The 115,343-nt window shown below is 72.7% G+C and carries 98 protein-coding genes and 1 pseudogene; 38 read left to right on the top strand and 61 right to left on the bottom strand.

Annotated elements, in window-relative coordinates; genetic code table 11:
• The 3 genes and pseudogenes from Mco01_RS24295 to Mco01_RS24305 form a co-directional block, all read right to left on the bottom strand.
• Window positions 1–367, bottom strand: a pseudogene (locus Mco01_RS24295) (CpaF family protein); the annotation flags it as partial.
• A gap of 14 nt (window positions 368–381) precedes the next feature.
• Window positions 382–1,170: a hypothetical protein gene (locus Mco01_RS24300; RefSeq protein ID WP_204059217.1), complete on the bottom strand. Its 789-nt coding sequence runs from the start codon at window positions 1,168–1,170 to the stop codon at window positions 382–384.
• A 1-nt stretch (window position 1,171) separates the two neighbouring features.
• Complete coding sequence (locus Mco01_RS24305) at window positions 1,172–2,098, bottom strand: hypothetical protein (protein ID WP_204059218.1); 927 nt, start codon at window positions 2,096–2,098, stop codon at window positions 1,172–1,174.
• A 233-nt stretch (window positions 2,099–2,331) separates the two neighbouring features.
• On the opposite strand from Mco01_RS24305, the gene Mco01_RS24310 reads away from it, so the two are divergent.
• The 6 genes from Mco01_RS24310 to Mco01_RS24335 all read left to right on the top strand — a co-directional run bounded on the left by Mco01_RS24310 (window position 2,332) and on the right by Mco01_RS24335 (window position 11,817).
• Entirely contained in the window at window positions 2,332–2,628 is a 297-nt protein-coding gene (locus Mco01_RS24310) for a hypothetical protein (RefSeq protein WP_204059219.1), read from the top strand.
• A gap of 6 nt (window positions 2,629–2,634) precedes the next feature.
• Window positions 2,635–4,572: a hypothetical protein gene (locus Mco01_RS24315; protein WP_204059220.1), complete on the top strand. Its 1,938-nt coding sequence runs from the start codon at window positions 2,635–2,637 to the stop codon at window positions 4,570–4,572.
• Window positions 4,573–4,575: 3 nt separating this feature from the next.
• A complete protein-coding gene (locus Mco01_RS24320; protein ID WP_204059221.1) occupies window positions 4,576–4,884 on the top strand; it encodes a hypothetical protein in 309 nt (102 codons plus the stop codon).
• A 102-nt stretch (window positions 4,885–4,986) separates the two neighbouring features.
• Complete coding sequence (locus tag Mco01_RS24325) at window positions 4,987–6,807, top strand: polymorphic toxin type 17 domain-containing protein (protein ID WP_204059222.1); 1,821 nt, start codon at window positions 4,987–4,989, stop codon at window positions 6,805–6,807.
• A complete protein-coding gene (locus Mco01_RS24330; protein ID WP_204059223.1) occupies window positions 6,804–7,364 on the top strand; it encodes a hypothetical protein in 561 nt (186 codons plus the stop codon). Before Mco01_RS24325 ends, Mco01_RS24330 begins: the two co-directional genes overlap by 4 nt.
• Window positions 7,365–7,401: 37 nt before the next feature.
• Window positions 7,402–11,817, top strand: coding sequence for an FtsK/SpoIIIE domain-containing protein (locus Mco01_RS24335; protein ID WP_204059224.1), 4,416 nt, complete (start codon window positions 7,402–7,404; stop codon window positions 11,815–11,817).
• 97 nt (window positions 11,818–11,914) lie between these two features.
• On the opposite strand, the gene Mco01_RS24340 is transcribed toward Mco01_RS24335, so the two are convergent.
• The gene (locus Mco01_RS24340; RefSeq protein ID WP_036328258.1) at window positions 11,915–12,187 is read right to left on the bottom strand and encodes a WXG100 family type VII secretion target; all 273 of its coding nucleotides are present in this window, start codon (window positions 12,185–12,187) and stop codon (window positions 11,915–11,917) included.
• A 196-nt stretch (window positions 12,188–12,383) separates the two neighbouring features.
• Between Mco01_RS24340 and Mco01_RS24345 the strand changes: the two genes are divergently transcribed.
• The 4 genes from Mco01_RS24345 (at window position 12,384) to Mco01_RS24360 (ending at window position 18,733) form a co-directional block, all read left to right on the top strand.
• Entirely contained in the window at window positions 12,384–14,138 is a 1,755-nt protein-coding gene (locus tag Mco01_RS24345) for an acetyl/propionyl/methylcrotonyl-CoA carboxylase subunit alpha (RefSeq protein ID WP_204059225.1), read from the top strand.
• A gap of 138 nt (window positions 14,139–14,276) precedes the next feature.
• On the top strand, window positions 14,277–15,761 hold the full coding sequence (locus Mco01_RS24350) for a pyridoxal phosphate-dependent decarboxylase family protein (RefSeq protein ID WP_204059226.1): 1,485 nt from the start codon (window positions 14,277–14,279) through the stop codon (window positions 15,759–15,761).
• Between the two features lie 69 nt (window positions 15,762–15,830).
• Complete coding sequence (locus tag Mco01_RS24355; RefSeq protein ID WP_275410570.1) at window positions 15,831–17,240, top strand: hypothetical protein; 1,410 nt, start codon at window positions 15,831–15,833, stop codon at window positions 17,238–17,240.
• A 257-nt stretch (window positions 17,241–17,497) separates the two neighbouring features.
• Window positions 17,498–18,733 carry a pentapeptide repeat-containing protein gene (locus Mco01_RS24360; RefSeq protein ID WP_204059227.1) on the top strand — a complete coding sequence of 412 codons (1,236 nt, stop codon included), beginning with the start codon at window positions 17,498–17,500 and terminating at the stop codon, window positions 18,731–18,733.
• Here Mco01_RS24360 and Mco01_RS24365 read toward each other — a convergent pair.
• On the bottom strand, window positions 18,710–20,101 hold the full coding sequence (locus Mco01_RS24365; protein WP_204059228.1) for an NAD(P)H-quinone dehydrogenase: 1,392 nt from the start codon (window positions 20,099–20,101) through the stop codon (window positions 18,710–18,712). The genes Mco01_RS24360 and Mco01_RS24365 overlap by 24 nt on opposite strands.
• A 155-nt stretch (window positions 20,102–20,256) precedes the next feature.
• Here Mco01_RS24365 and Mco01_RS24370 point away from each other — a divergent pair, with 155 nt between their 5' ends.
• The 5 genes from Mco01_RS24370 to Mco01_RS24390 all read left to right on the top strand — a co-directional run bounded on the left by Mco01_RS24370 (window position 20,257) and on the right by Mco01_RS24390 (window position 27,810).
• A complete protein-coding gene (locus tag Mco01_RS24370) occupies window positions 20,257–20,709 on the top strand; it encodes a gamma-glutamylcyclotransferase family protein (RefSeq protein ID WP_036328263.1) in 453 nt (150 codons plus the stop codon).
• Window positions 20,710–20,861: 152 nt separating this feature from the next.
• Window positions 20,862–22,478, top strand: coding sequence for a beta-N-acetylhexosaminidase (locus Mco01_RS24375; protein ID WP_204059229.1), 1,617 nt, complete (start codon window positions 20,862–20,864; stop codon window positions 22,476–22,478).
• Window positions 22,479–22,563: 85 nt separating this feature from the next.
• Window positions 22,564–25,221, top strand: coding sequence for a glycoside hydrolase family 2 protein (locus tag Mco01_RS24380; protein WP_204059230.1), 2,658 nt, complete (start codon window positions 22,564–22,566; stop codon window positions 25,219–25,221).
• Window positions 25,222–25,323: 102 nt separating this feature from the next.
• Window positions 25,324–26,127 carry a purine-nucleoside phosphorylase gene (locus tag Mco01_RS24385; RefSeq protein WP_204059231.1) on the top strand — a complete coding sequence of 268 codons (804 nt, stop codon included), beginning with the start codon at window positions 25,324–25,326 and terminating at the stop codon, window positions 26,125–26,127.
• A 42-nt stretch (window positions 26,128–26,169) separates the two neighbouring features.
• The gene (locus Mco01_RS24390; protein WP_204059232.1) at window positions 26,170–27,810 is read left to right on the top strand and encodes a phospho-sugar mutase; all 1,641 of its coding nucleotides are present in this window, start codon (window positions 26,170–26,172) and stop codon (window positions 27,808–27,810) included.
• Between the two features lie 133 nt (window positions 27,811–27,943).
• Here the strand turns inward: Mco01_RS24390 and Mco01_RS24395 are convergent, their stop codons facing one another.
• The 4 genes from Mco01_RS24395 to Mco01_RS24410 form a co-directional block, all read right to left on the bottom strand.
• Complete coding sequence (locus Mco01_RS24395) at window positions 27,944–28,531, bottom strand: PH domain-containing protein (RefSeq protein ID WP_204059233.1); 588 nt, start codon at window positions 28,529–28,531, stop codon at window positions 27,944–27,946.
• Window positions 28,528–29,616 (bottom strand): adenosine deaminase, encoded by a 1,089-nt coding sequence (locus Mco01_RS24400; RefSeq protein WP_204059234.1) that lies wholly within the window; start codon window positions 29,614–29,616, stop codon window positions 28,528–28,530. Before Mco01_RS24400 ends, Mco01_RS24395 begins: the two co-directional genes overlap by 4 nt.
• A 160-nt stretch (window positions 29,617–29,776) precedes the next feature.
• On the bottom strand, window positions 29,777–30,130 hold the full coding sequence (locus tag Mco01_RS24405) for a cupin domain-containing protein (protein WP_204059235.1): 354 nt from the start codon (window positions 30,128–30,130) through the stop codon (window positions 29,777–29,779).
• A 13-nt stretch (window positions 30,131–30,143) separates the two neighbouring features.
• Window positions 30,144–30,782 (bottom strand): AMIN-like domain-containing (lipo)protein, encoded by a 639-nt coding sequence (locus Mco01_RS24410; protein WP_204059236.1) that lies wholly within the window; start codon window positions 30,780–30,782, stop codon window positions 30,144–30,146.
• Window positions 30,783–30,924: 142 nt separating this feature from the next.
• Here Mco01_RS24410 and Mco01_RS24415 point away from each other — a divergent pair, with 142 nt between their 5' ends.
• On the top strand, window positions 30,925–33,207 hold the full coding sequence (locus Mco01_RS24415) for a SigE family RNA polymerase sigma factor (protein ID WP_204059237.1): 2,283 nt from the start codon (window positions 30,925–30,927) through the stop codon (window positions 33,205–33,207).
• Window positions 33,208–33,268: 61 nt separating this feature from the next.
• Here Mco01_RS24415 and Mco01_RS24420 read toward each other — a convergent pair whose 3' ends face one another.
• The gene (locus Mco01_RS24420; protein WP_204059238.1) at window positions 33,269–34,684 is read right to left on the bottom strand and encodes an MFS transporter; all 1,416 of its coding nucleotides are present in this window, start codon (window positions 34,682–34,684) and stop codon (window positions 33,269–33,271) included.
• A gap of 108 nt (window positions 34,685–34,792) precedes the next feature.
• Here Mco01_RS24420 and Mco01_RS24425 point away from each other — a divergent pair, with 108 nt between their 5' ends.
• Window positions 34,793–35,287, top strand: a complete 495-nt coding sequence (locus tag Mco01_RS24425) for a MarR family winged helix-turn-helix transcriptional regulator (protein WP_204059239.1) — start codon at window positions 34,793–34,795, stop codon at window positions 35,285–35,287.
• Between the two features lie 78 nt (window positions 35,288–35,365).
• Here Mco01_RS24425 and Mco01_RS24430 read toward each other — a convergent pair whose 3' ends face one another.
• From Mco01_RS24430 to Mco01_RS24480, 11 genes are all read right to left on the bottom strand, one after another.
• Window positions 35,366–36,652 (bottom strand): thymidine phosphorylase, encoded by a 1,287-nt coding sequence (locus tag Mco01_RS24430; RefSeq protein ID WP_204059240.1) that lies wholly within the window; start codon window positions 36,650–36,652, stop codon window positions 35,366–35,368.
• 10 nt (window positions 36,653–36,662) lie between these two features.
• Window positions 36,663–37,064, bottom strand: a complete 402-nt coding sequence (locus tag Mco01_RS24435; RefSeq protein ID WP_204059241.1) for a cytidine deaminase — start codon at window positions 37,062–37,064, stop codon at window positions 36,663–36,665.
• Window positions 37,061–38,332, bottom strand: a complete 1,272-nt coding sequence (locus Mco01_RS24440; RefSeq protein WP_204059242.1) for an ABC transporter permease — start codon at window positions 38,330–38,332, stop codon at window positions 37,061–37,063. The genes Mco01_RS24435 and Mco01_RS24440 overlap by 4 nt, the downstream gene beginning before the upstream one ends.
• Window positions 38,333–38,369: 37 nt before the next feature.
• Window positions 38,370–39,494 carry an ABC transporter permease gene (locus Mco01_RS24445; protein ID WP_204059243.1) on the bottom strand — a complete coding sequence of 375 codons (1,125 nt, stop codon included), beginning with the start codon at window positions 39,492–39,494 and terminating at the stop codon, window positions 38,370–38,372.
• A 61-nt stretch (window positions 39,495–39,555) separates the two neighbouring features.
• Complete coding sequence (locus tag Mco01_RS24450) at window positions 39,556–41,091, bottom strand: ABC transporter ATP-binding protein (RefSeq protein WP_204059346.1); 1,536 nt, start codon at window positions 41,089–41,091, stop codon at window positions 39,556–39,558.
• Between the two features lie 99 nt (window positions 41,092–41,190).
• The gene (locus tag Mco01_RS24455; RefSeq protein WP_239103882.1) at window positions 41,191–42,204 is read right to left on the bottom strand and encodes a BMP family lipoprotein; all 1,014 of its coding nucleotides are present in this window, start codon (window positions 42,202–42,204) and stop codon (window positions 41,191–41,193) included.
• Window positions 42,205–42,423: 219 nt separating this feature from the next.
• Window positions 42,424–43,455 carry a BMP family lipoprotein gene (locus Mco01_RS24460; RefSeq protein WP_239103883.1) on the bottom strand — a complete coding sequence of 344 codons (1,032 nt, stop codon included), beginning with the start codon at window positions 43,453–43,455 and terminating at the stop codon, window positions 42,424–42,426.
• Window positions 43,456–43,573: 118 nt separating this feature from the next.
• On the bottom strand, window positions 43,574–44,887 hold the full coding sequence (locus Mco01_RS24465) for a serine/threonine-protein kinase (protein ID WP_239103884.1): 1,314 nt from the start codon (window positions 44,885–44,887) through the stop codon (window positions 43,574–43,576).
• A gap of 31 nt (window positions 44,888–44,918) precedes the next feature.
• A complete protein-coding gene (locus Mco01_RS24470) occupies window positions 44,919–46,160 on the bottom strand; it encodes an amidohydrolase (RefSeq protein ID WP_204059245.1) in 1,242 nt (413 codons plus the stop codon).
• A 253-nt stretch (window positions 46,161–46,413) separates the two neighbouring features.
• Window positions 46,414–47,586 carry a glutamate--cysteine ligase gene (locus tag Mco01_RS24475; protein WP_204059246.1) on the bottom strand — a complete coding sequence of 391 codons (1,173 nt, stop codon included), beginning with the start codon at window positions 47,584–47,586 and terminating at the stop codon, window positions 46,414–46,416.
• A gap of 36 nt (window positions 47,587–47,622) precedes the next feature.
• The gene (locus Mco01_RS24480; RefSeq protein WP_239103885.1) at window positions 47,623–47,823 is read right to left on the bottom strand and encodes an SCO4848 family membrane protein; all 201 of its coding nucleotides are present in this window, start codon (window positions 47,821–47,823) and stop codon (window positions 47,623–47,625) included.
• 133 nt (window positions 47,824–47,956) lie between these two features.
• On the opposite strand from Mco01_RS24480, the gene Mco01_RS24485 reads away from it, so the two are divergent.
• A complete protein-coding gene (locus Mco01_RS24485; RefSeq protein WP_204059248.1) occupies window positions 47,957–49,183 on the top strand; it encodes a D-alanyl-D-alanine carboxypeptidase family protein in 1,227 nt (408 codons plus the stop codon).
• 21 nt (window positions 49,184–49,204) lie between these two features.
• Here Mco01_RS24485 and Mco01_RS24490 read toward each other — a convergent pair whose 3' ends face one another.
• The 3 genes from Mco01_RS24490 to Mco01_RS24500 all read right to left on the bottom strand — a co-directional run bounded on the left by Mco01_RS24490 (window position 49,205) and on the right by Mco01_RS24500 (window position 50,921).
• Window positions 49,205–50,146 carry a YihY/virulence factor BrkB family protein gene (locus Mco01_RS24490; protein ID WP_239103886.1) on the bottom strand — a complete coding sequence of 314 codons (942 nt, stop codon included), beginning with the start codon at window positions 50,144–50,146 and terminating at the stop codon, window positions 49,205–49,207.
• A 119-nt stretch (window positions 50,147–50,265) separates the two neighbouring features.
• On the bottom strand, window positions 50,266–50,568 hold the full coding sequence (locus Mco01_RS24495) for a DUF2568 domain-containing protein (RefSeq protein ID WP_204059250.1): 303 nt from the start codon (window positions 50,566–50,568) through the stop codon (window positions 50,266–50,268).
• 2 nt (window positions 50,569–50,570) lie between these two features.
• Window positions 50,571–50,921: a hypothetical protein gene (locus tag Mco01_RS24500; RefSeq protein ID WP_204059251.1), complete on the bottom strand. Its 351-nt coding sequence runs from the start codon at window positions 50,919–50,921 to the stop codon at window positions 50,571–50,573.
• A 60-nt stretch (window positions 50,922–50,981) separates the two neighbouring features.
• Here Mco01_RS24500 and Mco01_RS24505 point away from each other — a divergent pair, with 60 nt between their 5' ends.
• Together Mco01_RS24505 and Mco01_RS24510 are read left to right on the top strand one after the other, a co-directional pair.
• Window positions 50,982–51,416, top strand: coding sequence for a MarR family winged helix-turn-helix transcriptional regulator (locus Mco01_RS24505; protein ID WP_204059252.1), 435 nt, complete (start codon window positions 50,982–50,984; stop codon window positions 51,414–51,416).
• A gap of 118 nt (window positions 51,417–51,534) precedes the next feature.
• Window positions 51,535–52,275, top strand: coding sequence for an SDR family NAD(P)-dependent oxidoreductase (locus Mco01_RS24510; protein ID WP_204059253.1), 741 nt, complete (start codon window positions 51,535–51,537; stop codon window positions 52,273–52,275).
• Between the two features lie 102 nt (window positions 52,276–52,377).
• On the opposite strand, the gene trpS is transcribed toward Mco01_RS24510, so the two are convergent.
• A complete protein-coding gene (gene trpS, locus Mco01_RS24515) occupies window positions 52,378–53,391 on the bottom strand; it encodes a tryptophan--tRNA ligase (protein WP_204059254.1) in 1,014 nt (337 codons plus the stop codon).
• Window positions 53,392–53,434: 43 nt separating this feature from the next.
• Window positions 53,435–54,754: a hemolysin family protein gene (locus Mco01_RS24520; protein ID WP_204059255.1), complete on the bottom strand. Its 1,320-nt coding sequence runs from the start codon at window positions 54,752–54,754 to the stop codon at window positions 53,435–53,437.
• Window positions 54,755–54,971: 217 nt separating this feature from the next.
• Between Mco01_RS24520 and galE the strand changes: the two genes are divergently transcribed.
• Window positions 54,972–55,940: a UDP-glucose 4-epimerase GalE gene (gene galE / locus Mco01_RS24525; protein ID WP_204059256.1), complete on the top strand. Its 969-nt coding sequence runs from the start codon at window positions 54,972–54,974 to the stop codon at window positions 55,938–55,940.
• Window positions 55,941–56,063: 123 nt separating this feature from the next.
• A complete protein-coding gene (locus tag Mco01_RS24530; RefSeq protein WP_204059257.1) occupies window positions 56,064–56,243 on the top strand; it encodes a hypothetical protein in 180 nt (59 codons plus the stop codon).
• Between the two features lie 5 nt (window positions 56,244–56,248).
• On the opposite strand, the gene Mco01_RS24535 is transcribed toward Mco01_RS24530, so the two are convergent.
• Window positions 56,249–57,013, bottom strand: coding sequence for a DUF11 domain-containing protein (locus Mco01_RS24535; protein WP_204059258.1), 765 nt, complete (start codon window positions 57,011–57,013; stop codon window positions 56,249–56,251).
• Window positions 57,014–57,235: 222 nt separating this feature from the next.
• Window positions 57,236–58,678: an MDR family MFS transporter gene (locus Mco01_RS24540; RefSeq protein WP_204059259.1), complete on the bottom strand. Its 1,443-nt coding sequence runs from the start codon at window positions 58,676–58,678 to the stop codon at window positions 57,236–57,238.
• Between the two features lie 55 nt (window positions 58,679–58,733).
• Between Mco01_RS24540 and Mco01_RS24545 the strand changes: the two genes are divergently transcribed.
• On the top strand, window positions 58,734–59,273 hold the full coding sequence (locus Mco01_RS24545) for a PadR family transcriptional regulator (protein ID WP_204059260.1): 540 nt from the start codon (window positions 58,734–58,736) through the stop codon (window positions 59,271–59,273).
• A 1-nt stretch (window position 59,274) separates the two neighbouring features.
• Here Mco01_RS24545 and Mco01_RS24550 read toward each other — a convergent pair whose 3' ends face one another.
• From Mco01_RS24550 to Mco01_RS24565, 4 genes are all read right to left on the bottom strand, one after another.
• Window positions 59,275–61,311, bottom strand: coding sequence for a serine/threonine-protein kinase (locus tag Mco01_RS24550; protein ID WP_204059261.1), 2,037 nt, complete (start codon window positions 61,309–61,311; stop codon window positions 59,275–59,277).
• Window positions 61,312–61,500: 189 nt separating this feature from the next.
• The gene (locus tag Mco01_RS24555) at window positions 61,501–62,718 is read right to left on the bottom strand and encodes an NADP-dependent isocitrate dehydrogenase (RefSeq protein WP_204059262.1); all 1,218 of its coding nucleotides are present in this window, start codon (window positions 62,716–62,718) and stop codon (window positions 61,501–61,503) included.
• Between the two features lie 94 nt (window positions 62,719–62,812).
• Window positions 62,813–63,097, bottom strand: coding sequence for a DUF3017 domain-containing protein (locus tag Mco01_RS24560; protein WP_204059263.1), 285 nt, complete (start codon window positions 63,095–63,097; stop codon window positions 62,813–62,815).
• A 46-nt stretch (window positions 63,098–63,143) separates the two neighbouring features.
• Window positions 63,144–64,265: a citrate/2-methylcitrate synthase gene (locus Mco01_RS24565; RefSeq protein ID WP_204059264.1), complete on the bottom strand. Its 1,122-nt coding sequence runs from the start codon at window positions 64,263–64,265 to the stop codon at window positions 63,144–63,146.
• A 181-nt stretch (window positions 64,266–64,446) separates the two neighbouring features.
• Here Mco01_RS24565 and Mco01_RS24570 point away from each other — a divergent pair, with 181 nt between their 5' ends.
• Window positions 64,447–65,112, top strand: a complete 666-nt coding sequence (locus Mco01_RS24570) for an FHA domain-containing protein (protein WP_204059265.1) — start codon at window positions 64,447–64,449, stop codon at window positions 65,110–65,112.
• 217 nt (window positions 65,113–65,329) lie between these two features.
• Here Mco01_RS24570 and Mco01_RS24575 read toward each other — a convergent pair whose 3' ends face one another.
• A complete protein-coding gene (locus Mco01_RS24575; RefSeq protein WP_204059266.1) occupies window positions 65,330–67,447 on the bottom strand; it encodes a phosphatidylglycerol lysyltransferase domain-containing protein in 2,118 nt (705 codons plus the stop codon).
• A 214-nt stretch (window positions 67,448–67,661) separates the two neighbouring features.
• Between Mco01_RS24575 and Mco01_RS24580 the strand changes: the two genes are divergently transcribed.
• Window positions 67,662–68,927, top strand: a complete 1,266-nt coding sequence (locus Mco01_RS24580) for an alpha/beta hydrolase (protein ID WP_204059267.1) — start codon at window positions 67,662–67,664, stop codon at window positions 68,925–68,927.
• A gap of 12 nt (window positions 68,928–68,939) precedes the next feature.
• On the opposite strand, the gene Mco01_RS24585 is transcribed toward Mco01_RS24580, so the two are convergent.
• The 10 genes from Mco01_RS24585 to purN form a co-directional block, all read right to left on the bottom strand.
• Window positions 68,940–69,785 carry a bifunctional methylenetetrahydrofolate dehydrogenase/methenyltetrahydrofolate cyclohydrolase gene (locus tag Mco01_RS24585; protein ID WP_204059268.1) on the bottom strand — a complete coding sequence of 282 codons (846 nt, stop codon included), beginning with the start codon at window positions 69,783–69,785 and terminating at the stop codon, window positions 68,940–68,942.
• A 43-nt stretch (window positions 69,786–69,828) separates the two neighbouring features.
• Window positions 69,829–69,999, bottom strand: coding sequence for a hypothetical protein (locus Mco01_RS24590; protein WP_204059269.1), 171 nt, complete (start codon window positions 69,997–69,999; stop codon window positions 69,829–69,831).
• A gap of 560 nt (window positions 70,000–70,559) precedes the next feature.
• The gene (locus Mco01_RS24595) at window positions 70,560–71,318 is read right to left on the bottom strand and encodes a DUF899 domain-containing protein (protein WP_204059270.1); all 759 of its coding nucleotides are present in this window, start codon (window positions 71,316–71,318) and stop codon (window positions 70,560–70,562) included.
• Window positions 71,319–71,574: 256 nt separating this feature from the next.
• The gene (locus Mco01_RS24600) at window positions 71,575–72,336 is read right to left on the bottom strand and encodes an isocitrate lyase/PEP mutase family protein (RefSeq protein ID WP_204059271.1); all 762 of its coding nucleotides are present in this window, start codon (window positions 72,334–72,336) and stop codon (window positions 71,575–71,577) included.
• Window positions 72,337–72,385: 49 nt separating this feature from the next.
• The gene (locus tag Mco01_RS24605) at window positions 72,386–73,456 is read right to left on the bottom strand and encodes a sigma-70 family RNA polymerase sigma factor (RefSeq protein ID WP_204059272.1); all 1,071 of its coding nucleotides are present in this window, start codon (window positions 73,454–73,456) and stop codon (window positions 72,386–72,388) included.
• A gap of 122 nt (window positions 73,457–73,578) precedes the next feature.
• Window positions 73,579–74,082, bottom strand: a complete 504-nt coding sequence (locus Mco01_RS24610; RefSeq protein ID WP_204059273.1) for an SRPBCC family protein — start codon at window positions 74,080–74,082, stop codon at window positions 73,579–73,581.
• A 247-nt stretch (window positions 74,083–74,329) separates the two neighbouring features.
• Window positions 74,330–74,665, bottom strand: coding sequence for an ArsR/SmtB family transcription factor (locus Mco01_RS24615; protein ID WP_204059274.1), 336 nt, complete (start codon window positions 74,663–74,665; stop codon window positions 74,330–74,332).
• A complete protein-coding gene (locus Mco01_RS24620) occupies window positions 74,662–75,126 on the bottom strand; it encodes an SRPBCC family protein (protein ID WP_204059275.1) in 465 nt (154 codons plus the stop codon). Before Mco01_RS24620 ends, Mco01_RS24615 begins: the two co-directional genes overlap by 4 nt.
• Before the next feature lie 303 nt (window positions 75,127–75,429).
• On the bottom strand, window positions 75,430–76,971 hold the full coding sequence (purH, locus tag Mco01_RS24625; RefSeq protein ID WP_204059276.1) for a bifunctional phosphoribosylaminoimidazolecarboxamide formyltransferase/IMP cyclohydrolase: 1,542 nt from the start codon (window positions 76,969–76,971) through the stop codon (window positions 75,430–75,432).
• Window positions 76,968–77,618, bottom strand: a complete 651-nt coding sequence (purN, locus tag Mco01_RS24630; RefSeq protein WP_204059349.1) for a phosphoribosylglycinamide formyltransferase — start codon at window positions 77,616–77,618, stop codon at window positions 76,968–76,970. The genes purH and purN overlap by 4 nt, the downstream gene beginning before the upstream one ends.
• A 166-nt stretch (window positions 77,619–77,784) precedes the next feature.
• Between purN and Mco01_RS24635 the strand changes: the two genes are divergently transcribed.
• Complete coding sequence (locus tag Mco01_RS24635) at window positions 77,785–78,189, top strand: hypothetical protein (protein WP_204059277.1); 405 nt, start codon at window positions 77,785–77,787, stop codon at window positions 78,187–78,189.
• Window positions 78,190–78,242: 53 nt separating this feature from the next.
• On the opposite strand, the gene Mco01_RS24640 is transcribed toward Mco01_RS24635, so the two are convergent.
• From Mco01_RS24640 to icmB, 4 genes are all read right to left on the bottom strand, one after another.
• A complete protein-coding gene (locus Mco01_RS24640; protein WP_204059278.1) occupies window positions 78,243–79,880 on the bottom strand; it encodes a cell division protein PerM in 1,638 nt (545 codons plus the stop codon).
• A gap of 213 nt (window positions 79,881–80,093) precedes the next feature.
• Complete coding sequence (gene sucD / locus Mco01_RS24645) at window positions 80,094–80,969, bottom strand: succinate--CoA ligase subunit alpha (RefSeq protein ID WP_036328350.1); 876 nt, start codon at window positions 80,967–80,969, stop codon at window positions 80,094–80,096.
• Window positions 80,969–82,150 carry an ADP-forming succinate--CoA ligase subunit beta gene (gene sucC / locus Mco01_RS24650; RefSeq protein WP_204059279.1) on the bottom strand — a complete coding sequence of 394 codons (1,182 nt, stop codon included), beginning with the start codon at window positions 82,148–82,150 and terminating at the stop codon, window positions 80,969–80,971. Before sucC ends, sucD begins: the two co-directional genes overlap by 1 nt.
• A 158-nt stretch (window positions 82,151–82,308) precedes the next feature.
• Complete coding sequence (gene icmB / locus Mco01_RS24655) at window positions 82,309–82,710, bottom strand: coenzyme B12-dependent isobutyryl CoA mutase small subunit (RefSeq protein ID WP_204059280.1); 402 nt, start codon at window positions 82,708–82,710, stop codon at window positions 82,309–82,311.
• A 362-nt stretch (window positions 82,711–83,072) separates the two neighbouring features.
• Here icmB and Mco01_RS24660 point away from each other — a divergent pair, with 362 nt between their 5' ends.
• Entirely contained in the window at window positions 83,073–83,465 is a 393-nt protein-coding gene (locus Mco01_RS24660; protein ID WP_204059281.1) for a hypothetical protein, read from the top strand.
• A 101-nt stretch (window positions 83,466–83,566) separates the two neighbouring features.
• Here Mco01_RS24660 and Mco01_RS24665 read toward each other — a convergent pair whose 3' ends face one another.
• Window positions 83,567–84,133, bottom strand: coding sequence for a copper chaperone PCu(A)C (locus tag Mco01_RS24665; protein ID WP_204059282.1), 567 nt, complete (start codon window positions 84,131–84,133; stop codon window positions 83,567–83,569).
• A gap of 311 nt (window positions 84,134–84,444) precedes the next feature.
• Window positions 84,445–86,685 (bottom strand): DNA helicase PcrA, encoded by a 2,241-nt coding sequence (gene pcrA / locus Mco01_RS24670; RefSeq protein WP_486348082.1) that lies wholly within the window; start codon window positions 86,683–86,685, stop codon window positions 84,445–84,447.
• 97 nt (window positions 86,686–86,782) lie between these two features.
• On the opposite strand from pcrA, the gene Mco01_RS24675 reads away from it, so the two are divergent.
• The 5 genes from Mco01_RS24675 to Mco01_RS24695 all read left to right on the top strand — a co-directional run bounded on the left by Mco01_RS24675 (window position 86,783) and on the right by Mco01_RS24695 (window position 90,938).
• A complete protein-coding gene (locus tag Mco01_RS24675) occupies window positions 86,783–87,502 on the top strand; it encodes a PIG-L deacetylase family protein (RefSeq protein WP_204059283.1) in 720 nt (239 codons plus the stop codon).
• A 133-nt stretch (window positions 87,503–87,635) separates the two neighbouring features.
• A complete protein-coding gene (locus tag Mco01_RS24680; protein WP_239103887.1) occupies window positions 87,636–88,376 on the top strand; it encodes an ABC transporter permease in 741 nt (246 codons plus the stop codon).
• Between the two features lie 216 nt (window positions 88,377–88,592).
• Entirely contained in the window at window positions 88,593–89,090 is a 498-nt protein-coding gene (locus tag Mco01_RS24685) for a hypothetical protein (RefSeq protein WP_204059284.1), read from the top strand.
• Between the two features lies 1 nt (window position 89,091).
• Entirely contained in the window at window positions 89,092–90,234 is a 1,143-nt protein-coding gene (locus Mco01_RS24690; protein ID WP_204059285.1) for a sensor histidine kinase, read from the top strand.
• On the top strand, window positions 90,231–90,938 hold the full coding sequence (locus Mco01_RS24695) for a response regulator transcription factor (protein WP_204059286.1): 708 nt from the start codon (window positions 90,231–90,233) through the stop codon (window positions 90,936–90,938). The genes Mco01_RS24690 and Mco01_RS24695 overlap by 4 nt, the downstream gene beginning before the upstream one ends.
• On the opposite strand, the gene Mco01_RS24700 is transcribed toward Mco01_RS24695, so the two are convergent.
• From Mco01_RS24700 to Mco01_RS24720, 5 genes are all read right to left on the bottom strand, one after another.
• Window positions 90,905–91,687: a CPBP family glutamic-type intramembrane protease gene (locus Mco01_RS24700; protein ID WP_204059287.1), complete on the bottom strand. Its 783-nt coding sequence runs from the start codon at window positions 91,685–91,687 to the stop codon at window positions 90,905–90,907. The genes Mco01_RS24695 and Mco01_RS24700 overlap by 34 nt on opposite strands.
• A gap of 46 nt (window positions 91,688–91,733) precedes the next feature.
• Window positions 91,734–92,378, bottom strand: coding sequence for a neutral zinc metallopeptidase (locus Mco01_RS24705; RefSeq protein ID WP_204059288.1), 645 nt, complete (start codon window positions 92,376–92,378; stop codon window positions 91,734–91,736).
• 139 nt (window positions 92,379–92,517) lie between these two features.
• Complete coding sequence (locus Mco01_RS24710) at window positions 92,518–93,975, bottom strand: glutamate-cysteine ligase family protein (protein WP_204059289.1); 1,458 nt, start codon at window positions 93,973–93,975, stop codon at window positions 92,518–92,520.
• 27 nt (window positions 93,976–94,002) lie between these two features.
• Window positions 94,003–94,641, bottom strand: coding sequence for a response regulator (locus Mco01_RS24715; RefSeq protein WP_036328372.1), 639 nt, complete (start codon window positions 94,639–94,641; stop codon window positions 94,003–94,005).
• Window positions 94,642–94,669: 28 nt separating this feature from the next.
• Entirely contained in the window at window positions 94,670–95,845 is a 1,176-nt protein-coding gene (locus tag Mco01_RS24720) for an ATP-binding protein (protein WP_204059352.1), read from the bottom strand.
• A 143-nt stretch (window positions 95,846–95,988) separates the two neighbouring features.
• On the opposite strand from Mco01_RS24720, the gene Mco01_RS24725 reads away from it, so the two are divergent.
• The 5 genes from Mco01_RS24725 to Mco01_RS24745 all read left to right on the top strand — a co-directional run bounded on the left by Mco01_RS24725 (window position 95,989) and on the right by Mco01_RS24745 (window position 99,764).
• Window positions 95,989–97,488, top strand: a complete 1,500-nt coding sequence (locus Mco01_RS24725) for a PspC domain-containing protein (RefSeq protein ID WP_204059290.1) — start codon at window positions 95,989–95,991, stop codon at window positions 97,486–97,488.
• Entirely contained in the window at window positions 97,478–97,684 is a 207-nt protein-coding gene (locus Mco01_RS24730; protein ID WP_036328376.1) for a hypothetical protein, read from the top strand. The genes Mco01_RS24725 and Mco01_RS24730 overlap by 11 nt, the downstream gene beginning before the upstream one ends.
• A 40-nt stretch (window positions 97,685–97,724) precedes the next feature.
• Entirely contained in the window at window positions 97,725–98,312 is a 588-nt protein-coding gene (locus tag Mco01_RS24735; protein ID WP_239103888.1) for a CGNR zinc finger domain-containing protein, read from the top strand.
• A gap of 94 nt (window positions 98,313–98,406) precedes the next feature.
• The gene (locus tag Mco01_RS24740) at window positions 98,407–98,850 is read left to right on the top strand and encodes a VOC family protein (RefSeq protein WP_204059291.1); all 444 of its coding nucleotides are present in this window, start codon (window positions 98,407–98,409) and stop codon (window positions 98,848–98,850) included.
• A gap of 26 nt (window positions 98,851–98,876) precedes the next feature.
• Window positions 98,877–99,764 (top strand): pyridoxamine 5'-phosphate oxidase family protein, encoded by an 888-nt coding sequence (locus Mco01_RS24745; RefSeq protein ID WP_204059292.1) that lies wholly within the window; start codon window positions 98,877–98,879, stop codon window positions 99,762–99,764.
• A 22-nt stretch (window positions 99,765–99,786) separates the two neighbouring features.
• On the opposite strand, the gene Mco01_RS24750 is transcribed toward Mco01_RS24745, so the two are convergent.
• Window positions 99,787–100,827 carry a sulfotransferase family protein gene (locus tag Mco01_RS24750; protein ID WP_204059293.1) on the bottom strand — a complete coding sequence of 347 codons (1,041 nt, stop codon included), beginning with the start codon at window positions 100,825–100,827 and terminating at the stop codon, window positions 99,787–99,789.
• A gap of 215 nt (window positions 100,828–101,042) precedes the next feature.
• Window positions 101,043–101,912 carry a CDP-alcohol phosphatidyltransferase family protein gene (locus Mco01_RS24755; protein ID WP_204059294.1) on the bottom strand — a complete coding sequence of 290 codons (870 nt, stop codon included), beginning with the start codon at window positions 101,910–101,912 and terminating at the stop codon, window positions 101,043–101,045.
• Window positions 101,913–102,066: 154 nt separating this feature from the next.
• Between Mco01_RS24755 and Mco01_RS24760 the strand changes: the two genes are divergently transcribed.
• Window positions 102,067–103,638, top strand: coding sequence for a stealth family protein (locus Mco01_RS24760; protein WP_204059295.1), 1,572 nt, complete (start codon window positions 102,067–102,069; stop codon window positions 103,636–103,638).
• Here the strand turns inward: Mco01_RS24760 and Mco01_RS24765 are convergent.
• From Mco01_RS24765 to Mco01_RS24785, 5 genes are all read right to left on the bottom strand, one after another.
• On the bottom strand, window positions 103,602–105,101 hold the full coding sequence (locus tag Mco01_RS24765; RefSeq protein ID WP_204059296.1) for a glycosyltransferase family 39 protein: 1,500 nt from the start codon (window positions 105,099–105,101) through the stop codon (window positions 103,602–103,604). The two genes, Mco01_RS24760 and Mco01_RS24765, sit on opposite strands and share 37 nt — an antisense overlap.
• Complete coding sequence (locus Mco01_RS24770) at window positions 105,098–107,992, bottom strand: bifunctional glycosyltransferase/CDP-glycerol:glycerophosphate glycerophosphotransferase (protein WP_204059297.1); 2,895 nt, start codon at window positions 107,990–107,992, stop codon at window positions 105,098–105,100. The genes Mco01_RS24765 and Mco01_RS24770 overlap by 4 nt, the downstream gene beginning before the upstream one ends.
• 53 nt (window positions 107,993–108,045) lie before the next feature.
• A complete protein-coding gene (locus Mco01_RS24775; protein WP_204059298.1) occupies window positions 108,046–111,480 on the bottom strand; it encodes a bifunctional glycosyltransferase/CDP-glycerol:glycerophosphate glycerophosphotransferase in 3,435 nt (1,144 codons plus the stop codon).
• Window positions 111,481–111,700: 220 nt separating this feature from the next.
• Window positions 111,701–113,269 (bottom strand): glycosyltransferase family 2 protein, encoded by a 1,569-nt coding sequence (locus Mco01_RS24780; protein ID WP_204059299.1) that lies wholly within the window; start codon window positions 113,267–113,269, stop codon window positions 111,701–111,703.
• The gene (locus tag Mco01_RS24785) at window positions 113,251–115,179 is read right to left on the bottom strand and encodes a glycosyltransferase family 2 protein (RefSeq protein WP_204059300.1); all 1,929 of its coding nucleotides are present in this window, start codon (window positions 115,177–115,179) and stop codon (window positions 113,251–113,253) included. The genes Mco01_RS24780 and Mco01_RS24785 overlap by 19 nt, the downstream gene beginning before the upstream one ends.
• Between the last annotated feature and the right edge of the window lie 164 nt (window positions 115,180–115,343).

A 115,343-nucleotide genomic window follows, 5' to 3' on the forward strand; every position in this document is an offset into this window, starting at 1 on the left:
CCGGATCGGCCAGCACCTCGCGCCCGTCGGCGTAGCTGACGAAGACCCGGTCGTAGCCGTTGACGTCGATGTTCTCGATCTCGGTGTCGTCCAGGAGGGGCTGGAGGCGGCCGACGCCGAACAGGGCGGCATGGATGCCGCCCGCCAGGGCCTCCTCCTCCTCCGCCGTCGGCGGGGTGCGCCCGACGCCGATCTCGTTGCGGGCGTGCTCCTCCAGCACCTGCGCGATCAGCGCGCGGGCGAACTGCCGCTCGTCCTCCCCCGTCATCGGGGGCAGCCCGCTCGCCTGGTCCAGCCGCCGCTGATGGGCCAGCCGGTCGCCGACCTCCTGCCGGAACCGCTTCACCAGCCCGTGGTCGATCTTCACGCGCCCGTCCCGGCTCATCGGACGGCCTCCGGGGCGGGGGCCGGCCGGGGGACGCGCGACAGCAGCGTGGCGGCGACCTCGCGGGCCGAGCGGATCAGCAGCGTGCGGTCGAGCCGCCCGCCCCATTCGCCGCGCAGCAGGTCGGCGCCCTTGACGTCGTACGCGAGCCCGCCGAGCACCACGTCCGGCAGCCCGGCGCCCTGCATGACCCGCCGCACCTCGGCGAGCGACCTGCCGTACTCGCGCTGCTCCGCGATCACCACGATCCCGATCTCCGGGGGCCTGCGGCTGCGCTCGCCCAGCGCGCGGCCGAGCGTGACCACCCGCTCCCGCAGGTGGGCGACCTGCTCCAGGGTCGGCCGGGCGAACAGCACGACGGCGTCCGCCTGAGCCAGCAGGTCGACGATCTCCGGGTTGGAGCCGATGCGGCCGCAGTCGGCCAGCACGTCGGCCGGCATGCCCTTGAGCGCCTGCCCGAGCGGCTCCCACAGCCAGGTCAGGCCGGCCGCCTGCTCCGCGCCGTTGATGCCGACGAGCACCTCCAGCCCGCCGACGAGCTCCTGGGTGTGCTCCCTGATCTGCTCGGGCCGCAGGCCGCGGCGCGCGGTCGCGCCCAGGCTGAGCAGGCCGCGCGCCGGGTTGAGCGGCGACCCGCCCTCCCCCGGCAGGCGGTACGCGAGGTCGCCGCCGGCCGTGTCGCACTCGGCCACCATCACGGCGCGCGGCCACACGGCGCCCAGCGCGACGGCCGCGGTGGTGACGCCGGGCGCCCCCTTGTCGGCGGCCAGCGCGATCAGCGCCATGTCAGCCCTGCCCGTCCACGAGGCCGCCGGGGGTGGCGCTCGCCTTCGAGGTGGGCTTGGCGGTGGTCGCCCGTGACGTGGGCTGCGTGGGCTGGCCGGTCGGCTGGTTCACCGCCGGGGGCGGCGTGGGCGGGGCCGTCTCCTTGCGCCTCTTGGCGGTCGCCGTCGGCTGCGCGCCCGGGCTGGCCGACGCCTCCGGCGACGGCGACACGTCCGCCTGCGTGGACGGCCCTGCCCCCGGCAGGTAGGCCAGCGCGATCCGGCCGGACGAGGCCCAGGCCGCGATGATGGGCGACGCGGTGTCGCTGACCACGACGGAGACGCTCACGTTGCCGCCGCCCGTCGTGGGGTCGGCCCCGCTGACGGAGTTCACCAGCGCGCTGTGCGCCAGCACCTTGGGCTGGCCCTCGCCGTTCTCTCCGGGCACGTAGATGACCTGCACCCGCTGGCCCGCCTCCAGGCCGGGCGGGACCTGGCCCGACTTGAGCGACAGGCCGACGACGGCCCGGCCGGGCACCAGCTCCGCCGAGCTGCTGCTGATCATGTTCTGGTTCAGCAGCGTCCCCGGCACCAGGTCGACGGCCGCGTAGTAGCGGGTCATCTCCTGCGCCGCCGACCAGTAGACGAAGCCCGGCCCGTCCTGGGCGATCTGGACCTCCTTGAGCGCGGACAGCGGGATGAGCTGGCCGGCGCCCACGCGCTCCTTGATCTCGATGGCCGAGACGCGGTCGCCGCTGCGCAGGACCAGCGTCACGGTCAGCAGCGCGCCGCCGACGATGAGCAGCACGGCGAGCGCCGCGAGCGCCGGCTTGCGCTCCCTCGGAGAGACGGGGAGCCGCCGTGCCGGACCGGCCGGCTTCTGCGGCGTCTGATCGGCCAGCCGCTGCGCCTCCGGGCTGCGAAAAGGCGGTTGATCGGTGACCCTCATCAGCGGGACTCCAGAGTGGGGGACGCTGGTGACAAATCACGACAATAGCGAGACTGGACAACGCCGGTCACATCAAACTCCAGAGCAACATGGGTTTCGCGCCGTCTTCGCACGTCGAACGCCATATGACTTGATAATTGAAATTTCACCCTTTATAGGACGCCATCCTGACAAATCAGACAAACTGCGCAACTTGCTGTCTAAGCGATAGTGAAGGTGGCTATGCTGCGCCTGTGGCGGAAGTGACGAATCCCCTGCACACCCACCTGACCCAGCTTCTGACCCGAGTTCAGCGAATTCAGGATGAACTCAAGGCGAAGATGGACAATCCCACCCAGAACATGGCCGGTGGCAAGGTGTGGACGAGCACCGCGGCCACGGAATGGAGTGGCCACCTGACCGGGCAGTGCGGCGCGTACAACAGCGCTGTGAACAGCCTCGACGACGAGCTGGTGGCGATGCTCGCCCGTACGCCGCAGAAGTGCTCGCCCGAGGAGGCCAAGCTCTGGCACATGGAGCTGGGCCGGTGAGCCCGCATGGGTGAGTTCGTCGGCCTCAACCCCGATGGCGCCCGCCGTCTGTGCGCCACGATGGGCGACGTGCTGGGCCGGGTGCCCGGGCTGAAGAAGGCCCTCGCCGACGGCATCGCGGAGGCCGGGACCGACTACCCGTCCACGGCCCGGGGCGCCGAGGTGCTCGACAGGTCCGGCTCGTTCCTGACCGACTCCCGGCGCGACCTCACCTGGCGGATCCAGACCATCACCTCGGTGCCGGGCAACACCCGGGTGGGTGAGGACTTCCGGACCGCCACCTTCGTCTTCCAGGGTCCCGACCAGGCCCGCGACGCCGGCGCCGAGGCGGGCCGGCGGCTCAAGGAGGCGTACGAGGCCTACCAGAAGGACGGCACCCGGCAGAGCTGGGAGACGGTCATGGCGGCCCTGGAGGCGGCCACCGCGACGGGCGACCCGGAGTACGCCGCCGGGTTCCTCAACGGGGCGACCCCGGCGGCCGTCCGCGGCGTCTTCTTCGCCTGGATCGACGGCAACACCGACCCCCAGTCCCTCGGGCTGAAGCCGGACGACCTCGAGCGCTTCAAGACGGAGATGGGGCCGCTGATCCAGGCGTTCGCCTCGGCGGACGCGGCCGGCCTCGCTACGGCGACGCACAAGTTCCTGGTCGAGCACGGCTCCCCCGACCTGATCTCGGCGCTGCTCGCCGCCGCGCCGCAGTCGACGTCGTTCGTCGTGGACGCGGGGCAGTACCTGCTGTGGGCCGCCACGACCACCGGGGGGCGCTCCGGCGGCAACTGGCGGCTGCGCTGGTTCCTGCAGGGCGTCGCGGAGAACCCGGACGCCCTCCAGCAGCTGCTGGCGAAGGACCCGCAGAACGCCGAGCTGCTCCTGCGCCCCGACGTCAGCGGCGACCACGTGACGCCGGAGGTGCACGCGCTGCTCGTGAAGGCGCTGGAGAACGCGCTCGCCCCCGGCGCGGGGCCCGAAGCCCGGCGCCGCGCCGCGTTCTACAACGTCACCAAGGTGTACGCCGACCGGGCGGGCTGGGGGATGCTCGGCGACGACCCCGAGCTCAAGGCCGTCTTCGTGACCGCCCTGCAGCGGGAGCTCGACGACCCGGCGACGGGGAAGACCTCCTTCCAGGAGGTGGCGAAGATCTTCTCCCACAGCGGGAAGCCGCCCTCCATCCTCAAGGACGAGCAGGTCAACCACATCTTCACCGACCACCTCAAGGCGTACCTGCCGGAGATTTCGCGGCTGCAGGCGTGGCGGCACGACCCGAAGCTGTCCGGCATGGACCCCGGCGCGGGCTGGGACGCCGCGCTGAGCGAGGACGACCTGGCGAACCTGTTCGCCGGGGTGTTCCAGCGCCGGGAGAGCGTCGACGCCGTGATGGACGCCTTCCGCGGATACCTGTCCACCGTGGACGTCGGCGGCGGGAACCTCGACGACCCGAAGGACCGGGAGAAGTTCACGCTGGCCATGGCGCAGGCGGCCGGACTGGGCGGTCTCATGGTCAGCGCCGTGCACGAGCTCGACATGAACGCCGAGGCGCAGCGCAGGCTGACGGTCGAGATGATGATCCTCCCGATCGACCTGACCATCGGCAGGCTGGGCAAGCTCGTGCCGGGCGAGGTCACCAGCACGATGTGGAAGAACCTCCTCGAGGACGCGCTGAAGTGGCCGGTCACCGGACGGCTGGCCAAGGACCTCGACAGCGACGACGGCTTCTTCGCCAGCCTGCCGCTCGTCGGCGGCCTGTTCCGGCACGGCAACGAGAACGGCGAGGCGAGCGACCTCGCGAAGGCGCTCGCGGACGAGCAGCTCGCCCGGTACAAGCAGCGCCTCGCCGACGCGGGGAAGCCGCCGCTCAGCGCCGCCGACGAGGTCCTGCTGCTCAACGCGATCCAGGGCTTCTACTTCGAGCCCGTGCTGGACGCGCTGAAGAAGAGAGGCGGGTGACCCGTGGCCCTCCCCCACGACGACCAGGGCCCGAGCCGGGCCGCGCTGCTGCGGCAGGCCGAGGACAAGGAGCGGCTCGCGACGCGCTTCGACGGCTGGGCCAAGGACCTCGACGGGCTGCTCGCGCAGGTGACCGTGACGTCCGGGGGCAGGGACGTGTGGACCGGCCCGGCCGCCGACCGGTTCAGCGGCGGGGTGCGGGAGCGCCGGGCCGAGACGGCCGCGCTCGCCGGGGACTGCCGGACGGCCGCCGCGAACCTGCGCGGCTCGGCCGCCAGGCTCAGGGAGGACGCGAAGAAGGCCCCGGCATGACCGGGTCCGCACATGGCCGGATGGCTATGCTTCTCCGCACATGGCACGGGGAGTCGGGGGTTTCGTCAAGGCCGGAACGCGAGCGACTGGGGGTGCGCAGCGGTGGCACCGCGTGACGACGACGGCCAGCAGTTCGCCGGGATCGACCCGGCGCTGATGCGCGCGATGATCAAGGATCTGGAGAGCGCGAAGAACCTGATCGACAGCCGCATACCCGGGCTGAAGTCGGAGTTCGAGCGGGTGGGCCTGTCGACCAAGCCGGTGACGACGCTGACCGGGGTGGCCTCGTGGGTGGGCGGCGAGCTGCCGATGCTGAACCGCCGCCAGGCGATGGCCGAGCAACTGCTCAAGGAGAACAGCCAGTACGGCTTCACCTCGCCGATGGTGCAGACCGAGTGGGGCGGCCTGTTCTCCAGCAAGGCCGAGGCCCAGGCCAAGGCGAAGGAGCTGGCCGGGAAGTACGAGAAGCCCGGCGGATTCCCGGACGACGTCTGGGACCAGATCATCAAATATCAGAACGACCCCGACTTCGCGGAGGCGTTCCTCAAGGCCCTCGGGCCGGAGGAGGCCGCCTGGATCGCCGGCCGCCTGCGCACCTGGGACGAGCCGAAGCACGAGGAGCGCCTCCAGGCGTTCGCCACCCTCATGGGCGTGGCGAGCCACCGGGGCGTCATCGACGCCGCCTGGATCGACAAGTTCGGGACCGACGGGCAGGGGCCCGACCTCTACACGCTCGCCGCGGTGATCCAGCACGGCGTCTGGGACACCAAGACGCTCGTCGCCATCGGCGAGCGGGCGCTGAAGCTCGGCCAGCTCGGCGGGGGCGACTACCTGACCGCCCAGATCCTCGACGGGATCTCCCGCAACCCCCTCGCGGCCCACCAGCTCTACAGCGACAACTTCGATCTGATCAACTCGATGGCGTACGGGAAGCTCCCCGGCTGGGTCAACACGAAGGACCCCAAGCTCGGCGACCCGCTGGGCCGGTTCATGAAGGCGGCCACGGTCGACGCGGCCGAGGTGTTCGAGCGCGGCCGCCCGCCGGGCGACCAGACGTGGGTCAACCCCGCCGACCAGCTCGCCATGCGGCTGTTCCAGACCGTGGGCACCCATCCCGACGAGCGCTTCGCCTTCCCCGGCGTCGAGAACGCCTTCGTCGACATCGTCCAGACGTTCTTCAAGGGCACCTACACGGAGAACCTGCTGCCCGAGGGCGGCCTCGGCTGGTACGACGCGGTCCAGCTCTGCGCCGACCTCGCCGGGATCTTCGACCCGACGCCCATCTCGGACGGCGTGTCCGGCCTGATGTCGCTCGGCCAGGGCGACTGGAAGGGCGCGCTGCTGTCGATGGCGGCGATGATCCCCTACTTCGGGGACGCCGCGGCCAAGCCCGTCAAGACGTTCCTGAAGCTGATCAAGGCGTTCCCCGCGCTGAAGGTCTTCTTCAAGGTCCCCGAGGACGCCATCGGCGACCTCAGCAAACTGGAGCAGTACGTCGAGGCGATCACGAAGGGCTTCGACGAGCTGAAGAACACGCTCAAGGTCGTCCTGAAGCACAGCCCGACGCGCCTCCTCGACGCCCTCGGCGTGGTCAACCGGCTGCACACCGACGCCGAGAAGATCTACGCGCGCTACCCGCGGTGGGCCGAGAAGGCCGAGAAACTCAACCTCCCGACCGACGGGCCGGTGCCGTTCGTCCCGCCCAAGAACTGGGACGTCAGGAACCCGCAGAAGGACGTGCTCAACGGCCGTGAGGGCTTCGTCGACGCCTACGGGAACGTCTGGCACAAGGGGCCCGGCAGGGGCGGCCAGCCGTACGAGTGGGACGTGCAGGTCAGGGGCCAGGGCGGCATCTCCGTCCTGACCGGGGACGGCAGCCACCTGAACGTCGAGTGGGGAACGGGAAGGGTCACACACGGATGAGCAGGCGAGCCGGCGTCACGGTCGTGGCCAGGACGGACGGCCCGGCCGGGACGGCCGCGGCGTTCGACCGGGTCCTTGAGGCGCTCGGCGTCTCCCCCGCCGACCGGGGAGAGCCCGAGCCGTACGAGTGGAAGATGCCGGGCTGCTGGCTCAACGCCGCGGTGCTCGGCGAGTTCCCCGGCGACGACGCCCGCGCCGTGGTCGCCGCGCTGGCCGCCCGTCTGCCGTTCACCGGCTGGCACCACGGCGGCGACGAGGACGCCGCCGACGCCGTATGGGACTCCCGCACGCACGAGGCGGCGCACGCCGGCGACACCGCCGACGCGTCCCGCACGGATGAGGCGGCGAATCGGGCCGGCGAGGCGGAGGCCGTCGATCCGCTCGACGACGTGGTGTGGGTCCTCATCGAGGCCGGGCCCGCGCCCGGCCCGTCGGCCGAGCCCGCGGCCACCGAGGCGCTCGTCCCGCTCGTGCCCGACGACCTGTCCCCGTCCGCGGCGGCCGAGCTCGCCGGCCTGCTGAACGAGGACGAGCCGCCCGTACGCCGGACCCCCTGACGCGGCTCCCCCGCCCCCCACCCCCGAGGAAGACGACGTGCGCATCTCCCTGACCGCGCTGACGGGCGAAGGCCCGGCCGACCTGATCGCCAGTGGCGACGACGGAACGACGGTGGGCGCGCTGGCCGAGGCCCTCGCGCGGACGCTGTCCATACCCGGGCAGCGGCTGGCCGAGGTCGTGCCGCACCCCCGGTGGGGCGACGAACGGATCCCGGCGCGGACCGACCTGTGGGCCAACGGGCGGCGGCTCGACCCGGCCGCGCCGGTGGGCCACGCCCTGCGCGACGGCGACCTGGTGACGCTGGAGGCCGCCGCGGCCGCCGCGACCTGGCGCAGCGAGCCGACGGGCATCGTGGAGATCCGCGTGTCGGGGGGCCCGGCGGCCGGGTCGGTCCACCGGCTCGGGTTCGGCACGGCGACCCTCGGCCGGTCCGGGACGGCGGCCGTGGAGGACCCGCTGCTGCCGCCGGTCGCGGCGCACGTCCACGTGTCGGCTCACGAGACCGTCGTCGAGCCGGTCGCCGGGGCCGCGGTCACACTCGACGGACGCCCGCTGACCGAGGCGCGTCCGTGGCCGGACGGCGGAGTGCTGGTGGCCGGGGCGTCGGTGCTCACCCTGCGGGTCCCGGAGAGCCCGGACGCCCATCTGACGCCCATGCCCGACGGCGGGCTGGCCTACAACCGGCCGCCCCGGCTGGTGGGCCCGGCCCGGACGCGGACCGTCGAGGTGCCGGCCGAGCCCGCGCGCCCCGACCACCACCGGCTTCAGCTGCTGTCCACCATGATCTTCGCGGTGGGCGGCGTCGTCATGGCCATCGTGTTCAAGCAGGCGCTCTTCCTCCTGATGGCCCTGCTCACGCCGCTGTCGATGGTCGGGCAGTGGTACAGCGACCGCCGGTACGGCAAGAAGCGGCACCGGCAGGCGCTGAAGGAGTACCGGGAGCGCAAAGCGGCGTTCTCCGCCGAGCTCGACCGGCTGACCCGGGTCGACCAGGACGAGCGGCGGGCCGAGTTCCCCGACCCGGCCGACGTGCTGCTCACCGCGACCGGCCCGCGCCGCCGGCTGTGGGAGCGCCGCATCCACGACGCCGACACCCTCCACCTGCGGATCGGCCTGGCCGACCAGCCCGCCAACATCGAGCTGGTCCCCGAACGCGGCCTCGGCGGCTCGCCGGGCGAGCTTCCCGCGATCCCCGTCTCCCACGCCGTGCCCGTGACCGTGCCGCTGCCCCGCCTCGGCGTGATGGGCGTGACCGGCGCGCGCCCCGCCTCCCGGGCGCTGGCCCGCTGGCTGGTGGCTCAGGCGGCGGCCCTGCACAGCCCGCGAGACCTCGCGATCGTCGTGCTGTCGGCCGACCCGGAGGCCGCGAGCAGCTGGAGCTGGGTCCGCTGGCTACCGCACTGCGCGCCGCACGACGGCGAGGACTGCGTGGCCCTCGTCGGCGCCGACCCCGAGTCGGCCGCCCGCCGGGTGACCGAGCTGGTCAACAGGATCAACGAGCGCCGGGCCGTCCGCCGCGACTCCTCCTTCGGCGACGCGCCGCAGGGGTACGCGAGCGACCTGCCGTACAACGTCCTGGTCGTCCTCGACGGCGCGCGGGTGCTGCGCGGCCTGCCCGGCATGCCGCAGGTGCTCCAGCTCGGGCCGACCGCCGGTGTGTACGCGATCTGCGTGGACGACGACCAGCGCCTGCTCCCCGAGGAGTGCGCGGCGGTCGCGGTCTGCGACTACGAGCGGCCCTGGGTGGTACGGCTCCGGGGCGCCGGGCTCGACCCTCTCGGCGACGTCATCGGCGACCAGGTGACGCTCGGCTGGTGCGACAGGACGGCCCGCGCGATGGCCGCCGTCAGAGACGTGAGCAGGGAGGACGCCGACTCCGCCATCCCCTCGTCGGCCCGGCTGCTCGACCTGCTCGGCATGCCGGACCCCCGGCCCGACCAGATCCGGGCGTTCTGGCGTCGGGGGCGGACGACCCGCGTGCCCATCGGGATCGGCGCCGACGGGCCGTACCTCGTCGACCTGCGGCTGGACGGCCCGCACGGGCTCGTGGCGGGCACCACCGGCGCGGGCAAGTCCGAGCTGCTCCAGACGCTGATCGCCTCGCTCGCGGTGGCCAACCGGCCGGACGAGATGACGTTCGTGCTGATCGACTACAAGGGCGGCAGCGCGTTCAAGGACTGCGCGAAGCTGCCCCACACGGTCGGCATGGTCAGCGACCTGGACGGCCACCTCACCGAGCGGGCGCTGGAGTCCCTGGCGGCCGAGCTGAAGCGGCGTGAGCACCTGCTGCTGCGCGCCGACGCCAAGGACGTCGAGGACTACAACGACCTCCGTGACAGCGGTATCGACCTGGAGCCCATGCCGCGGCTCGTGCTGGTGATCGACGAGTTCGCGGCGATGGTCCAGGAGCTTCCCGACTTCGTCGTCGGCCTGGTGGACATCGCGCGGCGCGGCCGTTCCCTCGGCGTGCACCTCATCCTCGCCACCCAGCGTCCGGCCGGCGTGGTCACCCCGGACATCGCGGCCAACACCAACCTGCGCATCGCGCTCCGGGTGACCAGCGGCGGCGAGTCGAGCGACGTGATCAACTCCCCCGGCGCCGCGTCGATCTCCAAGTCGACGCCAGGCCGCTGCTACGTCAGGTCCGGGGCGTCGTCGCTGCACGCCGTCCAGTCGGCGCGCATCGGGGGCAGGCGGCCCGGCACCGGTCCCGCCCGCGCCGAGCCCGTCGAGGTCGTGCCGCTGGCCTGGCCGCGGCTCGGCCTCCCCCTGCCGGCCCGCGGCGACGAGGACGGCGAGGAGTCCACGATGGTCACCGACCTCGCCGTTCTCGTGGAGGCCGTCGCCGACGCCGCGCGGGCCGAGGGCGTGGCGCAGCAGCGCAGCCCGTGGCTGCCGCCGCTGCCGGACGCGCTGACGCTCGACCAGCTGGAGCCCGAGGACTGGACCCGGCTGCCGTTCGGCCTGGCCGACATCCCCTCGCTCCAGCGGCGGGCCGCCGAATGCTACGACCTGGCCGCCGGGGGCCACCTCCTGGTCAGCGGCGCGAGCCGCACCGGCCGGTCCACCGTGCTGCGTGCCGTGGCGGGCGCCGTCGGCCGCCACACCGACCCGCGCGACGTGCACCTGTACGCCGTCGACTGCGGCAACAACGCGCTGCTCCCGCTCGTCGGGCTGCCGCACACGGGCGCGGTCGTCGGCCGCGACTCGCCCGACCGGCTGGCCCGTCTCACCGACCGCCTGCTGGAGGAGATCGCCCGCAGGCAGCAGCTGCTCGCCGCCCAGGGCTTCGCGGACGTCTCCGAGCAGCGGGCGGCCGCCGGCGATCCCCTGCCGTACGTGCTGGTGCTGTTCGACCGGTGGGAGGGCTTCATGGCCGCCTTCGAGTCGTACGACAACGGCACGCTGATCGACAAGTGGCTGCAGATCCTCCAGGAGGGCGCGGGCGCCGGGGTCAAGGTCGTCATGACCGGCGACCGGTCGACCCTGGTCGGCCGGATCTCCACCCAGTTCGACGACCGGCTCGTGCTCAAGCTCACCGACCCCATCGACTACTCCTACGTCGGGATCAAGGCCAAGGACGTGCCGGAGCACTTCCCGCCGGGGCGCGGCTTCCGCGCGTCCACCGGGATCCGCGAGGTGCAGGTCGCCCTGCTCGCCGCCGACCCGGCCGGCACCGCCCAGGTCGCCGCCCTGCACGAGATCGCCCGTACGGCACGGGCCCGCGCGGGCGACCTCCCGCGCGCGGCGCGGCCGTTCCGGGTGGACGCGCTGCCGCCGGTGGTCGGCCTGGCCGAGACGCTGGCCCTGGTGGAGGACCCGCTGCCCGCCGACGCCGTGGTGTTCGGCGTGGGCGGCGACACGCTCGGCGTCCGGTACTTCCGGGCCGAGGAGCACGGGCCGGGCATCGTGGTGGCCGGGCCGCCGAAGACCGGGCGGAGCACGGCCCTGTGCACGATGCTGGCCTCGCTGCTCGACCGGTCGTACGAGGCCGTGCTCATCACGCCCAGGCGCAGCCCGCTGCGGGACTTCGTCGGACGGCCGGGGGTGCGCGGCTCGTTCACCGCGGACTCCGCGGTCGACGAGGTCAAGGAGGCCGCGAGAGCGGGCGGCCGGCACGTGCTGATGATCGACGACCTGGAGCTGCTCGGCGGCGACAGCGAGCTGGCGGAGTGGATCACCGACTACGTCGGCGAGCTGCGCGACACGGGGTCGCTGGTCATCGGCGCGGGCAGCGCCGACGACCTCGACTCGATGTACCGGGGGCCGGTCGTGGCGATGAAGAAGTCACGCAACGGCCTGCTGCTGCGGCCCAGCTCTCCCGGCCAGGGCGACCTGCTGGGCGTGCGGCTGCCGCGCAGCCTGGCGAGCGGGACGGGCCCCGCCGGGCGCGGCCTGCTCGTGATCGGCGGCGCCTGGGAACAGGTCCAGGTCGCCCGCCCCGAAGGCTGACCCGAGGGCGCGGGGCGCCCGGGCGCGGGGATGCCGGGCGGGGGAATCAGAAGGGGGCCGCGGCCGCACCGGCCGGGCCCCCTCGTCGTGCCACGGATCAGGAACCGGTCGCGGCGGCGATCGCCTCGCGGTTCTTCTTGATCCCGTCCTGGGCCTCGATGAGCGTCTGCTGGACGTTCTCGAAGGTCTTCTTGTAGCCCTCCCACGCGTCGAGGAACTTCTGAGCGTTGGGGCCGGACCAGGAGGCCGGGATCTTCTTGGCCTCGGCGTCCAGAGCCTTCTGGACCGAGATCACCGCATCGGACTGCGTGCGAAAGGTCTGGGCCATCTTGTCCATGTCGGGCAGGATTCCGCCGACCTTGTCACCCATCCTATTCCCCTTTCGTCCCTCTTGTCTCAGGGTCAACCCTGCTCACAATATCGACGTAGATCCTTATGCGCGGCTTTTCCGGAAATCTCCGAAGTTGCCCAATGCCGGGGGTGGTCATCTCCCGGGAGTCGATCCCGCTTACACTCCAGGAAGGCTCGCGAGCGCCAGGGAAAGGCCAGAGGAAGGAACCACGCCGGTGCACAAGGTCCTGATCGCCAACCGCGGCGAGATCGCCGTACGGATCGCGCGCGCCTGCACGGACGCGGGGCTGACCAGCGTCGCGGTGTACGCGGACCAGGATCTGGACGCCCTGCACGTGCGGGTGGCCGACGAGGCGCACGCCCTCGGCGGCCAGAGCCCGGCCGACACCTACCTCAACATCGAGAAGCTGATCGCGATCGCCCGCGAGACCGGGGCGGACGCGGTCCACCCGGGGTACGGCTTCCTGGCCGAGAACGCCGACTTCGCCCAGGCCGTCGAGGACGCCGGGCTGACCTGGATCGGCCCGCCCCCGTCGGCCATCACCGCGCTCGGCGACAAGGTCCAGGCGCGGCACATCGCCCAGCGCGTGGGCGCCCCGCTCGTGGCCGGCACGCCCGACCCGGTCTCCGGGGTGGACGAGGTCGTCGCCTTCGCCGACGAGCACGGCCTGCCGATCGCGATCAAGGCGGCGTTCGGCGGCGGCGGCCGCGGCCTCAAGGTCGCCCGCACCCGCGAGGAGATCCCCGACCTCTACGAGTCGGCGGTGCGCGAGGCGGTGACCGCCTTCGGGCGCGGCGAGTGCTTCGTCGAGCGGTACCTCGACCGTCCCCGCCACGTCGAGACCCAGTGCCTGGCCGACCGGCACGGCAACGTCGTCGTGGTCAGCACCCGCGACTGCTCCCTCCAGCGGCGGCACCAGAAGCTCGTCGAGGAGGCCCCCGCGCCGTTCCTCACCCAGGAGCAGCGCGACCTGCTCTACTCCTCGTCCAAGGCGATCCTGCGCGAGGCCGGGTACGTCGGCGCCGGCACGTGCGAGTTCCTCGTCGGCCAGGACGGCACGATCTCCTTCCTCGAGGTCAACACCCGGCTCCAGGTGGAGCACCCGGTCACCGAGGAGGTGGCCGGCGTCGACCTCGTCCGCGAGATGTTCCGGGTCGCCGACGGCGAGCCGATCGGGTACGACGACCCGGTGCTGCGCGGCCACTCCATCGAGTTCCGCATCAACGCCGAGGACGCGGGACGCAACTTCCTGCCCGCCCCCGGCACGCTCACCTCGCTGCGCACCCCGTCCGGCCCCGGCGTCCGCCTCGACTCGGGCTACGAGGCCGGGATGAGCGTCCCGCAGGCGTTCGACTCGCTCGTGGCCAAGCTGATCGTCACGGGCGCTACCCGCCGGCAGGCGCTGGAGCGGTCGCGGCGGGCGCTCGCCGAGTTCGAGATCGGCGGCATGCCGACCGTCCTGCCGTTCCACCGGGCCGTCGTGCGCGACCCGGCCTTCACGGGCGAGCCGTTCTCCGTGCACACCCGGTGGATCGAGACCGAGTTCGTCAACGACATCCCGCCGTACGACGCGGCGGTGGAGGCGGCCGAGCCCGCCGAGCGCGAGCGGATCACGGTCGAGGTCGGCGGCAAGCGGCTGGAGGTCGTGCTGCCCTCCGGGTTCGGCGGTGGCGGCGGCGGACGCGCCGAGACCGCCAGGAAGGCCCCCCGCCGCAGCGGCGCGAACGGCGCCAAGAAGGCGGCCGCCGGCGGCGACTCGCTGGTCAGCCCGATGCAGGGCACGATCGTGAAGGTCGTGGCGTCCGACGGCGACGCGGTGGCGGCCGGGGACACGATCGTGGTCCTGGAGGCCATGAAGATGGAGCAGCCGCTCACCGCCCACAAGGCCGGGACCGTGACGGGCCTGGCGGCCTCCGTCGGCCAGACGGTGACGGCCGGGGCCGTGATCTGCGAGATCAAGGACGTCTAGGGACGCCGGGGTGGCCCACTCCGCGCCGGGCCCGGACGGCCCCACCCCGCACGACGACCCGCCTCCGGACGGGCCCGCATCGCGAAGGACGAACCTCCCCCGGACGCGGCCGCGCGCGACGACCGGAACGCGGCCGGCATGACGTCGCACGACGACCCGAGCGCGGCCGGTACGGCGGCGCAGGGCGACCTTGGTCCGGCGGGGCGGGCCGCCGCCGACCTCGCGACCGACCATCTGGCGGGCGTCGGGGACGGGCCCGTGTGGCGGCCGGTGCCGGACGCCGACCGGGAGTGGCTGGTGGGCCAGGAGCTTCCCGCCGCAGGGCGTCCGCTCGACGCGATCCTCGATGACGTGCGCACCCGCGTCCTGCCGTACCCGATGGGCAACGGGCACCCGCGCTTCTTCGGCTGGGTGAATTCCGCGCCGTCGCCGGCGGGCGTCCTCGTGGCCGCGCCGGCCGCCGCGCTCAACCCGAGCTGCGCCGGCGGGGAGCACGCCGGCGTCCTGCTGGAACGCACCGTGGTCCGCTGGCTGGCCGCCCTGACCGGCTACCCGCACCCGCCCGGTGGCGGGCTGCTCACCAGCGGCGCGTCCATGGCGACCGTCGTGGCCCTCGCCGCGGCCCGGCAGCGCGCGGCCCGCCTGGACGGGTGGGACGTGCGGGAGGACGGGCTGTACGGGCGGCGCCCGATGACCGTCTACATGTCCGCCGAGGGCCACGGCTGTCTGCGCAAGGCCGTCGAACTGCTCGGCCTGGGCAGGCGGAGCCTGCGGGTGGTCCCGGTGGACGCCGGGTTCCGGATGGACGTCGCCGCCCTTCGGGAGGCCGTCGCCCGGGACATCCAGGCGGGCGCGCTGCCGCTCTGCGTCGCCGCGAGCGCGGGCACCGTCAACACCGGCGCGGTCGACCCGCTCGGCGATGTCGCCGACGTGGCGGCCGAGCACGGCATGTGGTTCCACGTGGACGGCGCGTACGGCGCCCTCGGCGTCCTCGCCCCCCGCGCCGCCTCCCGATACGCGGGGATGGAGCGGGCCGACTCCCTGGCCCTCGACCCGCACAAGTGGCTCGGGGTGCCGGTCGACTGCGGATGCGTCCTGTTCCGCGATCCCGGCCCGGTCCGGGACGCGTTCAGCCTCGTCCCGGCCTATCTGCGCGACGACGACGCCGACGGCCTGGGATGGCTGGCCGAGTACGGCCCCGAGCAGACCCGGCCGTTCCGCGCGCTGCGCGCCTGGGCGACGATCTCCCACCTCGGCCGGGAGGGGATCGCCGATCTCGTCGGGCACTGCTCGCGGCTCGCCCGGACGCTCGCGGCCATGGTCGACGCCGCCGGCGACTTCGAGCGGCTCGCTCCCGTCACCACGTCCGTCACCGCCTTCCGGTACCGCCCCGCCCCCGATCGGGACGACGGCCTGGACGTCCTCAACCGGGCCCTGCCCGGGCTGGTACGGCGTCGCGGCCGGGCCTTCCTCACGGGCACCCGGATCGGCGGCGTGGAGGCCCTCCGGGCGTGCTTCCTCAACCGGGAGACCACGACGGACGACCTCGCCGTCCTGTTGGACGAGATCAGGGCCGCCGCGGGCGAGGCCGGGCGCACGGCCCCGGCGGAGCCGAACGGATAGGTTTTCCTTGAGGAACCATCACGCCCTGCCGTTCGTCCTGTAGGGCGAAGGAGGCTTGAAGCCGTGACCATGAAGAAACCGCTGGGCCGCGTGGGGGCCGCCGTGGCGGCGCTGCTCGTCGGCCTTGTCGCGCTGATCTCGCTGTCGCCCGCCGCCCTCGCGGCCGCCCCTCCGGACCCGGCCACGGTCCTGGCGTCCTGGAGGAGCGGCGACCCGCTCTTCGTCCAGAGCGGCGCTCCCCTGTCGTCTTCGCAGCAGAACGACATCCGCGAGGCGATCAAGGGAGGCGACACCAAGATCTACGCGGTGGCGCTCCCGGACGGGACGATCACCTCGAACCAGCAGGCGGGCAGCTACATCACCAGCCTGGGCCAGTCGCTCGCGCAGGCCGGGCGGTCGTCCGCGACCGTCGCCGTGCTGGACGGCACGAACCTGTTCGCCGGATCGAGCGCGCTGCCGAAGAACGTCGCCGGGCGGCTGGCCGAGCTGTCCGTGGGGAACAACCCGCGTGACGTCGCCGGCGGCATGCAGGACTTCGTCAGCCGGGTCGACAAGTACGCGGCCGGGGACCGCAAGGGCGCCCTCGCCACCGGGAGCCAGAAGGAGTCCAGCGGCGGAGCCGGTGTGCTCGTCGGGATCCTGGGCATCGCTGTCGTCGGAGGTGCCGGTTTGTGGATTTTCTCCCGCCGCAGCAGGCGGAAGCGTGAGGAGCGGGAGGCGGCCGAGCTGGCCGCCGTCAAGCAGACGGTCGAGGAGGACGTCACCAAGTTCGGCGAGGAGATCACCGCGCTGGACACGGACGTCAAGATGCTGCCGCAGTCGGACGGCACGACGAGCGACTGGCAGCGCGCGCTCGACTCCTACGAGCGGGCCAAGAACGAGCTCGCCGCGGTGAAGCGGCCCGATGAGCTCCGCACGGTGACCGCCACGCTGGAGGACGGCCGCTACGCGCTCGCCTGCGTCAAGGCCCGCGTGAACAACCAGCCGCTGCCCGAGCGGCTCCCGCCGTGCTTCTTCAACCCGCAGCACGGCCCGTCCGTCCGCACCGTGCGCTGGGCTCCGCCCGGCGGCGCGGTCCGCGACGTGCCGGCCTGCGCCGCGGACGCCGAGGCCGTCGAGCGCGGCTTCGACCCGCAGATGCGCGAGGTCGTGGTCAACGGCCACCGCCGGCCCTATTGGGACGCCGGCCCGATGTACCAGCCCTACGCGTACGGCTACTACGGCGGCTTCGGGGGCGACCTGCTGACCGGCATGCTGGTCGGCACCATGCTCGGCGGCGCCTTCGGCGGCGGCTGGGGCGGTGGCTGGGGCGGCTACGGCGCCGGGTACGAGTCCGGCTACCAGGAGGGCCTGCAGGACGGCGGAGGCGACTTCGGCGGTGGCGGCGACTTCGGCGGTGGTGGCGGCGACTGGGGTGGCGGCGGTGACTGGGGCGGAGGCGACTTCGGCGGCGGCGACTTCGGCGGCGGCGACTGGTGACCCGCCCGGCCCCGAGGTGACCGGCACGGCGGTCAACGCCTTGCGCTGACCGTCCGCGCCGCCCGTCCGGCGCCGGACGACGACCTCGACGACAATCAGACGACGACCGGACGACGACCTGGACGACCCCGCGCCGAACTCGGCGCGGGGTCGTCGGCGTTTCGGGGTGACTTTCACGGCCCGGGGCACGTTGGCGGCTTGCAAGTGGAATTCAAGATCCCGTGAGAAACTCGGGGCGTTCCCTCAGGAGGCCCCCCGTGCGTCGTATCGCCCCCCTCATCGCCGCTGCCCTTTTCACGCTCGTCCCCGCGGGCGCCGCCCACGCGAGCACCGCCGCCCCGACAGGCGCGGTCACCGTCGCGTCGAGCGCGGCGACCGGCCCGTGCAAGCCCGGCAGCGGACCGCGGCTGCGCGGCAAGGACTTCACCGGCGGCGCGACGCTCCCCACCGACCTGCGGTGCGCCGACCTCACCGGTGCGAAGTTCGACGAGGTCGACCTCATCCAGAAGGACCTCACCGGCGCCATCCTGCGCGACGCCTCGCTCAAGGAGGCCGACCTCTCGCAGGCGCACCTCGACTACGCCGACCTGAGGGGCGCCGACCTGTCCGACGCCGACCTCGGCCAGATGGAGGCCAAGCACGCGGACCTGCGCGGGGCGGTCCTCACGGACGCCCAGGCCAGCCAGGCGCAGTTCCCGCACGCCGACCTCACCGAGGCCGTGCTCACCCGGGCCGTGCTGACCCAGGCGAACTTCGTCGACGCCAAGCTGGTCGACGCCGACCTGCGGAAGGCGACGCTGGGCCAGATCAAGGGCCGTACGGCCGACTTCACCCGGGCCAAGATGAGCGACGCCAAGCTTGGCCAGGCGGAGCTCGAGAACGCCGTGCTGAAGGACGTGGACCTGTCCGACGCCGAGCTGACCCAGGCCGACCTCGACGGGGCCGACCTCCACGGGGCCACGGTCGACCGGGCGGACTTCACCCAGGCGCAGCACCTCAACCTCACCGGCACCCGAGGCGAGGGCAAGGACATCCCCGAGACCGCAATCACCGGCCCCGCCACCGGCGGCGACGGCGACGGCGGGACGACGGCCTCCGGGGACGCCCCCTCTCGGCCGTTCCCGGCAGCGCTGGTCCTGGTGATCCTCAGCGGGCTCGGCCTCAGCCTCACGCTGCTGGTGTGGGGCGTGTCCCACCGGCGCAAGGAGCGGTTCGTCGCGGCCATGGCGGTCGCCCGGCACGCGGCCGAGGAGGACGTGATCCGCTTCGGCGAGGAGATCGAGTCCCTCGACTTCGACATGAAGATCAACCAGGTGAGCGGCCCGGTCAGCGAGTGGCGGGCGGCCCTCGACGCCTACGAGGCCGCCCGGCGGGTCCTCGACGTGGCCCAGACGCCGTACGAGCTGCAGGGCGCGGCGACGGCCGTGGCGCAGGGCCGCAGGGCCCTGGAGCACGTCCGGGCGCGGCTGTCAGATACCGGCGGTAAGCGGTGACATCAGGCGGCGGGCCGCCTCGGTGATCGAGCCCGACAGCGACGGGTAGACGGCGAACGTGTGCGCGAGCTGGTCGACCGTCAGCCGGTGCTGGACGGCCACCGACACGGCGAGGATCAGCTCCGACGCGCGGGGGGCCACCACCACGCCGCCGAGCACGATGCCCGTGTTGGGACGGCAGAACAGCTTCACGAAGCCGTCGTTGAAGCCCTGCATCTTGGCCCGGGCGTTGGTGGCCAGCGGCAGCTTGACGACGTTGGCCTCGATCTCGCCGGCCTCGATCTGCTTCTGCGACACGCCGACGGCCGCGATCTCGGGATCGGTGAAGATGTTCGACGCGACGGTGGCCAGGCGGATCGGCTGCACGGCCTCGCCGAGGGCGTGCCACACCGCGATCCGGCCCTGCATGGCCGCGACCGACGCGAGCATCAGCACCCCGGTGCAGTCGCCGGCGGCGTACACGCCGGGCGCGGAGGTCCGCGACACCTTGTCGACCTCGATGAACCCGTTGCGGTCGAGCCGCACGCCGTTGTCCTCCAGCCCCATCCCGGAGGTGTTCGGCACCATGCCGACCGTCATCAGGCAGTGGGTGCCCTCGGCCGTGCGGCCGTCCTCCAGCGTGACGACCACGCCGTCCTCGGTCCGCTTGACCGACGCCGCCCGGGATCGGCCCATCACGTTCATGCCGCGGCGCCGGTAGACCTCCTCCAGCACCTCCGCGGCGTCGGCGTCCTCGTTCGGCATCATCCGGTCCCGCGACGAGACGAGGGTCACCTGGGAGCCCAGCGACTGGTACGCCCCGGCGAACTCGGCGCCCGTGACGCCGGAGCCCACCACGATCAGGTGCTCGGGCAGCTCCTGGAGGTCGTACAGCTGACGCCAGCTCAGGATCCGCTCGCCGTCCGGCTCGGCGCCGGGCAGCACCCGCGGGTGCGCGCCCGTGGCGACGATCACGACGTCGGCGCGGACCGTGCGGTCGCCGGCGCGGACGACCTGCGGGTCGACCAGCCGCCCGGTCGCCCGGATCACCTCCACGCCCTCGGCCGCCAGGCGGGCCGCGATGTCCCCCGACTGGGCCTGCGCCAGCTCCTTCACGCGCTTGTTCACCAGGGGCATCTCTGCCGTGACCCCGCCCACGTCACCGTCGGGGCCGCCGCTGAAGTGGACGCCCAGCGACGAGGCGTCGAGCAGCGCCTGCTTACGGACGGAGGTGGCGATCAAGGTCTTGGACGGCACGCAGTCGGTGAGCACACAGGCGCCGCCCGGGCCCTCCTCCTCGACCACGGTCACCTGCGCCCCCAGTTGCGCGGCGACGAGCGCCGCCTCGTATCCGCCGGGGCCGCCACCGATGATCACAATCCTCGTCACATGCCCCATTGTCTCGCATACTGACCGCACGTTCCGATGAGGGTGACGGTAACCGCCCGACTACGCGGAATCCCCTCCTTTGTCTGCCTCGCCTCCGGCGAGGCGGGCCCGCGGCGCCGTCCAAGTGGGGGGATCTTGGTTTAGGCTTGGTTGCCGTGCCTGTATACGCGGCGTACGGCAGCAACATGGACCCCAAGCAGATGGCGGAGTGGGCTCCCCACTCCCCGATGCGGGGCACCGGCTGGATCCAGGGCTGGCGGCTGACCTTCGGCGGCGAGGACGTCGGCTGGGAGGGCGCCCTCGCGACCATCGTCGAGGACTCCGCCGAGCAGGTGTTCGTCGTGCTCTACGACGTGCCCGAATGGGACGAGACCTCCCTCGACCGGTGGCAGGGCAGCGACCTCGGCATCTACCGCAAGGTACGGCTGCGGGTGGCCACGCTGGAGGGGGACGTCCTGGCCTGGACCTACGTCCTCGACTCCTACGAGGGCGGCCTCCCCTCGGCCCGCTATCTCGGCATCCTGGCCGACGCCGCGGAGAAGGCGGGCGCGCCCGACGACTACGTCACCGGCCTGCGCACCCGCCCCTGCAAGTCGCTCGGCGACTGACGGCCCTCCCCGGCACGGGCCGCGTACAGGCACGGGGTTAATAAAATAAGGACCTTTACTAACGTCTGACGCCGACTTATCGTCACGGACAGGACGGGGGGAAGATCTGCGCGGCGGGCGTGCCCGCGGCGCCAGCGTCTCCGGAGGCGTCGATGAAGGTCCCTGGAAGGCGGCGCGGACTCCCCGCCCTCGTGCTCGCCCTGACCACCGGCCTGGCGGTCCTCACCAACGGCGTGGCGGCGCCGCGACCAGCCGAGGCCGCCGCCACACCGGTGCCGTACAGCGCGGTCGTCCCCGCACCGGCCACCGCGGTGCCCGCGTCGGGCGTCGCCTACCAGATCACCTCCGCCACGGCCATCCACACCGAGCCCGGCTCGGCCGCCGCGGCGTCCATCGGCGCCTACCTCGCGGGACTCCTGCGCCCCTCGACCGGGTTCCCCCTGCCGGTCGGCGCCGCGACCGGTACGACCCCCTCGGACGGGATCTCGCTGCTGCTGTCCGGGGCTCCCGGCGGCGTCGGCGACCAGGGCTACCAACTGGACGTGACGGCCGGGTCGATCGTGGTGCGGGCCGCCCAGCCCGCCGGCCTGTTCGCCGCGGTCCAGACCCTGCGCCAGTTGCTGCCGGCCGCCGCCGAGAGCGGCACCGCGCAGCCGGGGCCGTGGCCGGTCGCGGGCGGGCACGTCGTCGACCAGCCCAGGTTCGGCTACCGGGGGGCCATGCTCGACGTCGCCCGGCACTTCTTCCCGGTGGCGACCGTCAAGCGCTACATCGACGAGATCGCCCTGTACAAGGCCAACTACCTCCACCTGCACCTGTCCGACGACCAGGGATGGCGCATCGCCATCACCAGCCGGCCCAGGCTCGCGACGTACGGCGGGAGCACCGCGGTCGGCGGCGGACCCGGCGGCTACTACACCCAGGACGACTACCGGGAGATCGTGGCCTACGCCGCGTCGCGCTACATCACGGTCGTGCCCGAGATCGACATGCCGGGCCACACCAACGCCGCCCTCGCCTCGTACGCCGAGCTGACCTGCGACGGGGTCGCCCCGCCGCTCTACACCGGGACGGACGTCGGCTTCAGCTCCCTGTGCACCTCCAAGGAGACCACCTACACCTTCATCGACGAGGTCCTGGGCGAGATCGCCGCGCTGACGCCGGGGCCCTATCTGCACATCGGCGGCGACGAGGCCCAGTCGACCCAGCCGGCGGACTACGCGGCGTTCGTCAACCGGGTCCAGCAGATCGTCGCGGCGCACGGCAAGACCGTCATCGGATGGCACGACGTCGTCAACGCGACTCCGCTGCCCTCGACGGTGGCGCAGTTCTGGGGCACGACCACGCGGAACTCGGCGGTGGCGGGCGCGGCGCAGCGCGGCACGAAGGTCCTGATGTCCCCCGCGAACCGCGCCTACCTGGACATGAAGTACAACTCCCGGACGACCCTCGGCCAGAACTGGGCCGGATACATCGACGTCAAGACCGCCTACGGCTGGGATCCGGGGGCCTACCTCAGCGGTGTCGGCGCCTCCTCGGTCCTCGGGGTCGAGGCGCCCCTGTGGACCGAGACCATCACGAGCCTGCCGGACATCGAGTACATGGCCTTCCCCCGCCTGCCCGCGCTGATGGAGCTGGGCTGGTCGCCGGCCGCCACCCACGACTGGACGGCGTTCAAGCAGCGGCTCGCCGCCCAGGGGCCCCGCTGGCACGTCATGGGGGTCAACTACTACCACTCCACCCAGCTGACCTGGCCCGCCGGCTCCTGACACCACCGTGCCGCCGGCGGCCGCCGCTCCCCCGCCCGCCTGAACCACCCCACCAGGCCGGCGCCCGCAGTGAGGAGTCCGTTCCATGCCCGTTGTCCGCAGGCGTTCCCGCCCGATCCTGTCCCGTTTGCTCGCGCTCCTGCTCGTCGTCCTCGCCGCCGGTGTCGTCGACGCCCGCGGCGCGACCGCGGCCACGGTCAGCTCGACGGAGCTGACCACCGGATTCGCGCTGAGGTCGGCGACCGGCCTCGCCGACACCGGCGCCGCCATCTCCCAGGTCGGCTACGGCACCGCGGGCTGGACCCCGGTGACGCTGCCCTCGACCGTCCTCGCCGGGCTGACCGCCGCCGGCGTCTACCAGAACATCTACTTCGGCCAGAACCTCAAGTCCGTCCCCGACCTGACAGGGCAGAACTGGTGGTTCCGCGGCGAGTTCACCGCGTCCGCGCTCACCCCGGGCCAGGTGTACTGGCTCCGCTTCAAGGGCATCAGCTACCGAGCGCAGATCTGGCTGAACGGGACCCAGATCGACGCCAACGCGGTCGGCACCATGGTGGCCCACGAGTACGACGTCACGAGCCTGATCAGACCCGGAGCGGCCAACGCCCTCGCCGTGCTGGTGACGCCGCCGGCCCACGGCTGCAAGGACCTGTCCTTCTGCACCGTCGACTGGAACCCCGAGGCGCCCGACATGAACGCCGGGCTGTGGGGGCGGACGCTGCTCGACACCACGGGCCCGGTCGCCCTGCGCGACCCGTACGTCAGGACCGTCCTGCCGTTGCCCGCGACGAACGCCGCCGACCTGACCGTCTACGCCGACGCCGTGAACGCGACGAACGCCCCGGTCACCACGACCGTCAGCGGAACGATCACCAAGGCCGGCTATCCGACCGTGTCGTTCAGCCAGGACGTCACGCTGAACGCCGGCGAGCGGCGCGAGATCGTCTTCACGCCGGCGGCGTATCCGCAACTCCACCTCGCCAACCCCGCCCTGTGGTGGCCGTACCAGTTCGGCACGCCGGACCTGTACCGGCTCTCGATGTCGGCGGCGACCGGCGGCGCGACCTCCGACACCAAGTCGATCGACTTCGGCGTCCGCCAGTTCACCGACTACCGGACGACCGTCAACGGGACGTCCTTCGCCGGGTACAAGGTCAACGGCCAGAACATCCTGTTCCGCGGCGGCGGCTACATGTGGGACCTGCTCCAGCGCTGGGACACGGCGACCAACGCGGCGCACATCCAGTACGTCAAGGACATGGGCCTCAACACCATCCGCTTCGAAGGGACCCTCGGCAACGAGGAGCTCTACGACATGGCCGACAAGGCGGGCATCATGGTCATGCCCGGCTTCGTCTGCTGCAGCGCCTGGGAGGACGACAGCGGCTGGTCCGCCGAGCAGGCGCAGGTGGCCACCGCCTCCCTCGACACCCAGATGCGGGCGATGCGCGCCCACGCGAGCGCCTTCCTGTGGACCTACGGCAGCGACCAGCCGCCCACCGCCGCGCACCTGACGGCCTACAAGAACGTCGCCGCCGCGCTGCACTGGCAGAACCCCACCCTCGACAACGTCGCCACCTGGTCGAACGCGAACGCCGGCATGAAGATGGACGGCCCGTACGTCTGGGAGCCGCCCGTGCTGTGGTGGGACACCACCAAGGCGGGCAGCGCGTTCGGCACCACCGGCGAGGAGGGGACCGAGGCGCCGCCGCCGCTGGAGAGCCTGCAGAAGTTCCTCGCCCCGGCCGACCAGTGGCCGATCGGGACCGCCTGGAACTACCACTCCGGCGCGCCGGGCAGCGTCTTCGACAACACGACCCCGTACACCACGGGGCTGACCAGCCGGTACGGCTCGGTCGCGAGCGCCGCGGAGTATTCGAAGAAGTCCGAGGTGCAGAACTACGAGAACACGCGGTCGTTCTTCGAGGCCTGGAACGCGCACGAGTACACCCAGTCGTTCGGCACGATCTTCTGGATGCTCGACAGCGCATGGCCGTCCGTCCACTGGAACCTGTACGACTACTACTTCAAGCCCGGCGGCGGCTACTTCGGGGCCAAGAAGGCCAACGAGCCGGTGCACATCGCCTACGACTACGCCACCAAGAAGGTGTTCGTGGTCAACTCCGGCCTCGCCGCCCGCGGCGGGCTGACCGCGACGGCGTCGGTCTACACCATCCCCGACCTCGCGCAGAAGTACACGACGCAGGCGGCCGTCACCGCCCCCGCCAACGCCTCCACCCAGGTCCTGACCATCCCGGCGCTCACGGGGCTGTCGACCACCTACTTCCTGCGTCTCCAGCTGAAGGACGCCGGGGGCGCGGTCGTGAGCGACAACCTGTACTGGTACTCCACCCAGGCCGACGTGCTGGGCAACAAGAGCAACTGGTACCGGACGACCCCCAAGACCTACGCCAACCTCACCGGGCTCAACAGCCTGCCGTCCAACTCCGGCGTGACCGCCGCGGCCACCCGCACGGCGAGCGGAGGGCGGGAGACCGTCACGATCACGCTGACCAACACGAGCGCGACGACCCTGGCGTTCTTCCTGCGGCCGGAGGTCACGGCCGGGAACGGCGGCGGCGAGGTCGCGCCCGTCACCTACTCCGACAACTACCTCTCGCTGTGGCCCGGCGAGTCGACGAGGATCACCGCGTCCTACCTGACCGCCGACCTCCACGGCCAGGCGCCGTACCTGCGGGTGCGGGGTTACAACGTGCCGGCCACGTCGGCACCCCTGCCGTAACGGCCGCCCGGCGGCGGGGACCCTCCATGCGAGGGTCTCCGCCGCCGACTCACGCAGGCGGTATGGCGGGCGTGGTTCGTACCCTTCTGTACGCTACGTGAAGTGACCAACGACCCGTATCTGCTGGCGGCGGAGGCCGCGACCACGCTGAGGAACCTCACCGGCACCGCCTCGTTCGACGTCGCCCTCGTCATGGGCTCCGGCTGGGTGCCGGCCGCCGACGCGATCGGCGAGACGGTCGCCGAGCTCCCGGTGACCAAGCTGCCCGGCTTCTCCCCTCCCGCCGTCGCGGGCCACGCGGGCACGATCCGCGCCGTCCGGACGGGCGCCGGGCTCAACGCGCTGATCTTCCTCGGCCGCACGCACCTCTACGAGGGCCGCGGGGTCGAGCCGGTGGTGCACGGGGTCCGCACGGCCGTCGCGGCCGGCGCCCGCACGGTCGTGCTCACCAACGCCGCCGGCGGGCTGCGCCCCGAGACCCAGAACGTCGGCGACCCCGTCCTGATCAGCGACCACATCAACCTGACCGGGAGCAACCCGATCACCGGCGCGACGTTCGTCGACCTCACCGAGGTCTACAGCCGCCGGCTGCGGGAGCTGGCCCGCGAGGTCGACCCGTCCCTCGCCGAGGGCGTCTACGTGGCCTTCCGCGGCCCGACGTACGAGACCCCGGCGGAGATCCGGATGCTGCGCACGCTCGGCGGCGACCTCGTCGGCATGTCGACCGTGCTGGAGGCGATCGCCGCCCGGGAGGCGGGCGCCGAGGTGCTCGGCGTCTCCCTGGTGACCAACCCGGGCGCGGGCCTGGTCGGCGAGCCGCTCAACCACGAGGAGGTCCTGGAGGTCGGCCGCGCGACGGCCGCCCGCATGGGAGGGCTCCTCGCCAAGGTCGTCGACAAGCTCTAGGGAAGAGCCGGCAGGCTCCAGGAAGAACGGCAAGGAGAACGCGTGACCCCCACCGACCTCGTACGGCTCGCCCGTGAGTGGCGGGACCAGGACCCGGACCCGCGGACGCGGGCCGAGCTGGACGACCTCCTGGAGCGGGAGGACCTGGCCGCGCTGGCCGACCGGTTCGGGGCCAAGCTGGAGTTCGGCACGGCGGGCCTGCGCGGCGAGCTGGGCGCGGGACCCAACCGGATGAACCGCGTCACCGTCATGCGGGCGGCCGCGGGGCTGGCCCGGGTCCTCGGCCCCGGGAAGCACGTCGTGATCGGCTACGACGGCCGGCACAACTCGGACGTGTTCGCCACCGACACGGCCGCCGTGCTCACGGGTGCGGGCCTGCGGGCCTCGGTCATGGGCGCCAGATGGCCCACCCCTGTCCTGGCCTTCGCCGTCCGGCATCTCGGCGCCGACGCGGGCGTTATGGTCACGGCGTCGCACAACCCGCCCAGGGACAACGGCTACAAGGTCTACTGGGGCGACGGCGCGCAGATCGTGCCGCCGGTCGACCAGGAGATCTCCCAGGCCATCGACGCCGTGGGCCGGGTGGACGAGCTCCCGCTCGGCGAGGGGTGGACGACGCTCGGGCACGGCGACATCGTCGAGCCGTACCTGGAGGCCGTGACGTCCCTGCCGATCGGCGACGCCCGGGACCTCTCGGTCGCCTACACCCCGATGCACGGCGTCGGCGGCTCGACGCTGTCGGAGGCGTTCCTCAGGGCCGGGTTCCCCGCTCCGGCCGTCGTCGAGGCCCAGGCGCTGCCGGATCCCGACTTCCCGACCGTGGCGTTCCCCAACCCGGAGGAGCCGGGCGCCATGGACCTCGCGCTCGGCCTCGCCGCCTCGATCGGCGCGGACCTGGTCGTCGCCAACGACCCCGACGCCGACCGGTGCGCGGCCGGCACGCCGCTGCCCGGCGGGGGCTACCGCATGCTGACCGGCGACGAGGTGGGCGGCCTGCTGGCCGAGCACGTGCTGCGGCACACCACCGGGGACGACCGGCTGGTGGCCACCTCGATCGTGTCGTCGTCGCTGCTCGGCAGGATCGCCGAGGCGTACGGCGTGCGGCACGCCGAGACCCTCACCGGCTTCAAGTGGATCATGAAGTCGGGGCCGGGCCTGGTGTTCGGGTACGAGGAGGCGCTCGGCTACAGCGTCGGCTCGGACGCCGGCCTGCCCGTGCACGACAAGGACGGCATCGGCGCCGCGCTGGCCGTGGCCGGGCTGGCCGCCGCCGCCAAACGGGACGGCCTGACGCTGCTCGACCTGCTCGACGAGCAGGCCCGCCGGTACGGCCTGCACGCGACCGGCCAGCTCTCGTTCCGGGTCGAAGACCTCTCGCTGATCTCCGAGGCGATGGAGCGCCTGCGCGCCCACCCGCCGGTCGAGCTGGCAGGCAGGTCCGTGGAGTCGGCGGAGGACCTGTCGGAGGGCGCCGGCGGGCTCCCGCCCACCGAGGGCCTGCGCTACCGCCTCGCCGGAGACGCCCGGATCGTCGTACGGCCCAGCGGCACCGAGCCCAAGCTCAAGTGCTACCTGGAGGTCGTCGTCGCGGTGGAGGGCGGCGACGTGGCCGCGGCCCGTGCGAAGGGCGCGCGGGACCTGGAGGCCCTGAGGAAGGACCTGGCCGTCGCCCTCGGCCTGTGAGCCCGGCGCCGGGACCCCCCGGGGTCCCGGCGATCAGGCCGCACGTCCCGGCCGACCCGGCAAGGCCATCCCCGCCGCGCGTGACGCCGCACGCCCCGGCCGACCCGGCCGGGACGTTCCGGGGTGGAGCGGATCAGGCGAGGACGATCGTCACGACGACCAGCGCGACGGCGGCGGCCACGGCCGCCACCGCCCACGGCGACCAGGTGACGCGCGTCTCGCCCGCCGCGGTCTCCCGCCGGGTCCTGCTCATCTCCGTGAGCTGCTGGGCCACCCAGTCGGCGTGGGTTCGCCCGCCGACGGCCTCGGCCGCCGCCCGCTCCGCCTTCGACGTACGGGACGAGGCGAGGGCCCTGCTCGCCCGGCTCGCGGCCTTGGCCCGTTCCCTGGCCGTGGCCTGCGGGGTCCAGCAGCGGACGGCCAGGGGCCCCGACTCGATGACGATCGTGCTCGCCACGATCACGTCGTCCACGGCGTTCCAGGGGATGTAGGCGTCGCGCAGGACGTTGCGCACCCGGACCCCGCCGTCCTCGGCCACGATCGCCGGGCGCAGCGCCATGAGGAACACCAGCGCCGTGAGGACGCCGAGCACGCACCCCGCGACCAGGGCCGACGGCATCGAGCCGTGCGCGACCAGGTCCCAGACGTTCCAGGCGGCGAACACCAGCCAGGCCCAGCCGAAGATCCAGGCCAGCCGCGACCGGTACGTCTGCCTGCTCACGCGTGCCACTTCAGCTGGGCGAAGCCGGGCTTGATCAGGCCGTTGATCAGCGACAGCCGCTCGTCGAACGGGATGAACGCGGACTTCATGGCGTTGACCGTGAACCACTGCAGGTCGTCCCAGTCGTAGCCGAACGCCTCCACCAGCGCGGCGAACTCCCTCGACAGGCTGGTCCTGCTCATGAGCCGGTTGTCGGTGTTGACCGTCACCCGGAAGTAGAGCCGGCGGAGCAGGCCGATCGGGTGCCCGGCGATCGACGGCGCCGCACCCGTCTGCACGTTGGACGTCGGGCACATCTCCAGCGGGATCCGCTTGTCGCGCACGTAGGCGGCCAGCCGTCCCAGCTTGGCCTCCCCGTCCCCGGACACCGCGATGTCGTCGATGATCCGCACGCCGTGGCCGAGCCGGTCGGCCCCGCACCACTGGATGGCCTGCCAGATCGACGGCAGCCCGAACCCCTCGCCCGCGTGGATCGTGAAGTGGGCGTTCTCCCTCTGCAGGTACTCGAACGCGTCGAGGTGCCGGGTGGGCGGGTAGCCCGCCTCCGCACCGGCGATGTCGAAGCCGACCACGCCGAGGTCGCGGTAGCGCACGGCGAGCTCCGCGATCTCCATCGACCGCGCCTGGTGGCGCATGGCGGTGAGCAGCGTGCCGACGCGGATCCTCGGCTCCCCGTCCGGGCCCGCCGAGCCCTGGCGGAAGCCCTCCAGCACGGCCTCCACCACCTGGTCGAGGGTGAGCCCGGCCGACGTGTGCTGCTCCGGCGCGAAGCGGACCTCGGCGTAGACGACGCCGTCGTCCGCCAGGTCCTCCGCGCACTCGGCGGCGACCCGCACCAGGGCCTCGCGCGTCTGCATCACGCCGACCGTGTGGGCGAACGTCTCCAGGTAGCGCTCCAGCGACCCCGAGTCGGACGCGTCGCGGAACCACTCGCCGAGGCCGTCCGGGTCGTACGACGGCAGCTCGTGGCCGTTCTCACGGGCGAGATCGATGATCGTCGCCGGGCGCAGCCCGCCGTCCAGGTGGTCGTGCAGCAGCACCTTCGGAGCCTTGCGGATCTCCTCCAGAGAGGGCAGCCGGCTCATGCGGACACCTCCCCGCGCGGCTCGGGGCGGCGTTCGCCGATGACGCCGCGCCGGCCGATGCGCTCGCTCCGCTCGCTCATCCGCCCTCCTCGCTCCGGTCGCTCATGTCGCAATCCTATGGCCGGGCGCGGGGGCGTCCCCGGGCCGGACCTGCCGATTCTCACTCGTCCCTGTTGGCGGTCTCCGGCGAGAACGCCGGCAGGCACACCGCCACGTACTCGGCCCCGGACTGCCCGGAGCTGTAGCGGATCTTCTCTCCCGGCTCGCTCACGAACGCCTGCCCGGCCTCCACGACCGTCGTGCCCCCGGCGTGCTCCACCACGACCGAGCCCGACAGCACCAGCGTGTACTCGGCGAACTCGGGCGTCTGCGCCGGCTCCTCCCACCCGGGCGGCGCGACCATACGCGCGATGGAGATCCGGTCGTCCCCGCTGTTCACACGTCCGACGTACTCGTCGATGACCTTGCCACCCGGCACGGGGATGCGGGTGGGCTCGTCGATCCTCCTGACCATGCCGCCCAGTCTGTCAGCGTCCCACGTCGATCACGAGGCGGGTCGGCCCCCGCTGCTCGGTCACCCGGAACGGCGCCCGGTGGTCGAGAACGAGTCCGACGCTGACGACGCCCTCGAAGTCGCCGTTGTTGACGATGCGGGTGACGTTGGGCAGGTTCGCGGCCACCTGGCGGGGGCCGGGCCACGTGGGTCTCCCCTCCAGGTCGTGCGCGCTCGCCGGGACGAGCGTGAGCTGGAGATAGGCCCCGCCGCGGGCGCTCACCGGCGTCCCCGAGCCGTCCTGCAGCAGCTTGTCGACCCAGTCGGCCGTGTAGCCGGTCATCTGCCCCTTCAGCTCGATGACCACCCGGTCGTAGCCGTCGTGGGCCGCGTACCGGACGCCCGTGACGATCGGGGGGTCCGTGGGGCCGCGCTCCACCCGTACCGGCTCGGTCGAGGTGGGCGGCGGGGGCTCGCTCGCCGCGTCCGTCCCGCCGGGAGAGGCCGGCGCGCTCGCGTCCGGGCCTCCGGTGGCGGCGGCAGCGGTGGAGGTGGTGACGGCGGTCGGGACGGCCGGCCCGGAGGACGGCGCCGGCGAGCCCGCCGCGCCGCCGCCTCCACAGGCGGTGAGAGCGGCGAGCAGGAGGAGGACGAGGGCGGGACGGGTGATCATGGCGGGCTTCTTTCGCGTTGCTGTCCGCCCGTTAGATGCGGGGATCATGTCGTGGGTTCACACGTTCGGCTACTCTGAGCGCCCCGAATGCCAACGAGCGCGACGAATGCGTATTTACGATCAGACGACCAGGACGTGGACCGTGATCGACAGACCGAGCCGGAGCCGCCCGGCGGCCGGACGGGGCGCGGCGATGCGGAAGCTGCCGGGGTTCGCCGCCTTCGCCGCGGACCAGGCACCGGTGCTGGCGCGGACGGCCTACCTGCTGACCGGCGACGCGGCCGCGAGCCGCCGGCTCGTGGAGGCGGCGCTGACGTCCGTGGCGGACCGCTGGAGCGCCGTGCGCTGGTCGTTCCCCGCCCACGAGGCCCGTGCCGCGCTCTTCGCGGCCGGCCTCAGACGGACGCGCTCCCGGCGCGTGCCGCCCGCGGACGCCTCCACGCCCGTCTCTTCCCCGGCCGGCTCTTCCCCGGCCGACTCTCTCCCGGCCGGCTCTTCCCGGGCCGGCTCCTTCTCGGCTGACTCTTCCTCGGCCGATCGGGCCGGGCTCGCGGCCGCGCTGGCGGCGCTGCCGCCGCGTGGGCGGGCGCTGGTCGTGGCCCGCTTCCACGAGGGCGCCGGCGAACGGCAGGCCGCCGACCTGTGCCGCACGAAACTCGCGACCGCCGGCCCGGAGACCGCCGCGGCCCTCGCGGAACTGCGCCGCCGCCTCCCCCACCTCGCCGGGTATGGGACGGCCGCCACGTCCGCCGCCTCGAAGGAACCGGAGGAGGCCCGCAATCCGGACGAGGAGACGGCGTCGGCGCCCTCGGACCCGACGCCTACTCCTGGCCCGGACGAGCCCGATCGGCGGGAGGGGGCCGCGGCGTCCGGCTCGGGAATGCCGCCGTGGGTGTCCCCCTCCTCGCCGCCGGAGCTGGGCCCGTGGGCGTCCCCCGACGGGTCTCCGTACGGGAACGGGCGGGACGGCGACCCCTACGGCGCCGAAGGCCACGACGCCGACGGCGGACCACGGAACCCGGACGGCCTGTGGCGGCCGGAGGACGCCGGGGAGGACCCCTGGCACGAGGGGCTGCGGCGCGCCCTGGCCGCCCTCGCCCGCGAGGCGCCACCCCTCGCACTCCACACAACACCGCTCGACGCCACCCTCGACCGCGAGGCACCGCCGCTTGACGCCGCCCGCGCCGTGACCCCGCAGGACGGGGACGCCGCGGCCGAGGACGGCTTCGTGGCCGGCGTGCTCGACTCCGTGGTCCGGCATCGGGCCCGCCGGACGGCCTTCACCACGAGCGTCGTCGTGACGATGGCGGCCCTCGTCGTGACGCCGTTCGCGTTCGGCTTGGCGGCCGTGGTGAGCAGGGCGCAGGACGTCTCCGCCGTCCCCGTCCACAGCCCTACGGCTATGCCCAAGGAGGGGGCTCCCGCCGAGGGGCCCGACGGGACGCCCGGCCCGCTGCCGTCCACGGTGCGCGACCCGATCCGGTACGCGTACCGGGGCTCGTGCACCGGCTTCGAGGACGAGGTCGAGGAGGGGGACGAGGGGAACGACGAGGCGAGCGGCCCGGCCTGTGAGCAGTGGCGCGTCGTCACGACCGGGGGCGAGCAGTGGCGCGTCCCCGACGTCGACCTCGGCCAGGGCACCGGACGGCGGCCGCAGTTCGCCGTGAGCGCCGACGGCAACCGGATGGCCTACTTCAGCGCGAACCTGCCCGACTTCGTGGTGATGGACAGGCGGCACTCGGTCCCCGAGTGGAGCGAGATCTCCGACGGGATGGAGCGGATCCCGCACGACACGGGCCTGGTCATCTCCCCGGCGGGGCGGTGGATCGCCGTCGACTTCGGCGCCGGGGCCCGCGCGCCGAAGCCTCGCCTGCACGACTTCACCAGGAACCGGACGTGGGTGCTGCCGCAGCGCGTCGAGGTGCTGGCCGTGGCCGAGAACGGCACCCTCACCGCCACGCTCACCCGCGACGACCCCCACGCGCCGGGCCGGCTGCGCATCACGACGCTCGTGCGGATCCGGCCGGACGGACGGGTGCTGAGCCACGTCCGCGTCGACCCCGCCCTGTTCGGCGCCGGGGCGGCGCCGTCCCCCGACGGCCGCCTGCTGGCCCTGGCGTCCGAGCGCGCCCATCCGCGTCAGGGCGACCACGGCCTGCTGGTGACCATGGACGTGGCCACCGGACGGCTGCGCGGCCGGGTGGAGGCGGCGCTCGCGTCCCGTACGCGTCTGCTCGGCGTCCGCGGCTGGGCCGACGACCACGAGGTCCTCGTGGAGGCCGCGCGGACGGCCGACGAGGACGGCGACGACGGAATGATCCTCCAGGCCGTCGACGTGCGCAGCGGGGCGGCCCGCCCGATCCCGCTGGGCGGGCCGGGCCGTCTCCCGGCCACCTGGGTCCCCGGCGTGATCGCCGCGCCCTGACCCTCCCGAACGTGGCGAAGGGGCGCCCCGGAGAACCGGGACGCCCCTGGAGTGAGAGTGGTCAGGCCGTTTCGAGCACCCGTTCCTCGACGGTCTCCGGCACGCGTGGCCGCTGCCGGACTCCGGTGAGGGCGACGCCGAGGCCGATCAGGGCGAACAGCGCCGACACGATGATCGCGGCACGGAAGCGCACGATGGGGTCCCCACCCGTGCCGGCGGTCAGCACGGCCGTGACGATCGCGAGCACGACGGCCCCGCCGACCTGCCCCGAGGTGTTGAGCAGCCCGGAGGCGAGTCCCTGCTCCTCGTCGGGCACGCCCGCCGTGGCCTGGATGTTCAGCGAGGGGAACGACAGGGCGAACGCGATGCCCAGCAGGATCATGCCCGGCAGCACCATCGTCAGCAGGCTCGGGTGGCGGTCCACCCGGAAGAACAGGGCGTAGCCGGCGAGCAGCGCGACCGACCCGACGGCGATGAGCCGCGAGGTGCCGAAGCGGTCGGCGAGGCCGCCCATCTTCGTCGAGGTCACCGCCACCAGCAGCCCGGCCGGCAGGAACGCGAACGCCGTCTGCAGGGCGCTCCAGCCGAGCAGGTTCTGGAAATACTGCATGGCCACGAACTGGAAGCCGACGTACGAGCCGAACAGGATGACGAGCCCGATGTTGGCCCGGGCCAGCGGCGCGGACCGCAGGATGCCCAGGCGGACGAGCGGGTGCCGGACCCGGCGCTCGATCAGCACGAACAGCCCGAGCAGGGCGGCCGACCCGGCGAGCGACAGCACGGTGCGCACCAGGCTCACCTTGGGCGCCTCGACGACCGTGAAGACGAGCAGCAGCATGGCGCCGGTGACGGCGACGGCCCCGAACAGGTCGTGCCCGCCCTCGCCGCGCTCCTCGCCCCGCGCCAGCAGGCGCAGGCCTGCGACGAGCGCGATGAGGGCGACCGGGACCGGCATGAGGAAGGTCCAGCGCCAGCCGATCTCGGTCAGCAGCCCGGACAGGACGAGCCCGAGCGAGAACCCGCTCGCGCCGCAGGCGGTGAAGATGCTGAGGGCCCGGTTGCGGGCGGGCCCCTCGGCGAAGGTCGTGGTGATGATGGACAGCGCCGCCGGAGCGGTGAACGCGGCGCTGATGCCCTTGACGAAGCGGGCCGCGATCAGCAGCGTGCCGTCGGTCATCAGGCCGCCGAGCAGCGAGGCGACGGCGAACACCACCAGTGCGGCGAGGAACACCCGGCGGCGGCCGAGCAGGTCGGCGGTCCGGCCCCCGAGCAGCAGCAGACCGCCGTACCCGAGCACGTAGCCGCTCACGACCCACTGCAGGGACGAGGTGGACATGCCGAGGTCGGCCTGGATGGAGGGAAGGGCGACGCCGACCATCGACACGTCGAGGGCGTCGAGGAACACCACGGCGCACAGGACGGTGAGGGCACCCCAAAGGCGCGCCCCCCAGCGCGCGTCTTGTATGGAGGAGGTCATGCCGGAGAACTTACATGCACATGCATTCAATGCACAAGCAAATAATGCGTTTGCATATAATTACCGTGCATGGTAGGCTCGCGCGAAGAAAGGCGGTCGGGAGTGCCCATGAACGAGACCGACTCCGATTTCGTGGTGATGGCCTGGCGCGAGCTGCTCGCCCGCCACGCCCAGGTGTCCTGCGCCCTGGAACGGGAGCTGGGCGACAAGCACGGCCTCGGCGTGAGCGAGTTCGAGGTGCTGGAGCGCCTCTCGGAGAACCTGGCGACCTGCTCGTCCGACGGCAGGAGCCAGCTGCGCGTCCAGGAGCTCGCCGGTCAGGTCCACCTCAGCCAGAGCGCCCTGTCCCGGCTGATCGCGCGGCTGGAGCGTGACGGCCTCGTCGCCCGTGCGCTGTGCGAGGCCGACCGCCGGGGCGTGTTCGTCCACATCACCGACGAGGGCCGCAGGCGCCACGCCGCCGCCACCCCGACCCACCGGGCCGTCCTGGCCGCGCACCTGTTCCCGCACCTGGTCACCGCGCAGGGCACGGCCGCCGGGACCTGCGCGGGCGAGTCCGCGCACACCGCCGCCGAGTCCTCCCCCACCACGGCCACCGCCTGACCGCACCACGCCACCGCGTGACCGCACCACGCCACCGCCCGACCGCGCGCGGCGGCCCGCCACGCGCGCGGCCCGAGGTCAGGCGGTGATGCGGTCGACGACCAGCGGGAGCAGGTCGTCCGAGACCGACTCCGCGATCTCGTAGGCGCCGTCGAGGGCCTGGAGGGCGCGCTCGAACCGGGCCGTCTCGTCGGCGTGCAGCGTCATCAGCGGCCGGCCCTCGCGGACGCGGTCGCCCGGCTTGGCGTGCAGCGTGATGCCCGCGCCCGCCGAGACCGGGTCCTCCTTGCGGGCACGCCCGGCGCCGAGCCGCCACGCGGCGACGCCCACCTTGAGGGCGTCCAGCGTGCCGAGCACGCCGGACGAGGGCGCGGTGACCTCGACGAACTCGGCCGCCTTCGGCAGGACCGCGTCGGGGTCCCCGCCCTGGGCCCGGATCATGCGCCGCCAGGCGTCCATGGCCGAGCCGTCCTTCAGGGCCTCCTCGGGGTCCTTCGCCCCCGCCACCCCGGCGGCCTCCAGCATCTCCCTCGCGAGCCGTACGGTGAGCTCGACCACGTCGGAGGGGCCGCCGCCGGCGAGGACCTCGACGGACTCCTCGACCTCCAGGGCGTTGCCCACCGCCCGCCCGAGCGGCCGGTCCATGGCGGTGAGCAGGGCCACGGTCCTGACCCCGGCGTCGGTGCCGAGGGCGACCATGGTGCGGGCCAGCTCGCGGGCGTCGGCCACGTTCTTCATGAACGCGCCCGAGCCCACCTTGACGTCGAGGACGAGCGACCCGGTGCCCTCGGCGATCTTCTTGGACATGATCGAGGAGGCGATCAGCGGGATCGACTCGACCGTGCCGGTCACGTCGCGCAGCGCGTAGAGCTTCTTGTCGGCCGGCGCGAGCCCGGCGCCCGCGGCGCAGACGACCGCCCCGGACGCGCGGATGACCTGGAGCATCTCCTCGTTCGACAGCGAGGCCCGCCAGCCGGGGATGGCCTCCAGCTTGTCCAGCGTGCCCCCGGTGTGGCCGAGGCCGCGACCCGACAGCTGCGGGACGTACGCCCCGCAGGCCGCCACCAGCGGGGCGAGCGGCAATGTGATCTTGTCGCCGACCCCGCCGGTCGAGTGCTTGTCCGCGGTCGGGCGGTCGAGGGACGACCAGTCCATCCGCTCGCCCGACCGGATCATGGCCTGGGTCCAGTCCGCGATCTCCCGGCGGTTCATGCCGTTCAGCAGGATCGCCATCAGCAGCGCCGACATCTGCTCGTCGGCCACCCCGCCCCGCGTGTACGCGTCGACGACCCAGTCGATCTGGGCCGTGGACAGCTCCCCGCGGTCGCGCTTGGTGCTGATGATCTCGATCGCGTCGAACCCCATGCTCGCTCCCCTATCGCGACAGGTCGTCCGGGCCGAAGGCGAACGGCAGGAAGTCCGCCATCCGCATCGGCCCCTCGGGCGTCTCCACCAGCAGGTCGCCGCCGCCGTGCTCGAAGAGCAGCTGGCGGCAGCGCCCGCACGGCATCAGCAGCTCCCCGTGGCCGTCCACGCAGGTGAACGCCACCAGGCGACCGCCGCCGCCGGCGTGCAGGGCCGACACCAGCCCGCACTCGGCGCACAGCCCCACGCCGTACGAGGCGTTCTCCACGTTGCAGCCGGTGACCATCCGGCCGTCGTCCACGAGGGCCGCGGCCCCCACGGGGAACTTCGAGTACGGCGCGTAGGCGTGGGCCATGGCCTCGCGCGCCTCGGCGCGCAGGGCCTCCCAGTCGATGCTCGCGGGTCCGGTCATGTCGTCTGCCCCCTCCGGTACGGCAGGCCGTCGGCCGCCGGCATGCGCAGCCGCTGGGACGCCAGCGACAGCACCAGCAGCGTGGTCAGGTGGGGGGTGAACGAGGTGAACTGCTCGGGGACCGTGTGGGTCAGGGCGAACACCACGAAGACGACGATCGCGCCGATCGCGGTGAACAGGGCCGCCCTGGTCCTGCGCTGCCGTACGAGCTGGTAGACCGCGACGGCGGCGAGCAGCAGGGCCACGACGAGCAGCAGCGCGTGCACCGAGGCGCCGCCCTGGCGCAACTGGAGGGCGTCGGTGTAGCCGAACAGGGTGGCGCCGCCGGCGAGCATGCCGGGACGCCAGTTGCCGAAGATCATCGCGGCGAGGCCGATGTACCCCCGGCCGCCCGTCTGCCCGTCCCGGTAGATCCCGGCGGCCACGATCGACAGGAACGCCCCGCCGAGCCCGGCCAGGAAGCCGGAGACGAGCACGGCGAGCCACTTGTACAGGTAGACGTTGACGCCCAGCGACTCGGCGGCCACCGGCCGCTCGCCGCAGGCCCGCAGGCGCAGCCCGAAGGCGGTGCGCCACAGCAGGTAGAACGTCAGCGGCACGAGCAGGATCGCCAGGATCGTGAACGACGAGACGTTCTGGGTGACGCCCCGCAGGATCCCGGCCACGTCCGACAGCAGGAACCAGTGCCGGGCCTCCAGCGACCGCAGCGGGTCGCCGATCCCCGGGATGCCCAGCGTCGGCAGCGACGGCAGCGGCGGCGACTGCTTGGCGCCGCCGCCCGGCATGCCGTCGAAGACCAGCTTCGACAGGTACTGGGTGAAGCCGAGGCCCACGATGTTGATCGCGACGCCCGAGATGATGTGGTCGACGCCGAACGTCACGGTCGCGACCGCGTGGACGGCGCCGCCCAGGGCCCCGCCGATCGCGCCCGCCAGCACGCCGGCCCACGGGTTGTGGAACTGCAGGGCGCCCCACGCCCCGAACCAGGTGCCGAGGACCATCATGCCCTCGAGGCCGATGTTGACCACGCCGGCCCGCTCCGACCACAGGCCGCCGAGGCCCGCGAGGCCGATGGGCACGGCCAGGCCGAGCGCGGCGCTGACCGTGCCGGCCGAGGTGATGTCGTTGGCCCCGGTGACCACCCGGGCGACCGAGAGCAGCACGACCAGCCCGGCGATCCCCAGCAGCAGCACCGGCGTCGTCAGCCGGAACCGGCGCGCCGGCGGGGCGTCCACCGGGCGCCCCACGGAAAGGCCCGTCGCCGTCATGCCCGCTCCCCGCCTTCCGGCCGTGCGTACCGTGCGCTCACGCCGCCGCTCCCTCGGGTTCGGAGGGCGCCGCGAGCTGCCGGCTGACCCGGCGCTGCTCGGCGACGACCCGGTACCGGTGCACCAGCTCGTACGCGACGATCACGGAGAGCACGATCACGCCCTGCATGATGGAGACGATCTCCTTGGAGATGTCGAGCAGCTGGAGGGCGTCCGACGAGCTGTCCAGGAAGCCCCACAGCAGCGCGCCGATGGCCATGCCGACCGGGTTGTTGCGGCCGAGCAGCGCGATCGCGATGCCCGTGAAGCCGAGCCCGGTCGGGAAGTTGTTGCTGTACTTGTACGACTGGCCGAGCAGCTCGGGCATGCCGCTCAGGCCGGCCACCGCGCCCGACATGATCATCGTGGCGACGACCATCTTCTTCACGCTGATGCCGCTGGCCACCGCCGCCGACTCGGACTTGCCGGTGGCCCGGAGGTCGAAGCCGAAGCGCGTACGGTTGAGCACCACCCAGTAGGCGATCCCCAGGACGACCGCCAGCACGAGGAAGCCGTTGACCAGCTGGGACGTCCCCGCGATGAGCGGGATCCCGGGCACGTGCGCGTCGTCGGGGATCGGCCGGGTGCCGAGGTCGTTGCCGGTCAGCACGCCGAAGTAGTTGCTCACGAGCCAGGAGCCGATGCCGGTGGCGATGGCGTTCAGCATGATGGTCGAGATCACCTCGCTGACGCCCCGCCTCACCTTCAGCACGCCGGCGATCGCCGCCCACAGCGCTCCGACGACCATGGCGCAGACGACGACGAGGATGATGTTCAGCACGCCGGGGAGCACGGCCGCGCCGCCCAGCCCGGCCGCGACGACGGCAGCGAGGCGGTACTGGCCGTCCACGCCGATGTTGAACAGGTTCATCCGGAAGCCGATGGCCACGGCCAGGGCGGAGATGTAGTACCCGATGGACGTGTTGAGGATCAGGGCCATCGTGCGCGGCTGGGTGCCGTAGTCGGCGAGCGTGGTGAACGCCTCCACCGGCGCCTTCCCCGCGGCCAGCAGGACGGCCGAGGTGATGAGCACCGCGAAGACCACGGCGATGAGCGGCGCGGCGACGGCGAGCCAGCCGCCGAGCTTCACCCGGCCGAACACGCGGTCGAGGAAGGAGCTCATGCCGCCTCCTCCCCGGACGGCCCGGAGCCGGTCCGGCCCCTCATCCGTTGGCTGAGATCAGTCATGCGCCCTCCCCGGCGCCCGTCATGGCCGAGCCGAGCTGCTCGGGAGTCACGTTCGCGGGGTCGACGTCGGCCACGATCCTGCCGCGCAGGATCACCTTGAGCGAGTCGGACAGGCCGATCAGCTCGTCGAGGTCCGCGGAGATCAGCAGGACGGCCAGGCCCGCCGCCCGCGCCGTCCGCAGGTGGTCCCAGATGGCCGCCTGCGCGCCGACGTCGACGCCGCGCGTCGGGTGGCTCGCGATCAGCAGCACCGGGTCGCCGCTCATCTCGCGGCCGACGATCAGCTTCTGCTGGTTGCCGCCGGACAGCGCCGCGGCGTCCACGTCGATGCCGGGCGTGCGCACGTCGTACTCCTCGACGATGCGCCGCGTGTCGGCCCGCGCGCCGGCGCGGTCGATCCAGATGCCCTTGATGTTCGGACGGCGGGTCTGGTGCCCGAGGATCCGGTTCTCCCAGAGCGGGGACTCCAGCAGCAGCCCGTGGCGGTGCCGGTCCTCCGGGATGTAGCCGATGCCGTCGGCGCGCCGCCGGAGGGTGGACCACGAGGCGATGTCCGTGCCGTCGAGCGTCATCGAGGCGACCGTGCAGGGCCGCATGCCCATGATGGCCTCGACCAGCTCCGCCTGGCCGTTGCCCTCGACGCCGGCGATGCCGAGCACCTCGCCCTTGTGGATGTCGAAGCTCACGCCGTCGACCACGGCCCGGCCGTCGGGCGTGCGCACGGTCAGGTCGCGCACCGACAGCGCCACCACGTCGGTGACGGTCGACTCCCGGGTCTCGGGGCTGGGCAGCTCGCTGCCCACCATGAGCTCGGCGAGCCGCCGGGCGGTCACCTCCTTCGGGTCCACCGTCGCGACGGTGGTGCCGCGGCGGATCACCGTGATCGCGTCGGCCACCCGGAGGACCTCGTCGAGCTTGTGGGAGATGAACAGGATCGTCAGCCCCTGGCTGACGAGGCCGCGCAGGTTGTCGAACAGCTCGTCGACCTCGTGGGGCACGAGGACGGCCGTCGGCTCGTCGAGGATCAGGATGCGGGCGCCGCGGTAGAGGACCTTGAGGATCTCCACGCGCTGGCGGTCGCCCACGCCCAGGTCCTCGACGGCGACGTCGGGCTGGATGCCGAGGCCGTACGCGTCCGAGATCTCCTTGATCCTGCTGCGGGCGGCGGCGAAGTCGAGGGCGATCCCGCCGCGGCGGGGCTCGCTGCCGAGCACCACGTTCTCCAGCACGGTCAGGTTGTCGGCCAGCATGAAGTGCTGGTGGACCATGCCGATGCCGGCGGCGATGGCGTCAGCGGGGGTGTGGAACCCGGCGGCCGACCCGTTGATCCGGATCTCGCCCTCGTCCGGGCGCTGCATCCCGTACAGGATCTTCATCAGCGTGGACTTGCCCGCGCCGTTCTCGCCGACGATGGCGTGGATCTGTCCCTTGGCGACGCGGAGATGGATGTCGCGATTGGCGACGACGCCCGGGAATCTCTTGGTGATCCCGTCGAGCTCTACTGCGGGTTCCGTGACGGTCGCGGCGGTAATGGCGGCCTCCTCCTTGCGGAGTGCCTGGTTACAGACAGTGGTAGTGACAGTAGACCAAGGGGCCCGGGGGCGGTGCCACCGGGCCCCACGCGATGCAGGTCAGGTGCTGGGGACGGTGATCTCGCCGCTGATGATCTTCTGCTTGTAGTCGTCGATCTTCGACTTGATGTCGTCGATCTTGCCGCCGGTCGTGGAGTAGTCCACGCCGCCCGCCTTGAGGTCGTAGCGGGTCGGTCCGCCCTTGACGGTCCCGGCCGAGTAGTTCTTCAGGAAGTCGAAGACGGCGACGTCGACCTTCTTCAGCATCGACGTGATGATGACGTCCTTGACCTTGTCGTACGCCGGGAGGGCCGCCTGGTCGGAGTCGACGCCGATGGCCATGGCGCCCGCGGCCTTGGCCGCCTCGAAGACGCCGCCGCCGGAGCCGCCCGCCGCCTGGTAGACCACGTCGGCGCCCGCGTCGTACATGCCCTGGGCGGCGGTCTTGCCCTTGGCCGGGTCGCCGAAGCCGCTGAAGTCCGGCGGCTGGCTGAGGTACTTGGTCTGGATCTTGATGTCCGGCTTCACGGCCTTCGCGCCGGCCTCGTACCCGGCCTCGAACTTGTGGATCAGCGGGACGTCCACGCCGCCGACGAAGCCGATGTTGCCCTTGGTGGACTTGAGCGCGGCCGCGACGCCGACCAGGAACGACCCCTGCTCCTCGGCGAACAGCAGGTTCGTGATGTTGGCGCCCGTGGCCGCGTCGTCGTCGACGATGGCGAACTTGGTGTCGGGGAACTCCTTGGCGACCTTGGCCACCGAGGCGGAGTAGGCGAAGCCGACCGCGACGACCGGGTTGTACCCGCCGGTCGCGAGCAGGCGGAGCCGCTCCTCCTTCTGGGCGTCGGTCTCGCCCTGGGTGGCCTCGAGCTCCTTCTTGTCCACCCCCAGCTCCGAGACGGCCTTGTCCAGACCGGCGGCCGCCGCGTCGTTGAAGGAGCCGTCACCCCGGCCGCCGATGTCGTACGCCAGGCCGACCTTGATCTTGGCCGCGGCGGGCGCCGAGGAGGCGCCGGCCGACGAGCCCGTTGTCGTGGAGTCACTGCCCCCACAGGCGGCGGCGGCCATGAGCATGGCTCCCGCGGCAGTGGCGGCAGCCAGTTTGCTAACTCGATTGCGGAGCAAGGTGTGAACTCCCCTTCCGTGTCCCCGCCGTCCAACTTCCGTCGCACGCACGCAGGAACGCACGGCAACCCTGCACGGAAGATAGTTGTTTGACCTGCATAGACCAAACCCGCACACCAGTCCGCAACATGTCCGTTATGGAGCTCTCGCCACCTCGTGACCAGGCACTCAGCCTGCGGAAACCCTGATCTTGCCGATGATGATCTCCTGCTTCAGCTGCTCGAGTCTCGGCTGGATGTCGTCGATGTGCCCGCCGGTGGTGGAGTAGTCGACCCCGCCGAGCTTGAGGTCGTACACCGCCCGGCCGCTCTTGACCGTGCCGTCCATCAGGTTTGCGATGTAGTCGTAGACCGCCACGTCCACCCGCTTCACCATGCTGGTGAGGATCAGGCCGCGCACGCTCGGGTCCGCGGTGCGGGCCTGGTCGGAGTCGACGCCGATCGCCCAGCCCTTCGCCGACTTCGCGGCCTTGAAGACCCCGGCCCCGGACGCGCCCGCGGCCTGGTAGACCACGTCGGCGCCCGCGGCGAACATCTTCTGGGCGGCGTCCTGGGCCTTGGGCGCGTTGTCGAACCCGGTGAGGTCCGGCGGCTTGGTGAGGTAGGCGATCTCGATCTTGGCCCGCGGATTCACGTACTTCACGCCCTGCGTGTACCCCGCCTCGAACTTCTTGATCAGTGGGGACTCCACGCCGCCGACGAAGCCGATGTCGCCGGTCTTCGACTTCATCGCCGCCGCCGCGCCGACCAGGAACGAGCCCTGCTCCTCCGCGAACAGCAGGTTGGTCACGTTCGGGCCGGAGGCCACGCTGTCGTCCACGATGGCGAACTTCGTGCCGGGGAACTTCGGCGCGACCTCCTTGACGGCGTCGGAGTAGGCGTAGCCGACCGCGATGATCGGGCTGTACCCGGCCTGCGCCATCAGCCGCAGCCGGTTCACCTTGGCCGACTCGGGCTCTCCCGGCTGCGCCGCCACCTCCTGGACCTGCAGCAGGCCGAGGCTGCGCCGGGCGTCGTCGAGCCCGTCCGCCGCCGCGTCGTTGAACGACTTGTCCCCCCGCCCGCCGATGTCGTAGGCGAGGCCGATGCGCAGCGCCCGGGGATGGTCGCCCTGCACAGTGGCGCCGGGAGAGTGCACGCCTCCGCAGGCCGTCGCCGCGGCCAGCACCGCGCCCGTCATCAGCACCGCGATTGACCGCACGAGGACTCTCCTTTGGATGGCTTGAGCCCCCACGTTACTTACGCCAAGTAAGGCGGAACTTGTCAGGAATACAACCTTTTTCCAAGTTTGTCGGTTTTACCGATTTAGCAGGATCCAGTCAGGACGTACGGGTGATCGTGCCCGAATAGCGCACCGCGTCCTCGCCCGCTCGCGACACCTCGATCGTGGCCCGGCGATCCCCCTGCGAAACGAGCGTCACCAGGCCGGGATAGCAGGACGCGCCGGTCACCTGGCCGAGGTCCAGCACCAGGCGACCGCCCGTCTCCGCGATCTCCCGCAACCGCCCGCGGCAGTGCAGGTCGGCGCCCCACCTCATGCTCCGGGGCTCGGACAGGCGCAGCTCCACCGGGAAGACGCGGCCGGCCGACGGGTAGCGGGCCACCCCGCTCCACGTCCCGTCGTAGGCCGCGGGCCGGGTGACGGCGTACAGGAGCGCGCCGAGGGCGGCCAGGACGGCGGCCCCCGCCACGAGCGCCGCCGGCCACCGGCGCCTCGTCCTGCGCCGCTCCTGTCCGGACGCGGGGAATCGTGTGCCGCCCGTGCCCCCGTCACCCGACGAGGTCTGCGCCGTCGCGACGTCGCCCCGGTGCACGGCGGGGCGGGCCGGCGGCCGGTCGGAGTGGTCGAGCAGGGCGCTCAGCACGTCCTCCGCCGCCGGGCGGTCGCCGGGCTCCCTCGCCAGGCACGCGACCACGATGTCCCGCAGCCGGCCGTCGAGCGGGCCGATGTCGGGCGTGCCGTACAGGATCCTGGCGAGCACGGCCGCGTAGCCGTCGGCGGTGAAGGCGTGCCGTCCGCTCGCCGCGAAGGCGACGGTGAGCGCCCAGCTGAACATGTCGGCCGGGGGCCCGGCGGGCTCCCCCCTGAGCTGCTCGGGAGCGAGGTAGGCGGGCGTCCCGACCGGCCCGCCCGCCGTCGGCGTGGCGTCGGCCAGCCGGGAGACGCCGAAGTCGACGACCCTCGGCCCGTCCGGCCCGAGCAGGACGTTGCTCGGCTTCACGTCCCGGTGGACCACGCCGGCCCGGTGGATCGCGGCCAGCGCGGTCGCCGTCCCGACGGCGATCCGGTCGAGGGCCCCTCCGCTGCGCGGGCCGTGCTCGGCGACGTGCTCCTGCAGGGAGACCCCGTCCACGTACTCGCTCACGATGTACGCCCGGTCGTCGTGGACGCCCGCGTCGAGCACCCTCGCGGTGCAGAACGGCGCGACGCGCCGTGCCGCCTCGACCTCCCGGTGGAACCTCCGGTCCTCGGCGTCCACCCGGGCGTGCAGCAGCTTCACCGCCACCGGCGGCCCGCCGGGGCCGTGGGCGAGGAAGACGACGCCCTGGCCGCCCGCGCCGAGGCGGCCGGTCAGGACGTAGCCGCCGAGGCGCTCGGGGTCCTCGGGGCGCAGCGGGGAGGTGCGGGGCACGCGTGTCCGGCCGGGGGGATCGGGGACGGCGTCAGCGCGCGCCGCCCCAGAGGGCGGTGAGCGCGGTGGTGGCCATGACCTTCACGCCGACGCCGATGGCCCGCTCGTCCACGTCGAACTCGGGCCGGTGGATGTCCACCTCGTCGATGGCGCCCGGCGCCCGGGTGCCCAGGCGGGCGAGCGCGCCGGGGACCGACTCGACGTACCAGGAGAAGTCCTCGCCGCCGAGGCTCTGCGGGGTGGGCACGGCGCCCCCCTCGCCGACGATCTGGGTGACGGCGTCGTGCAGCATCTGGATGCTGGTGGCCTCGTTCACGGTGGGCGGGGTGCCGCGCCGGTAGTCGAGCTCGGCGTCCACGCCGTACGCGCCCGCGACCGAGTCGAGCAGCGACTTGACCAGATCGGGAGCCTGGTGCCAGGCGTCCTCGTCGAGCGACCTGACCGTGCCCTGCGCCATGCCCACGTCGGGGATCGTGTTGAACGCCGAGCCCGCGGAGACCTGGCCCCACACGAGGCTCAGGCTGGACCGGGGGTCGACGCGGCGCGACAGGGCGGCCGGCAGCTCGGTGATGATCTTGCTGAGGGCGTACACGAGGTCGACCGTGAGGTGCGGGCGGGCCGTGTGGCCGCCGGGCCCGGCCACCCGGATGCGCAGGCTGTCGCATGAGCCGGTGATCGGGCCGGTGCGCAAGCCCACGTGGCCGACGTCGATGCGCGGGTCGCAGTGCAGCGCGAAGATGCGGTCGACGCCGTTCAGGCCGCCGTCCCGCATGACCTCCAGCGCGCCTCCGGCGACCTCCTCGGCCGGCTGGAAGATCAGCCGGACACGGCCGGGCAGCGCGCCCGCGTCGGCCTGGGTGGCGAGGAACAGCCCGGCCCCCAGGACGACGGCCGTGTGCACGTCGTGACCGCAGGCGTGGCAGGCGCCCGGGTTCGTCGACCGGTACGAGACGTCCTTCTCGTCCTCCATCGGCAGGGCGTCGATGTCGGCCCGCAGGGCGACCGTCGGGCCGTCGTCCCGGCCGAGGTCCACCCACATGCCCGTGCCCCGCGACAGCAGTCTCGGCGTTAGGCCCGCGTCCGTCAGACGCTCAGCGATCTTCTCGGTGGTTCGATGCTCGCTGAAGGCGATCTCCGGGTGCGCGTGCACGTCGCGCCGGAACTCGATCAGCTCATCGCCCCGCTCGCGAAGGAATTCCGCCAGCTGCCCGGCCAGGTCGTTCCCCCCTGGGGACGCCGCGTCCGGCGGTGCGAGCTTCGATGAGGTGGCCACGGTCGGTCGTTTCCCTCCTCCAGCGGACCGTCCTGCCGCGGTCCGATGGATGGTCAATATGGTCAGCTGAAAAGCAGTCACGACAAAAGATCAAAAGGGTCGTGCGGGCGCCGTCTCGCCACCACCGACCCTTCGTTCACAATCTTTCCATGCCGCGACCTTTCCAGGCGGCGGATTGCCCAGTATTTACACCGGCGACTGGACGTTGTCAGAAGTCGGCCTATATGACCGGACAAAACGGTAATTCGGGGGGTCAGGCCCCCGAACGTCCGGCCTCTCGATTGGGGTTCGAGGTCACGAACCTGTCCTCGGCGAGCTCGATCACGGTGGAGTCGACCACGTCCTGCAGGGTCCCCCCGCCCGCGAGGATCGCCCGCTGGCGCTCGGATGAGCTCCCCTGCTCCAGCACGTCGGTCACCACGGCGAGCTCCTCGGCACAGCCGAGCCGCTCGGCGACGGGTTCCAGTTCGCGCTGAAGCTCATACAATACGTCGCGCACGGGCGCGGTGGATCCATGGTCGTCGGTGATGACGTCCGCGTCGAGGCCGTACCGCGTGGCGCGCCACTTGTTGTCGCGCACCACCCAGGCCGCCGGATTGGGCAGCTTGTACCCTCTGTCGATCTGCTGGTCGAACTGCTGGACGAGGCTCTGGCACAGCGCGGCGACCATGCCGACCTCGCGCGGTGTCGGGATGCCGTCGAACATCCGGACCTCGATCGTGCCGAAGTCGGGGTGCGGGCGGATGTCCCACCACACCTCCTTGATGCTCTTGATGGTGCCCGCCCGCAGCAGCGTGTCCATGTACTCCTCGAACTCGCCCCAGTCCGCCAGCAGATGCGGCGGGCCGGCCGTGGGCAGCGCGCCGAACACGATCGCCCGGCTCGACGCGAGCCCGGTGTCCTGGCCGCCCCAGTAAGGGCTCGACGAGGTCAGCGCGAGAAAGTGCGGCAGGTAGGCGGCCAGGGCGTTCACGATCGGGATGACCTTGTCCCGGTCGCGCACCCCGACGTGGACGTGCACGCCGAACGTCTGGATCCGCCACGCCAGCCACTGCATCTCCTCGACCAGCTCGGTGTACCGCTGGACGGGCGCGTAGACCGCGTCCCGCCAGTCGCTGATCGCGTGGGTGCCCGTACAGGCCAGGGACATGCCGCGGGGCTCGACCACCTCGCGCAGCCTGCCGATGCTCTTCCTCAGGTCCTGGACGGCCTCGGCCACGGTGTGGCAGACGTCGGTCACGATCTCGATCTGGGACTGCATGAGCTCGTGCATGGCCTTGGGCCGCTGACTCTCGCTCAGATCAGGTACGGCGGCGAGCACGTCCTTGGCGTCCTGGCGGAGGAGGCGGGTGTGCCTGTCGATCAGCTGGAGCTCCCACTCGACTCCCAGCGTCGCGCCCCGCGAGGGCCTGAACTCGATCGCCACCACGTGCCTCCATCACATCGGAAAACCAGTGCCGGACTAAGCCCTACCCGCCTTCCACCCGCGCACGCCAACGGCGGCGAGGACCAGGGCGAGGATGATGTTGACGGCGATCAGCACCCCGTGGACGACGTAGAACGCCGTGGGGTGCCCGTCGGCCAGGTTGAAGCCGAGATTGATCCATTCAAAGATCATGAAAGCCGCGAGGGCCAGGAGAAAGACTGATACACGTCTCGTCATGTACACAGTATCGGCCGAGGTAGGGACGCGTGCTCCTGCGATCTTTGGGGGAAATGTCACCACATGCGTAAAGACTCACGGCTAGGCTGAGCGGCCTATGGGGAGGAAGCACGGGGCCCTGGGCGCCGCTCTGATGACATCGGGACTCATCACGACCGCGCTGCTCGGCGCGCCCCCCGCCGCGCAGGCACGCGGCCTTCCGGTCCTCTGGCGGGTGGAGGGCAACGGCGCCATCGGCGGCGACCGCCTCAGTGGGCACGGGATCATCGCGCCGGACGGGGTGCCCGCGCCTCCCAAGACCGAGGCCTCGGCGTTCGTGGTCGCCGACGCCGACACCGGGGCCGTCCTCGCGGCCAAGGACCCGCACGGGCACTACGCCCCCGCGAGCACCCTGAAGACCCTCACGGCCGTGACCCTGATCCCCAGGCTGGACAAGGACCTCAAGGTCAAGCCGAGCGAGAAGGCCTGCAACGTCGAGGGCAGCGCGGTCGGGATCGTCCCCGAGCCGATCTACAAGGTCGACGACCTCATGCGCGCCCTGCTCATGGTCTCCGGCAACGACGCCGCCGTCGCCCTCGCCGAAGCCAACGGCGGGATGCGCCGGACGATCGACGACATGAACGAGGAGGCCCGCAGCCTCCAGGCGTACGACACGGTGGCCAAGACGCCCCACGGCCTGGACGAGCCGGGCCAGCGCAGCTCGGCCTACGACCTGGCCCTGATCGCCCGGGCGGGGCTGAAGCTGCCCGCCTTCCGGGAGTACATCAGCACCAAGGTCGCGAAGTTCCCCGCGCCCAAGGACTACGGCAAGAAAAAGAAGAAGGCCGACCGCGACGGGCAGGACCAGGAAGGGCCGGACCGCGACGGGCAGAGCCGCGATGACGGCGACTCCCCCGCCCCGACGAAGTCGCCCCCCGCCTACTACGAGATGGCCAACCACAACAAGCTGCTCGGCACATACAAGGGCATGCTCGGCGTGAAGAACGGGTGGACGTCGAAGGCCCTCGGCAGCTTCGTGGGCGCGGCGAGGCGCGACGGCCACACGATCATCGTCGTGATCATGCATCACCCCGGCGGCTTCTGGGAGGAGGTCGCGCACCTGCTCGACTGGGGCTTCGCCGTGAGAGAGAAGGCGGCCCCCGTGGGCCAGCTGGTCGGCCCGGCGCCCTCGCCGACCCCCTCGTCGTCCGTCCTGGCCGTACGGCCCGCGACCTCGGCCTCGCCGTCCCCGGTGTCCGCGGCCGGCAAGCAGGGCGCGGCGCCGCGCGTGGCCACCCTCGTCCTGGGAGCCGGCCTGGCCGGCGGCCTCGCCGTGGTCGGGTACGGCGTGGTCCGCCGCAGGCGCCGCGCCGACGTCTGAGCCGAGGCGGAGGGCGGGCGGCTACGGCTCGGCGATGGCGGGGGACGGCACCGGCGTCGGCTCGGGCGGCGGTCCGAGCGTGGCGGTGGCCGTCCACGCGGCGGCGTAGAGGATCACCCGGGAGGACAGGTTGATCCACACGAGCAGGCCCACCACCACGGCGAACGTGCCGTAGACGGGGTTGCGGAGGGTCGCGGCGAGGATGAGCGTGGCGAGCTGCTTGAGCACGCCGAAGGCGACCGCCCCCAGCAGGGCGCCCTTGAGCACGACCCGGAACTCCTGGTGGGACTCTGCCAGCCAGCCGAGGACGATGAGGAACAGCAGCAGGTCGGCGACGAGGCTCGCGCCGATCCCGGTGAGCCAGACCGAGACGCCGGCGAGCGGGGAGTTCCCGAGGCCCAGCCATTCCGCCACCGTGCTCGTCGCCCCCGTGGCGAAGCCGCCCGCGACGACCGAGGCCAGCATCGTGACGCCCATCAGGACGAGCGCCACGAGGTCGCGCAGCTTGCCGAGGAAGTAGTTGAGGGGCGGCTCACAGGTCATCCAGGTCGTCCGCAGGGCGCCGCGCAGCGCGTCCATCGCGCCGAGCCCGGCGTAGAGCAGGCCCAGCAGGCCGATGACCCCGGCCCGCACCCGCACGCCGGCGAGCTGGTCGATGTGGAGCTGCTGCGCCAGCCCGGGGAGTTGGCTGTTGACGGCCTCGGTGATGACCTTCAGCGCGTCCGGGTAGACGGTCGTGACCAGCCAGAACGCCAGGGCCACGAGGGGGAAGAACGACAGGAACGCGAAGTAGGTGAACGCGCCCGCCAGCCGGTCGCCCGACTGAACCTGGTAGCGCTGGACGGTCCGCACGACGTGGTCGAACCACAGGAAGCGGATCCGCTCGCGCTCCAGCAGCACGCGGCCCCATGCCCGTACGGCGTCGACCCGCCGCGTGACCCGCTCGACCCACTCCGTCGCCACTGCCCACATCTACCCCGTACGGGCTGATCGACGCGCGAAAACGCCTGATCGAGGGGAGGATGCGGGGGCCTTCGCGCCGACCGCCGGCAGGTGGTGGATCCGGAGCCAGATCATCGGCCTTATGTGCCGGGGCGGCGATCGCGGGCCGCACCGTCGCCCGCCGCCGCCCTTGCCCGGGTACGGCGGGCGGCGACGAGGGCCGCCGCGCCGGCCGCGAACCAGGCGGCCTCGACCGCGACCTTGGCGGCTCCGGCCAGCGGATAGGTGGCCAGGGGTGCGCAGAACAGGCCCCAGACCGCGGCGAACAGGGCGATCCCGCCGATCGCCGCGCCCAGGCGGCGTGGCCAGGTGGAGCGGGCGAAGCCCCAGTAGCCGACACAGGCGTAGACGGCCATCTCCGCGGCGAACCAGATCAGATCCACGGTCAGCTCCACAGGACGGCGGCGAGCAGGTGGATGACGGCGAAGGCGCCCGCGCCGAGCGCCATGCCGGGGTTGCGGCGCAGGATGCCGAGCACCGAGTCGCCGAGCTGGGCGAGCCCGGAGACGACGAGCAGGGGGACCACCGCGACCGAGGGCCCCATGACGAGCACGAACGCGGTGACGAGCCCCAGCGGGAGCGCTCGCGCGGCGTACGCCCTGGTGTAGAAGCGCACGGCGGCGGTGGTCTCCTCGTCAGGCCTGAGCCCGAGGCCCGGCCTGATGACGCCCGCCACGCTGGACCCCGCCGCACCGAGGGAGGCGAGGACGTTGAGGACGACGAGTACCGTGTCCATCGATTCTCCTTAAGAATCATTCATACTCTGAATTAATATCCGGACTGTATCATTCACGTCATGAACGATGTCAAGCAGACGATCGCCTTCCGGCTGGGCACGCTCGGCGCGGTCATGCAGGACCGCTTCGCGTCCAAAATCGAGACCTACGACCTGAAGCCGAAACACGTGGGCCTCATGGCCGCGCTCAAGGGCGGGACGGCCGCCGCCTCTCAGCAGGACCTGGCCGCCCGCCTCGGGGTCGCACCCAGCCTGGTCGTCGCCCTCGCGGATCATCTGGAGCACCTGGGCGCCGTCGAGCGTGTGCGCGACCCCGGCGACCGCCGCCGCCAGACGCTGACCCTGACCGAGCACGGCGCCGCGCTCCTGGCCAGGTGCGCCGCCGCCGCCGGCGAGCTCGACGACGAGATCACCGCGTCGCTGGCGGCATCCGAGCGGACGGCCCTGCGCGACACCCTCGGCCGCCTCGCCGCCGGTGTGGGGCTCCCCTCCTGAGCGCCACGGCGAACCGTGCCGGTCGAGCACCCGGCGAGGTCGCCTGGATCAACAGGACGGGAACGCCACGTCCGACCGCCGCCAGACCCGGACGTGCCCGGATGACCATGCTGGACGCATGAACGAACTGAAGGACAAGGTCGCACTGGTCACGGGCGGCGGCAGGGGAATCGGGGCGGCCATCGCCCGGCGCCTGGCCGAGCAGGGGGCGGATGTGGCGCTGACCTACGAGCAGGCCGCCGGCCGCGCTTCGGCGGTCGCCGGCGAGATCGAGGACATGGGGCGCCGCTCGCTGGCCGTCCACGCCGACAGCGGTGACGCGGCGGCGGTCACGGCGGCGGTGGACCAGGTCGCCGAGGTGTTCGGCCGGCTGGACATCGTGGTCAACAACGCGGGCGCGTTCATGGTCGGCCCGGTGGCGGACCTCGGTGCGGCGGAGCTCGACCGCACCCTCGCCGTCAACGTCCGCGCCCCGTACCTGGCGTCGCGGGCCGCCGTCCGCCACATGGGCGGCGGTGGGCGGATCATCAGCATCGGCAGCAACATGGCCGAGCGGGTCCCCTTCGGCGGGATGACGCTGTACGCGCTGAGCAAGACCGCTCTGGTGGGCATGACGAAGGGGCTGGCCCGCGAGCTCGGGGCGCGCGGCATCACGGTCAACCTGGTCCATCCCGGGCCCACCGACACCGACGCCAATCCCGCCGACAGACCCGGCGCCGAGGCGATCCGCGGGTTGACCGCCCTGGGCCGCTACGCCACGCCGTCGGAGATCGCCGCTGTGGTCGCGTTCCTGGCCGGCGAGGACGGCCGGTACGTCACCGGAGCCGTCGTCAACGCCGACGGCGGGTTCACCGTGTGAGCACACGGCGATCGCGAGTGAGATCGCCGAGGCCGCCCGGCCACCGCACGGACCGCACGCGAGCCGCGAAAGACGGCCCGGTGCCGGGCGGTCAGCGGGGCGTCAGTCGACGGGGCCGCCGTGGAGGAGGCCGATCCGGTCGCGGACCCGGGCCATCGTCTGCCGGGCCACCCGGCGGGCCCGGTCGGCGCCCGCGGCCAGCAGCCGGTCGAGCTCGGCCTCGTCGGCCAGCAGCTTCTCGGTCCGCTCGCGGATCGGGGCGAACGTCTCGGTCACGGCCTCGGCGACCTCCTTCTTGAAGGCGCCGTAGCCCTGCCCCGCGAAGCGGGCCTCGAGCTCGGGGATCGGCACGCCCGACAGCGCCGAGTGGATGCGCAGGAGGTTGGTGACGCCGGGCTTGTTCTCCTCGTCGGCGACGACCTCGGAGCCGGTGTCGGTGACCGCGCGCATGATCTTCTTGCGCAGCGCGCCGGGCTCCTCCAGCACGTCGATGATGCCCTGCGGGCTGGACGACGACTTCGACATCTTGGCCGTCGGGTCCTGGAGGTCGCCGATCTTCTCGACCTCCTTGAGGATGTACGGGTTGGGCACCTTGAACGTCTGGCCGTACCGGTTGTTGAACCGCTGCGCGAGGTCGCGGCTGAGCTCCAGGTGCTGCTTCTGGTCGACGCCCACCGGCACCTGGTCGGCCTGGTAGATCAGGATGTCGGCCGCCTGGAGGATCGGGTAGGTGAACAGGCCGACGCTCGCCGCGCTCTCGCCGTACCTGGCGGACTTGTCCTTGAACTGCGTCATCCGCCCGGCCTCGCCCATGCCGGTCTGGCAGATCAGGATCCAGGCCAGCTCGCTGTGCTCCCGGACGTGGCTCTGCGCGAAGACGGCCGACCGCTCCGGGTCGAGGCCGGCGGCGAACAGCTGGGCCGCCGCGACGCGGGTGCGCCGGCGCAGCTCCTCCGGCTTGGGGGTCACGGTCAGCGCGTGGAGGTCGGCGATGAAGTAGAACGCCTCGTGGGTCTCCTGGAGCGCGACGTACTGCCGCACCGCGCCGAGGTAGTTCCCCAGGTGGAACGAGTCGGCGGTGGGCTGGATGCCGGAGAGAACGCGAGGACGATCCATGACATGTAATTCTGTCAGGAGTTCCCGCGTGCCTGCGACAGGCTCACTCCTCGCCCTCCGGCGCGTCGCCCTCGGCGGGAGCGGAGGCCGTACGGGTGACCCGGACCCGGGCGACCCGGCGGCCGTCCATCTCCGTCACCGTGAGCTTCACGCCGGGCGCCTCGGCCGTGTCCCCCCGCTGCGGGAGGTGCCCGAGAGCGGCCATGACGTAGCCGCCCAGCGTCTCGTACGGCCCGTCGGGCAGGCGGACCCCGGTCTGCGCGGCGAACTCGTCGAGGTTCACCAGGCCCTCGATCTCCATGTCGCCGGCGATCAGGCGGACGGCCTCGCCGTCGTCGTCGTACTCGTCGCGGATGTCGCCGATGAGCTCCTCGACCAGGTCCTCCAGGGTGACGATGCCGGAGGTGCCGCCGTACTCGTCGACGACGATCGCCAGGTGGTGGCCCTCGTCGCGCATCTCGGCCAGCGTCACCAGCACCCGTTTGCTCGCCGGGACGAGCTTGACGGGCCGGATCGGGACCAGCTCGCTGATCGGCTCCACCCGGCCGGTGAGGACCGGGTCGAGCAGGTCGCGCACGTGCACGAAGCCGATGATGTCGTCGTAGGAGTCGCGGTAGACGGGGAAACGGGAGTGCGGCATGGCCGCGGCAAGCACGGCCGCCTCGGCGAGCGGGGTGTCCGCGGCCATGAACTCGACCTCGGTCCTGGGCAGCAGCACCTCCCTGAGCTGGCGCTTTCCTGCGGCGAACACCTCGGCGATCACGTCGCGCTCGTCCTGGGTGAGGTCCTTGTGCCCCACCACGATGTCGCGCAGCTCCTCGGTCGTCATGGCGGCCCGGTCGGCCGACGGGTTGCCGCCGAGGAGGCGCACGATCCCGTTGGTCGACTTCGACAGCAGCCAGATCACCGGCCGCGACAGCGTCGCGATGCGGTCGAGCAGCGGCGCGACCATCAGCGACAGGCTCTCCGCCCGCTGCCGCCCGAGCCGCTTGGGCGCGAGCTCGCCGAGCACCAGCGTCACGTACGAGATCGCGAGCGTGACGGTCACGAACGCGACGGCGCCGGCCGCGTTCGGGTCGAGGCCCCACCGCTGCAGGAGCGGGGCGAGCCGCCCGGCCAGCGTGTCGGCGCCGAGCGCGGCCGACAGCACGGTGGCCACGGTGACGCCGACCTGGATGGACGAGAGGAACCGGTTGGGGTCGCGGGCGAGCTTCTGCACCCGCGCACCGCGGCGCCCCTCCCCGCTCAGCCGCCGGATCTGGCTCTCCCGCAGGGACACCATGGCCATCTCGGCGGCGGCGAAGAAGCCGCATATCAGGATGAATATCAGGACCAGGGCGATGGTCACGGCGACGTTGCTCACGTCTCGAGTCCGTTCCGGGTGGGTGGAGCATGTCGGCTGGGCGTCGCAACCCCGGACCGCCGCGTACGCGGGTCACGTGGCGCGGTCGCGTGCGGTGGCGTGCGCTCGCGGGCCGCCGAGCTTGCGATGCTGCTGGCATTTAACCCGCTCCTCAAGGGAAGCGCGTAAGCTGGGCGGTATACTGACAATATCAAACATATTCCAACAGGAGTGAACAGTGAAGCTGCTGGTTACTGGTGGAGCCGGCTATGTGGGCAGTGTCGTCGCCGCCCAGCTCGTCGAGGAGGGGCACGAGGTCACTGTGCTGGACGACCTGTCCACCGGGCACGAGGACGCGGTCCCCGATGGCGCCCGGTTCGTCCGGGGCTCGATCACCGACGCGGGCGGGGTGCTGCGGGACGGTGTGGACGCCGTGCTGCACTTCGCGGCCAGGTCGCTGGTGGGCGAGTCGGTCGAGAAGCCGGGGCTCTACTGGTCGCACAACCTCGGCGGCACGCTCGCCCTGCTGGAGGCGATGCGCCAGGCCGGCGTCGGGCGGATCGTCTTCTCCTCCACCGCCGCCACGTACGGCGAGCCCGAGCGCACCCCGATCCAGGAGACCGACCCGACCCGTCCCGGCAACCCGTACGGCGCCTCGAAGCTGGCCGTCGACACGGCGCTGACCGCCTTCGCCGGGCTGTACGGCCTGGCCGCCGTGAGCCTGCGCTACTTCAACGTCGCCGGCGCGTACGGCCGCTACCGCGAGCGCCACGCCGTCGAGACCCACCTGATCCCGAACGTCCTCAAGGTGGCCCTGGGAGAGCGGGAGTCGGTGAGCGTGTTCGGCACCGACTACCCGACGCCGGACGGCACCTGCGTGCGCGACTACATCCACGTCGCCGACCTGGCCAGGGCCCACCTGCTCGCGCTTGACGCGTGCGCCGAGGGCGTCCACCGGATCTACAACCTCGGCAGCGGCAGCGGCTTCTCCGTGAAGGAGGTCCTCGACGTCTGCCGGGAGGTCACCGGGCACCCCATCCCGGCCGAGGTGGGCCCCCGCCGTCCCGGAGACCCGGCCGTCCTCGTCGCCTCGTCGGAGAAGATCAAGCGGGAGCTCGGCTGGAAGCCGGACCACACGGCGCTGCACACGATCGTCGCCGACGCCTGGGCGGGATGCCAAAAGCCGGAATCCGAGCGCGGATTGTGATGGGATCATCCCTATGCGTGTGGTTCCGCCGGCGGAGGCGCGCGACCGGCTGAGCCGGTTCGCGCGGCGCGGCCCCGCGAGCCGCGCCCCCCGACGACCACCGGCAGGCGATGAGGTGAGGTCATGAGAGCGCTTCCCCCGACGGCCGCCCGGACGGGCCTGGCCGCCGTCATCCTCGTGGGCAGTGCTCTGGCCGCAGCCGCGGTGATGTTCGCCACCCAGCCCGGCACCGCCCGCGCCGTCCCCGAGCACCTGTCGGCCAGCGCCGCGCCGTTCTGCCCGGCCGGGCCCGCCGGGCGCTGACGCCGTCAGGTCCGGTGCGGGGTCACGGCGGACGGCGCGGCGGCTCGGCGGAGGGCGAGGCGCATCCGCGCCTGGTTGTTCTCCGGACGGCGGTCGCCGAAGCGGCGGGAGTAGACCGTGGCCATGGTCGCGACGGCGTGCGAGGCGCGGGACGGCACCCGGAAGACCAGCTTGAGCAGGCCGCTCGACCCCGACCTGATGGGCGGCATCGCGCACCCGACGATGGCCCGCGCCGCCCGGCAGCGCGCCCCTGAGGCCGACACGAGCCGGGCCTCACGGGGCTGGACGTACACGAAGGCGTCCCGCACGACCCGGGGCCCCCGGTTGCGCACCTCCGCCCGGACGGCGAACCAGTGGCCCGGCCGGGTGAAGCGGGTCGAGGAACGGAACCGCACGGCCAGGTCGGCGCCGTCGTCCACCCTGGTCACCACGTCGGCCGTGTTGTCGTCCTGGTGGCCGTCCACCACCTCGGACGACAGCGACGCCTGAGCCCGCAGCGGCCCGTGGGCGCCGGGGCGGACGACGCCGGTGATGGTCATCCCGCCCGAGCCGCCGGGCAGGACGTCGCGCCTCGACCGGCACACGATCTCGCTGTAGCCGCGGCCGGGGTCGCACTCGGCGACGTCGACGTTGACGACCTGGAAGTCGCGGGGCAGCCGCACCCGCAGGACGGGCAGGACCGCGTCCCCCGGGCCCTTGTTGTGCACGCTGACGCGGTAGGTGAGCGGCTGCCCGGGCTGGGCCACCCGCGGCGACGCCGAGATCCCCACCGAGAGGTCCGCCGCTCCCCACTGATCCGACGCGACCGCCGGTTGCGCCGGATGTCCCGCTCCGGCGACGAAAACGCAGACCAAACCAGTGACGACCCTACGACCCATGCGGCTCCCCCGAACGCTCGAGATCAATTCAACCGTGCCCGGCGGGCGGGGGATCGGGCGACACGCCGCGTCCCGCCGGGCAATGGAGCCGCTCACGCCCCTCCTGCGACGAGGTCAGGCGGCGATCAGGTCGGGCTCGGCCGCGGGCCGCCGGAGCAGCGCCCGCCCGGACGGCAGCAGGGCGAGCGCGACGAGGGCGACCACCGCCCCCACGACGCCGAGCCACGGGATGACGGTGGCCGTCGCGGCGGCGTGCGCCGCGGGCAGGCCGTGCAGCGGCGCCTCGCGGGAGACCACCGCGCCGTAGGCCGTGCCGGCCGTGGCCAGGGCCACCGATCCGCCGATCTGCCGGAAGAACGTGAGGTTCGCGCTGGCGGTGCCGACATACCGCGGCGGGACCGACGACTGGATGGCGACGGTCAGCCCGGACAGCATCGGGCCCATGCCGAGGCCGATCAGCGCCATCCACAGGGTGAGGGCGAGGGTGGAGGTGCCGACCGCGAGCCCGGCGCACAGCAGCGTGCCGGCGACGAGCAGGAACGGCGCGGCGACCAGCCACGGCTTGTAGCGGCCGGTGCGGGAGATGAGCGCCCCGGTGATCACGCTGCCGGCGACCATCGCCAGCATCAGTGGATAGATGTGCAGCCCGGACGAGGTCGCGCTCAGGCTGTGGGCCTCCTGGAAGTAGCGGGGCAGGAAGACCACCCCGGCGTACATGCAGAACGCGGTGAAGAACGAGGCCACGTTGACCAGCGTGTACGTGCGGTTGGCGAACAGGTGCAGCGGCACGATCGGCTGCCCGGCCCGCCGTTCGACGGCCACGAAGACGGCGAGCAGGACGAGCGCGGCGGCGATGGGGCCGAGGACCGGCCCGCTCGTCCAGGTGTGGCCGTCGAGCCCCTTCTCGGTCAGGCCGACGAGCAGCGCGCTGACGGCCGCGCTGAAGACCGCGATGCCGAGGTAGTCGGGGCGGGCCGCCCGGCCGTCCCCGCCCTCCTCGCCCCGCCGGTACGGCAGCCGCAGCCAGATGATCGCCACCAGCACGACGCCGATCGGGACGTTGACGTAGAACGCCCAGCGCCAGCTCGCGTGGTCGGTGAACAGGCCGCCGAGGAACGGCCCGGCGATGTAGCTGAGCCCCATCACCCCGCCGAGCGCGCCCTGCACCCGGCCGCTGCGCTCCGGCGGGAACAGGTCGATCACCAGCGCCAGTGACAGCGGCAGCAGCGCGCCCGCGCCGAGCCCCTGCAGCCCCCGGAAGGCGATCAGCTGCCCCATGTCCTGGGCCGCGCCCGACAGGGCCGACCCGGCGAGGAAGACCACCACGCCGATCAGCAGCAGGGGCTTGCGGCCGTGCACGTCGGACAGGCGGCCGTACAGGGGGACGGTCACCGTCGAGGTCAACAGGTAGGCCGTGACCACCCAGGTGTACAGGCCCGAGCCGCCGAGCTCGGCCGTGATCCGCGGCAGCGCCGTGCCCACGATCGTCTGGTCGAGCATCGCGAGGAACATGCCGCCCAGCACGGCCAGGAGCAGGAGTCCATTGGAGGATTTCATATGTCAAAGCTGACATGTAAGTTTTGACATGTCAAGGGAGAGGTATAGTGGGCGCATGTCGCTGCGGATCGCGCTGCTGGGCCTCCTCGCCGCCTCCGGGCCGGCGAGCGGGTACGACCTGGCGAAGAAGTTCGAGACGTCGGTCGCGCACGTGTGGCAGGCGGGGCACAGCCAGATCTATCCGGAGCTCGCGAAGCTGACGGCCGACGGCCTCGTGGCCGTCGAGGCCGAGGGCCCGCGCGGCCGGAAGATCTACACGATCACGCCGGAGGGCGACGCGGAGCTGCGCCGCTGGCTGATGGAGCACACGCCGTCGACCACGCTGCGCAGCGAGAGCGCCCTGCAGGCCTTCCTCGTGCCGCTCCTCGACCCCCGCGACGGCGTGGCCGTCCTGCGCCGCATCAAGAAGGAGGTGGAGGGCCGGCTCGCCGAGCTGGAGGCCCTCCGGGCCGCCAAGAACGCGGCGGACGCGCGCTCGCCGGGCGAGCCGCCGAACCGGTTCGGGGCGTACGCGCTTGACCTCGGCATCCGCCAGAGCCGGGCGGCGCTCGAATGGGCCGAGGACGCGATGGCCGACCTCGAACGCGCCACGTGACCTAACGGCAGGCGAGCGGCGGCGGGAGGTCCCTGTCGGGTTTGAAGTCCACCTCGCTGAAGTGCTTGTCCAGCAGGTCGTCGATCGTGCCGTCCCGGTACATCTGGGCGATGGCCCGGCGGACGGCCTCGCAGGTCCGCACGTCCCCGCGGGGCAGGCCGACCGCGTAGCGCTGGTCGGTCAGCCGCAGGCCCGGCACCGCCATCCGCAGGCCCGCCACCCGGTCGGCGAACCCCGCGACGATGATGTCGTCCCCGGGGACCGCCTCGACCTCGCCGGCGACGAGTTTGTCCATGCACTGCGCGTAGTTCTCCGCCGGGATCGCCCGCACGGTGACGGCGTCCTGGATGAGCTTGACCGAGCGGCTGCCCTGTGGCGCGCACATCCGCCGCCCGGCCAGGTCCTCCAGCTTCCTGATGGGCGCGTTCTTGACCGTGAGCACGTCGGTGTGGGCCGTGTAGTACGGCCCGGCGAAGGTGACGTCGTCCTGCTTGTTGTCGTCGTAGGAGTACGTGGCCACCACCATGTCCACGACGCCGTCCGCGAGCGACGACACCCGCTCGCCGATGCCGATCCGGCGGAAGGTGATCCCGTCCGCGGGGACGCCCAGCCGGCGGGCGATGTAGCCGGCCACGTCCACGTCGAAGCCGCTGAAGCCCTTGCCCGACACCAGCCCCACGCCGGGGAGGTCGCCCTTGACCCCGATGGTGAGCCGGTGGGTCCGGGCGGCCTTCTCCAGGACGGAGCCGAAGGCCGTGCTCGGCGTCGCACTCGGCGCCGTACTCGGGTCCGTGCCCGGCGCCGGCGAGGGAGCGGCCGTGGGCGAAGGACCGGTGACCCGGGGTGTCACGGCGCCGCCGCCGAACCGGGAGAAGGCGAGCGCCCCTCCCCCGGCCGCCAGCGCGACGACCGTGGTGAGGACGGCCAGCCAGCGGCGCCGGCGCGGGGAACGCGCGCGTCCCCCTTCGCCGGGCGCGGGCGGCCGGGTCGCCTCCGCCTCCGCCGGGCCGCGCCGGTCCGGCGGCTCCCCGCCCCGGGAGTCGCCGGGGCCGGGCGCGCCGCCGGGCGGGGTGCTCCCCGGCGGGTCGGCGTGGCCGGGCGAGACCGTGGAGTGGCGGGAACCGGACGCGGGGCCCGTCGGGGGGCCGGTCGGCGGGTCCGCCGGGCCGGTCGGGGCGGCGGCGTGGGCGGCGCCCTCGGAGAGCACCACGGTCGACGCGTCGCCCGAGCCGGGACGGCCGAGCAGCCGCAGCAGGATCTGGTCGGCCGTCGGCCGGGCCTCCGGCGCCTTGCTGAGGCACGCCCGCACGACGCCCCTGAGCGGCTCCGGCAGCGCCGCGACGTCGATCTCGTGGTTGAGGATCCGGTTCAGCACGGCCGCGATCGACTCGCCGCCGAAGACGGCCTCACCGGTCGCGGCGTACGCGATGGTCGAGGCCCAGGCGAACACGTCGGCGGGCGGCCCGACCGTCCCGCCGGAGATCTGCTCCGGCGCCATGTACGCCGGGGTGCCGATGGCCCGGCTCGTGATCGTGGCCGTCGAGTCGATGATGCGGGCGATGCCGAAGTCCACGACCCTGGGGCCGTCGAGGGCGATCAGCACGTTGTCGGGCTTGAAGTCCCGGTGGACGATCCCGGCCTGGTGGATCGCGGTGAGCGCGGTGGCCGTGCCGACGGCCAGGCGCTCCAGCGCCGCGCCGGCCAGCGGGCCCGAGCCGTCGACCCGCTCCCGCAGCGACTGCCCCTCGATGTACTCGCTCGCGATGTACGGCGTGTCGCCCTCCAGGTCGGCGGCGACGACCCTGGCCGTGCAGAAGCTCGCCACCCGCTGGGCCGCCCGCAGCTCCCTGGCGAAGCGGGACCTCGCGATGGCGTCCCCGCTGAACTTCACGTGCAGCAGCTTGACCGCGGCCGGCCGGCCCTCCTCGTCCCGTCCCAGGTAGACCACGCCCTGGCCGCCCTCGCCGATGCGGCCGGACAGCGTGAAGGGGCCGAGCCGGGGCGGATCCCCCGGCCGGAGCGGCGAGATCTGCGGCATCCAGCGTTCCCCACGATTCGGCAAAGTACCGGCCAGCAGAACTTTACGACCCCGCCCGTGCCGTTCCGGTCAGCCGAGACCACGCCGTGACGTCCCGGAGCGAACCGGGCACACGAAAAGGGGCCGCGCGGAGGCGGCCCCTTCGGTTCCGGCGGTCGTCGCGACCGTCGTACGGCACTGGTCCGGCTCTCAGACCGCCATCTTCTTCTTGAGGTTCTCGTCGAGAGCCGCGAGGAAGTCCTGCGTGGTCAGCCACTCGGCGTCGCCGCCGACCAGGAGCGCGAGGTCCTTGGTCATCTGGCCGCCCTCGACCGTCTCGATGCAGACCTGCTCCAGCTTCTGCGCGAAGTCGACGACCTCGGGCTGGTTGTCGAGCTTGCCGCGGTGCTGCAGGCCACGGGTCCACGCGAAGATCGAGGCGATCGGGTTCGTGGAGGTGGGCTTGCCCTGCTGGTGCTGACGGTAGTGCCGGGTCACCGTGCCGTGGGCGGCCTCGGCCTCGACCGTCTGGCCGTCGGGGGTCATCAGCACGCTGGTCATGAGGCCGAGCGAGCCGAAGCCCTGGGCGACGGTGTCCGACTGCACGTCGCCGTCGTAGTTCTTCGCGGCCCAGACGTAGCCGCCCTCCCACTTCAGGGCGGCGGCGACCATGTCGTCGATCAGCCGGTGCTCGTAGGTGAGCCCGGCGGCCTCGAAGTCGGCCTTGAACTCGGTCTCGTAGACCTCGGCGAAGATGTCCTTGAACCGGCCGTCGTACGCCTTGAGGATCGTGTTCTTGGTCGACAGGTAGACCGGGTAGCCGCGGCTGAGGCCGTACCGCATGGAGGCGCGGGCGAAGTCGCGGATCGACTCGTCGAGGTTGTACATCGCCAGCGCGACGCCGCTGCCCGGGAAGTCGAACACGTTGAGCTCGATCGGCTCGCCGCCGTCCTTCGGGGTGAAGGTCATCGTCAGCGTGCCCTCGCCCGGCACCTTGAGGTCCGTGGCGCGGTACTGGTCGCCGAACGCGTGACGGCCGACGACGATCGGCTTGGTCCAGCCGGGCACGAGCCGCGGCACGTTCGACATGATGATCGGCTCACGGAAGATCACACCGCCGAGGATGTTGCGGATCGTCCCGTTGGGGGACTTCCACATCTTCTTGAGGCCGAACTCCTCGACGCGCGCCTCGTCCGGGGTGATGGTGGCGCACTTCACGCCGACGCCGTACTGCTTGATCGCGTTGGCCGCGTCGATGGTGACCTGGTCGTCCGTCGCGTCACGGTGCTCGATGCCGAGGTCGTAGTACTTCAGGTCGACGTCGAGGTAGGGCAGGATCAGCTGGTCCTTGATGAACTGCCAGATGATCCGGGTCATCTCGTCGCCGTCGAGCTCGACGACCGGGCCCGCTACCTTGATCTTGGGCATGCGTGGGGTTCCCCTTCTGAACTAACTGGCCAGACAGTCCTTTTTGAGGCTCACTGGCCGTTGAGGCTATCGGACGGGCGTGCCGCGCCCGTGACTAGGTGTTGTGCAGGGGCAACAGCAGGAGGAGCGAGCCGAGCACCAGGAGGGCGCCCAGGCCGCCGAGGACGAGGGCGTCCATCCCCCGGCTGCGGACCGCGAGCGCGCCGGCCCGCGCGTCCGCCGCCCTCAGCCTGACGAGGGCGCCGACGACGAGGGCGCAGCCCATGATCGTGGCCCCGGCCGGCGGCGGGGCCCCGAGCGCGATCGCGCACAGCCCGACGACCGCACCCGCCGCCACCAGCAGGTACGGTCCCCATGCCGTCTTCTCCGTCGTTTTCACATTCTCGTCCCGCCGGCCGTTCCCGCCGGGCGCCGCCGCGCCGCGGTCACCGCTCGTCGACGGGCACCCACTTCTGGTCGCGCTCGCCGATGTACTCGCTGTCCGGGCGGATCAGGCGGTTGTCGGCGTGCTGCTCGATGACGTGCGCCGTCCACCCCGACATCCGGCTGACCGAGAACACCGGGGTGAACAGGTCGGTCGGGATGCCGAGGTAGTGGTAGACGGTCGCGGCGTAGAAGTCCACGTTCGGGTACAGGCCCTTCTCCGCGAACACGACCTCCTCCATCTCCCGCGACATGCGGTAGAAGGTGTCGTCGCCGGAGGCCTCGCCGAGCTCCTGCGACATACGCCGCAGGTGCGTCGCGCGCGGGTCCTCCGTCTTGTAGACCCGGTGCCCGAAGCCCATGATCTTCTCGCCGGCCGCCAGTCTGTCCCGCACGGCCTGCGCCACGCCGTTCGGGTCCAGCGCTTCCAGCGTACGCATGACCTGCTCGTTCGCACCCCCATGGAGGGGGCCCTTGAGCGTGCCGATCGCGGCGACGATGGCCGAGTGCATGTCCGACAGCGTGGCGGCGCAGACGCGCGCGGCGAACGTCGAGGCGTTCATCGTGTGGTCGGCGTGGAGCACCAGGCAGGTGTCGAAGATCTCGATCTCGCGCCGGGACGGCGCGCGGCCGGTGATCTGCAGCAGGAAGTTCGCCGCGATGCTCAGCTCGGGATCGGGGTCCGGGACGGCGGAGCCGGTCCGTGCCGCGTGGTAGCGGGCGACCAGGATGGGCTGCTGCGCCGTGAGCCGCGCGGCCTTGCGCCGGTTGGCGTCCGGGGCGTTGGAGTCCTTGTCCGGGTCGTCGGCGCCGGCCAGGGAGACGAGCGTGCGCAGGGCCTCCATGGGCTCCTGCTTCTCGGCGATCTCGGGGATGTTGCTCTCGACGAGCGCGCCGAGGCTGCGGCCTCGCACCAGTTCGGCGCCGTACTCGGCCAGCTGCGCGCGATCGGGCAGCGTGCCGTGCTGGAGCAGGTGGGCGGTCTCTTCGAAGGTGGTGCGGCCGGCCAGGTCGTGGATGTCGTAGCCACGATAGAAGAGCCGACCGGCCTTGCCGTCGATGTCGCTCAGCGCTGTGGACGCGGCGACGACATCGGCGAGGCCTTTGGTGGGCTTGTCCGCCATAAGTGTTTCCTCCACTTATCTACGCCCGAAGTCTACCCGTGAGCAGGTAAAGCGCTCCGCAAAGGTCCAGACCAATTTCAGGAAGGATTCTGCTTATGGCAAAGGCGATTCCCCATCGCCACGTGTGGGTAAGCCGGACGTGTAGCGAAAGTAACGGCGGGCTACCTGGGGAGGAACTGCCGTGGAGGGGCCGTTCATTCGGATCGAGGACAGCGGCGAGGTCGTGCCGCTGCGCCCCGATGTCACCACGATCGGTCGTGGCCGAGGCGTGGACATCCGGCTGACGGATCCGAGCGTGTCACGGCTGCACGCCGAATTCGTCCGTAGAGGGCCCTACCTGTACGTCGTGGACCTGGGCCTGTCCCGCAACGGCACCCGCGTGAACGGCAGGCCGATCGCCAGGAGGGTGCTGGACGACGGCGACGTCGTCTCCTTCGGAGCCGCCCGGGCGAGGGTGGGCGGGATCCCCCGCGAGGACTTCACCCCCGAGGTCGAGCTGCGCCGGGCCGCCGCGCCCGAGCTCACCCGCCGCGAGGTCGACGTGCTGACCTCGCTGTGCCGGCCCGCCCTGTCCGACGAGGCCTTCGTGGCCCCGGCCACGGCCCGGGAGATCGCCGACGACCTCGTCGTCACCGAGGCGGCGGTCAAGCAGCACCTGCTGCGGCTGTACCAGAAGTTCCGGATCCCCGAGGGGACCAACCGCCGCACCCGGCTCGCCAACGAGGTCGTCGCCCTCGGCCTCGTGCGTCCGACCCCGGTGGTGCCTCCGCAGCGGGCGACGGGTCCGGCCGAGCCCGAGCAGCCGCAGGCCCAGCCCCGCACGCCCGCGGGGCGCCGCGCGTCCTGACGCTCACGTCACGCGGCGGTGAGCGCGCGCTGACCCGGTGCTCGGGGCCGTCCGCGGCGCGGTCCGCGGCGCCCGGATCCGGCGCGGTCGAGCCCGCGGCTCACCTGTCCGGCGCGGTCCTCGTGGCCCGGATCTCCGTGCGCGGTCGAGCCCGCGGCTCACCTGTCCGGCGCGGTCTCCGGCGGCGCGGATCTCCGTGCGCGGTCGAGCCCGCGGCTCACCTGTCCGGCGCGGTCTCCGGCGGCGCGCCGTGATCCGGATGCTCTCCGTCGGCCACCTCCGCGTCGCGGACCGGTACGCCCGGTGCGCCGGCCGGGTCGGCGGCTTCGCGGTCGCCGGCGTCACCCACACCGCCGCGAAGGCCGTCGAGCTCGCCCGGCGGCTGCGGGCCCACGCGCGCCTCCACCGCCGCCTTGGCGGCGGCTCGCCGCCGGGCCCGGCGGAGGTCGACCGCGCCGTGCGGACGCTTCACAAGGGGGACCGGCTCGACGCCGCCGTCCGGAAGGGAGTGGACGACCGGGTCACCGTGGGGCCCGGGTACGGCACCGTCGGCCGGCCCGAGCACCTCCGCCGCCGCCCGGCGCCGCCGCAGCAGCGCGCCGCAGCGGCGCAGGAAGCCCGGGCGCGGCAGGCCCAGCGTGAGGAACGCCTCCGCCTGGAGCGCCGAGACGCCGATGCGCGGCAGGTCCCTGGCGGTCGGGTACACGAGGAACCGCGGCTCCCAGTACGGCCGGAACTTGGCGTTGAACTTGTACAGCGACTCGATCTGGAACCACCGCGACAGGAACACGAGGACGCCGCGCCAGGCGCGCAGCACCGGCCCCGCGCCCAGCCGCTCGCCCCTGGCGAGGGTGGAGCGGAACATGGCGAAGTTGAGCGAGACCCGCCGCACCCCGAACTCGGGCGCCGCCTGGAGCGCCTTGACGATCAGGAGCTCGTTGAGGCCCGGGTCGGCCTGCCGGTCCCGGCGCATGAGGTCGAGCGAGATCCCGTCCGGCCCCCAGGGGACGAAGTGCAGGATCGCGCGGATGTCGCCGCCCGGCGCCGAGCCCTCCTCGCACTCCTTGTGCGCGGTAGCCACCAGGCAGTCGCCGTCCGCGGGGTCGCCGAACCGGCCCAGCGCCATCGAGAAGCCGCGCTCGGTCTCCGTCCCCCGCCAGAAGTCGGCGGCGCCGCGGATGCGCTCCGTCTCGGCCTCGGTGAGGTCGCCCACCCGCCGTACGCGGCAGGTGTAGCCGAGCCGCTCGACCCGGTTGACCATCTGCCGGACGTTGCGCATGGCCCGGCCTTCCAGCGTGAAGTCGGCCACCTCGACGATGGCCTCGTCGCCGAGTTCCAGGGCGTCGAGGCCGCCCTCGCGGGTCCAGACCTCGCCGCCGGTCTCGCTGCACCCGATGACCGCCGGCACCCAGGCGTGCCTCCCCGCCTCGTCCAGGAACCGGCGGATGGCCCCCGGCCACGCCTCGACGTCGCCGACCGGGTCGCCGCTGGCCAGCATCACCCCGGCGACCACGCGGTAGCCGATGGCGGCCTTCCCTGTCGGGGAGAAGATCACGCTCTTGTCGCGGCGCAGGGCGAAGTAGCCGAGGGAGTCCTGGCAGCCGTACCGGCCGATGAGGGCGCGCAGCCGCTCCTCGTCGCCGGGCGTGAGCGCGGCGGCCGGTCGCTCGGGGCGCAGCACGAGGTAGATCGTCGTGACGGCGGTGAGCGCGCCGAGCCCCGCCAGCGAGAAGTACACGAGGTCGCCGGAGCGCTCGGAGGTGAAGGTGACCGGCCCTTCGAGGCCGAACAGCCCGAGGACGACGTGCTGCAACTGGTCGCTCAGGCCGGGCCTGCCGATCTCCGTACGGGCCCGCGAGGCCACCAGCGTCCACCCGATCAGCAGGTCGAAGGCGCCGAGGGCGAGGAACATCCCCAGGGCGCGCCAGCGCGACCGGGGGTCGGACAGCGCGTAGAACTCTCGCCGGTTGGCCACGAGGACCGCGAACAGCCCCAGGCTGACGGCCGCGGCGATGGGGTGCCGATGGAGCGCCTCGACCGCGGCGCCCACGGGCAGCAGCACGACCACGGCGCGCCACGCCCGCACCTTCCTCCGGCGGAGGGCGTGGGCCAGCATGATGAGCAGGATGCCGACGAGCAGCGTGGCGGACTCCGCCAGGGTGGTGACGCTGCCGGGCAGGACGCTCGCGATCTCGCTGATCCGGCTCTCCCGGAAATGCGGGACCACGGCTTTGACAATGTCGAGAATACCGATCAGCAGCGCCGCGGTTCCCGCCGCCGCGGGTACCCACGGCCGGGAGACGGCGCCCCGCGGAATGCGTGTCTGACGGCTCACGGAACGACACACTAAATGGTGAAAATGGCGCCGGGGAGGGCCCTTCGACAAGCTTAACCCTGCCCTTACCTGCGGAGAGTACCTTTGCATGGGCCGGCGGTCCGGGGGACGTCAGGGAGAGTCAGGAGTGGACCTCACAGCGACAAAAGTTCAGGCGCTTTTCGCCGTAATCGCCATAGCGGCCTTCGCCGCGACTGTGTGGTTGTGGCCGAGATTGAGCCGTCCGACCGTCGGCGCGATCGCCGCGCGAATCGGCGTGCTCCTGCTGGATCAGGTTCTTCTGCTGACCGCGATAGGCGTCGTGATCAATGCGTACTTCGGGTTCTACGGCTCGTGGGGCGATCTGTTCGGCACGGACGACACCGCCGCCCCGCCGATCACCATGGGCGGCGCGATCGTGGCGGCCGGCCCGTCGTCCCCGATCCGCGTGCTCGGCAGCAAGCCGGTCTTCGTCGACAAGCCGAGGCCGGGCACGAAGGGCGGCCGGATCGAGCAGGTCGTGATCAAGGGCGCCCGGACGGGGATCAGCTCGCCCGCCTACGTCTACCTGCCGCCGCAGTACTTCGACAAGAAGTACGCCACCCGGCGGTTCCCGGTGATCCTCGCGCTGACCGGGTACCCGGGGGACGCGCTCAACCTGATCACCCGGCTCGACCTGCCGTCCATCGCGGCCGAGTCGATCCTCGCCCACCAGATCCCACCGACGATCATGGTGCTGATGCGTCCCACCGTGGTGCCGCCGCGCGACACCGAGTGCCAGGACGTGCCGGGAGGGCCGCAGGCGGAGACGTTCTTCACCGCTGACCTGCGGCAGGCGATGGAGGCCGGGTTCCGGGTGGGCACGGAGGCCGCCAACTGGGGCGTGCTCGGCGGCTCGACCGGCGGATACTGCGCGCTGAAGATGAGCATGCGCCACCCCGAGGCGTTCTCGGCGGCCGTGTCGCTGTCCGGGTACTTCCACGCCCTCGTCGACATGACGACCGGCGACCTGTTCGGCGGCAGCAGTGCCCTGCAGAACGAGAACGACCTCATGTGGCGGCTGGCCCACCTGCCCAGCCCGCCGATCTCCGTCCTGGTGACCACCAGCAGGCACGGCGAGGCCGACTACGCGAGCACCGAGAAGTTCCTGGCCGCCGTGAAGCCGCCGATGCAGGCGGCGTCGCTGATCCTGCCGAGCGGGGGCCACAACTTCGCCACCTGGGAGCGGGAGCTGCCGCAGGCCCTGCCGTGGCTCGCCCAGCAGTTGCACGCCCCGCCCCAGGTCACGGCGCCGAATGCGGCAGCCGCCGCCGCGCGTCCCAGCCCGACGGCCGGCGCGCACCCGCAGGCGACCATCGCCGCCGCGCCTCCGAAGCCCACGGCCACCCCGCACCCGCGCCCGACGGCCGGCACGCACACGCACCGGACCGTCGCCGCGGCGCGCGCCCGCCGTACCGCACATGCCGGCCGTCACACGGCCCGCAGGCGGCACAAGAAGTAAGAGCCGGACGGGTCAGCGGCGCTCGGCGGCCTCGACGACGTTGGCCAGCAGCATCGCCCGCGTCATCGGCCCGACCCCGCCCGGGTTGGGGGCCACGAACCCCGCCACCTCGCGGACGTCGGGGGCGACGTCCCCGGCCAGCTTGCCGTCCACCCGGGAGACCCCAACGTCGAGCACGGCGGCGCCGGGCTTGACCATGTCGGCCGTCACCAGGTTGGGCACGCCCGCCGCGGCGACCACGATGTCGGCCCGGCGCACGTGGGACGCGAGATCCTGCGTCCCGGTGTGGCACAGCGTCACTGTGGCGTTCTCGGAGCGGCGGGTGAGCAGCAGGCCCAGCGGGCGGCCCACCGTGATGCCCCGCCCGATCACGACGACCTCGGCGCCCTTGATCGGCACGCCGTACTCCTGCAGGAGGACCACGATGCCGTGCGGCGTGCAGGGCAGGGGGGCGTCGACCATGTGCACGAGCCTGCCGAGGTTGACCGGGTGCAGCCCGTCGGCGTCCTTGCCCGGGTCGACCCGCTCGATCAGCGCCTGGGTGTCGAGGTGGCCGGGCAGCGGAAGCTGGATCAGGTAGCCGGTGCACGCCGGATCGGCGTTGAGCTCGTCGACCGCGGCCTCGACGTCGGCCTGCGTCGCGTCGCCGGGAAGATCCTTGCGGATCGAGGCGATGCCCACCTCGGCGCAGTCCCGGTGCTTGCCGGCGACGTAGATCTGGCTGCCCGGGTCGTCGCCGACCAGGACCGTGCCCAGACCGGGGGTGATCCCCCTGGCGGACAGCGCCTTGACGCGCTCCGCCAGCTCTGCCTTGATCTTCGCCGCGGTCGCCTTGCCGTCGAGAATCTGCGCGCTCATGGCTCCCAATCCTGCCATGCTCCCCGAAAGCCCCTGTCAGCCCCTAGTTTCCGCTCTCACGGCGCTCGATGATGCGCCGCGTGAACGGGATGAACTCGACGACGCGCCAGCCGAAGTAGGCGGACAGGACGGCGATCGGGAGCAGCAGGATGGGGCTGCTCCGCAGCTCGTCCAGCAGCGCGTAGGAGTTCACGAACATGTCGAGCAGGGGCATGAAAGTGCTCCGAGCGGGTAGTGGGGTAGGTTCGCCTCAGGCTAACGGCCGGGTCCCGGTGCTCGGGCCGTTTCGCCCAGAATGCGCCTCCCATCCCATACGGCTCCGCGTCGGGGACGCGACTGTGTGGACGTGGCCGCGCGGACGCGGCGACGCCTCCGTGACCAGGGAGAAGCCGCCACGCGCGGGCGGCGCCGAGGGGCGGCCGTTCCGCAAGTGGTGAGAGAGATGTGGCCCCTTGGACATGCCGCGCCCCCGCACGGCGGCGGGCCGTACGGGGGCGTCGAGCGGCGCGGGCCCAGGTTCACTCATCCCATCGGCCAGATCATGGCGGCCATCACCGCGGCCATGAGAACGTGGGCCAAGTGAGAGATCCTGTCGGCGGCCGGTACCGTGCCACCGGAGCCGGGGCGCACGCCGCGGAATACGAACCACACTCCGGTGCCCGCGAGCACAAGGATGAGTGTCCACCTCAGTGGTGTGGACTCGATCATTCGATCACTCCGTGTTCGAGACGGACGGGGTGACGCCTCGGTCCTGCCGTCACCCGACGTGCCGGCTCAGCAGTGGTGGGAATGGCCCGCTTCGCTGCCGTACATGTCGTGGTAGGGCCACTGGTTGACGTAGCGCGGGCGGCGCATCGGGGTAAGGTCGAGAAACTGGTAGGTGCTCATCATGAACTCGGTACCCCGCCCGTACGTCGTGTAGGTGTGGAAGACGGAGTCCTCGTCGCGAACGAAGACGCTTATGGCCTGTCCGTCACCGTTCACCACGAACGCAGTTTTCATGCTGCGCTCCAAGGTCGCCTTGTCCTTGTAGTTGAACTCGACGGGCGCGACCGACTCGTCGTTGGTGACGTGGAAGTCGTAGTTGAAGTCGCTTCCGGCCGAGGAGTACCACGGGATCGTCCAGCCCATCCGCGCCCGAAAACTCTCGATCTTGGCCAGTGGCGCGCGGGAAACGAGCACGAATGTGGTGTCGCTGGCGTGCAGGTGATCCAGGCGGCCCACACTGTCGATGGTGAACGAACAGCTCGGGCACCCCTCATCCACGCCTTGGTCTCCACGTGCCCTGGCTGCCGAATTGTTCCACATGAAGTGATAGACGATGAGTTGGCGACGGCCCTCGAACAGGTCGATCAGGCGTGCCTTACCGGCAGGGCCTTCGAAGGTGTACTCCTTGTCCATCCTGACCATCGGCAGTTCTCGGCGCTGTGCGGTGACCGCGTCCTGTGCCCGCATGACCTCCTTCTCCCGCTCGAGCAGCTCAAGCCGGGCTGCCAGCCACTCGTCGCGTGACGCGACCTGGGGAAGAGCCATGATCTTCTTTCTCCTTCTACTCAGAATTGATCAAAGAAAACGGTAGGAACCGACCAGCAGGGCATCCGTCTGTACCGGCGGACCGACCATGCGGTCAGTCGCCCCGCGCTGGAAATCCGCGAACGCGGCCAACCGGGGACAGCGGGTTGTGCTCCCCCTCGACGAGCACGACGTCCAGGAAACTCACCGTCGGCCGAAGTCGACGATCCAGCGGCCGAGAAGCGATCACCGTCAGTTGTGATGGCGTCGTCGTAGGTCAGGCCAGGAGCTCCTGGACTGCGGTTTTCAGGCCGGCCAGGGCCGCGCGGTAGAAGCGGGGTCCGTAGGACACTCGTGCCACGCCCATTTCCCTGAGCGCGGCCAGGTCCAGATATTCACCGGTGTTGCCGTTTATTGGGCCGGGTAGTTCGGTCACGAGGGTGGCGAGGTCGCGCTTGTGACGCACGCCGATCGGGTAGATGCAGTCGGCGCCGGCGTCCCGGTAGAGCCGGCCCCGTCGTATCGCTTCCGCGACCCGATCCGGCTCAGGTATCCCGCTGGCGGGCAGGAAAGTATCGACGCGGGCGTTGATGACGATCGGGACTTCGGCATCGTCGGCAGCGGAGCGGACGCCCGCGAGCCATTGGGCGTGCGCACCGGCCTCGACCAGGCCGCCCGCCCGGTGGTCGGTGTCCTCCAGGTTGCAACCGACCGCGCCGATGTCCAGCAACCGGTCCACCAGTTCACGTGGCCGCATGCCGTATCCCGCCTCGGCATCCACCGTGACCGGGACCGACACCACCCGGGCGACCCGCCCGGCCGCGGCGAACATCTCCTGCCACGGCGCACCCTCACCGTCGGGATAACCGAGCATCGCCGAGATGGCAGCGCTGGCCGTGGCGACCGCGGGAAACCCCGCTTCGGCCACGATCGTCGCACTGGCCGCGTCCCACGCATTGGGCAGCACGAGCATCTCTTCGCTGTGCAGCTCGCGGAGCCTTTCGGCGCGAGCCTTCAAATCCGCCACGTCAGCGGTCATCGGTATCCTCCACGCTAAAAGAATGGACTTCCAGTCCATACGCAACCGCTTAGACGCGTAGCGATCGTGGAAGTCCGAATATTGTCAGCAGCGAGTTGTCATGGAATCGCGTCAGCGCGGTGATCCGGTTGTCGGTCAGGGTCAGTACGAGCACTCCGTGCGCGTGCAGGACCGGCGTCCGCGGATCACGTAGGTAGACGCCGAAAGCCGGTTGGCCGTTTGCCCGCGTCGGGATCAGCATGTGTCGGTAGCCGTTGCCCAGCGCGACTGTAGCCAGGAAGTGCCGGATGGCGTCCCGACCCTGGTATTCCAGCGGCAGTGGCGGCATTGTCAGCCACGCGTCGTTTGTCAGCATGGCCACGATCGCGTCGACGTCGCCGGCCTCGAATGCGCGGCTGAAACCAGCCACGATCCTGCGTTCTTGTGGCGAGTTCGGTAGCGGAGCGGTTTCCCAGTCGGGATCCGGTAGCTCATGCGTCAGCGCACCCCGTGCCCGTTTCAGCGCGCTGGTCACCGCGTTTTCGGTCGTGTCGAGAATGTTTGCCACCTCGGCGGCCCGGAATCCCAGCACGTCTCGCAGCACCAATACGACTCGTTGCCTCGGCGGCAATTGCTGCAGCGCTGCCAGGAACGCCAGCGACACCGACTCCCTGACCTCGTATCGCGCCTCCGGTCCAGGCATGTGGTCGGCGATCTCGTCGAGCAGCACATCGGGATACGGCTCCAGCCAGCTCGGTTCCGCTCGGCGGTGCGATGGCTCGGGCAACGGGACCTCCGGTTGGTAGGCCGCATATCCGGGCGGGCGACGGGCGCCGGCCCGCAGTGCGTTGAGACAGCGGTTCGTCGCGATTCGGTAGAGCCACGTCCGTACCGACGCGCGTTCCTCGTAGCCGCCGATCCCGCGCCATGCCGCCAGCAACGTCTCCTGCAGCAGGTCCTCGGCGTCCTGCACCGAGCCGAGGATGCGGTAGCAGTGCACCTGGAGCTCACGTCGGTACGGCTCAACGAGCCCGCGGAACGCCTCACCATCTCCCCTCCGCGCCAGCGCCAGCAGATCCTCGGCCGAGCGCTGGGCACGGGCCGAGACATCGGTTTCCCTGGCCGGCGGGATCCCTCGCATGTTGGCTCCTTCCCTCCGATGGTTCTCGGCTAGATGGACACCGCCCGCGCCGGAAAGTGGTCGGCCTGCGCCACGTTCCCGCCGTCCCTATGCCGGTGCCACGCGCCCGCCCCGGCCGCCTGTCACCACGGGTCGGGCAGGCCCGCTCCCGTGGTGATCAGGCTGCGCAGGCTGCCGTTGACGTAGTGCACCCAGGCCATGGAGCAGGCGTCGAAACACTCGACGTCCGGCACCAGGCCGACGTGGGTGAACCGCAGCTCGGTGCCGCCGGCCGTGGAGACGATGTCGAACACGATCTCGCTTCCGGTCCACTCACCTGGCTCGGAGATGAAGGACAGATGGCTGTCGGTCACCCGCCAGACCACGCGGCGGCCCGGTTCGAGCTCGACCACGCGCTGGAGACTGTAGTGCTGCGGAGGGTGCCGGTAGGAGAACTCGGCGCCCACCTCGTCGGTGCGCCCCTCGATCTGACCCGTCCACCAGGCGCGGACGTCCAGGATGGCGGCGAAGACCTCCTCCGGTGGCTGTTCGACTGTGTACGACGTTGAGTAGCCGCGGTCGGTCCGCGCCGCGCTTGAGGAGCTTGCTGTGCTCAGTCCGGGGTTGCCCGTTGATCGTGTCGTCATGATGATCGGGACCTTGCCTCTGCGTGTCATTGATTGAGTGGTAGCGAGATCCAGTGCCAGGTGCCGACCGGACATCGCTCGGCACGGGCCGTCTCGCCGGTCTTGACCAGCCGGCGCACACCCGCTGCAGGACGTCCTGCACATCGGCTGCTCTTCTACTGGTTTCCGGGTGACGCGCCCGTTTCAGGGCGTGGTCGTCCGACGCCGCCACGTCCGTGATGGCGCGTTGTGAACGTGCGGGTACAGGTCAGCCCGACTGGCTCTGGATCCGCTCGGCGATCCGCTTGATCCGCTGCAGCCGGGCATCCCAGGTCGCGCCGACCGCGGACAGCTGGGCGATCGCACGGGCGAGCTGCGCCTCGTCCACCTCATAGCGGCGCTCGCGCCCCGCCGGCCTCATGTGCACCAGGCCGACGCGGTCCAGCACACCGAGGTGCTTGGCGACCGCCTGTCGGGTGACGGGCAGCCGCTCGCTGAGCGTGGTCGCCGTAGCGCCTCCGTGGGCGAGGAGCAGGTCGAGCATCCGTCGGCGGGTCGGGTCGCCGACCGCGGACCAGAGGTCGTCATCGATCGCGGTGCTCACGGCTGCGCGACCACCTTGTCGGCGTAGGTGACGAGGCGCGGGAGGAAGATGTCCCAGCCGCGGACGTGGTCGAGATACGCCTCCTCCAACACGGCGCCCTCCCACCCGCGCTCGCGGAAGCCGGTCTCCTCAAAGCGCAGCAGCGTCCCGTCACCGGACGGAACGAGGTCGAAGGTGACGAGAAGGGAGTTGCCCGGCGCCGCCGGCTCGCCGTCGTCGTATATCCAGCGGAAGGCGAACCGGCGGGGGGGGTCAGCCTCCAAAACGATGAGCGGCTCGACCTTCGCGTCCGGCGAGGCTGGGTCGCCGAAGGTGACCGCGCCGGTGGCGCCGGGGACCGGGTCGAGCTCGGCGTCGTCGGGCCACCACTCGCGTAGGTGCTCGGGAGAGCTGATCACCTCGTAGACCACCTCGGGGGTGGCGTCAATCCGAAGCTCCCGCTGGATGCTTCCATACTCCATGTGACTTTCCTGACATATGTGCAACTAACGGTTGCACGTCAGCTTATCCGGCACACCCCATCAACGCAACCTTTCGTTGCGCGTTGGGTTTCCGGGCAGCTCCCGGGCTTCGAACTGCCCCCGGGGCCCGAGCAGCCGGCCGTGTCCGCGCGGTGATTCCGGACAAAGCGGCGGCCGACCGCAAGGAACACAGGCCCTGCGGCGGCCGCCGATCAGCCGCGATCCACAGCTGCACAAAGAACGCAACAGCCATCGGGTGGATCCGAAGCCTCCTGGCTTGAAGATCCGAACCCCGTACAGTCCCTAGTGGAAGAAGTGCCGGGTGCCGGTGAAGTAGAGCGTGATGCCCGCCTCCTTGGCGGCCTCGACGACCTGATCGTCCCGGATCGAGCCGCCCGGCTCGACGATCGCCTTCACCCCGGCCTCGGCGAGGACCTGCAGCCCGTCGGGGAACGGGAAGTAGGCGTCCGAGGCGCCGACGGAACCGGCGGCCCGCTCGCCCGCACGGGAGACCGCGAGGCGGGCCGAGTCGACCCGGTTGACCTGTCCCATGCCCACGCCCACGGTCGCGCCGCCGGAGGCCAGCAGGATGGCGTTCGACTTGACCGAACGGCAGGCCCGCCACGCGAACGCCAGGTCGGCCAGCACCTCCGGCGAGGCCGGCTCGCCCGTCTTCAGCTCCCAGGTGGACGGGTCGTCCCCCGGGGCGTCCGCCCGGTCGACCGTCTGGACGAGCAGCCCGCCGTCGATCCGGCGGAACTCGGCCGCGTTGGCCGGGCCCTGCGGGCAGGCGAGCAGCCGGATGTTCTTCTTCTCCCGCAACACGGCCAGGGCGTCCTGCGCGAACGACGGCGCCACGACGACCTCGGTGAAGATCGGCGCGATCTGCTCGGCCAGCTCCCGGGTGACCTCGCGGTTGACCGCGATCACCCCGCCGTACGCGGACACCGGGTCGCACTCGTGCGCCTTGCGGTGGGCCTCGGTGACGTCGGCGCCGACCGCGATGCCGCAGGGGTTGGCGTGCTTGATGATCGCCACGCACGGCTGGTCGAAGTCCCAGGCCGCCCGCCACGCGGCGTCGGCGTCCACGTAGTTGTTGTAGGACATCTCCTTGCCGTGCAACTGCTCGGCCGTGGCGAGGCCGTCGCCCTGCCCGCCGTAGAGAGCCGCCCGCTGGTGGGGGTTCTCGCCGTACCGCAGGGGCGTCTTCAGCCCCCAGGTCGCGCCCATGAACGACGGCCAGTCCCCCTCGGGGGCGTACACGTTGGCGAACCAGGACGCCACGGCGACGTCGTAGGACGCGGTGTGGGCGTAGGCGACGGCCGCCAGCCGCCTCCGGTCGGTCAGCGTGAAGCCGCCCTCGCCGACGGCGGCGAGCACCTCCCCGTACGCCCCCGGGTCGACGACGACCGCCACGGTGCTGTGGTTCTTGGCCGCGGCGCGGATCATGGCCGGCCCGCCGATGTCGATCTGCTCGACGCACTCGGCGTCGGTGGCGCCGGAGGCGACCGTGGCGGCGAACGGGTAGAGGTTCACCACCGCGAGCTGGAACGGCTCGATCTCCAGTTCTTCCAGCTGCTTGACGTGGGAGGGGTTCTCCCCGTCGGCCAGCAGCCCGGCGTGGACCCGCGGGTGCAGGGTCTTCACCCGGCCGTCCAGGCACTCGGGGAAGCCGGTGAGTGACTCGACCTTGGTGACCGGCACGCCGAAAGAGGCGATCGCGGCGGCCGTGCCGCCGGTCGAGACGATCTCCACGCCCGCGGCCTCGAGCCCACGGGCCAGGTCCTCCAGCCCGGTCTTGTCGTATACCGCGATCAGCGCGCGCCGGATGGCGATGCGGGTCACGTCGTGGTCCTTCCTTCCGTCTCTGGCTTCACTGGGACCGGTCCCCGGGATCCGAGGCGAACGGTCCGTCCGGTCACGGTCCAGCCCTCTCGGGCCATCCGGCCGACGACATCGACGAGCAGCCCGCGCTCGACCTGCTTGATCCGCTCGTGCAGGGTCTCCTCGTCGTCCCCGTCCCGTACGGCGACGGCCTCCTGCGCGATCACCGGGCCCGTGTCCACCCCGGCGTCGACCAGGTGGACGGTGCAGCCGGTGACGCGGACCCCGTACGCGAGCGCGTCCCGCACGGCATGGGCGCCGGGGAACGCGGGCAGCAGAGCGGGATGCGTGTTGACGACGGGCGCCGAGGCCAGCACCCCAGGTCCGAGGATCTTCATGAACCCGGCCGAGACCACCAGGTCAGGCTTGTGCTCGGCGATCCTGGCGGCCAGGCTCTCGTCCCATTCGTCCCGGCCGGGATGGTCCCGGAGCCGCTCCACGAACGTGGGCACCCCGGCACGCTCGGCGCGGGCGAGACCCTCCACGCCGTCGCGGTCGGCGCCCACGGCGACGACCCTCGCGCCGTAGGCGTCGGAGGCGGAGGCGTCCAGCAGGGCTTGTAGGTTGGTCCCCGAACCCGAGACGAGGACCACGAGCCGGAAGGACAGGGCGGAACTCCTTCGTGAGCAGGCTTCGTTTTGCAGGTGATTACCGGGAGATGGTTCCGTAAGGTGGTCGGCGCAGAGGTTCCCCTCGACGCAGGTAAAGGGTATCCGGCGCCACCCCCCGTGCCCCACGACGGCCCGGGCTGAGGAAACGCGAGGCGAGGAGACCGTGACCACACCCCTTCAGATGACGGCCCCTGAGACCGGAGGCCGCAGGGCCCTCACCATCGCCATCATGGCGCTGGTCTTCACGCTGGTGCTCCCCGCGGCGGGGCTGGCGCTGTCCATCTTCGCGATCATCGTAGGCGTCCGGGACCTTCGGTCCCTGCAGCAGCGGCGCCAGCGGATCGGCATGGCGACCGGCGCCGTGGTGATCTCGTCGGTGGCGTTCATGCTCGGCGCGATCACCACCGTCTTCCAGCTGTACTTCTCCTCGGAGCTGTCGGCCTACACCGAGTGCAGGAAGGGCGCCGGCACCGTGGAGGCCCGGCAGGAGTGCTCGGACCAGCTGATGAAGTCGTTCGAGAAAAAGCTCGGAGTCGCCTGGCCGTCCGGCATCCCGGCGCCCTCCTGACCCCGCGCCTCCCTGGCGGCCGTGACTCCGTGCAGCCCGGCGGCGGGGTGTGGTCAGTCGCGGTCCCAGGCGTACGGGTCCACGTAGATCACGTGGCCCCCGCGGTCGTCGGTCTCGTCGACGATGTCCCGTCGCGGCGCGCGCGGCGGCTCGGACCGGTCCTCCGGACGAGCCGGGGCGGGTGCGCGGCCGGCCGCCGCGGCGCCCGGCTCGAACGTCTCCGCCGCGGCCGCGGCGTGCTCGTCGGTCCAGTCGTCCCGGACGACCGGGATGGGCTGGGTGTCGGCCTCGGTGGCGTCGAGCCAGTGCCCGGGCAGGACCCGGCCCTTCGGCGGCCGGACCCGCCCGGCCGCCTTGGCTATCGCCGCGCCCGCCTTCTTGACCGGCTCGGGCGCGGCCGCGGGGCGGCGGGAGATCAGCCACCAGTTGGCGATCCCGGCCGAGATGCCGGCGGCCACGCCGACCTCCAGCGCCACCGAGAGGGCGACCTCCCACGGCGACGGGCCGACCGCCGACAGCCGGGCGCCGCCGAGCGGCCCGCCCGACAGCGCCGCCAGCACCCCCGCCGCGGCGCCCGAGCACAGCCCGCAGACGAACCCCCACAGCGGCGCCGCCTCGATCGTCGGCGTCGGCGCGATCCTCGCCACCAGCACGCCCGCCACCGCCCCCGCGGCGAACGGCACGGCGATCACCGCCATGACCCACGTGGGCGAGGGCCCGGGTGACGGGAGCGCGCCCAGCAGCGGCAGCGTGGGGACCGCGCTCAGCTTGACGCCCGTGGGCGCCACCAGCGTCCCGGTGCCGACGGCGAACCCCGGCCCCGAGATGTACGCCATCCCCCAGATCACGGCGTTGCAGAGGTAGAGGCACTCCACGAGCAGGAGCAGCAGCCCGCCGACCAGCCCGGGGCTGAGCATTCCGGACAGCTCCTGGATCTCCCCGAAGTTCAGCACGACGGCGACGACGACGAGCACCGCGCCGGCCACGAGCAGCAGCGACAGGGCCGCCGCCGTCCCCACGACGACCGACCGGGGACGCTCCGGGAGCAGGCGCAGCATCGACCGCCAGGGCCCGATCGTCCGCACCGTGGCCACCGAGCCGGCGACGAACGCCAGAACCAGGTGGCTGGCCAGGGCCTCGCCGATGAACGGCTGGGTGACCTCGTTGCGCGCGACGAGCGCGATCACCCCCGCCAGCAGCGCGTACGGCGCGGCCAGCGAGATCCCGGCCTGGGCGACCAGCACGAGCTGGGCGCGGCGGCGGGCGTTCTCCACGTCCCGCGGGGTGCCCTTGGGGAGCCGGGCGGGCATGCGCACGCGCAGGTCGGCGTCGCGGGCCATCCACAAACCGGCCCGGTAGAGCAGCGTCCCGGGCAGCACCATCAGCCCGAGGGGCAGCAGGCCGACCCGGCCGCCGGGGATGGCGAAGCCCGCGTGGTGGGCGGCGAGCCACAGCTGGCACGCCGTACGGAAGACCCCGGCGAGCCCCTCCCCCAGCGGGGTGCGCGGCGCGGCGATCCAGCCGACGAGCGTGAGCGTGGTGAGGACGGCGAGGCCGACGCCGAGGGTGGCGACCGCGGCCAGCATGCCGGAGACGGGGAGCGGACGGCGGGTCTCCTCCTCGTCGCCGAGGGGGAGGCGGCTGAGGACGGCACGGGGGGCGGTCCGGAGCTGATCGAGAAGACCCGTCACGCTACCCCATCCTCCCAGCCGCGGCCGCTCCTTCCGTGGCGCCACGCCGTCCGGTTCACCTCGGCGCGCCTCGCGGCTCGCGCGGTAAGTCGAGGCGGTACCCCACCCCGCCCGCCGTACGGCCGCGGGGTCCCCGGAAACGGCCGCGACCCCGCACCCGGGCACGGGTGCGGGGTCGCGAACGACGCGGTGCCCTCGCGGACGCGCGATGCGTCAGCGCGACTGCATGATCTCCCGCATGAGGCGGGCGGTCTCGCTGGGGGTCCGGCCGACGCGGACGCCGACCTTCTCCAGGGCCTCCTTCTTGGCCTGCGCGGTGCCGGCGGAACCGGAGACGATCGCGCCGGCGTGACCCATGGTCTTGCCCTCGGGCGCGGTGAAACCGGCCACGTACGCGACGACGGGCTTGGTCACGTGCTCGTCGATGAAGGCCGCGGCCCGCTCCTCGGCGTCGCCGCCGATCTCGCCGATCATGACGATGGCGTCGGTGTCCGGGTCCTCCTGGAACGCCTGGAGGGCATCGATGTGGGTGGTGCCGATGACCGGGTCGCCGCCGATGCCCACGGCCGTGGAGAAGCCGTGGTCACGCAGCTCGTACATGAGCTGGTAGGTCAGCGTGCCCGACTTGGACACCAGGCCGATGCGGCCGGGCGTGGTGATGTCCGCCGGGATGATGCCGGCGTTCGACGCGCCGGGCGAGGCGATGCCGGGGCAGTTGGGACCGATGATGCGGGTCGTGTTGCCCTTGGAGACGGCGTACGCCCAGAACTCGGTGGTGTCGTGCACCGGGACGCCCTCGGTGATGACGACGCAGAGCGGGATCTCGGCGTCGATGGCCTCCCGCACCGCGTCCTTGGTGAACGCCGGGGGCACGAACACGACCGACACGTCGGCGCCGGTCTTCTCGATCGCCTCGGCGACCGTTCCGAAGACGGGCAGGCCCTCGTGCACGGTGCCGGCCTTGCGGGCGTTCACACCGCCGACGACCTTCGCGCCGGCCGCGAGCATGCGGCGGGTGTGCTTGGTGCCCTCCGCGCCGGTCATGCCCTGAACGATGATCTTGCTGTTCTCGGTGAGCCAGATGGCCATTACGCACCTACCGCTGCGAGCTCGGCGGCGCGCTTGGCCGCTTCGTCCATGGTGTCCACAAGCTCGACGCGCGGGAGGCCCGCGTCGGCGAGGATCTGCCGCCCGAGGGCGGCGTTGTTGCCGTCCAGGCGGACGACCAGCGGGTGGGTCACGTCCTCGCCCCGGCTCTTCAGCAGGTTGAACGCGGAGACGATGCCGTTGGCGACCGCGTCGCAGGCGGTGATGCCGCCGAAGACGTTCACGAAGACCGACTTGACCGACGGGTCGGACAGGATGATCTCCAGGCCGTTCGCCATGACCTCGGCCGACGCGCCGCCGCCGATGTCGAGGAAGTTCGCCGGCCGCGGCTGGCCCGGGAAGGCCTCGCCCGCGTACGCCACGACGTCCAGGGTGGACATGACCAGGCCGGCGCCGTTGCCGATGATGCCGACCGTGCCGTCCAGCTTGACGTAGTTGAGGTGCTTCTCCTTGGCCTTCGCCTCGAGCGGGTCCTCGGCGGCCTTGTCGACGTAGGCCTGGTGCTCGGCCTGGCGGAAGTTCGCGTTCTCGTCGAGGGTGACCTTGCCGTCGAGGGCCTTCACCTGGCCGTCGGCCGACAGGATCATCGGGTTGACCTCGACCAGCGAGGCGTCCTCGTCGACGAACACGGCCCAGAGCTTCTCGATGAGCTCCGCGGCGCCGTCGAGCGCCTGCTGCGGCAGGCCGCCGGCCTGCGCGATCTCGCGGGCCCTGGCGCGGTCGACACCCGTGATCGGGCTGACCGGGATCTTGGCGACCTTCTCCGGAGCGGTGTGCGCGACCTCTTCGATGTCCATGCCGCCGGACGCCGAGCAGATGGCGAGGAAGGTCCGGTTGGCGCGGTCGAGGAGGAAGGAGAAGTAGTACTCCTCCGCGATCTGGCTGGCCTCCTCGATCAGGACCTTGTGGACCGTGTGGCCCTTGATGTCCATGCCGAGGATCGTGCTCGCCTTCTCGTACGCGTCGGCGGCGTCGTCGGCCACCTTCACGCCGCCGGCCTTGCCCCGGCCGCCGGTCTTGACTTGGGCCTTGACGACAACCCGGCCCGTCAGCTGCTCGGCAGCCGCCCGCGCCTCCTCCGCGGTGTGCGCGACGATTCCGCGCGGCACCGGGATGCCGTACTCCGCGAAGAGCTCCTTCGCCTGATGTTCGAACAGGTCCACGAGGGTCCGTCCCTTTAGATGTCGAGGCCGGGCGCCGTCGTCCCGCCCGGCGGTTCCGCGCATGAAGCCTAGCCCCCGCCGGGGCCTGACCCGGTCATCGGGTCCTGGTCATGCCTTGCCAACGGCACGGGAATTACGGCAAGGTTGGGCAAAATGCCCTAAACCGTGGCGGGCACCGCCGCACGCACCCACTCGACGATCTCCTGGGTGGTGGCGCCGGGCGTGAAGATCTTCGCCACGCCCATCTTCTCGAGCTCCGGGATGTCGGCGTCCGGGATGATGCCGCCGCCGAACACGACCACGTCCTCGGCGCCCTGCTCGCGCAGCACCTCCAGCAAGCGGGCGAACAGCGTCATGTGGGCCCCGGAGAGAATCGACAACCCGATGGCCGCCGCGTCCTCCTGGATCGCGGTCTGCACGATCTGCTCGGGCGTCTGGTGCAGTCCCGTGTAGATCACCTCCATGCCGGCGTCGCGCAGCGCCCTGGCCACGACCTTGACCCCGCGGTCGTGCCCGTCGAGCCCCGGCTTGGCGACGACGACCCGAATCCTGCCTTCCATGCAGACCTCCCAGATGGTGCCCGTCCCACATCCTTACCTGATGCGGTGACCGGCCACCAGCCGGGTGGCCGGTCACCGGCGCGGCGGCGCCGGCGCATCCGTCACGGCCGTCGATGGGAATCGTCCGGTGATCGACCCTTGCCGACACCGAATGTAGATTTTCGTGACTCCGGCGTGATCACGCGTCGGAAAATGCCCGGGTCGCTCTTGACCTGCAAGAGCCACTTACGGGAGGAACCCCCCTTGAAGCGACCCTTCCTGGCATTGGCCTGCCTCGCCACGGCCGCGCTCCTGGCGCCGGTCGCGGCGACGAGCGCCTCCGCCTCTACTGGCTGAAGTACCCCTCCGGTCCGCCGGCCGGCATGTCCAGCATGTTCGGCCAGATCGTGGGCGTAACGGAGCCGGCGACGCTGAAGACGCTGCTCTCCACGGCGAAGAAGGGCTCCGGCGTCTACTCCGGCCGCGTCACCTTCGCGCAGCTGTGGAAGGTGTCGAAGTGGTTCCGCAGCACCCAGATCGGCAGGAAGCCGACCGGCGCCAAGGCGAAGAGCCAGGTGACCTGGAAGCTGTATGTCACCGCGAAGGGCCTGGTCACCCGGATCGTCAGCAGCTACCCCGGCACGGCCGTCGGGCTGGACGCGGGAGCGGTCACGACCGACACCCGCTTCACCGGCTGGGGCGGCCGGGTCTCCATCAAGCCCCCGCCGCCGACGATGTCGCGAACCTGTCCGACATCGACTTCGGCGGCGACCTGACCTCCGGGAAGGCGCTCCTGCGCTGATCCGGCCGGGCCCTTCAGGTCACCCGGTCTGAAGGGCCCCGCCTGAGGCTTCCGGCCGTGGCCGAGCCACCCGGACTAACTGTGACCGGGTGTGGGCGATCCGGCCCCTCGTGACAGCGGCAGGACGGGGATGCGCAGGGTGATGGTGCCCGCGGTGGGGAAGCGGAACGTGACGTCGACGGGAGTGGCCCCGAGCGGGCGGTGGATGTCGACGAGTTCCAGGTGCGGCCGGTCGTGGCCCTGCTGGAGGGAGAGGACGCCGTGAGGGGGGATCGTCACGTCGACGGCCTGCTGGGGGGACGACGGCCCTTCCCGGTAGACGACCCGCTCGGCGTGGACTGTGCTGACGCCGTCGAGCGTCTGCGGCCTGTCGCTGTTGTTGACCAGGGTCAGGTACAGCCCCAGGTCGTCGCCGGCCTTCTGCTCGTTCATGGGCGGGGCCAGGATGTGGACGTGCAGCAGCCGCACCGCGCCGACCTGCCCGTCGACAAGGCCGTTCCTGCTCCAGGTGGCCTGGGGCCTGGCATGCTGCCGCGGGGAGCCGCACGCCTGTAGCGCCAACACCAGGCAGGCCGCGAGCAGCACGCACAGCGCCGCCGCCCGCCGGAGATCCGTACGACGACGGTGAGATGACGTGTCCATGCGACGCTCCCTGGTCGGGCGGTCTGAGGACGAAAGCCTCCTCACGCGCTCGGAGAATGCGTCACGATCACACGGTGACGGCGGCGGTGTTCATACCCAGGCCATAAGTGCCGTGCGCGCCAGATCTCCCCCGCGCGAATGACATCGCTCCACGCCAGTATGCGACCGGACCGGCGACGGTCGCAAGACAACGAAAATGCCACTGACCTGGGATTTTATTCGTTTTGCAACGCTCGGAAAACGACATGGCGCCGCGTTTTCCGCCACCTCGTCCACCTCGCGAGCGGGGGCGCCCGCGTACGAAGGGGGGCTCAGAGCTTGTCGATGGGGGCGTAGGCGAGCAGCAGGGTCTTCTCCCCCTCGCTGCCGAAGTCGATCTTCGCCCGCGACTTCTCGGCCACGCCGTCCACGCTGACGACCGTGCCGAGACCGAACGTGTCGTGCGAGACCCGGTCGCCCGGCGACAGCGCGGGGATCTGCCGGCCGCCCGTCTTCGGAGCGGGAGCCGTCCGGGTCTGCCGGGTCGTCGCGGCCGACCAGGCGTTCTTGGCCGGGTCGCCGCGCCAGTCGAGCAGGTCGCCCGGCACCTCGGACAGGAACCGCGAGGCCGGATTGAACGAGGGCGCCCCCCACGACGACCGTACGGCGGACCGGGACAGGTAGAGCCGCTCCTTCGCGCGCGTGATGCCCACGTAGGCCAGCCGCCGCTCCTCCTCCAGCTCCTTGGGGTCGCTCAGCGACCGCATGTGGGGGAAGACGCCGTCCTCCATGCCGGTGAGGAACACCACCGGGAACTCCAGGCCCTTGGCCGTGTGCAGGGTCATCAGCGTCACGACCCCGCCCCGGTCGTCGCCCTCGGGGATCTGGTCGGCGTCGGCGACGAGCGAGACCTGCTCCAGGAAGTCGACGAGCGTGCCGTCCGGGTTGGCCTCCTCGAACTCGGCGGCCACCGAGATCAGCTCGTTGAGGTTCTCCAGGCGGCTCTCGTCCTGCGGGTCGCCCGAGGTCTCCAGCTCCGTGCGGTAGCCCGTGCCGTTCAGCACCTCCTCGGCGAGGTCGGACAGCGGGAGCTCCTTGGCGCGCAGGTCCTGCAGGAGGGCGACGAAGTCCCTGATGGCGTTGAGCGAGCGGGTGGCCAGGCCGGGCGCCTCCTCGGCCCGCTGGAGGCCCTCCCAGAAGCTGATCCGCTCCCGGCTCGCGAACGCCTCGACCATCGCCTCGGCCCGGTCGCCGATGCCGCGCTTGGGCACGTTGAGGATGCGCCGCAGCGAGACCGTGTCGGTCGGGTTGGCCAGGACCCGCAGGTAGGCGAGCAGGTCCTTGACCTCCTTGCGCTCGTAGAACCGCACCCCGCCCACGACCTTGTACGGCAGGCCGGTGCGGATGAAGATCTCCTCGAACACCCGGGAGGCGGCGTTGGTGCGGTAGAAGACGGCGACGTCGCCGGGGGTGACCCCGTGGTCGTCGGTGAGCCGGTCGACCTCCTGGGCGACGAACATGGCCTCGTCGTGCTCGTTGTCCGCGACGTACCCGACGATCTTGGACCCGGCGCCCTGGTCGGACCAGAGGTTCTTCGGCTTGCGGCCCTCGTTGCGGGAGATCACGGCGTTGGCCGCGTTGAGGATGGTCTGCGTGGAGCGGTAGTTCTGCTCCAGGAGGATGGTCCGCGCGTCGGGGTAGTCGCGCTCGAACTCCAGGATGTTGCGGATCGTCGCCCCGCGGAAGGCGTAGATCGACTGGTCGGCGTCGCCGACCACCACCAGCTCGGCGGGCTCGACCCCCTCGCGCACGACGTCGCCGTCCGCGGTGCGCACCTCCGGCCGCCCGACGAGCTCGCGGATCAGCATGTACTGCGCGTGGTTGGTGTCCTGGTACTCGTCGACCATCACGTGCCGGAACCGCCGCCGGTAGTGCTCGGCCACCTCGGGGAACAGCTGGAACAACGTGACCGTCAGCATGATCAGGTCGTCGAAGTCCATCGCGCCGGCCTCGGTCAGCCGCCGCTGGTAGGTGCGGTACGCCTCGGCGAGCGTGCGCTCCAGGTGGCTCTGCGCGCGGTCGGCGGCCGTCTCGTAGTCGACGAGCTCGTTCTTCAGGTTGCTGACCTGCGCGGAGAACGACCGCGGCGGGTAGCGCTTCGGGTCGAGTTCGAGCTCGCGGCAGACCATCGCCATGAGCCGCTGCGAGTCGGCCTGGTCGTAGATCGAGAAGCTGGAGGTGAAGCCGAGCCGCTTGGCCTCCCGGCGCAGGATGCGCACGCAGGCGCTGTGGAACGTCATCACCCACATGGCCTTGGAGCGCGGCCCGATCAGCTTGTCGACCCGCTCCTTCATCTCGCGCGCCGCCTTGTTGGTGAAGGTGATCGCGAGGATCTCCCCCGGCTGCACCCCGCGCTCGGCCAGCAGATAGGCGATGCGGTGGGTGAGCACGCGCGTCTTTCCGGAGCCGGCCCCCGCGACGATCAGCAGGGGGCTGCCCTGGTGGGTGACGGCGTCGCGCTGCTGCGGGTTGAGGCCGTCGAGCAAGGGGTGGGTCACGGCTCGGGTGGACACGTCCTAAGGGTATTGCCGCCCACCGACATCCGGTGCCCTCCCGCCCGGCAAGTCCCGTTTAAGGTGATGTGCCGAACAACTGAGGAGGGGGCTGCCCATGCTGGACGAGGATGAGATCACGAGGGTCCTGGTGGTGGCGGCGCACCCCGACGACATCGACTTCGGCGGCGCGGGGACCGTGGCGAAGCTGACCGACGCCGGCGCGGAGGTCGTCTACTGCATCGTCACCGACGGCGACGCCGGCGGCTTCGACCGCGAGCTCGACAACGGCGGCATGGCCGAGCTGCGCCGGGCCGAGCAGACGGCCGCCGCCAAGTGCGTCGGCGTGCACGACCTGCGCTTCCTGGGATACGGCGACGGCACGGTGGAGCCGACCCTCGGCCTGCGGCGCGACATCGCCCGCGTCATCCGCCAGGTGCGGCCCGACCTCGTGGTGACCTCCACGCCCGAACGCAACTACGCCCGCATCGGGCCGAGCCACCCCGACCACCGGGCCGTGGGCGCCGCGACCCTCGACGCGGTCTACCCCGACGCCCGCAACCCCTACGCGTTCCCCGAACTGCTCGCCGACGAGGGCCTGGAGGCCTGGACCGTCCGCGAGGTGTGGCTCCTCGGCACCCCGACCCCGGACCGGTACGTCGACGTCACCGCCACGGTCGACCGCAAGATCGCCGCCCTGCGCGCCCACCGCAGCCAGACGTCCCGCATCGAGGACCTGGACGGCATGATCAAGGGCTGGCTCACCGGCCACGCGGCCGCCGCCGGCCTCCCCGAGGGCTCCTACGCCGAGGCCTTCCAGGCCGTCGTCACCGCCTGACACGCCACCGGCGGACGCCGGGGGTGCGGAATCGGGTGCGCGACGCCAGGCCGACCAGGACCGGTGACAGCACCACGCCGGGCCGAGCGGGGGCCGGTGGGAGCGCGAGGCCTGGCGGGGCAGGATCGGGGGCGTGAACACGCTGTTCCCGGTCACCCCGCTGCTCGGCGTCGTGGTGGTGCTGCTCGCGCTGGCCGGGGCCGCCGTCGCCGCGCTCGGCCGGACCGGCCACGGGCCCGCGATCGCGACCGCGGTGCTGCGGGCCGCCGTCCAGCTCGCGCTGGTCTCCCTGGTCATCGGCTGGGCGATCCGGCTCCTCCCCGCGGTCGCGCTGTTCCTGCTGGTCATGTACGGCGTGGCGAGCGCCACCGCCGGGCGCCGGATCACCCGGGGACGGGCCGCCCTGTGGGCCGCCCTGCCGATCGCGGCGGGAACGGCGCCGGTGCTGCTGCTGATGACGGCGACGGGCGCGCTCCCGCTGCGCGGGATCGCCCTGATCCCGGTGACCGGCATCCTGCTGGGCGGCTGCCTCACGGCCACGTCCCTGGCCGGGCGGCGGGCGCTGGACGAGCTCCAGCACCGGCGGGGGGAGGTCGAGGCGGCCCTCGCCCTGGGGTTCCCGCCGCGGGACGCCGCGCTGGAGATCTGCCGCCCGGCGGCCGCGCGGGCGCTCGTGCCCGCGCTCGACCAGACCCGGACGGTGGGCCTGGTCACGCTGCCCGGCGCGTTCGTCGGGATGATGCTGGCCGGCTCCGATCCCGTCCACGCCGGAGCCGTGCAGCTCGCCGTCCTCGTCGCCCTGCTGGCCGCGGAGTCGGCGGCGGTCGTGGTCACGATCGAGCTCGCCGCCCGGGGGCGCTTCGGCCGGCCCTGAAGCGCGCGCGGGGCGCTTCGGCCGGCCTCGGAAAAGCAGCGGGCGTTTCGGCCGTCCCCGGAAGAGACGGCGGGCGCTTCCGCTGACCCCGGAAGCGCCGGCAGTCGCTTCGGCCGACCGGCCCGGTGGGCGTCCCTTCTCCACCCTGGGGTGGAGACCGCCGGCTCCACCCCGGCTCCGATCCCCGCGACGACGGGCGCGCCTACCTTCGAGCGCATGGACGCGAACATCCTCGTGCCGGCCGTCGCCGCCGCCGTCTTCGTGATCTACCGCCAGACGATGACGCGGCCCACGGAGAGGCGGGGCATCCTCTACGTCGCCGCCGCCCTGGTCGTGTCCGGCGTGGCCGGCGGCGGCCTCGTCGACAGCCGTCACCTGGCCCTCAGCCTGCTCCTGGTCGTGGCCGAGCTCGTCTCCGCCGTGGTGTTCGGGGTCGTGCGGGCCCTGACCGTACGCGTCTGGCGCGACCAGGCTGGCGTCGCCTGGTCGCGGGGCACGGCCTGGACGCTGGCCGCCTGGGCCGCCTCGTTCGCCGCCCGCGTCGCCCTGTTCGCGGCCGGGCGGGTCCTCGGCGTGGCCTCCATGACGAACTCGATCCTCGTCTTCGTCGGGGTGACGATCGCGGTGCAGGCGCTCGCCGTCGCCTGGCGCGGCCGATCGCTGCCCGCCCCGGCCGTACGACCCGGGGACGCGGCGGCGGCGGTAGCGTCGTGACGTGACGACGGCCCCACTCGGCGGCGCGCCCCGCCCCGCGCGGCGGCATCCGGACGGCCCGAGCGTGCTGCGCCTGGGGCTCGCCGTGCTGTTCGTCCTGGCCCAGGCCGGGACCCGGCCCGGCTTCGGCCTCTCGGGCACAGGTCTCGCCGTCGCCTGCCTCGCGCTGACGGTGGCGGCGGCCACGGCGGCCGTCGCCCTGCCGAGCATGCGCGGCGACGCGTCAGGCCCGGCCATCCTCGGCGTCCCCGTGAAGCTCCTGCTCTCCTACGCGTCGATCGCGGCGGTGATCGCGCTGCTGTGGGTGTCGGTGTCGGAGCCCGCGATCGCGGCGCTGCTCTACCTGGTGGGCACGGCCGCGGTGCGCAACCCTTTGCGGCATTCGCTGCCGCTAGTGGGCTTCGCCCTCGTGGCGCTGCTTCTGCAGACCACGGCGACCGGCCGCACGACCCGGGACCTCAGCCTGACCCTCAGCACGTGCCTGGTGTACCTGATCGGCTACTCCGTACGGCAGCGCAGGGAGACCAGGGCGGTGGCGGCGCGCGAGGAGGTGCTGGCCGAGCGCGCCCGGATCGCCCGAGAGATCCACGACATCCTCGCCCATTCGCTGTCGGCGCAGATCGTGCATCTGGAAGGCGCGCGGCTGCTGCTGCGGGCCGACCGGGCGCAGGAGGCGCTCGACCGCGTCGACCGGGCCCGGGACCTCGCCAAGAGCGGCCTCGAGGAGGCCCGCCGCGCCGTGGCCGCGCTGCGGGACGACGTGCCCCCGCTGTCGGAGGCGCTCAAGGCGCTGGCCGAGGAGTTCCGCGCCACCACCGGGCACGACTGCGCGGTCGCGGTGAGCGGCACCGAACGCCGCCTGCCCCCCGAGACCGCCCTGGCCGTGATCCGGACCGCGCAGGAGGCCGTCACCAACGTCCGCCGCCACGCCCTCGGCGCTCCCGCCGCCGTACGGCTCGCGTTCGACGACGGCGGCTGCGAACTCGAGGTCGCCAACCCCGCCGGGACGGCGCCCGGCACACCTGGAGGAGGATACGGACTCGTGGGCATGCGCGAGCGGGCCGAGCTTCTCGGCGGGACGCTGGAGGCCGGGCCGGACGGGCGGGGGTTCCGGGTGCGGCTCCGGGTTCCGGCGCCCGCATGACGGCGGCCCGGGTGCTGGTCGCCGACGACCAGGCGGTGGTAAGGGACGGCCTGGTGCTGCTGCTCGGGCTGCTGCCGGACATCGAGGTGGTCGGCTCGGCGGCGGACGGGGAGGCCGCGGTGCGGCTGGTCGCCGAGAGCCGTCCGGACGTGGTGCTGATGGACCTGCGCATGCCGCGGATGGACGGCGTCGAGGCCACCCGCCGGATCCGCGCCGAGCACCCCGCCACACAGGTGGTCGTCCTCACCACCTACTCCGACGACGAGTCGGTCTTCGCCGCCCTGCGGGCCGGGGCCCGCGGCTTCCTCACCAAGGACGCCGACGCCGAGGAGATCGCCAGGGCCGTGCGCGCGGTCATGAACGGCGACGCCCGGCTCGACCCCGGCGTCCAGGGGCGCCTGCTCCGCACGGTCACGGCGCTCCCCGAGCCCACCGCGCCGCCGTCACCGCCCGCGGAGCCCCCGCGCGGGCAGCCGGTTGCGAACGGGCTGCCCGACGGGCTGACGCCGCGCGAGGCGGAGGTCCTGCGGCTGATCGCCCGGGGGCTGTCGAACGGCGAGATCGCGGCGGGGCTGTTCATCAGCGAGGCGACCGTGAAGACGCACATCAACAACCTGTTCGCGAAGGCGGGTCTGCGCGACCGCGCCCAGGCCGTCGTGTACGCGTACCGTCACGGGCTGGCCGACCCCGGGCCCGGCTCCTGACCGGTCCTGCCCGGTCCGATCCGCGCGGCCAGGCGGGCCGCCGCGTACCCGAGGGAGTTGGTCGCCAGGTGCAGCAGCGACGGCGCGAGCAGCCCGCCGCGCCGCCGCAGCTCGTGGAAGCCCATGCCGACGGCCGAGGTGGACAGCACGGTCCCCGCCACCAGCCGGGCCGTACCGACGCCTCCCGCCTTCGCCGGGGCCGCGGACGCCGCGTGCTCCAGGTCGGGGCTCTCGCCGGCGGCCAGGCGTCCGAGGGCGGGGTTGGCCCGCGCCATGTCGAGGGCCGGGAGCACATGCCAGAGCCCGAACAGGCCGGCGGACGCGGCCGCCGCCGCACCCGCCGGCAGGACCCGCCCGAGCAGGGCGGGCAGGACGCCGCGGAAGCCGACCTCCTCCAGCAGCACGGTGCCGAACGGCACCTGCACCAGGGCCTCCTCCAGCACCCGCGCGCGCGACAGCCCGAGCGCGCGCTCGTCGTGGAACAGCGGCCTGGTCCGCGGCAGCGCCACCCCGGTCGCGTACACGGCGGCGACCCCGGCGGCCAGCGCGCCGCCCACGACGGCGCCCCGCCGCGCCCGGCCGAACCCCAGCTCCGCCCAGCCCAGTCCCTCCCGGCGCGCGACGGCGAGCAGCGCCGCGGTCGCGGCGGCCGACGTGAGCGGCGCCCACCGGCGGGCAACGCGGTTGTTGAGCACGTTCGCCGCCGCGAGCACACCGGCGGACACGACGAGCGGATCGGCGCGCCTCACCGCTCCCTCCCCCCACGGTTCACGGCGCCCATGCTGTCACGCCGCCTCAACAGGCCGAGGGCCCCTCGTTGAAACCCTGGGCGAAGGACGTCTGCCGCTCCTCGGGGGTGCCGTGCGCGTCGGGGGCCCACCAGGCGTCGGTGGGGTCCCCGGCGGCCTCCAGGTTCGTGAGGAGCTCGCTCTCGTCGCCCGACTCCTCCTTGATCATCCCCGCGCGGATCAGCCCGCTCAGCGTGGCGCCCGCGTAGCAGTCGGCCTGGAGCTCACGCTCCGCGTTGTACCGGAACCGGGTGCCCAGCTGCGCCTGGACCGCGTGGCCCAGTTCGTGGGGGATGACCACGTAGACCGAGCCGTCGCCCATGCGGTCGTACATCTCCTGGAGCCAGGTGGCGTCGAAGGCGACGAAGTGGCCGTATGGGCAGTAGAAGGCGTTGTCCGGGACCGACTTCTGGTCGCCGCAGTCGGGCCCGTCCTCGCCGTGGTACGCGACGAACCTGGTGATCGGCCGGTACGTCTCCCCCGCCTGCTGGAAGCGCTGTTCCCAGAACCACTCGGTGAGGCACCGGGCCAACTTGACGTCGCCGGCGAAGGTGTCCCCCCTCTCGTCGCAGGGAGAGGCAGGGGTACGGCGGGCGGGCGCGGAGGGGGACTCGACCACCCGTCCGCAGGAGGCCGCGAGCAGTGTCGTCACGAGGAGGAGAACGAGGAGCTTTCGGGGAGCCACCCCCGCATAGCTACCCAAAACAGGGGTTTAAGATCCCGACCCGGTCGCGGCGATCTCGGCGCCTGTAAGCCCGTGGACGACGAGACGTGCGGGCGCCGGGCCTGACTCAGTCCCAGAGGTGCACCGGCTCGTTGGTATGCATGTGCTCGACGTAGCGCAGCGTCATGCGGCGCAGGGCCTCGTGGCCGCCGCCGAGCGAGCGTGCCGTGTCCACCTGCCAGGCGGACCCGGTCCGTCCCGTGACGCAGCGCCGCTCGATGACGCCGAGCAGCCGGTCCCGCTCGGCCGGGTCGACTCCCCACAGGTCCAGGCCCTCGTACGCGAGGGGCAGCAGGCGCCGCAGGATCACCTCGCTCGCCGGCGCCTCCCCCAGGCCCGGCCAGTAGAGGTTCGCGTCGAGACCGAACCGTGCCGCGTTGCGCAGGTTGTCCTCCGCGGCGGCGAACGACATCCGGGTCCACACCGGCCGCTCGGCCGTCGGCAGCACGCGCATGAGCCCGTAGTAGAAGGCCGCGTTGGCGACGATGTCGGCCACGGTCGGCCCGGCGGGCAGCACGCGGTTCTCCACGCGCAGGTGCGGAACGCCGCCCGCCACGGCGTAGACGGGCCGGTTCCAGCGGTAGACCGTGCCGTTGTGCAGGGTGAGCTCGTGGAGCAGCGGCATCCCGCCGGCGTCGAGCACCGCGCGCGGGTCCTCCTCCTCACAGATGGGCAGCAGCGCCGGGAAGTAGCGGACGTTCTCCTCGAACAGGTCGAAGACCGACGTGATCCACCGCTCGCCGAACCAGACGCGCGGGCGCACCCCCTGCGCCTTGAGCTCCTCCGGGCGGGTGTCGGTGGCCTGCTCGAACAGGCTGATGCGGGTCTCGCGCCACAACTGCCTGCCGAACAGGTACGGCGAGTTGGCCGCCACCGCCACCTGCGGGCCCGCGATGGCCTGCGCCGCGTTCCAGTGGTCGGCGAACGCCGAGGGGGCGACCTGGAGGTGGAGCTGCACGCTCGTGCAGGCGGCCTCGGGCGTGATGCTGTCGGCGTACGTGTCGAGCCGGTCGACGCCCTCGATCACGATGTGCAGGTCCTCGCCGCGGGCGGCGAAGATCTGCTCGTTCAGCAGCTTGTACCGGGGGTTGGCCGACAGCGTCCCCTCGCTCAGGTCCGGCTCGCGCAGCGTCGGCAGGATCCCGACCAGCATCAGGTGCCCGCCCACCCGCTCGGCCCGCTCCCGCGCCCGGTTGAGGCGGCGCCGCACCGACTCCTCCAGCCGTGCGAAGGAGTCGCCGGACAGGCCCTGCGGCGGGATGTTGATCTCGACGTTGAACTGGCCGAGCTCGGTCGCCCAGTCGGGCTCGGCGATGGCCGCGAGCACCTCGGCGTTCTTCATCGCCGGCTCGCCCCGGGAGTCGACGAGGTTCAGCTCGATCTCCAGGCCCACCTGGGGCCGTTCGACCTCGAAGCGCGACTCGCGCAGCATCTGGGCCAGCACGTCGAGCGAGCGCCGGACCTTGTCGCGGTAGCGCCGTCGGTCCTCGCGCGTGAAGGCGATCGCGGGTACGTCACGGCCCATGCACGAAGGGTCGCATGTCCACGCGTATCACACCAGGCGTCGCGCGGTGGCCCAGCGGGACAGCTCGTGCCGGTTGGACAGCTGGAGCTTGCGCAGAACGCTGGACACGTGCGTCTCGACCGTCTTGACCGAGATGAACAGCTCCTTGGCGATCTCCTTGTACGCGTACCCGCGGGCGATCAGCCGCAGGACCTCGCGCTCCCGCTGGGTGAGCGAGTCGAGCTCGGGGTCGATGGGCGGCGCCTCGGTCGAGGCGAACGCGTCGAGCACGAACCCGGCCAGCCGGGGCGAGAACACGGCGTCGCCCTCCGACACCCGGGTGATGGCGTCGGTCAGCTCGGTGCCGTTGATCGTCTTGGTGACGTACCCGCGGGCGCCCCCGCGGATGACGCCGATGACGTCCTCGGCGGCGTCGGAGACCGACAGGGCGAGGAAGCGGACCGGGGAGCCCGAGCCGAGGACGCGCCGCAGCACCTCCTGGCCGCCGCCTCCGGGCATGTGCACGTCCAGCAGCACCACGTCGGGCTGGAGCTCGGCGATCGCCGCGACCGCGGACTCCACGTCCTCGGCCTCGCCGATCACCTGGATGGACGGGCCCAGCTCGGCGCGGACGCCGGACCGGAACAGCCGGTGGTCGTCGACGATGAGCACACGTACGGTCTTCATGACTCCCTCACCACCCGCGACCCGGGGATCACGAGTTCCTCTTCATGGTCAGCATGACCTCGGTACCGTCACCGGGCTCGGTCCTGACCCGGGCGGAGCCTCCGTTGCGCTCCATCCTTCCGATGATCGACTGGCGGATGCCCATGCGGTCCTCCGGGATGTCGTCGAGCACGAAGCCCTTGCCGCGGTCCCGGACGAACACCGTCACCTCATCGGACTCCACCTCCGCGTACACGGAGATGACCGGGGCCCCACTGTATTTCGCCGCGTTCACCATCGCCTGCCGGGCCGCGTGGAGCAAGGCCGCCAGCCCCTCGTCCAGCGCGCAGTCGCCGACGCAGACGATCTCGATCGGGACCCCGTGGGCGTCCTCCTCCTCGGCCGCGACCCTCCGCACGGCGGCGGCCAGGGTGGCGTCGGCGTCCTGCTTGGGCTGGTAGAGCCAGTTGCGCAGCTCCCGCTCCTGGGAACGGGCGAGCCGCGTCACCTCGCGGGAGTCGTGGGCGTTGCGCTGGATCAGCGTCAGCGTGTGGAGCACCGAGTCGTGGACGTGGGCGGCGACCTCCGCCCGCTCCTCCTGGCGGATGCGCTCGGTGCGCTCCCGCTGGAGCTCCTTCACGAGGGACGCCAGCCACGGCGCGGCGATCATCAGCATGCCGCCGACGACGACGGCGGTGAAGACGAGCCCGGTCCTGGCCTTGGCGAGCTCGCCGCTCGCGGCGAGGAAGCCGATCGCGCCGACGGCCACCAGCAGGGCGCCGATGCCCGTGCGCACCCAGGTCGTGCTCACCTGCTTGACCGCGCCGCTCATCCACCGCTGCCGCCGGCCGGGGTCGGCCTGCTGCCACAGGATCAGCGCGCCGATGCCGCCGAGCGCGATCGGCCAGGCGCCGAACCCGCCGCTGCCCGCGCCCGTCATCCACCCGAACGCGGCCAGTGCCAGCCACAGGACGCCGTACGCGGCGAGCTGGCCCCATTCGCGGCCCGGCTCGCGGCCCTTCGCCTCTTCCTTCGGGGTGAACATCCACAGCGCGGCGTAGGCCACGAAGCCCAGCCCGTCGACGGCCGTGAGCAGCACGAAGGCCAGCCGCAGCACGACGGGGTCGAGGCGGAGCTGGGCGGCGGCGCCCTGGGCGACCCCCGCGACGACGCGGCCCGAGACGGGTCTCACCAGCCGGGGGTACGCCTCGGGAGCGTTAGGCATCTCAGACATCTCGGAAAGCATCGTCACACGTCACGCCCCAAGAGCGCATCAGGGCATGCCCTGACGGCGTCCCTGAGGGGTCGGGGACGAGTCAGGGGTTCCCCGGATGGCAGGTGGGAGGCCGCGACGGCCAGGATGGGGGCATGACCGAGGCACCGCCCACTCCGGCCCCCGAGCCCGCCGCCCCGCAGCCCGAACGAATTCTCGCCCGCAGCGGGACCGGCCGGATGCTGACCGGGGTGTGCGCCGGGCTCGGCAGGTACACGGGGATGGACCCCGTCCTGTTCCGGGTGGGCTTCGCGGTGCTGGTCCTCGCCTCGGGCATCGGCTTCCTGCTGTACGTCGCCGCGTTCCTGCTGATGCGCCAGCCCGGCGGGGGCCCGGGATACCTGGAGCAGTGGACGGGCCGCATGTTCGACGCCGAGACCGTGCTGGCGCTGATGGCGGCGGTCTTCGCCTTCGGGCTGATCATCAACGTCCTGGGCGGCATCAACAAGGGCACGATCGTGGTCGGCACGCTGCTGGCCGTCGTGCTGCTCGCCGCCCACGCCCGCGGGGTCGACCTGCTCACCATGGCCCGGTCGATGCCGGGACGGGCCGCCCGGATGCGGGGCATGCGCGACGCCGATCCGACCGCCACCTTCGCCCAGCCGCCGTACTCCCCCGGAACCGCGCCGTACGGCGTGCCGACCGGCGCGGAGGCCGCGACGGCGACCGCGCCCGGCGGGCCCTCGGCGCCCGGAGAAGCACCCGGAGAAGCGCCGGGACGACCGGCCGGAGGGGCGCCGGGAGGACCGGCCGGAGGAGCGTCCGGCGAGCCCCCCGCGTCCGGCGGGTACCGGCGGCTGTCGGACCTCGCACGGGAGGCGCGGGCCGGCACCCAGCGGGCCGGCGCCCAGGGGTTCGCCGCGGGCGAGCCCTTCGCCCCCCACGGCCCCTACACCATGCGGGAGCCGCGGCCGAGCGTGACGTTCCCGGCTCCGCCGGCCTTCACGCCGGCTCCCCCGCCGAAGCCGCCCAAGGTCAAGCGTCCCCGGTCGTTCGTCGGCTCTCTCACCTTCGTCCTCGCCCTGATCGTCGGAGGGATCATGGTCACCCTGCAGCGGACCGGCGCGACGAGCGTCGGCCTCCCGGTGATCGGCGGTGCCGTCCTCGTCACGATCGGGGTGGGGCTGCTCGTCGCGACGTGGTTCGGCCGGGGGGCGGCCCTCGTCGCCGCCGGTGCCATCGTGTCTCTCGTCCTCATCGGGGGTTCGACGGTGAACGGGATTCCCAAGAAGATCGGCAGCTTCGTCTGGCACCCGATCAGCACGGCCCAGGCGGGCAAGGACTTCAGCCTGGGCATGGGAGAGGGCCGGCTCGATTTGAGCGACATGGTCCTCACGCCCGGCACCCGGGTGACGTTCAACGCCTCGGTCTCGATCGGCCAGCTCACCGTGATCGTCCCGGCGTCCGCGCGGGTCGAGGTCCACGGCTACACACGGCTGGGCGAGGTGAAGATCGACCACAAGGTGGAGGACGGCACCGACGTGCGGTTCGACCGGGTCATGGAGCCCGAGACGACCGGAACGGCCGACGCGCCCACCATCGAGCTCAACGTCAAGGCGGGCATCGGAGACGTGGAGGTGCGCCGTGCGGCCTGACCGGACCCCCGAGCGTCCCCGGCGCGTGCACCGCACCGACTGGATGGCCCTGCTGTGCGGGCTGCTGTTCATCGGCATCGGCGTCCGCTACCTGACCGGCCCGATCCCCGACCCCGTGATCATGGCGCCGGTGCTCGTCGGCGGGCTCGGCTTCGCGGCGTTCGTCGCCATCCTGGCCAAGGCCATCAGGCGCTGAACCCCCCGCCTCTCACGGGTGCTCGCATTAGAATGACGTCATGTCCCCCATGCTGGCCCTGGAGTTCGTGAGCACGATCCGCGCGCGGCGGACCGGGGTGACCGACAGCCTGGAGGACGCCGAGGGCCTGACCTCCTGGATCCTCGCCCACGCCGGCGACCTGGGCGTCGACCCGGACGTCTTCACAGCCACCCCGGGGATGCGCGAGGAGGTCGTCGCGCTGCGGCAGGCGATCCGCGCGCTGTTCGCGCGGGCCGTGTCCCCCGGGCCGGCGAGCGCCGCGGACGCGGCCCGGCTGCCGGCCTTCGAGCCCTCGCTCGCCCTGGTGAACGCGACGGCCGCGGCCGTCCCCGTCGCGCCGCGGCTGGAGTGGCCCCCGGACGGCGAGCCCGCCGCCCGGCCCGTTCCCGCCGGCCCCGCTGAGGAGTCGGCCAGGATCCGGGCCGCGCTGGCGGCGGCGGCGATCGACCTGCTGGCCGGCCCGCGGCGCGAGCAGATCCGCGCCTGCCCGGCGCCGCGCTGCGTGCTGTATTTCGTCAAGGAGCACCCGCGCCAGGAGTGGTGCTCGGTGGCCTGCGGGAACCGTGCCCGCGCCGCCCGCCACTACCGGCAGCACAAGACCGGCTGACCACCCTTTCTAATGGACGCATCCTGTTTCTGGCGTTAGTCTGTCCCTATTGACTAACGGAAACACCCGTTAGAACGCTGGCGGAGGGGCGATCATGAACGTCAGGACCGGGCACGTGGGTCTCAACGTCTCCGACCTCGACAGGTCGCGGGACTTCTACCGCAGGGTCTTCGGCTTCGATGTGGTGCGGGAGTCGGACGAGGAGGGCCGCCGATACGCCTTCCTGGGCCGGGACGGCGAACTGGTGCTCACCCTGTGGCAGCAGAGCGAGGGGACCTTCCCCACCCGGCTGCCCGGCCTGCACCACCTCTCGTTCCAGGTGCCGGGCATCGAGGACGTGCGCCGCGCCGAGGCCGTCATCCGGGAGATCGGCGCCACCCTCCACCATGACGGGATCGTCCCGCACGGCGAGGGCAGGGCCTCGGGCGGCGTGTTCTTCGAGGACCCGGACGGCATCCGGCTGGAGATCTTCGCCCCGGACGGCGCGGGCGACCGGCCCGCCCCCACGCCCGCCGCCCCCACCTGCGGCTTCTTCTAGATCGGATCCGTACGAGGGGAGACGCCATGCGGCATCCGGGAGAGCTGGCCGTCCAGGCGCGGGCCGGGGTGAGGCTCGGCGACCACGGGTCGGCGGGCGTGCGCGCGGACATCCCCGGCGTCGCGGCCGACTTCGTCGCCGCCCAGCCGATGCTGGTCGCCGGCGCCGCCGACCAGGACGGCCGGGTGTGGGCCGGCCTGCTGACCGGCGCGCCCGGCTTCGCCCGGGCGACGGGCCCGCGGGAGCTGGTCGTCGACGCGGTCCCCGCCGAGCCGCTGGACGGCCTGTTCGAGGACGAACGCGACATCGGCCTGCTGGCGATCGACCCCGCGACCCGGCGGCGGATGCGGGTCAACGGGCGGGCCTGGCGGCACGGCGGACGGCTGCTCGTGCGGACCGAGCAGGTCTATTCGAACTGCCCGAAGTACCTGCAGCAGCGGGAGATCGCGGGCCCGCCCGGGCCCGCGGAGCGGACGGCGCGGGCGGGCGACGCCCTCACGGACGCGCAGCGGGCCTGGGTGGAGGGCGCCGACACGTTCTTCGTGGCCACCTTCGCCGAGGGCCTCGGCGCGGACGTCTCGCACCGGGGCGGCGCCCCCGGCTTCGTGGAGACGACCGGCGGGCGGCGGCTGGTCTGGCCCGACTACGTCGGCAACTCGATGTACATGACGCTCGGCAACCTGGAGCTGAACCCCGCCGCCGGCCTGCTGTTCCTCGACTGGGAGACGGGCGACGCGCTCCACGTGACCGGGCGGGCGCGGGTCGGCTGGGACCCCCGGGACGTGCCCGGGGCCCAGCGGCTGGTGGAGTTCGACGTGGACGAGGTCCTCCACGTCACCGGGACCGGCGCGCCGCGGTGGGCGTTCGTCGCCCCGTCCCGGTTCAACCCGCCGGTGCGGAGCGCCCCGCGCTGACGGCGGGCGGGCGCGGGCACGGTCAGCGGGGGAGCAGCTCGCGGGTGCGCTGCTGCGGGAGGCCGGCGATGACGCGCTGGCCCTCGGTCAGCAGGGCGGCGATCGGACCGGGCTCGCGCAGGCGGGTGAGCCGGTCCCGGTTGTACTTGCGCAGGCGGGCCGACCGGCGCTTGGCGGCCTCCACCTTGTAGCCGGCCACCTGCTGGCGGTCCGCCTTCGGCGCGCCGGTCAGCTCGTAGCCGTACGCGGCCAGCCGCTCCCCGAGGACCTCCTCCGCGACGGCGATCTCCCACGGCTCCAGCCGGGTGGCCCACTTGCCCGAGTGGGCCGTGGTCACCTCGCTGTGCGTGTTGGTGTGCCAGACCTTGTGCTTGGGCACGGCGAGCTCGGCGATGTGGCGGGGCTCGCACATCCCGGAGTCGTACTCCTCCCCGATGAAGGCGCAGAGCTTGCGCAGCTCACTCTCCGGGTCGGCGGTGAGGTCCTCGTAGCGCAGCTCGTAGAAGCTGTCGGCCGGGAGCTTGCGGGCGTGGCGGCGGCCGAAGTCGATCGCCTCGGCCCAGTTGGCCATCGCGTGCAGCGCGTCCGGCTTGTACCAGGGCATCTCCTTGAGCGAGGCGACGCAGTCGCGCCCGTCCCTGACCAGGTGGACGAACTGGGCGTCCGGGAACAGCCGCATGAGCATCTCGACGTGCCGGTAGTAGCTCGGCCGCTTGTCGCCCCAGCGCGGCTTGCCGAAGCGCTCGGCGTAGCACTTGAAGACCATGCCGATGACCGAGCCGAAGCTGCCCGGGCCGAGCATGGCGGACCGGACGTACTCCTCCGCGTCGATGCCCAGCTCGCGGAACTTGGTGTTGCGCCCCTCCGCGATCCAGGTGGCGAGCTTACGGCGGTTGTCCGCCAGCCGCATGTCGCCGTACCCGCGGCGCGAGAAGTACGCCGGGACCAGGAAGCGGGTCTCCGGCGGCACGGCGATCCGCGGGTGCGAGTGCAGCATGAGCTGCAGCATGGTCGTGCCCGAACGCGGGCAGCCGACGACGAAGATGGGCCTGTCCGACTGCATGATCAATCCCCCTGTGACGAATTCATGACGTTGCGGACGGCCGCCCTCCCCCGGGCGGCCGGGCGCTCATGGCTCGGCGTCAGCACGCCGCGCGGCTCCGGACCCCCTCCGCTCGATGCGACGCGCCGGCCCGGTCCCCACGGGCGCGGGCCGTCGCCCGGAGCGGCGGTGCGGCGCCGCCCCGGGGCGGGCCCGCGCGGGGCGGAGGCGGCGGGTCAGGCAAGGATCCGCTCCCGTTCCGGCGCGCTTCGCGGGATCTGGCGGGCCGCCAGCCAGACGCGGTAGACGAGGCTGATCTCGAACGCCAGGAGCAGGGCCCCCGCGCCCGCCGACACCGGCACCAGCGCGCCCACCCCGAGCAGCGGAGCCACCACGAACACCGCGGCGTGGAACTCGATCCCGCTCATCACGTGCGTGCGGACGCGACGCCGGACGAGGAAGACCCGGAACCGGTCGTACCAGGGGAACCGCGCGTGGAACGCCTTCTGCAGGTCCAGCACGGTCCGGCCGTCTTCGACATCGACACCGGCGGCCTCCGTCCGGGGCCGGGCCCGCAGGACGTCCTCCATGAACACGCAGTCGCCCGCCATCCGGGCCTGCGCGAGCTCACGCGTGGCCTCCTTGACCCGCTTGAGCTGCGGGCCGTTGATGTACCTGAACAGGTCGAGCACGACGACGCCCACGGCGGCCAGCGCGTACTCGGTGTCCCCCGAGCGGGCGTACTCACCGAACCCGATCCCGAACGCGCACGCCACGACCCGGATCCGGTCGCCCACGTAGTCGAGCCAGAGGCCGAACGGCGTCCCGGTCCCCTTGAGCCGGGCGATCTTGCCGTCCATGCAGTCCACCGTGAAGCTCAGGTAGAACAGCACGGCCCCCAGCGCGAGCGCCCCGTAGGCGAACGCCGTCGCCGCGCCGAGGCCGATGGCCATGGACAGCCGGGTGAGGCCGTTCGGCGTCATCGAGGTGTGGTTCGCCACCAGCAGCGCGAGCCGGCAGGCGAGCGGGTCGACCATGAAGACGGTCCACCACGAGTCCCTCGACTTGCGCGTCGCGAGAATGTCGTCCAGCGTGAAGCCCCCCATGAAGGTAAGAATGACTACGGTCGGTAGCCGACGACGCGCTCTTCGGTAACAGGCAGGGCATCTCGTTGCCACTTCTTGACCTTTTCCCCACCTAGGTAAATCGTCCGTCAACCGAGTAGCGGATCCGTTACAGTGCGTGTTCCAAGGGGGGAACATGCCGGTTGTCACGCTGTACCGGCGGCTGCAGGGGCGGCTGCCGTCGTGGGAGACCACACCGCGCTCCGCGCTCATCCGCGAGGACGCGAGCCCGCTCCAGGCCCAGCGCGAGACGCTCGACCTCGTCTGCGCGCTGCTGTCGGGCGCCTCGGTGCCGTACTTCTGCGTCCGTCCGCTGCCGGGCCGCCCGCCCGCCGTCGCCGTCCCGGAGGACGAGCGCACCCGGGCGATCGCGGCGCTTGCCCGCGGCGGCCACCCGCTGGTCGCGGCCCGCCAGCCGTACGGCAGGCAGGGGGCACGGCGGGCCGAGGCCGGCAGGATGCGCCCGCTGCGGCGCGCCGCGGCGATACTGGAGGACGCCCGCGTGGTCCGGCTCGCGATGTTCTTCGCCAGCCCGTCCCGGACCCTCACGCTCGGCCCCGAGCACGGCTGCGACCTGGAGTTCTGGTCGCGTGAGGGCGACCTGCTCATCGCGCCCCGGCCCAACCACGCCTGCGACGCCGTCCCGGTCGACGGCGAGGTGGTCGACGGCGGCGAGGAGCTGTTCAACCCGCTGGTGACGCCCGCGCAGCGGATGCGGGCCTACCCGACGCGGCCCGAGTTCACCCGGCGGCTCGTCGACGACATCGCCTTCCCGATCGACGCGGTCTACACGTGGGTCGACGGCGACGACCCGGCGTGGCGGGCCCGCCGCGACCGCGCCCTCCGTTCGAGCCGGCCCGACCTGCGGCTGAGCGAGCTGGCCACCACCGAGGCCCGCTTCACCAGCCGCGACGAGCTGCGGTTCTCGCTGCGCTCGCTGACGATGTACGCGCCGTGGATCAACCGGGTGTGGATCGTCACCGACGGCCAGACGCCCCGGTGGCTCGACACCACCCACCCGATGGTGACCGTGGTGCACCACAAGGAGATCTTCCGCGACCCCTCGGTGCTGCCGGTGTTCAACTCGCACGCCATCGAGACGCAGTTGCACCACATCGAGGGGCTGTCGGAGCACTTCCTCTACCTGAACGACGACTTCTTCCTGGGCCGTCCGCTGCTGCCGCGGACGTTCTTCGAGGGCAACGGCATCACCCGGTTCTTCCCCAGCACGGTCCACGTGCCGTTCGGCGCCCCCGAGCTGGAGGACTCGCCCGTCCACGCGGCCGGCATGAACAACCGCCGCATGCTGGAGGACCTGAGCGGCCGCACGCTCACCCAGAAGCTCAAGCACGTGCCGTACGCGCTGCGCCGCTCGCTGATGTACGAGCTGGAGCAGCGGTTCGCGGCCGAGTTCGACGCGACCTCCCGCAGCGCGTTCCGCACCTCGTCCGACATCTCCGCGGTGTCGTCGCTCGCGCACTACTACGGCTACCTGAGCGGGCGGGCCGTCCCCGGCTCGGTCGAGTACACCTACGTCGACCTGTCGCTGCGCAAGACGCCCGGCAAGCTGCGCCGGATGCTGGCCGCGCGCCGCCACGACGTGTTCTGCCTGAACGACACCGCCCCTACCACCCCCGAGCAGGACGCCCTGCTGGCGCGGTTCCTGGAGGCCTACTTCCCGACCCCGTCGCCGTTCGAGCTGACCTGAGACCCGGCGGCGTCGTAGCGCGCCACGAACAGGCCCCTCGACGTCCACCTGCCGCCGGGGACGAACGTCCGGCGGACCAGGTCGAGCCGCCAGCTCGCCGCCTTACCCGTGTGGCCGACCACCCACAGCGTGCGGACGCCCGCCAGGCGCGCCGCCAGCACGCGGGAGCCGGCGTCCCGGCCGCCGAACGTCCCGTCGCGGCGCGGCGACCGGACCAGGGCGACGTCGTCGAGCCGCCCGAAGACGCCCGGGTAGACGACCTCGTACTTGCGCACCTTCGCCGGCACGAACAGCACGGCGTCACCCGGCCGCGCCTGGGCGCCCAGCAGCGCGATCACCGGACGCGGGTCGTCCTGGCGGCCGTCCGGGCCCCGGGTGGCCAGCTGCCCGGGGACCGACAGGCCCGCGGCGGCCGCCATCGCCGCGACCGCGACCCGGGCCGGCGCCGCGGCGAGCCCCGCGCCGGCGAGCAGCGCGGCGGCGGGCACGCAGCACAGCACGTACCGGAACACGTAGACCGGGTGCGCCGCCCACGACACGGCCAGCAGCGCGGCCGGCGGCAGCAGCAGCCACGGCAGCGCCACCCGGACGAGCAGACCCGTGGCCGGGGACCCGGCGACCGCGCGTGCCGCTCGCAGCGGCGACCGGACGGCTCCCACGACGGCCAGCGCCGCCACGAGCGGGGCGACCCCCAGCCAGGCGGGCGTGGCCGCGCCCAGGTCCCCGAAGAGCTGCACGGCCAGCATGCCGACGTCGCCGGCGTCCGGCCGGGTGATCCAGCCCACCTGCGCGCTCTGCCGGGACGCCAGCCATCCGAGCGGCGCCGCGAGCGCCAGGCCCGGCACGACGGCGAGGCACCACCGCGCGAACGGCCCCCGGCACAGCAGGACCGCGATGCCGTGGGCCGCCGGAACGAGAATCGCGAACAGGTTGAGGTACGCCAGGGCGGCCACCGACAGGCCGTACACCGCGAATGCTCCGGGCGTGGGCCCGCGCAGCGCGCGGACGAGGAGCAGCGTCGCGCCGACGGCGGCCGCCATGGTCAGCGCGTACGGCCGGGCCTCCTGGGAGTAGCGGGAGAAGACCGGCATCAGCGCGAGCAGCGACCCGCCGTACAGGCCGGCCCGAGGGCCGCCGAGAGCCCGGCCGAGGGCGCCGGTCCCGGCCGCGGCGAGCACCCCGGCGACGACCGACGGCAGCCGCAGGGCCACGATGCCGGTCCCGCCGAGGGCGACCACGACGTGCGCGAGCGCGTAGTAGAGCCCGTGCACCGCGTCCACGTGACGCAGCAGGTGGACGGTCTCGGGCAGGCTCCGGGCCGCCGCGCTCACGGTCGCCGCCTCGTCGCGCCACACCGGGGGCCCGGCGAGGCTCCACAGGCCCGCCGCGAGGGCCAGCGCGGCGGGGACCAGCACCGCGACGGGCACTCCGGGCGCGGTGGCGCGCAGCGGCGTCGGGCTCATGCGAGCATCCGCGCGACCACGCGCGCCGAGGCGTGCCCGTCGTCCCAGGGACAGTAGCGCCCGGCGAAGTCCTGGTAGCGCTCCTTGTAGGGGCAGAAGTCGGCGGCGGCCAGGACGCCGACCAGGTCGTCCGGGGTCCTGACGAGGGGGCCGGGGGCCTCCGCCTCGACGTCCAGGTAGAACCCGCGGACCTCGTCGCGGTAGCGCTCCAGGTCGGGCGTGAAGAAGATCATCGGCCGCCCGGTGCACGCGAAGTCGAACATGGCGGACGAGTAGTCGGTGACGAGCACGTCCGCCGCCGCCAACAGCTCCGCCATGTCCGGAAATTTCGTGACATCGATGGCGGGGGCGGGGATCACGGTCCGGCCGGCCATCAGGTAGTGGGCGCGCACGAGCAGCACGTCCCCGCCCCCCAGCGCCGCGGCCACCCGGCCCGCGTCGAGCGGGAGGCCGGGCCGGTCGAGCTCGTCGTCCCGCCAGGTGGGGGCGTACAGCACGGCCCTGCGGCCCTCGGGGACGCCGAGGCGGCGCCGGGCCCGCTCCCGCGCCTCGGGCCGGAAGAGCACGTCGTTGCGCGGGTAGCCCGACTCCAGGACCTCGCCGTCGTACCCGAAGGCCCGCCGCAGGATCGGCGTCGAGAACGGGTTGGGCGACACCAGCACGTCCCAGGTCGCCACCTGGCCGGCCAGGTCCTCCTCCGGGATCTTCTGGGCGTACGGCATGTCCCGCGCGTCGCGCGCCAGCCGCTTGAGGGGGGTGCCGTGCCAGGTCTGGACGTACAGCTGACCGGCCGGCTTGCCGTACCAGCCGGGCTGGGTGCGCCTGTTGGCCACCACGTATCGGGAGGTGTGCAGGGCCTCCTCGTGCTCGCGGGAGCCGTACAGGACCGTGCGGACCCCCGGCGGCACGGCGAACTGGCCGTCGCGGGTGACCCAGATCCGCTCCACGTCCGGGTCGCGGCGCGCCAGCTCCTCCGAGACGGCGCGGGGGTTGCACGAGTACTGCCCGCCGCCGTAGCTGTCGAAGACGGCGGCCTCCCTGAGGGCCGTCCGCACGCGCGGGGCCTCGCGCCGCCTGCGGGTGGCGTACGGCCCGCGCTCGTCGGGCGCGAGAGCCGGGCGGACGACGACGCTGAGCCCCGACTCCTTGTCGGTGCGGAGCGACACCTCGTGCACGCCGGACCTGTGCGGGGCCGGCGGGTCGGCCACCAGGGCCTCGGCCAGGCGGACCCGCTCGCCGCCGGCCAGCACCCGCCACGTGCCCCGTGCCAGCGGCAGCCCGTCCGCGGTGCGGCCGATCACGGCCGTCCACCCGCCGTCGTGCGGACGCAGCGGCCATGAGTGCGCCTCGGTCCCCCGTTCGAGGGTGATCCGGTCCGTGTGGCCGCCGCCCGCGCCGGTCAGCGTCAGCTCGCCCGCCTCCGTCCAGCCCACCCCGGTCACCAGCGGGCCCAGGTCGCCGGACGCCTCCACGGGGGCGGCCTCGCGCAGGACGAGGCCGCGCTCCCGGGTGAGGGCGACCTGCAGGGCACCGGCGCGGAAGACCCGCTCGCCGGCGTCCGGCCCGCCCGTCACGCGGCCCGACCTGACGACCCCCCGCGCGCGGACCCGGGCGTGCAGGGCCCATCGCCCCGCGGGCAGGGCCCCGGCGTCGACCTCCGTCGCGAAGCCGGACTCGTCGTGGCAGGCCGCCGATTGGCGGGAGTCCGCGGTCACGTCGGGCCTCGAGATCCGCCGTACGGGCAGGGGAAGCCGGCGGTTCCCCGCCTGCAGCCACAGCTCGACACGGCTGCGCCGGCTGTCGAGGTGCGCGATGTAGGCGTGGCCGGCGACGCGCAGCACGCCGTCGGCGTGCCGGACGTCGTCGACCCGGGCGCGAAGCTCCAGGTCGCGTTCCGCGTCGAAGAGGTGGGCGGGCAGGCGGCGGTCGTGGCGCAGGGGGTAGTCCATCGCGAGGCGCCGCCGCGTCAGCCCGGCGCGGACCACGCCGTGGTCCCGGAGGCGGGTCTCGGCGAACTCCCGCAGCCCGGCCAGCTCCTCCGCCATGCCGTGCACGGCCAGGAAGAGCTGGAGCCGCCGCAGCGCCGGGAGGCGTCCCACCGCCTCCGGGTCGAGGCGGGCCAGGCGCGGCGCCAGTTCGGCCAGCGTCTCGAGCGGAGCGTGGTCGAGCACAGCGGCGAGGGCGTCCGACTCCGCAAGCCGCCGGTCGTACTCCCCCTTCAGGTCCTCCGCGTGCCGGGCGACCGTCTCCGCGACCTCCAGCATCGCGGCCAGGCGGTCGGCGGGCCGCGCGGGGCGGGGACACGCGTGGGGACGGGTGAGGCAGACCACCTCGGCGAGCACGTCGGTCGAGCGCGACAGCGCCTGGGCGGGGACGGTGACGGGGAAGTCCTCCTCGATCCCCTCGCGGAACGCCAGCCCGTGGGCGTCCCAGAACGTCCTGCGGAACGCCTTGGTCGCCGCCGCCGTGTCGTCGAGGAGCCCGGGGTCGCGCCGTGCGCGGGTGCGCAGGACGTCTCCGGACGTCCGGAGGGGACGCCCCCCGAGGCGGGCGGCCCGCCCGCAGGCGAGGTCGGAGCCGGTGGCGTCAAGCGCCTCGACCAGCCTCCGGTACGCGTCGGCGGGGACGACCGCGGCGGGGTCGGCGAACGCGAGGTAGGCGCCGGTGGCCCGGGCCGCCCCCGCGTTCCGAGCGGCCGACGTGTCACTCCCTCCAGGCGGCGGGATCAGCGTCACGTTCGGGTCGCGGACGGCGTCCGCGCCCGGACGGCCGACGAGGAGGACCTCCATGTCCTGGAGGGTCTGGTCGCGCAGCGAGCTGAGGCATTCCTCGATGTGCTCCTCGTCGCCCAGCAGGGGAACGACCACCGAGAGCCTGGGGGACACGGTCACGCCGCAAGGATGCCTACGGGGCCGCGGCCGCCATCGGGCGTACCTCCATTGCCTTACGCGTCCTTGGCCCATCCTTGACCGAAGACCCGCTCGGCCAGGCGCGCGGCGGCCCGCCCGTCGGCGAGCGGGCGGTAACGGGCCAGGAACGCCTCCATCGGGCCGGCGTGCTTGCCGGCCACCTCCTCCAGGTCGCGGATCGCGCCGGCCACCTCGCCGGCCCCGCCCAGCGCGGGCCCCGGGACGTCCGGGTGCGGCAGCAGGTCGGCCGCGTGCAGGATCACCGGGCGTCCGGTGACGGCGAAGTCGAACGCCGCCGCCTCGTCGCCCGTCACGAGCACGTCCGCGGCCGTGTACAGGCCGTACGGGTCGGGGTAGGCCGACACGTCCCGCGCCGCGCCCCCGGGCCGTGCCGGCAGGGGCGGCACGCCCGGCGGGCGCCACACGAGCACCTCGTGGTCCTCGCCCAGGACTGCGGCGACCCCGGCGGCGTCGAGCGGCGGCCCGTCGCCGGGGACGTACAGCACCACCCGGGTTCCCGGCCGCAGGCCGAGCCGCCGCCCCACCCCGGCCGCGCCCGTGTCACCGCGGAGACCGAGGTCACCCCCGAGCGCGGGATCGCCGTACGGCGCCGTCCTGAGCAGGTCGTCGCAGGGCAGGCCGGTCTCCAGGATCTCCCCGGTGAAGCGGAACGCCTCCCGCAGCAGCGGGGTCCACCAGGGCCCGGCCGACACCAGGTGCGTCCACTCCCCGGCGCTCTCCGCGAGCCGGTCCAGCCGGCGCTCCGCGGCCTCGCTCTCCGGGCCCGCGCAGGGCGAGGCGAGCGCCGCCGGGGACCCGTGCCAGGTCTGGACGACCACCTGGCCGGAGCGCCGGGCGAACCACGGCGGCAGCGGGTCGTCCACGACCACGTAGCGGCAGCGGGCCAGCGCCTCGTAGTGCTCGCGGCCCAGCGACCGCACAGGGTCGACGCCCTCGGGCAGGGCGACCTGGCCGTCCCGCACGTGCCACAGGAACTCCAGGTCGGTCCCCCGCCGCCGCAGCTCCTCGTAGACGGCCCGCGGGCTGCCGGCGAACCGGGTCCCACCGGCCGAGCTGAAGAAGACGGCCTCGCGCAGCGGCCTGCCCCGCATGGCCGGGTACGCCGCGGTGCGCAGCTCCCACTGCGCCTTCTTCCCGCGCTCGTTGCCGGCCAGGTCGCCGCTGACGGACAGCACGGCCCGCCCCCGCGGGTCCGCGTCCAGCTCGAACGTCCGGCTGGCCGTCTCGTGGACCATCGGCGACTCCGCGTCGAGCTCCACCGGCAGGTCCCCGCCCCCCTTCACCCGTACGGCGAGGCCGTACCGGCCCTTGGGCAGCGGCAGCAGCCCGGCGAGCGAGCCGACGCGCTCAGGGGTCAGCCGGGCGCGGAACCGGGTGCCCGACCCCTCGACCGGCGCGAGCCGCTCGTCGGGCCGGTCGAGCGCGGTGACGACGAGCCCCTCCACCTCCTGCGGCAGCGAGAACCGGCCCTCGATCAGCAGCTCGCCCCCGGGCAGCCACTCGGCGAGGTCGGCGAACGCGGCGACCGGCTGGTCCCGCAGGACGAGCCGGCCCGACCGCTCGCGCATGACGGCGATCTCGCGGCCCGCGAGCGGATGGCGGCCGGGAGGCAGGTCGTCCATCGCCGTCACGGGGAACGTCCCACCGGCGCCGCGCACCTCGACCGTCCACTCGGGCGGCAGGTCGGGCAGCGCGGGCTCCCGGCCGTCCGGGCGCCGCGGCGGCAGGAGGTCGTTCAGGTCGACGGTCGCCTCGAACGTGCGCCGGTCGGTCCTGACCGGGTACGTGAGCGGCGTCCCGCCCGGCCGCCGGGTGACCAGGAGGACGGGGTCCGGGCCGAAGTCGGCCAGCACGGTGCCGACCAGGCGGAGCAGGTCGCCCCTGACGCTCTGCGTCGCCACCCGGGCCGCCTCCCTCTCGGCGTCGACGACCAGGTCGCCGGTCTCGCTCAGCAGCGGCGCGACGTACCGGTCCTGGCCCACGGCACGGCAGCCGACGCGGGCGACCCAGGTCGCGCGGGGGTCGGCGAGCCTGCCCTGCCTCACGGTGCCGCGGTTGACCACGCGCACCTCGACGTGCCACCGCCCGAGCCGGCCGGCGCGGGCGACGAGCGCGGGGTCGACGACGATGCGGAAGCCGCCCCAGTCCTGCTCCCGGCCCTGCCGCGCCGACACCCGGGTGCGCGTGACCGCGGCGGGGACGCGGATCCGCCTCCCGGTGCGCTCGTGCACGAGGGCGGCGAACACCCGTTGGTGGAAGCGCCCGGCCGGCCGGAGGAAGGGGGACGCGGCCCTGCCCTCGAGCACGAGCCTGTCGTCGGCCCACCGCACCGAGTCGAGGCGGAAGCGGGGGGCGATCTCGTCCCGCACCCGGGTGACCGCGGCGGGGACCCCCCGGCCGCCCCCGCGCGGCAGCGGGACGTCGAGGTGGTGGCCCCACAGTCCGCGGACGACCCGCCGGTCGGGCTCGACCGTGCGGTCCCACTCGACGACGTCGGCGAGGTCCCGCGGCCGCCGCGCCCGGACCAGGTGCCACTCCACCCGCCGCAGGGCGGGCAGCGCGTCGAGGACCGGCGCCGCCACGTCGTCCAGGTACGCGTCGGCCAGGTCGAGGAACCGGGCCTGGAACTCCTCCGACCCCTGGTCGAACACGTCGAGGAAGTTGGTGAGGTCGCTCTCCAGGACGGCCTGGTCCCAGGCGTGGATGTGGGCCGTCAGGTTGTGCTCGGCCAGGAAGCGGCGCACCGCGGCGACCGCGGCGAACCGGTCCGCCAGGTGCCCGGTCCTCGCCTTGTCCTGGGTGATAGAACGGCCGCCCGCGTCACGCTCCCGCCACACGTACACGGGCGCCGGGAGCACGTCGACCGAACGGGCCAGGAAGTGGGCGCGCAGCGCTACCGCGATGTCCTCGTACAGCACGCCCTCGGGGAAGGCGAGGGCGTGCGCGTCCCAGAACGAGCGGCGCCACAGCTTGTTGGTGACGAGCCGGTCGCGCAGCAGCGCGCGGTTCCTGGTGATGTGGGTGGCGCGCCCCGGCCGGGCGAACACGGGCCGGTGCATGGCGGACGGCCGGGTCCGGCGGCCGTCGTAGCGCGTCACGTTCCCGGTCGCGATGTCGGAGCCGGTCTCCAGCAGCGAGGCCGCCAGGTAGTCGAGCGCGTGGACCGGCAGCAGGTCGTCGCTGTCCAGGAACATCAGGAAATCGCCCGTCGCGTACCGGATCCCCGTGTTGCGCGCCGCGCCCAGCCCCCCGTTGTCCCGGCGGACCAGCCGGAACCGGTCGTCGCGCGCCGCGAAGCCGGCCGCGATCTCCGCGCTCGCGTCCGGCGACCCGTCGTCCACCATGACGACCTCGAGGTCCTGCCAGGTCTGGACGGCGACCGACCGCAGGCAGGCCGCGAGGTAGGGTTCCACGTCGTAGATCGGGACGATGACGCTGATGCGAGGCACGGCGGGTCCTTATCGGGTCGGCGGAACTGGCGGGTCCGTGAGGGTCGGTCGCTGGGCCTTGCTGGTCCTGCGGCGGCGGTGCGGCGTCCTGCTGTCCTGCGTGCTCAGCCGCCCGGCGCCCCCGGACGGCTCCTGCCGCCCGCGCCACCGCATGCGGCCGTACGGGCGGCGCGCGTACGGCCCGCGCCGCTCATACGGTCCGCGCCACGGCGCCGGGGGCTCATGTCGGCCGCACCATGGCGCGCAGGCGCCGGCGGATCATCCGGGCCGTACGGCGGAGCGGGCGGCGGACCGGCGACCCGCCGCCGGATGCGCGGGCGGAGGACGGCCGATCGGCGTCGAGCGCCCACGGCCGGCCGGGCGAGGGCGGGGGCGGCGCGTCGGCCCGGGTCAGCCCCCATTTTTCGCCCGCGTCCCAGAGCGTGCCGAACATCGCGTGGACCAGGTCGTCGAGGGCGTCCCCCGGACCGGCGCACCAGCGGGCCCGGGCGACGGCGGCCATCCGCTCCAGCCGGGCGTGCACGATCCCGCCCCGCTCGCGCTCGTCCAGCGCGAGCGAGAGCACCCCGAGGCCCTGCCGGTCGGCGAACTTCACCAGCGACCCGATCGTGCTCCGCCCCGGCGTCCACCCGGGCGGGCAGTGCAGGCGGAACGGCACCGGGAAGCAGTGCTCGGGCAGGCTCTCGGCGAAGGACACGCGCGGCTCGCCCTCGTAGCACGCCCGCACGAGCCGCAGGTCGAGGGCGGGGTCGCCGAGCGGGTCGCGCCGTCCGCCGCCCAACCGGCTCCACGGGCCGACGAGCTTGACGACCACGTCGGGCAGCTTGCCCGACAGGACGGCGTCGACCGTGGCCCGCACCTCCTCGAACGAGGCGTCCGTCGCCGGCACGACCACCTCGACGTACGACACGAGGTAGCGGCGGTTGGGGTGGGCGCGCAGCCAGCGGAAGACCGGGATGCGCTCGGCGAGGTAGGGCCAGTTGTGCCGCTTCACGTCCTGTTCGCGGCGCATGACGGTCGAATCGCCGATGTGCCGGCCCCGCGCCTCCCTCTCCCCGACGAAGACGGCGCCGGCCTGCGCGAGGCGGTAGCCCAGCTCGGTGTCCTCGCCCATCACGAGCGCCCGGTCCATCCCGCCGGCCGCGCGCAGTAGGGCGGCGGGCAGCGACGCGGTCGCCCCGACCGTCACGGAGAACGCCCGGAAACCCGCGGTCCGCAGGTCGTCCGTCTCGTCCCAGCGCTGCTCGGTCCACTGCGGCGTGCCGTCCTCGTCGGGGAAGAGCTTGCCGAGCGTCCCCGCCTCGATGGCGGCCAGCACCTCGCCGGCCGGCACGACGTCGAGACCCGGCACGAACCGCAGCCGTCCCAGCACCACGAGGCAGCCCGCGAGGTGGTGCCACCGCATGTGGGCCTCGACGTGCTCGGGGAACGGCACCAGGTCGGCGTCGAGGTAGTGGACGACGTCGCCGGTCGCGGCGTCGGCGCCCGCGGCGCACGCGCTCGCCTTGCCCCAGAGTCCCGGACGCGGCCGGATCACCCGGGTCCGGCGCGGCGCGGTGGGCGGCAGCGCCGGCATGGGCTCCTCGCCGTCGTCGACGACGATCACCTCCATGAGGTGGGCCGGGTACGTCTGCCGGTCCAGCGCGGCCAGCACGAGCGGGAGCGTGGCCCCCGCCCGGTATGCCGGGATGACGACGCTCACCGACAGCCGCGGGGTCCACGTCCCGAGGGCGGGCGGGTCGCCGAGCACGCCGTAGTCGTTCATGGGGATCAGCGGGGACCCGCCCATGTCCTCACCTCCGCGCGGCCGTGCGGCACGGCCGCCTCCATCAGCTCGTTGAACACCAGCCCGCGCCACTGCTCGTGGGACGACGCGAGGAACGACTGCACCGGCTGCCGCCACGTGTGGCCATGCGCGCTGCGGCGGCGCAGGACGTAGCCGAAGCCGTGGGTGCGGTAGATCCGGCCGCCCGCGGCCTCCACCGCCTGCAGGAGCTGCCCGTCGACCGTGCGCGGGAGCGGCCGGAACCCGCCCACCGCCTCGAACGCCGACCGGCGGACGAGCATCGTCCCCCCGGCCACCAGGGGCGCGAAGCGCTCGGTGCCGATGCGCCGCCGGATGGTCACGTCGAGCGGCTCCAGGTAGACGAACTCCGCGGCCGAGCCGACCAGGTCGGCGCCCGAGTAGAGCTGGGCGAGGAGCAGGTCGGCCAGGTGGTCGGGGCCGTACCAGTCGTCGTCGTCCACCTTCGCGAGGAACGACCCGCCGGCGAGGTCCGCCATGCGGTTCAGCACCGCGCCGAACGGCAGCTCCGCGGGCGCCTCCACCACGGTCACCGGGAGCAGCGCGCTGCCGACGGCCGTCCGCCGCGCGGACAGGCCGTGCAGACCGATCACCAGCTCCGCCCGGACCCCGCGCTGGCGCTCCATCTGCCGGATCGCGAACGGGATCATCTCGGGGCGGCGGGTGCACAGCAGGATCGAGACCGAGGGCTCGGCCGGAAGCGGAAGCCCGGCCGCGCCGGCCGTCTCCCGCCACCGCGGCACCGAGCCGTGGAGGCGCAGGGCCGACCGGCGCAGCCGAATGCTCAGCTCCTCGCGGCGCAGGTCGTCCTGGACCTCCTCACCGAGGACGGCCGCCAGCGCTCGGGCGAGGTCGGGGCCGAGCGCGGCGTCGCGCGCCGGGTCGGGCTCGGCGAGCATCGGGACCCCGGCGGCCGCCAGGGCGGCGACCAGGCGGGCCGCGACGAGCGGCCGTCCGGGGAGGGCGGGTACGGCGAGGGCGCGCGTCTCACGCAGGCGCGCCACGTCCACGTCGGTCACCTCACCGCCCGGCGGCAGCCGCACCAGCGTCTCGCCCCCGGAGACCACGGCGAAGCCGGGCCCGTCGGCGACCAGGCTCGCGACCGGCGACGACGGGTGCTGCCGGAACCCGATGGGGTTGACCACGGCCTCGTCGACGGGCGGGAACCCCCCAGGCCCCGCCACGTCCGCCTCCCCGTACGGCGGACCCGCGAGGAGCAGGTCGCAGCCGGGGGCGTCGCGGCGCTCGGGGACCGGGCCGCCCGCGGGGACGAGGGTGGCGTTGGCGTCGCCGGGCCTCCAGGCGGCGTCGCCGGGCGGGAGGCCGGCCACGGGCTGCGCGAGGTGCCGCCGGGCGCCGAAGAGCCCGTGGACCACCTGGGCCAGGACGTCGCCGCCCGCCGCCGGCTCGTCGAAGAGGGCGTCCAGATGCCAGCCCTGACCGGTTCGCCCGATCGTCAGGCCGGCGAGGTGGCGCCAGCAGTCGCCCTGCCCGGTTACGGGGAACGGCGGGGACGCCCACGGCGGCGTCTCGGCGACGGCGACGCGGATCCTGCGGCCCATCGGGACGAGGCCGCGCAGCGTGACGGCCAGGCGCAGGTCCGCCGGCGTGCGCGCGGCGAGCACCACGCATCCGAACACCGGCACTTCGGCGGCCTCGGAGCCAGGACCGTGCCCGCCCCGCGCCTCGGCTGCGTCGACGCCGGGACCTTGCCGGCCCTCTGCTCGGGAGCCGTCGCCGGGAGGTTCGGACGCCGGACCGGCGACCGGGACCGGGACGGACGCGAGCGGCGTCCAGGGACCGGGAAACCCCTCGACCAGGCGGTCGAGCAGGCCGGGGCAGGACTCGAACCCGACCCACGCCCCCCACGCCGATCGGGCGGCGGCACGCGACACCCGCCCTCCTCCTTCGGCCGATCCTCATCACGATGACCGGGCCAGCATCGCGAACGGCGCCCGCGCGGAGGGCGCCGTAACCCCGTTCTTGGCCGAAGGTTTAACCGCTCCCGCCCTGCGCCCGGCCGCCGGCGGAGACCGGACGTGATCGGCCCGATACCGGC

Origin of the sequence: Microbispora corallina (assembly GCF_016863035.1) — a bacterium.
GTDB lineage: Bacteria > Actinomycetota > Actinomycetes > Streptosporangiales > Streptosporangiaceae > Microbispora > Microbispora corallina.

Bases quoted from the DNA above. Each gene is read 5' to 3' on its own strand.
- Mco01_RS24300 (WP_204059217.1), bottom strand. From the start codon at position 1,170: ATGGCGCTGATCGCGCTGGCCGCCGACAAGGGGGCGCCCGGCGTCACC.
- Mco01_RS24305 (WP_204059218.1), bottom strand. From the start codon at position 2,098: ATGAGGGTCACCGATCAACCGCCTTTTCGCAGCCCGGAGGCGCAGCGG.
- Mco01_RS24315 (WP_204059220.1), top strand. From the start codon at position 2,635: ATGGGTGAGTTCGTCGGCCTCAACCCCGATGGCGCCCGCCGTCTGTGC.
- Mco01_RS24330 (WP_204059223.1), top strand. From the start codon at position 6,804: ATGAGCAGGCGAGCCGGCGTCACGGTCGTGGCCAGGACGGACGGCCCG.
- Mco01_RS24340 (WP_036328258.1), bottom strand. From the start codon at position 12,187: ATGGGTGACAAGGTCGGCGGAATCCTGCCCGACATGGACAAGATGGCC.
- Mco01_RS24350 (WP_204059226.1), top strand. From the start codon at position 14,277: ATGACGTCGCACGACGACCCGAGCGCGGCCGGTACGGCGGCGCAGGGC.
- Mco01_RS24355 (WP_275410570.1), top strand. From the start codon at position 15,831: ATGAAGAAACCGCTGGGCCGCGTGGGGGCCGCCGTGGCGGCGCTGCTC.
- Mco01_RS24375 (WP_204059229.1), top strand. From the start codon at position 20,862: ATGAAGGTCCCTGGAAGGCGGCGCGGACTCCCCGCCCTCGTGCTCGCC.
- Mco01_RS24380 (WP_204059230.1), top strand. From the start codon at position 22,564: ATGCCCGTTGTCCGCAGGCGTTCCCGCCCGATCCTGTCCCGTTTGCTC.
- Mco01_RS24400 (WP_204059234.1), bottom strand. From the start codon at position 29,616: ATGAGCCGGCTGCCCTCTCTGGAGGAGATCCGCAAGGCTCCGAAGGTG.
- Mco01_RS24405 (WP_204059235.1), bottom strand. From the start codon at position 30,130: ATGGTCAGGAGGATCGACGAGCCCACCCGCATCCCCGTGCCGGGTGGC.
- Mco01_RS24410 (WP_204059236.1), bottom strand. From the start codon at position 30,782: ATGATCACCCGTCCCGCCCTCGTCCTCCTCCTGCTCGCCGCTCTCACC.
- Mco01_RS24420 (WP_204059238.1), bottom strand. From the start codon at position 34,684: ATGACCTCCTCCATACAAGACGCGCGCTGGGGGGCGCGCCTTTGGGGT.
- Mco01_RS24425 (WP_204059239.1), top strand. From the start codon at position 34,793: ATGAACGAGACCGACTCCGATTTCGTGGTGATGGCCTGGCGCGAGCTG.
- Mco01_RS24430 (WP_204059240.1), bottom strand. From the start codon at position 36,652: ATGGGGTTCGACGCGATCGAGATCATCAGCACCAAGCGCGACCGCGGG.
- Mco01_RS24435 (WP_204059241.1), bottom strand. From the start codon at position 37,064: ATGACCGGACCCGCGAGCATCGACTGGGAGGCCCTGCGCGCCGAGGCG.
- Mco01_RS24440 (WP_204059242.1), bottom strand. From the start codon at position 38,332: ATGACGGCGACGGGCCTTTCCGTGGGGCGCCCGGTGGACGCCCCGCCG.
- Mco01_RS24445 (WP_204059243.1), bottom strand. From the start codon at position 39,494: ATGAGCTCCTTCCTCGACCGCGTGTTCGGCCGGGTGAAGCTCGGCGGC.
- Mco01_RS24455 (WP_239103882.1), bottom strand. From the start codon at position 42,204: ATGCTCATGGCCGCCGCCGCCTGTGGGGGCAGTGACTCCACGACAACG.
- Mco01_RS24480 (WP_239103885.1), bottom strand. From the start codon at position 47,823: ATGACGAGACGTGTATCAGTCTTTCTCCTGGCCCTCGCGGCTTTCATG.
- Mco01_RS24485 (WP_204059248.1), top strand. From the start codon at position 47,957: ATGACATCGGGACTCATCACGACCGCGCTGCTCGGCGCGCCCCCCGCC.
- Mco01_RS24500 (WP_204059251.1), bottom strand. From the start codon at position 50,921: ATGGACACGGTACTCGTCGTCCTCAACGTCCTCGCCTCCCTCGGTGCG.
- Mco01_RS24505 (WP_204059252.1), top strand. From the start codon at position 50,982: ATGAACGATGTCAAGCAGACGATCGCCTTCCGGCTGGGCACGCTCGGC.
- Mco01_RS24510 (WP_204059253.1), top strand. From the start codon at position 51,535: ATGAACGAACTGAAGGACAAGGTCGCACTGGTCACGGGCGGCGGCAGG.
- trpS (WP_204059254.1), bottom strand. From the start codon at position 53,391: ATGGATCGTCCTCGCGTTCTCTCCGGCATCCAGCCCACCGCCGACTCG.
- Mco01_RS24530 (WP_204059257.1), top strand. From the start codon at position 56,064: ATGAGAGCGCTTCCCCCGACGGCCGCCCGGACGGGCCTGGCCGCCGTC.
- Mco01_RS24540 (WP_204059259.1), bottom strand. From the start codon at position 58,678: ATGAAATCCTCCAATGGACTCCTGCTCCTGGCCGTGCTGGGCGGCATG.
- Mco01_RS24545 (WP_204059260.1), top strand. From the start codon at position 58,734: ATGTCGCTGCGGATCGCGCTGCTGGGCCTCCTCGCCGCCTCCGGGCCG.
- Mco01_RS24550 (WP_204059261.1), bottom strand. From the start codon at position 61,311: ATGCCGCAGATCTCGCCGCTCCGGCCGGGGGATCCGCCCCGGCTCGGC.
- Mco01_RS24555 (WP_204059262.1), bottom strand. From the start codon at position 62,718: ATGCCCAAGATCAAGGTAGCGGGCCCGGTCGTCGAGCTCGACGGCGAC.
- Mco01_RS24565 (WP_204059264.1), bottom strand. From the start codon at position 64,265: ATGGCGGACAAGCCCACCAAAGGCCTCGCCGATGTCGTCGCCGCGTCC.
- Mco01_RS24585 (WP_204059268.1), bottom strand. From the start codon at position 69,785: ATGAGCGCGCAGATTCTCGACGGCAAGGCGACCGCGGCGAAGATCAAG.
- Mco01_RS24590 (WP_204059269.1), bottom strand. From the start codon at position 69,999: ATGCCCCTGCTCGACATGTTCGTGAACTCCTACGCGCTGCTGGACGAG.
- Mco01_RS24595 (WP_204059270.1), bottom strand. From the start codon at position 71,318: ATGGCTCTTCCCCAGGTCGCGTCACGCGACGAGTGGCTGGCAGCCCGG.
- Mco01_RS24600 (WP_204059271.1), bottom strand. From the start codon at position 72,336: ATGACCGCTGACGTGGCGGATTTGAAGGCTCGCGCCGAAAGGCTCCGC.
- Mco01_RS24605 (WP_204059272.1), bottom strand. From the start codon at position 73,456: ATGCGAGGGATCCCGCCGGCCAGGGAAACCGATGTCTCGGCCCGTGCC.
- Mco01_RS24610 (WP_204059273.1), bottom strand. From the start codon at position 74,082: ATGACGACACGATCAACGGGCAACCCCGGACTGAGCACAGCAAGCTCC.
- Mco01_RS24620 (WP_204059275.1), bottom strand. From the start codon at position 75,126: ATGGAGTATGGAAGCATCCAGCGGGAGCTTCGGATTGACGCCACCCCC.
- sucD (WP_036328350.1), bottom strand. From the start codon at position 80,969: ATGGCCATCTGGCTCACCGAGAACAGCAAGATCATCGTTCAGGGCATG.
- icmB (WP_204059280.1), bottom strand. From the start codon at position 82,710: ATGGAAGGCAGGATTCGGGTCGTCGTCGCCAAGCCGGGGCTCGACGGG.
- Mco01_RS24660 (WP_204059281.1), top strand. From the start codon at position 83,073: ATGTCCAGCATGTTCGGCCAGATCGTGGGCGTAACGGAGCCGGCGACG.
- Mco01_RS24665 (WP_204059282.1), bottom strand. From the start codon at position 84,133: ATGGACACGTCATCTCACCGTCGTCGTACGGATCTCCGGCGGGCGGCG.
- Mco01_RS24675 (WP_204059283.1), top strand. From the start codon at position 86,783: ATGCTGGACGAGGATGAGATCACGAGGGTCCTGGTGGTGGCGGCGCAC.
- Mco01_RS24685 (WP_204059284.1), top strand. From the start codon at position 88,593: ATGGACGCGAACATCCTCGTGCCGGCCGTCGCCGCCGCCGTCTTCGTG.
- Mco01_RS24695 (WP_204059286.1), top strand. From the start codon at position 90,231: ATGACGGCGGCCCGGGTGCTGGTCGCCGACGACCAGGCGGTGGTAAGG.
- Mco01_RS24710 (WP_204059289.1), bottom strand. From the start codon at position 93,975: ATGGGCCGTGACGTACCCGCGATCGCCTTCACGCGCGAGGACCGACGG.
- Mco01_RS24715 (WP_036328372.1), bottom strand. From the start codon at position 94,641: ATGAAGACCGTACGTGTGCTCATCGTCGACGACCACCGGCTGTTCCGG.
- Mco01_RS24720 (WP_204059352.1), bottom strand. From the start codon at position 95,845: ATGCCTAACGCTCCCGAGGCGTACCCCCGGCTGGTGAGACCCGTCTCG.
- Mco01_RS24725 (WP_204059290.1), top strand. From the start codon at position 95,989: ATGACCGAGGCACCGCCCACTCCGGCCCCCGAGCCCGCCGCCCCGCAG.
- Mco01_RS24735 (WP_239103888.1), top strand. From the start codon at position 97,725: ATGTCCCCCATGCTGGCCCTGGAGTTCGTGAGCACGATCCGCGCGCGG.
- Mco01_RS24740 (WP_204059291.1), top strand. From the start codon at position 98,407: ATGAACGTCAGGACCGGGCACGTGGGTCTCAACGTCTCCGACCTCGAC.
- Mco01_RS24745 (WP_204059292.1), top strand. From the start codon at position 98,877: ATGCGGCATCCGGGAGAGCTGGCCGTCCAGGCGCGGGCCGGGGTGAGG.
- Mco01_RS24750 (WP_204059293.1), bottom strand. From the start codon at position 100,827: ATGCAGTCGGACAGGCCCATCTTCGTCGTCGGCTGCCCGCGTTCGGGC.
- Mco01_RS24755 (WP_204059294.1), bottom strand. From the start codon at position 101,912: ATGGGGGGCTTCACGCTGGACGACATTCTCGCGACGCGCAAGTCGAGG.
- Mco01_RS24760 (WP_204059295.1), top strand. From the start codon at position 102,067: ATGCCGGTTGTCACGCTGTACCGGCGGCTGCAGGGGCGGCTGCCGTCG.
- Mco01_RS24765 (WP_204059296.1), bottom strand. From the start codon at position 105,101: ATGAGCCCGACGCCGCTGCGCGCCACCGCGCCCGGAGTGCCCGTCGCG.
- Mco01_RS24780 (WP_204059299.1), bottom strand. From the start codon at position 113,269: ATGGGCGGGTCCCCGCTGATCCCCATGAACGACTACGGCGTGCTCGGC.